A 114,566-nucleotide genomic window follows, 5' to 3' on the forward strand; every position below is an offset into this window, starting at 1 on the left:
CGGGTGGCGGAGGGCACGGTGGAGCGCGTATGAGCGAGTCCGGTACGCCGGAGGGTGCCCCGGGAGGCGCCCCGCAGCCGTCCGGTGTGGATCTCGCCCGGGTGGCGCTGCGGGCGGCCCGGGAGGCGGCCCGCGCGCGGGGTGACGCGGCGCAGCAGAGGAAGCAGACGCGGCGCGGCGGCCCGCGCTCCGGCGCGGGCGCCGACCGGCGGGATCCGATGGCCCTCGGCGCGGCGATCAACCGGCTGCTGACCGAGCGGGGCTGGGAGGCTCCGGCCGCCGTGGGCGGCGTGATGGGCCGCTGGCCGGAGATCGTCGGCGAGGACGTGGCCAACCACTGCGCGCCCGAGCGGTACGACGAGGACGAGCGGGTGCTGGTCGTGCGCTGCGACTCCACGGCCTGGGCGACCAATCTGCGGCTGCTCGCGCCCGCCCTGGTGGCCCGGCTGAACAAGGACCTCGGGCACGGCACGGTGCGGCAGATCAAGGTCCAGGGTCCGGGCGGTCCCGCACGCCGCTACGGCCCCCTGCGCGCGCCGGGCAGCACCGGCCCGGGGGACACGTACGGGTGACGGGACGCCGATTTCCGGCCCTTCCGCACTGCGTGATCGACATCACATCAAGGCTTCTCAACCCCCTGATCGGGGCGGTGCCGCCCGGTGGGTCCACGCCTCGCACAGGGTGGCGAATCGGCACCTGACTCCTGAGTAGCCAAGGGTTGACGGTCCGAAGCGCTGAGTGCCCTCGTGGACCGCCTGGGGCCCCCATCCGCATATCGGGAGTCGCGAGAGGCCGGTTGAGGGCGGCACATGCGGATCCAGGTACCGGCAAACCCCCATCGATGTCACCGCTACCGGTAGACTGGAGGCAATCCCGCCCCGATCGTGGGGACCGCCCGGGAAAAGCTGAGCAACGCTGATCAAGGCTTACCAACGCAACATGCCGCAGCCGCTCCGGCGACCCTCGCCCACAGGGGGTGCTCCCAGGAGTTCGGCTCGTGCTGTGCCAGAAAGGGCGCTTCGTGGCCGATTCCGGCAACCCCAACGAGATCATCCCGTCCACCGACGCCGGCGCCGAGGCCACCGCCTCGTACGACGCCAGCGCCATCACCGTCCTCGAGGGCCTGGACGCGGTCCGCAAGCGACCCGGCATGTACATCGGTTCGACCGGTGAGCGCGGTCTGCACCACCTGGTGCAGGAGGTCGTCGACAACTCCGTCGACGAGGCGCTGGCCGGCCACGCGGACACCATCGACGTCACGATCCTCGCCGACGGCGGCGTGCGGGTCGTCGACAACGGGCGCGGCATCCCGGTCGGCATCGTCCCCTCCGAGGGCAAGCCGGCCGTCGAGGTCGTGCTGACGGTGCTGCACGCGGGCGGAAAGTTCGGTGGCGGCGGCTACGCGGTCTCCGGCGGTCTGCACGGTGTGGGCGTCTCCGTCGTGAACGCCCTGTCGACCAAGGTGTCCGTCGAGATCAAGACCGACGGCCACCGCTGGACGCAGGACTACAAGCTCGGCGTCCCGACGGCTCCGCTCGCCAAGCACGAGGCCACGGAGGAGCACGGCACCTCGGTCACCTTCTGGGCCGACCCCGACATCTTCGAGACCACCGACTACTCCTTCGAGACGCTGTCGCGGCGCTTCCAGGAGATGGCGTTCCTCAACAAGGGCCTGCGCATCAACCTCACCGACGAGCGGGAGTCGGCGAAGGCCACGGCCGGTGCGGACGAGGCGGGCGAGGACGAGAAGCACGAGGTCAAGCACGTCTCGTACCACTACGAGGGCGGCATCGTCGACTTCGTGAAGTACCTCAACTCCCGCAAGGGCGACGTGGTGCACCCCACCGTGATCGACCTGGAGGCCGAGGACAAGGACAAGAGCCTGTCCCTCGAGATCGCCATGCAGTGGAACGGCGGCTACACCGAGGGCGTCTACTCCTTCGCCAACATCATCCACACCCATGAGGGCGGTACGCACGAAGAGGGCTTCCGCGCCGCGCTGACCTCGCTGATCAACAAGTACGCGCGCGACCGCAAGCTGCTGCGCGAGAAGGACGACAACCTCACGGGCGACGACATCCGCGAGGGCCTGACGGCGATCATCTCGGTCAAGCTGAGCGAGCCCCAGTTCGAGGGCCAGACCAAGACGAAGCTGGGCAACACCGAGGTGAAGACCTTCGTCCAGAAGGTCGTCTACGAGCACCTCGCGGACTGGCTGGACCGCAACCCCAACGAGGCGGCGGACATCGTCCGCAAGGGCATCCAGGCCGCCACGGCGCGGGTGGCCGCCCGCAAGGCCCGCGACCTCACGCGGCGCAAGGGCCTGCTGGAGACGGCGTCCCTGCCGGGCAAGCTCTCCGACTGCCAGTCGAACGACCCCACCAAGTGCGAGATCTTCATCGTCGAGGGCGACTCCGCCGGCGGCTCGGCCAAGTCCGGCCGCAACCCGGAGTACCAGGCGATCCTCCCGATCCGCGGCAAGATCCTCAACGTCGAGAAGGCGCGGATCGACAAGATCCTGCAGAACCAGGAGATCCAGGCGCTGATCTCCGCCTTCGGCACGGGCGTGCACGAGGACTTCGACATCGAGAAGCTCCGCTATCACAAGATCATCCTCATGGCGGACGCCGACGTCGACGGCCAGCACATCAACACCCTGCTGCTGACCTTCCTGTTCCGCTTCATGCGGCCGCTGGTCGAGGCCGGCCACGTGTTCCTGTCCCGCCCTCCGCTGTACAAGATCAAGTGGGGTCGTGACGAGGTGGAGTACGCCTACTCCGACCGCGAGCGCGACGCGCTGATCGAGATCGGGCGGCAGCGGGGCAAGCGCATCCGTGAGGACTCCATCCAGCGCTTCAAGGGCCTCGGCGAGATGAACGCCGAGGAGCTGCGCGTGACGACCATGGACCAGGAGCACCGCGTCCTCGGCCAGGTCACGCTCGACGACGCGGCGCAGGCCGACGACCTGTTCTCGGTCCTGATGGGCGAGGACGTGGAGGCCCGCCGCCAGTTCATCCAGCGCAACGCCAAGGACGTCCGCTTCCTCGACATCTGAGTCGGTCTCAGCTGACCGCACCAGGAAGGATCTTCACCAGCAATGACCGACGAGAACACTCCCGTCACGCCCGAAGAGGACGGCCTCGCGCTGCGCGTCGAGCCGGTCGGGCTCGAGACGGAGATGCAGCGCTCCTACCTCGACTACGCGATGTCCGTCATCGTCTCGCGTGCGCTGCCCGACGTCCGTGACGGCCTCAAGCCCGTCCACCGCCGGGTGCTGTACGCGATGTACGACGGCGGCTACCGCCCCGAGCGCGGCTTCTACAAGTGCGCGCGCGTGGTCGGCGACGTCATGGGCAACTACCACCCGCACGGCGACTCCTCGATCTACGACGCGCTGGTCCGCCTCGCGCAGCCGTGGTCGATGCGCATGCCGCTGGTGGACTCCAACGGCAACTTCGGCTCCCCGGGCAACGACCCGGCGGCGGCGATGCGGTACACCGAGTGCAAGATGGCGCCGCTGTCGATGGAGATGGTCCGTGACATCGACGAGGAGACCGTCGACTTCACGGACAACTACGACGGCCGCTCCCAGGAGCCGACCGTTCTGCCTGCCCGCTTCCCGAACCTGCTGATCAACGGCTCGGCGGGCATCGCGGTCGGCATGGCCACCAACATCCCGCCGCACAACCTGCGCGAGGTGGCCTCCGGCGCCCAGTGGTACCTGGAGAACCCGGAGGCGTCCCAGGAGGACCTGCTCGACGCGCTGATGGAGCGCATCAAGGGCCCCGACTTCCCGACCGGCGCCCTGGTGGTGGGCCGCAAGGGCATCGAGGAGGCGTACCGCACCGGCCGCGGGTCGATCACCATGCGCGCGGTGGTCGAGGTCGAGGAGATCCAGAACCGCCAGTGCCTGGTCGTCACCGAGCTGCCCTACCAGGTCAACCCGGACAACCTCGCGCAGAAGATCGCCGACCTGGTGAAGGACGGCAAGATCGGCGGCATCGCCGACGTGCGCGACGAGACCTCCTCGCGCACCGGCCAGCGCCTGGTCATCGTGCTCAAGCGGGACGCGGTCGCCAAGGTCGTGCTGAACAACCTGTACAAGCACACCGACCTGCAGACGAACTTCGGCGCCAACATGCTGGCGCTGGTCGACGGCGTGCCGCGCACGCTGTCCCTGGACGCGTTCATCCGCCACTGGGTGACGCACCAGATCGAGGTCATCGTCCGCCGGACGCGCTTCCGCCTGCGCAAGGCCGAGGAGCGCGCCCACATCCTGCGCGGCCTGCTGAAGGCCCTGGACGCCATCGACGAGGTGATCGCGCTGATCCGGCGCAGCGACACCGTCGAGATCGCGCGCGGGGGCCTGATGGACCTCCTGGAGATCGACGAGATCCAGGCCAACGCCATCCTGGAGATGCAGCTGCGCCGGCTGGCCGCCCTGGAGCGCCAGAAGATCGTCCAGGAGCACGACGAACTGCAGGCGAAGATCGACGAGTACAACCAGATCCTCGCCTCCCCGGTGCGCCAGCGCGGCATCGTCAGCGAGGAACTGGCCGCGATCGTCGAGAAGTACGGCGACGACCGCAAGACGAAGCTGATCCCCTATGAAGGCGACATGTCCATCGAGGACCTGATCGCCGAGGAGGACATCGTCGTCACGGTCACCCGCGGCGGCTACATCAAGCGCACCAAGACGCACGACTACCGCGCCCAGAAGCGCGGCGGCAAGGGCGTGCGCGGCACGAAGCTCAAGGAAGACGACATCGTCAACCACTTCTTCGTGTCCACGACGCACCACTGGCTGCTGTTCTTCACCAACAAGGGCCGCGTCTACCGCGCCAAGGCCTACGAGCTGCCCGACGCCGGGCGGGAGGCACGCGGTCAGCACGTGGCCAACCTGCTGGCCTTCCAGCCGGACGAGGTGATCGCCGAGATCCTGGCGATCCGCGACTACGAGGCCGCGCCGTACCTGGTGCTCGCCACCAAGGCCGGTCTGGTCAAGAAGACCGCGCTGAAGGACTACGATTCTCCGCGTTCGGGTGGTGTGATCGCGATCAACCTGCGCGAGCAGGAGGACGGTTCCGACGACGAACTGATCGGCGCCGAGCTGGTGTCGGCCGACGACGACCTCCTGCTGATCAGCAAGAAGGCGCAGTCGATCAGGTTCACCGCCACGGACGACACGTTGCGTCCCATGGGCCGTGCGACCTCGGGCGTCAAGGGCATGAGTTTCCGTGAAGGGGACGAGCTGCTCTCGATGAATGTTGTTCGACCCGGTACGTTCGTGTTCACTGCTACGGACGGCGGGTACGCGAAGCGGACCGCCGTCGACGAGTACCGCGTCCAGGGTCGCGGCGGCCTCGGCATCAAGGCCGCCAAGATCGTCGAGGACCGCGGCACCCTCGTCGGCGCGCTGGTGGTCGAGGAGACCGATGAGATCCTCGCCATCACGCTGTCGGGCGGCGTGATTCGTACGCGAGTCAACGAGGTCAGGGAGACGGGCCGTGACACCATGGGCGTCCAACTGATCAATCTGGGCAAGCGCGATGCCGTGGTCGGCATCGCCCGTAACGCCGAGGCGGGACGCGAGGCGGAGGAAGTCGACGGCGACGTGGCCGTGGACGAGACCGACGAGAGTGCCGCGACCACCGGTGCGGCCGAGGGTGAGGCGCCCTCGGCCGAGTAGGACGAGGAGTGAGTCAGCGTGAGCGGAGCCACGGGCGCCGGACCGGCCGGTACCAGTACGGGGACGGACGGCGGTGCCCGTGGCTCGGCCGCGCCGGCGAACGATCCGCACACCACCAACCTCAAGCCGGTGAAGGACGACACCCGCGCGTCCGGCCCGCAGAGGCCCTCCGGGGCCGGCGGGACGGACGGCCGCGGGGCACAGCAGGCCGCGTCGCGCGGCGCCGCCCCGTCGGCCTCCCCGCTGCCCGGTGAGCGGCAGTCGCAGCAGCAGGCGGGCCCCTACCACCCCCCGCAGGCCTACCCGGCGCAGGCCGGGGCGGCCACCGGCCAGACCGGCGCGGTCCGCCGCCCGCGCACCGGGGCGCGCACCACCCCGCGCGTGCGCAAGGCGCGCCTGCGGGTGGCCAAGATGGACCCCTGGTCGGTGATGAAGGTCAGCTTCCTGCTCTCCATCGCCCTCGGTGTCTGCACGATCGTCGCGTCGGCGGTGCTGTGGATGGTCATGGACGCCATGGGTGTGTTCTCCACCGTGGGCGGCACCATCTCCGAGGCGACCGGCTCCAACGAGTCCAACGGCTTCGACCTGCAGTCGTTCCTGTCGCTGCCCAACGTCCTGCTCTTCACCTCGATCATCGCGGTCATCGACGTCGTCCTGGCGACGGCCCTCGCGACCCTCGGTGCCTTCATCTACAACCTCTCCGCGGGCTTCGTGGGCGGCGTCGAGCTGACGCTGGCCGAGGACGAGTGAGGGGCGCGCAGAGCCTTCCCGGCCTGCTCCGACGGCCCTGCGACAACCGATTTTGGGACTGCCCCGGTCGTGCGCTAATCTTCAGGAGTCAGCGCGCGGGACGCACCCCGCAGAGCGCGGCGGGGCTATAGCTCAGTTGGTTAGAGCGCATCCCTGATAAGGATGAGGTCACTGGTTCAAATCCAGTTAGCCCCACCAGCACGAAGACCCCCAGCCGGTAACGGCTGGGGGTCTTCGGCGTTCACGGCGTGGCAGTTCCGGGCCGAAGCCGCTACGCCGACCTCTTCGGATCACCGGCGGTCCGCTTCACTCGAAGGCGTTGGAAACCCAAGACGGTCCAGACCGGCACGGAGATGCCGGCGCACACGATGAAGACGGGCGAGCCGGCTGCGTCCGGGCGGCCGATGAGCCACACAACGGCTCCTGCCGCCCACCACGCGGCGACCACGAACGCCGCCGCGGGGCTGCTGTGTGCCCAGGTCAGGAACCGGCGCTTCGTCACGATGCCCCCTCCGTGTCGGATGCCTCCGGTCCGCTGCTTCCCTGCGTACGGGGAGAGGAACGGATCACTGGCCGTCGCACAGGCGCGAGGAAGGACGGGGCCGGCCGCTGCGGGTGGTCCGGTGGGTGGGCATGGGGAAGGCCCGGCTGCTCGCGGGGAGCTGCCGGGCCTGGGGCGTGCCGTGCGGTGCTGTACGCAAGTTCGCCAGGACTCGGGGGAGCGGAACGGCACGGGATGAGGTGTCCCCAGGGGGTTCAGCGCTGCAGCGGGAGGCGATGGCCGGTGAGGGCGCCGGCCGGTGCCGTGGCGTCGTCCGGGGCGGTGGCGTCGTCGGCGCAGTCCGGGGCCGCCGGTGCGGCCGCGGAGTCGGCGAACGGGTGCTGACGGCAGCCGGGCGACGTGCCGTGGGCCTCGGCGCGGATGCGCTGCTTCATCGTGGGGGGCAGTGACCTGGCGTGCGGGTGGACCCGGAGGGACGAAGCCGGTGCCGTCGCCTCGCGTGCGCTCTCGCTGTTGCGGCTCGTCTCGCTCTGCTGTACAGCGGCGGAGGCCGTCGTGGTGATCAGGCCGAGCGCCGTGCACAGCGCGAGGAAGGCGGTGACGATGACGGTCCAGAGCTTCATGACCTTGTTCCTGGCCACGGTCCCTCACTTTCGGGTTGGGCGATTTGCGTACTTTCCTCATGATGTGTATGGGCGCCGCGAAGTGGTGGACCGACGCCCGTGGCGCGTCGATGTTCAGATCAACACCACTCGGATGGGCGCAAGAGGGAGGAAAACGCGAGGAGGCGGGAGAGAAGGGGGCGAAATCACCGTCCGTGCGGGTGTCGTGACCCTCCGGTGAGGCCGGTGGTTACGGCCTCTACTCGGCGCACCGCAGCGCGAGTTGAGGGGCCCGGGCAGGTCACCGATTGGTATCGGCCGGTGTGTATAGTCGGGCGCCAGAAGTCCCCTACGTCAAGGAAAGACGAGGTAGCGCGGTGAAGAAGCTTCTCCTGGTCGCACTGGCCGCCATCGGCGGGCTCCTCGTGTACCGCCAGATCCAGGCGGATCGCGCCGAGCAGGATCTGTGGACGGAGGCGACTGACTCCGTGCCCACGGGTTCCTGAGTACCGACAGCCGAGCTGAACACGCCCCGACCGCCCCGGCGGTCGGGGTTTCGTGTGTCACGGGGTCCTGTCGCCGGACCCGGTCCGCGCGGCAGGATGGGCGCCTGATCGACGTCCGGGATACGACGAGGGGTGGCGCGTGAGGGGACGGCGGTGTAAGGCGGGGGAGCGCACACGAGCCGGGCGGGACGGCGGGTCCACGGCCCGGCGGACGGGCGTCCTCGTACTCGCCTCCGCGGTGATGCTCGGGGCGCTGGGCGCCCGGCCCGTGCAGGCGGCGCCCGGGGCCCCGGGGAGCTACGCCTTCGCCGAGGACGCCGTGCGCGTGGCGGGGGCGCGGAGCACCGCGGACGCGCAGCCGCTGGAGGCGGGACGGGCCTACCGCAGCACCCTCCCGGCCCGCGGCACGGTCCACTACGGCCTGCGGCTCGACAGCGCCTCCACCGCGTACGTCTCGGCGACCGCCGTTCCGCCGGCCGACCTGCGCGCCTCCTCGGTCACCGACGGGATCAGGGTGAGCCTCCGGGACTCCCGGGGACGTTCCTGCGACGTCGACACCGCCGGCTTCGGGGCCGCGGGCAGCCCGCACCCGGTCGCGGCGTCGGCCGTCCGCGACGTCTCCCGCCGCACGTCGCTGTGCAAGGAGGCCGGTACCTACTTCGTGACCGTCGAGCGCACCGACCCCGACGGCGAGGGGGTCTCCCCTCGTGACTGGGACCTGGAACTCGCCGTGGTGACGGAGCCGCCGCTGGAGCGGGAGGACGCCACGCGGGCGCCCCGGGAATGGAACTCGGCACCCCCCGAGCCCGTCGCCGGGACGGCCGAACGACGGGCGGGCGGCGCCGGGTTCACGCGGGCGACCCCGCTCGGCGAGGGGGTGTGGCGGGACGACGTGCACCCCGGCAGCACGCTCTTCTACACGGTGCCCGTGGACTGGGGCCAGCAGGTGTCCGTCACGGCCGAACTGGGCAGCACCGACGGCGACGGCAAGGGCTTCGTCGCCGCGGCCCTGGACCTCGACCTCTACAACCCCGCCCGCGGCCACGTCGCCGACGTGCGGGTGGCCTACGACGGCGGCCAGAAGGCGGGCAGCCTGCCCGTCCTGCCTCCCGTCGCGCACGCCAACCGTCATGCGGCGACCGCCAGGACCGGGGCGGTGCGTGCCGCCGGCACGTATTATCTCGTGGCCCATCTGGCGGCGGAGGTCGCCGACGACTTCGGCACCGGTCCGGTACCGCTGACGCTCCGGGTGCGGGTGGACGGGGCGGCGCAGTACGGGCCCGCCTACGCGGGGCAGACCGTCCCCTCGGGCGTCTTCACGGTGACCGAGGCCGACCGGCGTGCGGCGGACGAGGGCTCCGGGGGAGGCGGGACCGCGATGCTGGCCCTGGCGGTCGGCGGTCTCGGCGCCGGCAGCGCGTTGCTGGCGGGGCTCGGCGTGTGGACGGTCGTGGCCCGCCGCAGAGCCACCTCGTAGCGCGGAAGCGCGCCCCTCCCAGCCGCCTGCGAGGGGCGCGCTTCCGCGCCTCGTTCTCGATTCTGCCGCCGCCCTCTGTCGCGGGTGTCCCCTGTTCCCCCCGCGCCCGTGCTCCCGTGAGCCGCCCGTGTGCCGATGTGCCGACGGGGCCGGCGACCGAGGGCTGAGGTGGTGGGCGGCTGAGGTGGTGGGGCGGGCCGGTTGCGGTGCGTCGGTGCGTTCAGAGGCGGCTGAGGGCCCAGAAACCCACTGCGTAACAGAGGAAGGCCAGCAGCAGCAGCGGTACGGCCGCCTTCGCGGGCGGGCCGGGACGCCGGGGACGGCGGTGGGCCGGGGACGAACCGGTGGCCGGTGCCGACAGTGCCTCGCCGGGAGGCGGAACCTGCGGGGCCTGGGCGGTGTATTCCGCAGTAGAGGCATCGGCGTACGGGTGTCCGGCCGGGGCCTGGTACGCCGGAGGACGAGGGTGCTGGGGGGTGTGCAACGGATGCGTGGGGTCGTGCGGGGAGGCGCCCTGGAGAGCGGCGGGGAGCGGCTGTTGGGGAGAAGCGTGCGGGGCCTGCTGCTGTGGCTCCGGCTGTGCCGGCTGGTACTGCCCCGGTGGTTCGTACGCCCGGCCCGGGGCCGGGGTGGGTCCGTGCGGCGGCCAGGGCGACGGGGGCGGCGAGTGCGGTGGCGCCTGCGGTGCCGGAGCCGGTGGGGGCGGCTGCTGCGCGACGGGGGGAGACGGTGCCGGACTCGGGGTGGGGGTCGCGTCGGGTGGCGGGAGATGAAAGCTCCCGGTGTCCGACATGCTGGGCTGTGGCTGTGGCTGTGGCTGTGGCTGGTGTTGGGGCGCGGGCGGGGCCTCGCCTGGGGGCGCGCCGGACGGGACACCGTTGACAGGCGTGGCAGGCGTGGCAGGCGTGGCGGTGGGGCGGCGGGGATCGTCGGGTGGGGACGCCGTGGCGCTGTTGTGGCCGTGTGCCGCGGGAGGTGCCGCCGGCTGCGCCTCCAGGGGGGCGACAGGACCGGACGGGGCGGGTCCGGGCGGTGTGCCGGCTCCCCCGGGGACAGCGGAGGGACGTACGGGGACCGGCGTGGACGGGTGCGGGCCGACCGGGTCCCTGTCGGTCGTGTCGCCGTCGCCATGTAGGTTGCCGACTTCGCTGTCGTGGGCGTTCAGGAAACCGTCGGCGGCCTCGGGCGAGAGGGCCTCACCCTGTTCGGTGCCGGAGGGGTCGGAGGCGGCGCTCACCCGTTCTCCGGCCGGCGAGCCGGGTCGCGCGCCCGGGTCCTCCACGCCGGAGTCCCCTGCCGAGAGCCGGTGGGCCTCGGTGGTGGCCGTGGCCCCGCCGGTCCCGCCGAGCCGTACGCCGGACGCGCGTCCCAGCGGCCCGTCGGGCCCGAATCCCGGGGGGAGCGGCCCGAGTTGGTCGAAGATCTCGATCTGCTCGTCGTCGGGTCCCGGCTCCGGAAGGAGTTCCGCTGCCGCGGCAAGCGCCTTGCGCGCCCCGGTGGCGGTGCGGAAGCGGGCGTCGGGATCCGGTTGCAGCAAGGTCGCCACGACCTGCCACAAGGGCTCGGGGATGCCCTGGGGTGCGCCGGGTGTTCCGTGGTCGACGAAGTGCTGGACGAGAGCCTTGCTGTCCGGTTTGGCGCCCTCCAGCAGATACAGGGCGACCAGGCCCACGGCGAAGAGGTCGGAGGGGAAATCCGGCTCGGAGCCCATCATCTGCTCCGGCGCCAGGTAACCGGGGGTTCCCACCACCAGGTTGGTCTCCGTCAACCGGGGTTCGCCCAGGCGCATCGCGATGCCGAAGTCGGAGAGGCGCAGCCGCGGGCGCCGGGTACCGGTCGCCTCCAGGAGCACGTTGGCGGGCTTGATGTCACGGTGGACGACCCCCTCCGCGTGAACGGCGGCCAGCCCGGCGAGCAGCTGGTCCAGCAGGGTGCACACGACGTGCGGCGGCAGGGGGCCGTAGTCGCCGACCAGGTGGACCAGCGAACCGCCGGCGACCAGGTCCATGGTGAACAGGACCTTGTCGTCGTCGGCGGCCCAGCTGGTGGGGGCGAGCACATGGGGGTGATCGATGCGCAGAGCCTGTTCGCGGACGAAGCGGAGGAGGGAGTGGGCATCGCTCTGCAGCAGCACTTTGGCCGCCACATAGCGGCGCCGCCGGTGGTCCCAGGCGCGCCAGACGGCGCCCACCCCTCCGCGTCCGATCGGGTCGGCCAGCTCATAGCGGCCGGCGAACACCTCACCCATGGCGTGCCTCGCCCCTCCCCTGTGCCGTCGCCCTCCGCGTCCCGTGGCCGGGCGAGGATCAGTTCTGGTGCGACTGGTAGTGCGCCACCGCGTCGGAGGTGCGGCCCGCTCCGTAGACGCGGAGGAACTCGGCCAGTTCCGGGTGGGTGGGGGCGAGGGAGTCGGCGGCCTCGATGATGTCGCCGGCCGCCGCCACCGAACGCAGCAGGGACTGGATCTCGCGGACCACCCGCTTGACCGTGGGAGCGCCCGAAGTGCTGGTCGTCTGCGTGGTGTTGCTGAGCACCGACCCGCCCTGCGACTTCTTGATCTCCTCCATGCGCTCGGTCGCCTCGGCTGCGCTGACACTTCCGTCCGCGACCTGTCCCGCGAGGTCCTGCAACAGCTGGACCCGCTGGACGACCGCGGGGTTGCCGATCTTGGCCCGCTGGCCGCTCATGAGCTGTGACAGCATCGGCGCGGACAGGCCGAGCACACCGGCGAGACGAGCCTGATTGAGGCCCAGGTCGTCTATGAGCCTACGGAAGAGCGCCCCCAGTGGCTCCCCGTACCAGTTCCGCTGCAGTTCCCGCGCTCTTGCGGTGGCTTCCTGCTGTGCGGCGTCCATTGCGTCTCCCCATCGCTTCCCCAAGAACCGCGGTTCGCTGTAGCGAACCACGTCCGAGCATCTTACGGAGAGTGGTCGGTCACGGGGACCCCCAATCCTTTTGCCGAATCCCCGGGGTGACCCGGTACTCTGGTGTGCGACGCCCGCCGGGATGCTCTTTCCGGGCGGATGCTTCGTTTCCGGGGCCTTAGCTCAGTTGGTAGAGCGCTGTCTTTGCATGGCAGATGTCAGGGGTTCGACTCCCCTAGGCTCCACGACCGGACCCCTCCGATCTGCGGAAAAGCGGATGGAGGGGTCCTTCGTTTCACGTGAAACAGCGCTGTGGGCCGGGAGATCGCTCGGATCTCCCGGCCCACAGCGCGGTCGGCGGCCGTCGCGCGTCAGGTCTGGTCGTCGCGCTTGGCGGCCTCCTCTTCGGCCTCCTTGGCCTGGACCTCCGGGTCCAGGGTGGCGCCGCTGCCGTCCACGGACGTCAGTGTGGTGCCCTCGGGGACGTCCGTCGCGGCCGGAGGTTCCACCAGCCAGTCCGGATTGGCCTGCTGGTCCCACCACTTCCAGGCGGCGTAGGCGCCACCCGCGACGGCGCCGGCGATCAGGATCACCTTGGCGACCCGGCCGGCCTTGGCCCGGCGCTGCTGCTTGCGGACCAGCTTCTGGATCTGCCGCGCGGTGACCTGACCGCGCAGCGCGGCCAGGGCCGCAGCGCTGCGGGCAGCGGCTTCCTCCGTGACCGGACCGGCGACGGCGATCGCCTGCTCGATCCGGGGACGGGAGTAGTCGGCGGCCTGCCGTGCCGCCTTGCGCGTGCGGACGGCGGCTTCCTGGGCGGCGTGGTCGACCTTCGGCGGCACGTGCGTCCGGGCCTGCTCCAGGTATGGCTGGATGTGCGCGCCGTACTGGACACGGGCCTGGCCTGCGGCCTGCGTCACCTTGGGCGCCAGCCGTACGCGCGCCTCCTGTGCGTAGTGCGCGGCCCTTTCCTTGGCCGTGTCGGCGTAGGGCGCCACCACTTCCGCGGCGTGCAGCACGCTGTCCTTCGCCGAACCGGTCGCGGCGCGCACGCTGTCGATGCGGGTCACGGGTTCCTCCTCCTCGGTGGCGTACGGTATTTCGACTTTCCACCCTTTTACGGATCATGCATCGCGCGCGGCCGTCGGGCATGCGCGGACGGGCATACGGGTGCCGGTGCCGTTGCCGGTGCAGCGGATCGAATGCGATAGAGGACGAAGCGGTCATTCAAGGGGCTTGTGGGCGACGATGCCACGGATCGCCGCGCTGCGCGCCTGTCGGGCGCACACTCGCCGGACTTCCCGAAGGATGTACGCGGGTGTACGGCACCGGCGTGGCACGTGAACGGGCGCCGGACGCCCTACGGGACCCGGTCCGTGCGAGGATCGGGGGGTCACCGAAAGACAACGGAAGGCACATCGTGGCTGAGCAGCTCTACGCCACCCTGAAGACCAACCACGGCAACATCGAGGTTCGGCTCTTCCCGAACCAGGCGCCGAAGACGGTCAAGAACTTCGTCGAGCTCGCCAAGGGCGAGCGGGAGTGGACGCACCCCCAGACCGGTGCCAAGTCGACGGACAAGCTCTACGACGGCACGGTTTTCCACCGGGTGATCAGCGGATTCATGATTCAGGGCGGTGACCCGCTGGGCAACGGCACCGGCGGCCCCGGCTACCAGTTCGAGGACGAGTTCCACCCGGACCTCCGCTTCGACAAGCCCTACCTGCTGGCCATGGCCAACGCGGGGCCGGGCACCAACGGCTCGCAGTTCTTCATCACCGTCTCCCCGACGGCGTGGCTGACCCGCAAGCACACCATCTTCGGTGAGGTCACCGACGCGGCCAGCCAGAAGGTCGTGGACACCATCGCCGCCGTGCAGACCAACCCGCGCACGGACCGTCCGCTGAACGACGTGGTCATCGAGTCGGTCGAGATCCGCGAGGGCTGAGCCGCTCGGCCCGGAACCTCAGGCGAGCGAGATCGCCCGCGGGGAACCAATCGCCCCGCTCGTCCGTAAGGATGGGCGGGGCTGGTTTTTTTGACGACCGAGGGGATTCCATGGACGACCAGGCTGCCGGCAGCCCGCGGGACGCCCACAGCGTCCCCTCCTGCTATCGCCACCCGGACCGCGAGACCGGCGTCCGCTGCACCCGATGCGACCGGCCGATCTGTCCCGAGTGCATGGTCGACGCGGCGGTCGGTTTCCAGTGCCCCGAATGCGTCCGCGGGGGGTCGGGCACCGGACACGCCCCGAGCGCGTCGGTGCCGCGGACGATCGCCGGGGGCACGGTCACGGCGGACCCCAGGCTGGTCACCAAGATCCTCATCGGGATCTGCCTGGCAGCCTTCCTGGTCCAGTTGTCGGTCGGGGACACCTTCACCGACCGCTTCGACCTCATCGGCCGGGCCTTCGTGCCCCACCTCGGCACGCTGGAGGGTGTGGCGGAGGGGCAGTACTACCGACTGCTGACCTCGATGTTCCTGCACGGCAGCTACATCCACATCATCTTCAACATGCTGAGCCTGTGGTGGATCGGCGGCCCCCTCGAAGCCGCGCTCGGCAGAGCCCGCTACCTGACCCTCTACCTGGTGTCGGGCCTCGCGGGCAGTGCGCTGAGCTATCTGATCGCCGCGCCGAACCAGCCCTCGCTCGGTGCCTCCGGGGCGGTCTTCGGACTGTTCGGTGCCACCGCCGTGCTGATGCGCCGGCTGAACTACGACATGCGGCCGATCATCGCGCTGCTGGTGATCAACCTGATCATCACCTTCAGCCCCGGGTTCAACATCGCCTGGCAGGCCCACCTCGGCGGCCTCGTCGCCGGTGTCGTGATGGGGTACGCCATGATCCACGCCCCGCGCTCGAAGCGGACGGTGATCCAGTACGGCACCTGTGCGCTGGTACTGGCCGTCGTCGTCGTCATGACCCTCGTGAGAACGTCTCAGCTGATCTGATCGTTCGGGAGGGGCCGCCCGGCCCTGGGCGGGATCCTCCGACGCCGGTCGCGGCGAGGGGCCCGGTGCTCTGCGCCTGCCCTGGACCTGCCCCATGCCGTTCATCAGATCCACAGGTGGGCGTCGGTTACCCGGGCGCCGAGCTGTGGGCCGTCGGTATCACCGGGAAGGTGACGTTGTCCACAGTGGGTGGCGGATCTTGTGCACAGTGTGCGGGAACATCTGTGCCTCCTGTCACCGGGCAGAGTTTCCGCAGGTCAGCGCACGGGTGAACAGGTTTTCGATTGCCGGTGGTTCTGTCACACCGGCGTCAACGTCCGATGGGTTATCCACAGATCGTCGTTCTTTTCCCCACGCTGTGGAAAGGCCTGTGGATAACTCGGTGGATAGCCCTGCCCAGAGCTGCGGAGCGGTCCGGGCAGGGCCCCCTCAGGCGGCGGCGCGTGCTACTTCCACTGGGTGGAGACGCCGAATCCGGCGGCGATGAAGCCGAAGCCCACGACGATGTTGAAGTTGCCCAGGGACTCGATCGGAAGCCTGCTGTCCGTGACGTAGAAGACGACGATCCAGGCCAGACCGATGGCGAACAGGCTCAGCATCACGGGCGCGACCCAGCCGCGGCTGTTCATCTTCAGCGCGGTCGTCTGCTTCGCGGGCGGCGGCGTGTAGTCGGCCTTCTTGCGGATACGTGACTTCGGCACGAGGGTCTCTCCTGTCGATGCGCTGCGTGGCCGCGCAGGGAACTGGGTCGGGCTCAAAGCAGCGTACAAGGGGACTCTGAGGGCTCCCCCGGGCGTCCGTTAGCGTAGTGCTTCCGCGGCGCCGAAGGAGATAAGGGTACGTTGAGCAATTCTGCCTACTCCCCGGGTTCGGAATCCAGTCCTGTCCGCCGACGCCGCTTCCGGCCCGTGCGGACACTCACCGCGGGTGTCTTCGCCCTCGCCGGCCTCATCTTCTTCACGAGCTTCAACACGGCCAAGGGCACCAACATCCGCACCGACGCCTCCCTGCTGAAGCTCTCCGACCTCGTGCACGAGCGCAGCCTCCGGAACGGGCAGCTGGACGACTCCAACGCCGCGCTGCGCAAGGACGTGGAAGCCCTCGCCGAGCGGGACGACGGCAGCACCAAGGCCGATGACGACCGTCTCACCGCCCTGGAGAAGCGGGCAGGCACACAGAAGCTGAAGGGCGAGGCGATCACCGTCACGCTCAACGACGCCCCGCCGGACGCCACCGCCAAGCTCCCCGGATACCCGGAGCCGCAGCCCGACTACCTGGTCATCCACCAGCAGGACCTCCAGGCCGTGGTGAACGCGATGTGGCAGGGCGGCGCCGAGGGCATCCAGGTCATGGACCAGCGGCTGATCTCCACCAGCGCCGTCCGCTGCGTGGGCAACACCCTGATCCTGCAGGGCCGCGTCTACTCACCCCCGTACACGATCACCGCGGTCGGTGACCCGGACAAGCTCCGGGACGCCCTCACCGCTTCCCCGGCGATCCAGAACTACATGGTGTACGTCAACGTCTACGGGCTCGGCTGGAAGGTCGAGGACAAGGGCACGGTGACCCTCCCCGGCTATGCGGGCACGGTGGACCTGCACTACGCGAAGCCCGTGGAGTGAGCGTCGCGTGCGGTGACCTCCTCGCGCGACGTCGGGCAGCGGGTCACCGCCGGGGTGCGTGACCGTCGGAGCGGTTGGCGTGCGGTGCGAGGCGCCCCGGTAGCGCCGGTCGTCCTGTAGCTCGGCTCGTCCTTCTCCACGTGCCGTGGTTTCACGTGAAACAGCCGCGGGTCGAGGGAATGGTCGAGCACCTGGCCGCGAGCACGGCCGCCGCCGGGCCGACTCCGCCGGTCGACTGGGGAGGACCCGGCGGCATGAGGCGGACGCGGGTCCGGCCCGCCGCGCGGGGCCACCTTCTCTGTGGCTAGCCGTCACCGCACCTTGCTGATCCCCACGCACCCGACCCGGGCCCAGCCCAGCCGGGCCCCGCCCGGCCCGACTCAGCTCAGCCCAGCCCCGCCCGGCCCAGCCCGGGCCGGGTGACGTCGCGATGCTCACGGACTCGACGACGGGGTCCCTCCACGGGACTGCGACGCGGGCTCCGCTCGAAAACCGGCTCCGACATCGAGGCAATCGCCCCCGCATCACGTATGTCCGGGTAACAGCAGCCGAGGCGCCGGCCGACAACGGACGACGTGATCACGGAACGGGGGCACGGCTCACACGGCTCACCCTCCGGTCGCCGGGCGCAGTTGGGCGCAGCTCTGCCCTGGAGGCCGGGAAACCGGAGGGGTCGCGCCGTTAGTCTGGTGGCGTACGGCGTGAGTCTGGTGCCGTGGTACGACGGAAGGGACGGCATGTACAGCTGGATCTGGCGACATCTGCCGGGGAACGGGTGGGTGCGCGCACTCATCTCGCTCCTGCTGATCATCGCCGTGGTCTACGTCCTCTTCGAGTACGTCTTCCCCTGGGCCGAGCCGCTGCTGCCCTTCAACGATGTGACGGTGGACAACCAGTGAGCGCGCGCATTCTCGTCGTCGACAACTACGACAGCTTCGTCTTCAACCTGGTCCAGTACCTGTACCAACTGGGCGCCGAGTGCGAGGTCCTGCGCAACGACGAGGTCTCGACCGCGCACGTGCGTGGGGGAGGCTTCGACGGCGTGCTGCTCTCCCCCGGCCCCGGCACCCCCGAGCGGGCCGGTGTCTGCATCGAGATGGTGCGCCACTGCGCCGCGACCGGCGTGCCGGTGTTCGGCGTCTGCCTCGGCATGCAGGCCATGCAGGTGGCCTACGGGGGCGTCGTGAACCGGGCCCCCGAACTGCTGCACGGCAAGACCTCGCCCGTCACGCACGAGGGGAAGGGCGTCTTCGCGGGCCTGCCCTCCCCGTTCACGGCGACCCGGTACCACTCACTGGCCGCGGAGCCGACCACGGTTCCGGCGGAGCTGGAGGTGACCGCGAGGACGCCCGACGGCATCGTCATGGGTCTGCGCCACCGTGAACTGCCGGTCGAGGGTGTGCAGTTCCACCCCGAGTCGGTGCTCACCGAGCACGGCCACCGGATGCTCGCCAACTGGCTGACGGAGTGCGGTGACCCGGACGCGGTGGCGAGGTCGGCGGGGCTCGCCCCCGTCGTGGGCAGGTCCACGGCGTGACCGCGCTGCGCCCCGAGCGCGAATCCGGTGCCGAGTACGGGGAGTCGTTCACCGACGGCTCCTCCTACGGCTCCGGCGGCGGGCAGGGGTCCCCGTACGGGCAGGAGCCGTACGGGGCACACGGCGTGGTCGGGGACGGCGGCTGGTACGGAGACGTCCCGCAGAACGTCAACGGCGGCACGTCCTACGGCGAGGGCACCTACGCCGGGCCCGCCGCCCGGCACCACGGCTCCGCTCCGCCCTACCACGCCTCCGCTCCCCAGCCCGGGGACGCCTACAGCGGGGGCGCCTACCGGGACATGTACGGCGGCGGGGACGGATACCAGGGACAACAAGCCTCCGGCGGTCTCCCCCAGGGCGCGGGCGCGCTCGACCACGGTGCGTACGGCCAGGCCCCGCCCGACGCGACGACGGCCTATGCCCCCGCCCCGGGAGCCCCGCCGTACGGCGGAGCACCTCATGGCGCGGCGCCTCAGGACGCCGCACACCACGACAGGGCGGCCTACGATGCGGCCTCCTACGGCGGTGCCGCCTACGACGGACCGTCCCACGGCGGCTCCTCCTACGACGGACCGTCCTACGACGGGGCGACGGCCTACGGGGGAGCGGCGTTCACCGGTGGTCCGGCCGGTACCCCCGGGTACGGGGAGGCGCCCCGCGGCCGTCCCGCCCACGGTGGTGCGCCGGCCGACGGGCCCGCCGCGGAGACGGCGTACCTGCCGCCGGCCGACGACGAGACGGTCGCCCTGCGCGTCCTCGACCCGCCGGAACCCCGCCCCCGCGAGGAAGCCTCGACGGCTGCGCACCTCGACGGTGAGGAGGTCGGCGGCCGTGCGGCCCGCAGGAAGGCCGCCAGGCGGGGGCAGGGCCGCCGCGGGGGGCCGACCGGGGACGACGAGGCGCCGGACGAGGCATCCCGGGGTTCAGGGGGGCGGCAGGCACCCCTGTCGCGCGTCGAGGCGCGCCGGCGGGCGAAGGCGAGCAGGCCCGGCCCGGCGGTGGTCGCGAGCCGGGCGATCGGCGAGGTGTTCATCACCTTCGGCGTGCTCATGCTGCTGTTCGTCACCTACCAACTGTGGTGGACGAACGTGCAGGCGCAGGCCCAGGCGGGCAAGGAGGTCAGCGACCTCCAGAGCGACTGGGCGAACGGCAAGCGGAGCCCGGGGGCCTTCGAGCCGGGGCAGGGCTTCGCGTTGCTGCACATGCCCAAGCTGGACGTGGTCGTGCCCATCGCCGAGGGCATCAACAGCAAGAAGGTGCTGGACCGGGGCATGGTCGGCCACTACGCCGAGGGTGCCCTGAAGACGGCGATGCCCGAGGACAAGACCGGCAACTTCGGGCTCGCCGGTCACCGGAACACCCACGGGGAGCCCTTCCGGTACATCAACCGGCTGGAGCCCGGCGACCCCATCGTCGTGGAGACGCAGGACACGTACTTCGTCTACGAGATGAAGTCGATCCTGCCGGTGACCTCACCGAGCAACATCAGTGTCCTGGAACCCGTCCCGAAGGGCTCCGGCTTCACCGAACCCGGCCGGTACATCACGCTGACCACCTGCACGCCCGAGTTCACCAGCAAGTACCGCATGATCGTCTGGGGCAAGATGGCCGAGGAACGGCCGCGCAGCAAGGGCAAGCCGGATGCGCTCGTCAACTAGGGGCAGAGGAAACGTGGCAGCGACCACCGACGACACCGAACAGCAGACCGCCGCCGTGTCCCGGTCACGGCAGCGCCCGGCCCGCCGCCGCATGGGCCCCTTCGCGACGGTGGTCAGCGTCTTCGGGGAACTCCTCATCACCACCGGACTGGTGCTCGGCCTGTTCGTCGTCTACTCGCTGTGGTGGACGAACGTCGTCGCCGACCGGGCCGCCGGCGAGCAGGCCGACAAGGTGCGCGACACCTGGGCCCGGGAGTCCGGAGAGGGAGCCGGCGGCCCGGTCTCCTTCGACAGCAAGGCCGGCATCGGCTTCCTGCACGTGCCCGCGATGAGCGACGACGAGATCCTCGTCGAGAAGGGCACGTCGATGAAGGTCCTCAACGACGGCGTGGCCGGCTACTACACCGACCCGGTCAAGGCGACGCTGCCGACGTCCGGCAAGAAGGGCAACTTCTCGCTCGCCGCGCACCGCGACGGTCACGGGGCGAAGTTCCACGGGATCCACCGGATCGGCAAGGGTGACGCGATCGTCTTCGAGACGAAGGACACCTGGTACGTCTACAAGACCTACGCGGTGCTCCCCGAGACCTCGAAGTACAACGTCGAGGTCCTCGCCCCGGTCCCGAAGGAGTCCGGCGCCAAGAAGCCCGGCCACTACATCACCCTGACGACCTGCACCCCCGTGTACACGAGCAAGTACCGCTACGTGGTCTGGGGCGAACTGGTCCGCACCGAGAAGGTCGACGACCGGCGCACGCCGCCGGCGGAACTGCGCTGACGACGCCGCCGCGGCCGGGAGCCTCTCACCGGCCACCGTGACGCATCCCCTCTGCCCGCCGTGCACCGCGGCCCACCTCCGCCACGCCGGACCCCGCCACGCGGCCCTCCGCCGACCACCGTGACGCATCTCCGCCCCCCACCTGGCGGCCACCGCGCAGCGGACCCCCGCAGCGGCCCCCGGGGTGCCCGGAGCCGCCCCGCTGCCCTCCTCCGCAGTGCCCCTTGCCGTCGTCCCCCGGCCGTGCCGCCCTGCCGCCCCCGCCTGCTGCCCCGGGACCCCGAATCCTGCCCTTGCCCCTGCCCCGCCCCGCGCCCCCCGCCACGACCACCTCCGTGTCACGACCCACCCCCGCGCCCCGGCGGACGCCCACCCACGACGGAGCCCCGGCCCCTCCCTGAGGAGGAACCGGGGCTCCGTCACACCGTTCGTGCCGTGGCGGCGCGGCCTCAGTCGTCCCGGGGGCCGCCCGTGAGGCCGCCGAAGATGCCTCCGTTGTTGCCGCCGTTGTTCCCGCCCTGTTGGCCGCCGATGGCGATCAGCACGACCTTGTCGCCCTTCTTGACCTCCTGGCCCTCCTGCGGGTTGCTCCCGACGACCACGGCGTTGTCGTCGTCCGTGCCCTGGACCCGCTCCAGTTGGAGTCCGGCCTGGGCGAGGACCTGCTTGGCCTGGCCGACCGTCATCTGCGTGACGCGCGGCATGGCGAACTTGTCCTCCTCCTGCTTCGCCTTGCCGATGACGATGGAGACCTGGGAGCCCTTGTCGGCGGAGGAGTTGGGCCCCGGCGTGGTCGAGATGACCTTGCCCACCTGGTTGGGGTCGTCGGTCTCCTGCTCGGTGCAGTTGCCCACCAGGTCGTTGGCCGACATCTGGGTCTTCGCCTCGTCGCAGGACTTGCCGAGGACGTCCGGGACGGTCGACTTCTCCTGCTCCTTGGCGACCACCAGGGTGATCGTCGAGCCCTTCTCCACCTCCTTGCCGGAGGTCGGGTCCTGCTCGAGGACGCTGTTCGGCTCCTCCGTGGACACCCGCGACTTGGTCTCGATCTTGAACTGGTAGTCGTCGCCCTCCAGCTTGGAGGTGGCGTCCTCCAGGCTCAGGCCGATCACGCTCGGCACCGCCACCTTCGGCGCGCCGGTCGACACCACCAGTTCGACGGTGGATTCCTTCTCGACCTTGGTGCCCGCCTTCGGGGTCTGGTCGCAGATGTTGCCCTTGCTCTCGCTCTCGCAGGGCTTCGACGTGAAGCTGAGTTTCAGCTCGCCGTTCTCGGCCAGCCGCTCCGCGTTCTTCTTCGTCTCACCTATGAAGTTCGGGACCTCGATGTTGTCGTTGCCCACCCCTCCGTCGCCGCCGAAGGCCAGGCGGCCGATCAGGATGGCGCCGACCAGGACCAGGATGCCCGCCGCGACCAGCAGGATCGTCGAGGTGTTGTTCTTCTTCGGCTGGCGGCGGCGCCCCTGGCGGTCGTCGTAGCCGTAGCCGCCGTCGTCCGCGTTCATGGGCGGCAGCATCGAGGTGGCCGCGGCGCTGCCGGCGTCCTGGCGCAGGGCCGTCGTCGGCTGGTCGTCCGGGTAGCCGCCGTATCCCGCGGAGCCGAGGGCCGCGGCGGCCGCGACCGGCTGGCCGTCCAGGCACGCCTCGATGTCGGCGCGCATCTCGTCGGCCGACTGGTAGCGGTAGTCCGGGTCCTTGACCAGGGCCTTCAGGACGATGGCGTCCATTTCTGGCGTGATCTCGGGGTCGAAGACGCTGGGCGCCTGCGGTTCCTCGCGCACGTGCTGGTAGGCCACGGCGACCGGGGAGTCGCCCACGAACGGCGGGCGGACGGTCAGCAGCTCGTACAGCAGGCAGCCGGTGGAGTAGAGGTCGGAGCGGGCGTCGACCTGTTCGCCTTTGGCCTGTTCCGGGGAGAGGTACTGGGCGGTGCCGATCACGGCGGAGGTCTGGGTCATCGTCATGCCGGAGTCGCCCATGGCGCGGGCGATGCCGAAGTCCATGACCTTGACCTGGCCGTTCCGCGTCAGCATGACGTTGGCCGGCTTGATGTCGCGGTGCACGATGCCCGCGCGGTGCGAGTACTCCAGGGCCTGGAGGATGCCGATCGTCATCTCCAGCGTCCGCTCCGGCAGCAGCTTGCGGCCACTGTGGAGGAGCTCACGCAGGGTGGAACCGTCGACGTACTCCATCACGATGTACGGGATGGAGACCCCGTCGATGTAGTCCTCACCCGTGTCGTAGACCGCGACGATCGCGGGATGGTTGAGCGAGGCGGCCGACTGGGCCTCCCGGCGGAACCGGGCCTGGAAGGACGGGTCGCGCGCGAGGTCCGCGCGCAGCGTCTTCACCGCCACGGTGCGGCCGAGACGGGTGTCATGCGCGAGGTAGACCTCCGCCATGCCACCGCGGCCGAGCACCTGGCCCAGTTCGTACCGGCCGCCGAGGCGACGCGGCTCTTCCATAGCTACCTACCAGCCCTCTCCGTGGGTCCCGACCGGCACGTGGGTGCCGCCGGAGGCTGCGTTCCGGGCCTACCGTACCCGGCTCGTTTTGTGTGACCCGGCCAAGTGCGTCAGCCGATACAGGACCGGTACCGCAACGTGCACCGATGTGAAGCGGACGTGACCGGTGTCACTGCTTGCCCTTGATGACCGCCTCCATCACGTCCTTGGCGATCGGAGCGGCGAGTCCGCCACCGGAGATGTCGCCGCGCACGGCGTCGTCGTCCTCGATCACGACGGCCACCGCGACCGGGGAGCTTCCGTCACCGGTCTTGGCGTAGGAGATGAACCACGCGTAGGGGTTCTTGCTGTTGGCGACACCGTGCTGGGCGGTGCCGGTCTTGCCGCCGACGGTGACGTTCGGGATGCGGGCGTTGCCGCCGGTGCCCTTCTCGACGACGGTCTCCATCATCGACTGGAGGATCTGCGCGTTCTTCGCCGACATGGGCCGGCTCAGCTCCTCCGGCTTGGTCTTCTCGACCGTGTCCAGGCTGGGCGCCTGCAGCGCGTCGACCATGTAGGGCTGCATCATCGAGCCGTTGTTGGCGATGGCCGCGGTGACCATGGCCATCTGCAGCGGGGTGGTCGCGGTGTTGAACTGGCCGATGGAGGACAGCGCCACCTGCGAGGGCTCCATGTCGTCGGAGAAGACGGAGGCGTTGGCGCGGACCGGGGTGAACTGCTCCTCGTTGAAGCCGAACTTCTCGGCCGTCTCCAGCATCTTGTCGTTGCCGAGGTCGGCGCCGATCTTGCCGAAGACCGTGTTGCAGGAGACCCGGAGGGCCTCGCGCAGGCTGGCGTCCTTGCAGGGCAGGTTGCCGTCGTTCTTCAGCTCGGTGCGGGTGCCGGTCATGACCCACGGCAGGGGCGTGTCCGTCTTGGAGTCGGCATCCGTGTACAGGCCGTGCTCCAGGGCCGCGGCCGCGGTGACGACCTTGAAGGTCGATCCGGGCGGGTAGACCTCGCGCAGCGCCCGGTTGAGCATCGGGTCGTCGGGGTTGTTCTTCTTCTGCAGCTTCTGCCAGGCCTCGGTGTCCGTCGTGGTGGAGTTGCCGGCGAAGGACGACGGGTCGTAGGACGGGTAGGAGGCGAGGGCGAGGATCTTGCCGGTGGACGGCTCGATGGCGGCGACGGCGCCCTTGCCGCCCTGCCGCTTCAGCCCCTCGTAGGCGGCCTTCTGCGCGGCGGAGTTGAGCGTGGTGACGACGTTGCCGCCCTGCTTCTTCTTGCCGGTCAGCATGTCGAGGGTGTTGCGGAAGAACAGCTGGTCGGCGTTGCCGGTGAGGATCTCGTCCTCGATGCTCTCCAGCTGGGTCGCGCCGAAGGCCTGCGAGGCGTAGCCGGTGACCGGCGCCCACATCGGGCCGTTCTTGTAGGTGCGCTTGTACTCGAAGTCGCTGCCCGAGGTCTGCTTCGACCCGGTGATCGGATCGCCGTCGACGATGATGTTGCCGCGCGGCTGCGCGTACCGCTCGATGGCGATGCGGCGGTTCTTCTCGTTCTTCTGCAGGGCGTCCGCCTGCACGTACTGGAGCCAGTTGTCACGGATCATCAGGGCGAGCATGAGGAGCCCACAGAAGATCGCGATGCGGCGCAGGGGCTTGTTCACGGTCGGACCACCTGGGTCATCTCGGCGTCTGGGTTGGTGGCGGGCGCGGGCGCCGGGCGTCGGGCGGTGTCACTGATGCGCAGCAGGATGCCGATCAGCGCCCAGTTGGCGATGACGGAGGAACCGCCGTAGGCGAGGAACGGCATGGTCATACCGGTCAGCGGGATGAGGCCCATGACACCGCCGGCGACCACGAAGACCTGGAGGGCGAAGGCGCCGGACAGGCCGATCGCGAACAGCTTGCCGAACGGGTCGCGCGCGGCCAGCGAGGTCCGCACGCCGCGCTCGATGATCAGCGCGTACAGCAGCAGCATCGCCATGACGCCGGCCAGGCCCAGCTCCTCGCCGAAGGTGGCGAAGATGAAGTCGGAGTTGGCGGCGAAGCCGATCAGGTCGGAGTTGCCCTGGCCGAGCCCGGTGCCCATGACACCGCCCGACCCGAACGACATGATCGACTGGCCGATCTGTTCGCAGGCGCCGGAGGTCGCGTAGCAGCCGAACGGGTCCAGCCACGCGTCGACGCGCTGCTGCACGTGACCGGCGAACGAGGCCACGCCCACGGCGCCCGCGGCGGACATCAGCAGACCGATGACGATCCAGCTGGTCCGCTCGGTGGCGACGTACAGCATGACGATGAACAGCCCGAAGAACAGCAGGGAGGTGCCGAGGTCGTTCTCGAAGACGAGGACGAGGAGGCTGACCGCCCAGATGGTGATGATCGGACCGAGGTCACGGCCGCGCGGCAGGTACAGGCCCATGAACCGGCGGCTGGCGAGGGCCAGGGCGTCCCGCTTCACCATGAGGTAGCCGGAGAAGAAGATCGCGATGACGATCTTCGCGAACTCGCCGGGCTGGATGGAGAAGCCGGCGACCCGGATCCAGATCTTGGCGCCGAACACGTCGGCGCCGAGGCCCGGCACCAGCGGCAGGAGCAGCAGGACCAGGGCGGCCACCATCGAGATGTAGGTGTACCGCTGCAGGATGCGGTGGTCCTTGAGGAAGATGAGCACGGCGACGAACAGGGCGACGCCGATGGCCGAGTACAGCAGCTGGTTCGGGGCGGACGGGCTGAACGCGCCGTAGGCCCGCTCGGCCAGCTGCTGCAGCCGCTCGGACTGGTCCAGCCGCCAGATGGCGACCAGGCCCAGGCCGTTCAGCAGGGTCGCCAGCGGCAGCAGCAGGGGGTCGGCGTACGCGGCGAACTTGCGCACCACGAGGTGGCCGACGCCCGCCAGCAGCCCGAGCCCCAGCCCGTAGGCGAGCAGCCCGGAGGGCACGGAGCCGTCGATGGCGAGGCCCACGTTGGCGTAGGCGAAGACCGGGATGACGACGGCGAACACCAGCAGGGCCAGCTCGGTGTTGCGCCGGCTCGGGGCGCCGATCGCGCCGATCGTGGACGTGTGCTGCGCCGACGGGTTGGTAGTACTGCTCATCGTGTGACAGGGCCTCTCACGGCTTGCCTACTGCTTACCGCACAGCGAGACGACCTTCTGCTCTTCCTCCGAGAGGCTGGGGCCGGGGCTGGGAGTAGGTGCGGTCGTGGACGGGGGCGTGGACTTCTCCGGTGCCTTCGTCGACCCCGAGGGGTCGGGCGTCGGCGTGACCTTGGACGGGAAGGAGGCGGGAGTGGTTCCCGTGGTGCCTCCGGCCTCGCCCTCGCCGGTCTTCGCGTTCTTCTCGCTCTCGGCGGCGCGCCGCTCGGCCGCCTTCCTGCAGGCGGAGGCCTGCACCGACAGCTCCTCGATCTTCGCCCGGGCGTCCGCCAGGTCGTTCTCGGGGATCGTGCCCTCGACCAGCTTCTGCTGGTAGGGCGGCAGGTACTTGAGTTCGATCTCGGGGTGGTCCTGCTGGACCTTCGAGAGCGACACCCACGCCAGGTCCTGGCTGATGCCCCGGTACAGCGCCACGTGGTCCTCGTTGGTGCCGACGTAGTACTGCGTCTGCGTCCAGCGCCAGCCGCCGTACAGGCCGCCGCCGACGACGGCGAGGGCGAGCAGGCCGAAGAAGGACCGCTTGAGCCACTTGCGGCCCTTGCGCGGCTTGGTGAAGTCGTCGTCGCCGTAGCCGAAGCCGTCGGTGGGGATGAAGCCGGTCACGTCGCCGCTGCCGGGCGGGCCGAACTCACCGCCGCCCTGCGAGCGCCGGCGGCCCAGCCCGGAGGCGCGGCCGGCCGGGGTCTGCATGATGCCGTTGTCGTGCAGCTGGCTCTGGTTCTCGGCGACGGCGCCCACCACGACCGGGGTGTCGGACAGCTGCCCGGCCAGGGTGTCCCCGGTGTCGAGGTCGAGGACGTCGGCGACGATCACCGTGATGTTGTCGGGGCCGCCGCCGCGCAGGGCCAGCTCGATCAGGTTCTGGACGGTCTCCTCGGGGCCCTGGTAGCTGGCCAGGGCGTCCTCGAGGGTCTGGTGGGAGACCACGCCGGACAGGCCGTCGGAGCAGATCAGGTACCGGTCGCCGGCCCGCACCTCGCGGATCGACAGGTCGGGTTCGACGTGCTCGCCGCTGCCCAGGGCCCGCATCAGCAGGGACCGCTGCGGGTGGGTGGTCGCCTCCTCCTCGGTGATCCGGCCCTCGTCGACCAGGCGCTGCACCCAGGTGTGGTCCTGGGTGATCTGGGTGAGGACGCCGTCGCGCAGCAGGTAGGCGCGGGAGTCGCCGACGTGCACCATGCCGAGCCGCTGGCCGGTCCACAGCAGGGCGGTCAGGGTGGTGCCCATGCCCTCCAGCTGCGGGTCCTCCTCGACCATCATGCGCAGCTGGTCGTTGGCCCGCTGCACGGCCGTGCCGAGCGAGGTGAGCAGGTCGGAGCCGGGGACGTCGTCGTCGAGCGCGACGATGGTGGAGATCGCCTCGGAGGAGGCGACCTCGCCGGCCGCGGCGCCGCCCATGCCGTCGGCGATGGCGAGCAGGCGCGGACCGGCGTAACCGGAGTCCTCGTTGCCCTCCCGGATCATCCCCTTGTGCGATCCGGCGGCGAAGCGCAGGGAAAGGCTCATGCGCACCTCGCCAGTCGGCTCCGGGTACAGCCGGTCGTGTCGAGCCACACTGCCCACCCTCCGGTCGGGAGCGCGCCGCGGCCCTGGGTGGGGGCCGACGACGCGTGCTCGCTCCGCTCGCGCTCATTCATTGGTGTAGCACTACTTCCGCAGCTCGATGACGGTCTTGCCGATGCGGATCGGCGCGCCCAGCGAAATCGGCGTGGGAGTCGTCAGCCGGTTCCGGTCCAGGTAGGTGCCGTTCGTGGAGCCGAGGTCCTCGACGATCCACTGGCCGTCGCGGTCCGGGTAGATCCTGGCATGACGGCTGGAGGCGTAGTCGTCGTCCAGCACGATGGTGCTGTCGTGCGCGCGGCCCAGGGTGATGGTCTGCCCCTGCAGCGCGACGGTGGTGCCGGTGAGGGTGCCCTCGGTCACCACCAGCTTGGTGGGGGCGTTCCGACCGCCTCCCCGGCGACCGCCGCCGGACTGCTGGCGCTGTTGCGGCGGCGCCTGCCGGCCGGCCTGCTGCGCGCGCCCGGCCTCCCGCCGTGCCCCGCGCTGGGTGACCCGCGTACCGAACAGGTCGCTCCGGATGACCTGCACGGCCACGATCACGAACAGCCACAGTACGGCCAGGAACCCCAGCCGCATGACCGTGAGGGTCAGCTCTGACATTGCCCCCGCTTCACCCTTCGGCTTGCCTATAGATAACGGTGGTGCTGCCCACGACGATCCGCGAGCCGTCGCGGAGCGTAGCGCGGGTGGTGTGCTGCCCGTCCACCACGATGCCGTTGGTGGAGCCGAGATCCTGGATCGTCGAGGGCGTTCCGGTCCGGATCTCGCAGTGCCGGCGGGATACGCCGGGGTCGTCGATCCGCACGTCGGCCTCGGTGCTGCGGCCCAGGACGAGGGTGGCGCGGGAGATCTGGTGGCGGGTGCCGTTGATCTCGATCCAGTAGCGGGTGCGTCCGGCGGACGCGGGTGCGGCGGGGGGCCGCTGGCCGCCCGCGGGCTGCGGGTAGCCGTAGCCGCCGCCCGGTCCGCCGGGCGGCGGAGCGGCGGGCATGGGCGGGGCGCCCGCGGCCGGCGGGTAGCCGTAGCCGCCGGGGCGTCCGGCCGGGGCCGGCCCGGCGCCGGGGGCACCGGGGGCCTGGCTGGCGGAGGAGGCGAGGGTGCGGCTGCGCACCCGGTACAGGCCGGTGTCGAGGTCGTCGGCCTTCTCCAGGTGGACCTTGATCGGGCCCATGAAGGTGTAGCGCTGCTGCTTGGCGTAGTCGCGCACCATGCCGGCCAGCTCGTCGCCGAGCTGGCCCGAGTACGGGCTGAGCCGCTCGAAGTCGGGGGTGCTCAGTTCGACGATGAAGTCGTTGGGGACGACGGTCCGGTCCCGGTTCCAGATGGTGGCGTTGTTGTCGCACTCCCGCTGGAGCGCTCCCGCGATCTCCACGGGCTGCACCTCGGACTTGAACACCTTGGCGAAGGTGCCGTTGACCAGACCTTCGAGACGCTGCTCGAACTTCTTCAGGACTCCCATGGGGCACCTCCTCCGTCGCTGCCGTCCTGTGTACTGCCCCGTGCACCGTGCCGTGCACTGCTTACCTGGTACTGCTTACTGATCGTATCCACGCGCCGCCCGATCGGCTGGTTCCCCCTGGTACCCCCCGTCGACGGGTGTCGACGCCTGACGACGTTCCCCCCGGGACACCCCTTCGAACTCCTCCAGCCCTGCTGTCGCCCTCGTGCGCGCCGTTTCTGCATGGATCGTAGAGGGGGCCGAAGACCAGTGTCCCGCACCGGGCTGTGGACTCCGCCCGGCTCCTGGGCAGACGAGGAGGACCGGTACGAGGTTGATACGTGAAGCAGTCGCCGGTCCTCGGGGTCGTGGCCGGTCCGTGGCCGGGGTCCGGCCGGTGCGCGACCGGTGTGCGGCCGGTGTGCGGCCGGTGGGCAGGGACGTCCGGCGGGCGGCGCGGAGCGGACGGGTGCCTTCCGGGGATCCCGTGAGGGGGGTCCTGGACGCGGTGGCGCTGCTGACCGGTCGCGTCGGTACGCGGTGGCGCTGCTCAGCGGGGATCGGCGCCGGGGCAGCGAAAAGGGATGTGAATCCACCCCGGCCAGCGTGCTAATGTTCTCGTGTCGGAAGGCGCCGCACCCCCTACGGGAGGGCGGAGGGCCGGAAGGCAACACCCAATGCGCGGGTGGCGGAATAGGCAGACGCGCTGGATTCAGGTTCCAGTGCCCGCAAGGGCGTGGGGGTTCAACTCCCCCCTCGCGCACCACGAGAAACCGTTGAGACGGGTCTCGGCCGGAGATGGAAGTCCCGGCCGGGGCCCGTTTCGCGTTGCCGGGACGGTCCGGGGGCGGGGGCCGAGGACGGCGGTCCACGTGAGCAATGTCACGGGCGGACGGGGCCCGCTGGCAGGGCGGACGCGCCCCGCGGTATCTCGCCCCGTGCGGGTCGACGTCCCTTCCGCGGACGGCGGGCCGTCGTCGGCGTGGTGGGGGCGGCGGGCCGTCGTCGGGGCGACCGGTCCGGGACCGGCTAGCCTCCCGGAATGGCTATCGACCTGAGTGATCCCGGCCCGGAGTTCCTCGCGTTCTGGCAGGAGCGGCACTTCCCCACCCTCACCACCATCCGGCCCGACGGCAGCCCGCACGTCGTCCCCGTCGGGGTGACGTACGACCCGGAGCACCGGCTCGCCCGGATCATCACCCGGCGCACGAGCAGGAAGGCGGCCCATGTGGCGGCGGCCGGGCCCGGTGGGGCCCGGGTCGCGGTGTGCCAGGTGGACGCGGGGCGCTGGTCGACGCTGGAAGGCGTGGCCCGGGTGCGCACCGAGCCGGAGGTGGTCGCCGACGCGGTCGCGCGCTACGCCGAGCGGTACGACCGCATGCCGGCTCCCAACCCGGAGCGCGTCGCCATCGAGATCAGCGTGGAGCGGGCGATGGGGCGGGCCTGACGCCGGGGCGTGCCCGCATGGGCGGGGCGGGCCTGACGCCGGGGCGTGCCCTGGACGCCGGGCAGGGGTGACGCCTGGCGTGCCCTACGGCCGTGGTGCTCGGTGCCCTCGGCCTCCGGTCGCGCCGATCGACTCCGCGGAGCGGCGGCTGTGCTCTGCGGCTCTGCTGATCGGGGCTGTACCGACCGGTGGCCCCGCTGTCCCGCTCTCCCGCTGTTCGGTGGTGCCTGAGAGACCGGTGTGACCGAGGGGACGGCGGGCGAGGGCGCTCCGGCGAGGCCCGGCCGGGGGCGGGGCCGCCGGCGGCTCCGGGTGCTGTCGGAGCGGTGCCCGGGACGGGGACCCGGTGGTGAGTTCCGGGCGGGGTGGGCCCCGGCCCACCCCGGAAGGGCCGGGGTGCGACCGGGCGTCAGCGGGCCTCGGCCGCGCGGACCGTGCCGTTCCCGGTGGCCCCCGGTCAGAACCAGCCGCGTTCGCGGGCCAGCAGCGCGGCCTGGAAGCGGTTGGTGGCGTGCAGGCGGGTCATCAGGCTGGCCACGTGCTTGCGGTACGTCCGCACGGAGATGCCCAGGTCGCGGGCTCCGCTCTCGTCCTTGTCGGCGCTGTAGAGGGTCTTGAGGATCCGGCGTTCGATCTCGGTGGGCGGTTCGTCGTCGGGGGTGGGCAGTTCCTGGGCCATGGCCCACATCCGGTCGAAGAGGGTGACCAGGGTGGCCACCAGGCCCGGTTCGCGCGTGAGCAGGGCCCCCTTGGCGGTGTCCGAGGGGTCGAGCGGGGTGAGGGCCGCCGAGCGGTCGCAGATGATCATGCGTTCCAGCGGGGCGTGGGAGATGCGTATCTCCGCGCCCTTGGCGGCGAGTTCGCGCAGATAGGACAGGGTGTCGAGGTCGTCCAGGGCGGGCGCGGCCATCAAGGTGCGCATGCGCACGCCCCGGCGCAGGATGCGCAGGTCGATCGGGCGGGAGAAGTCCGCCGACTCGGGGCTGATGATGCCCGTCGGGTTGGTGGTGAGGCTCTCGGTGCGGGCGAAGAAGGTGAGTTCGTCGATGACGGCCCGGACGGCTTCGAGGCCCTCGATCTGCTGGACGGTCGGGGCCTCCTCCGGCGGGCGCGGGGCCGGGGCGGTCTCCCGTTCCCGCTGGAGGGACTCCACGATGCCGTTGCCGCGCGCGGTCTGTTCCAGCTCGGCCTGCAGGGCGTCCAGCCGGTGGTCGATCAGGTGCTCCACGGCCCGGGCCGGGGCCACGGGGCGCAGGGCACCGGTGTGGGTGCGGGTGGCCAGGCCGAGGGCGAGGAGCCGGTCGGCCGTCTCCGTGTGGGTCTCGGCGGCGACCTCGTCCGGTTCGTCACCGACGCCCTGGCGCAGGAGCCGGCGGTAGAGCGCTTCCTCATCTCTGGCGACGCCCAAGAAGTCCAGACGTGGTTGCGCCACGAATTCCCCCCTGTGTGCACGAACTGTGCCGATCTTTCCTCAAGAAATACCCCGGGTAGCACCGGCGGCGCCATGCGTCGAACGCCGCTGATCCGGCCCCGGGGGCGGTTCGTGCAGCAAACGGCACGCGGAGGACGCAGCAAGTTGCACGCGAACCCCCTCGTTCGAGGGGTGGCCGAACGGCAGAGTTGTTCTCGCCAGGAGGAAACACCGCAAGGGAACGAACCACTCGATACTGGGGGAGATCGTGAAGCGCTCTGTTGCCGGAACCAGGAACGGTCTTGTTCGCGTCGGCGCCCGTGCCGCCGCCACCCTGCTGGCCGGGGGACTGCTGACGCTGGCGGGCCAGGGGATCGCCCAGGCCGCCGAGAACGGACCCGCCTCCGGGGCGACCGCGCAGGCCCCGGCCGGCTCCGCCGGCCTCCGGGTGGAGGCCGTGGGGGTGGCGGCCGGCCTGGCAGGGACCGTGGTCGACGGCCTGCTGAACCATGACTGGGGTGTGCCGCCGGTGAAGGACCTGCCGGGCAACCACGACTGGGGCGTGCCGCAGCCGACCGTCCCGGACAACCACGACTGGGGCGTCCCGCCCGTCGCGCCCAACCCCGGTCGCTGACCGGCCGGCACACCGGCCGGGTGCTCCCGCCGTAGAGCCCCGCCCATCGGGCGTCGGCGCGCACGGCCCGCGGTCCTGAGTGATCGCACGCGGCCTCGGCGCCGGGCCGACAGCACCTCCGGTACTGCCGGGCCGACAGCACCTCCGGCACCCGACACGGTCGGCCGTCAGCCGGCCCGGACGCCGCCCCCGGCCCTGTGCCGGCAAGCACCGGCGAGGCCCGCATCCCGCTCGGCCCGCACTCGGCTCCGCCCGTACTCCGCTCCGCTCGTACGTCCCGTCCGTTCGCCCCGCCGTCGTGCCCGCGCACCGCGCGACGGCCGGCCGCCCCGTGCCTCACGAGAGAGATATGTGTCGTCATGACGGATTATTCGGTTCTGATCCCGTTCGTGCCGCGTCGGCTTGAACAGACGCTGCCGTTCGCGGGCCTGGTGAACTGGACGCCCGCCGTGCGCCTGTGGCAGGGGCAGTCGATGATCCTCGAGCCGCACCAGACCTTCGTGGGGGCCGCCGGCGCGGGATTCCGCGTCCCGGTGGGATTCGGGGTCACGCTGATGCCGCTGCGGCACCCCTTCGAGGCCGCCAACCAGGCCCGTTCGGTCGCCCTGGCCACCGGCCACCCGGTGATCGCGGGGTTCGGGCCCGGTGCGCCGGCCTTCCAGCAGAACCTGCTGGGGGCGCCGTACGACAAGCCCCTGGCCGTCGCCCGCCGGTACCTGACGGCCGTGCGCGGACTGCTCGACGGCGAGGTGGTGGAGACGGACGGCCCGGCCGTCACGTTCCGGGGACAGCTGGCGCCGGCCGCCGCGCCCCGGGTGGACGTGGGGCTGGGGGTCCTGAGGCCGGGCATGGCCCGGCTGGCCGGCGAGATCGCCGACGCGGTGATCACCTGGCTGACGCCGCCGTCCTACCTGCGTGAGGTCATCGTGCCCGCGGTCGAGGAGGGCATGGCGCGGGCCGGCCGCACCGAGCGGCCCCGCATCGTGGCCATGGTGCCCGTCGGCCTGGAACGCGAGGGCACCGCGCCCGAACGGCTCGCCCTGGCCTCGAACTTCGCCCACTTCCAGGCTCCGCACTACCTGGACATGCTCGGGCGGGCCGGGGTCGACACCGGGGGCGGGGACGTGCACGCCGTCGCCCGGGGAGCCGTCGACGTGGGCGCCGTCGTGACCGGTGATCCGGACACCGTCGTCAAACGGCTCGACGAGTACCGCCAGGCCGGTGTGGACGAGATCGTCCTCAACACCACCGGCGTCCACAAGATGTTCGGCGCCCAGGAGGCGATCGGCGACCTGACGGAGATCCTCCGCGGCGCCGTCTAGGGCCGCTCCTGCGGGCCCCGCCGGACGCCGGGCCCGTCGCCGGCCGCGTCCGGCCCTGCCACCAGGCACGAGCCATCAGCCACCAGTCACCAGCCCTCAGGCAACGAAGGACCAGACCGTCATGGACACACAGACGCGCAGACGCGCGAAGGAGCACATCATGTCCTGGGGTTCGGGCGGCCGACGGCCGGCCGGCGCCCCGGGGGACGCACCCGCCACCGTCGTCCTGGCCGACGCCCGCCACCTCGACGCGGTGCGCGCCAGTGGACTGGCCGGCCCCGGCACCCTCGTCTTCACGCCGGGATCCGGGGAGCCCCGGGACGGCGTGGTGCCGTACGGCGGCTCGCTGAGCGAGCCCGGTGAGGACTTCGCCCTCGGCGAGGACTTCTTCCTCCAGACCCAGGACTACGCCTCCAGCGCCTTCATGTCGGTGCTCGGTCCGACCGTCCTGCGGATCTTCGGCCCCGCGGACTTCTCCGCCTTCCTCGCCGACGCCGACCGGGCGTTCACCGAAGGCGTCTTCCCCGAGTACCTGATCACGCCGGCCGTCCTGCTCGCCGACACCGCCGCCCTCGGCGGGGCGCCGGACGCCGACGGGCCCGCCCTGCGGCTGTACGTCGACGCCGGGGGACGGATCTCCCTGTCGCCCACCGGTTCGCCGCTGGGCACGGTCGGCGACGACCTGACGACCCTGCTGACCCGCTACGAGCACACCAACGCGGCCAGCGAGGCTCCCTGCGCGGTGAGTCTGGCCGCCGCGGTGCCGGAGGAGGCGCGGACCGCGGCACTCCAGGTGCGCCCCTTCCTCGGCCGCTACCTCACCGCCGTCAAGGCCCTGCGGGCGATGACCGCCCAGGACATCGGCGGGCTGAGCGTCTCCGGGTTCGGCCACCGGCTCACCGAGGGCCTCGCGGCCTCCGGCGCCGAGGACGACCTGCTGGACCCGGCGCTCCCGCTGGTCCTGTGGAACACCGACCAGGCGTATGTCGTGGCCGGCGGGCGGGTGTTCGCCGTCGACCGCTCCTTCGCGGGCGCCGTGGAATGCCTGCTCGCCGCCGGCCCCGCCGCCTCCTCCTTCGTCCCCGACCACGTCCTCGACCGGGTCCGCGCGTTCTTCGCCGAGCGCGGCCTCGCCCTGGACACCCGTACCCCGGCAGGTGCCCGATGACCGCCTTCACCCTGACCCGCCCGCCCGGCCTCGGCGGCGCCCGGATCGCCGGACTCGGCGACCGCGCCCGGCTCTGCGGCCTCTACGACGACCGTGGCGCTCCCCTCTACGACGACCTCGCCGCCGCCGACGGCTTCGAGATCCGGGACATCGTCGGCGCCGTGCGCGCCGCCGGTGACGGCCCGGTGCTCGATCTGGCCGCGGGCGCGGGCCGGTTCACCCTCCCGCTGCTGGCCACCGGGCGCGAGGTCACCGCGCTGGACCTGTCCGAGGACATGCTCCGGCTGCTGCGGGCCCGGCTGGCCCGCGCCCCCCGGGCGGTGCGCGAGCGGTGCACGGTGGTCCGGGGCGACATGGCCGACTTCGACCTGCGCCGGGAGTTCGCCCACATCGTCCTCGGCACCACCTCCCTCTCGCTGCTCGACGTCACGGGCCGGGCCGGCCTCTACCGGTCGGTGGCCGCGCACCTGGCGCCCGGCGGACAATTCCTGCTCTCGGTCATGGAGCGCGCCGACGACGAGGTGCCGACCGAGGTGCACGCCCGGGTCACCGGTGCGAGCGGCACGGTCTACGACCTCTACGAGTACTGGCCGGCCGGTTCCGACCACCGCTACGTCACCATCGCCCCGTCCGAGCCCGCCGACGGCCCGGTCACGGTGTGCGTGGACGAGGTCGGCACGATGAGCATCGCCGCCATCGAGGACGAACTGGCCGCGGCGGGCCTCACCGTCGCCGGGCGCCGGCCCTTGAGCGGGCCCGGCGACCGGCACCGGGTGTCGCTGCTGAAGGCGGTGGCCGCCCGATGAGCACCCACGCCCTGTGGCCCTACCTGATCGCCCCGAGCACCCACGGCAACGACAGCCAGTGCGCGGTGAGCGCCCGCGGGCACCGCATCACTTTCGCCGACGGCAGCGAGGTCCTCGACGCCGACAGCGGCCTGTGGAACGTCAACCTCGGCTACGGCAACGAAGCCATCGCCGCCGCGGTGGCCAAGGCCGCCGCCAACGGGTCCTACCTGCACTCCTTCCGGTTCGAGAACACCTACGCCCGCAAGGCCGCCGACGACCTGCTGACGGTGTGCGGCACCGAGCACTACGCCCGGGTGCTGTTCTCCTCCGGCGGCGGTGTGGCCAACGACGCCGCGATGAAGCTGGTGCGCCACTACCACGCGCTGCGCGGCCGGCCCGAGCGGAACCTCGTGGTCGCCCTGAGGGGCAGCTTCCACGGGCTGACCTTCGGCGGCTTCGCCCTCACCGGTGAGGACCTGGGGCAGCGCGCCTACGGCGTCGACCAGCGCCTCATCCGGCACATCACGCCCAACGACATCGACGAGCTGCGCACCCTCATCGCCCGCAGCGGCCGGCAGATCGCGGCCGTGGTGGTGGAACCGGTGCTCGGCACCGGGACCGTGCCGCTGACCGACGCCTACCTGGCGGAGCTGGTGCGGCTGCGTGACGAGAGCGGATACCTCCTGGTCGCCGACGAGGTCGCCACCGGCTTCGGACGCACCGGCACCTTCTTCGCCTCGCAGACCTGGCCGGGCCAGCCGGACGTGCTGCTGTCCTCCAAGGGGCTGACCAACGGCACCGTTCCCGCCTCGGCCGTCGTCTTCTCGCACGAGATCGCCGACGCCTTCACCGGCCACGACGCGATCCTCACCCACGCCGAGACCCAGGGCGGCAGTTCCGTGCCCTGCGCGGCCATCAGCGCGGCCGTCGCGGAGATGCACCGCCTGGACGCGGTCGTCGCCGGCCGCCGGGTGGCCGCACGGCTGGACGCCGCCCTCGACGACCTGGTCGAACGGCATCCGCTGGTCACCGGTGCGACCGGACGGGGCTGCTTCCGCACCCTGCAGGTCGGGGGGCCCGGCGGGCACCGCCTGTCACCCCCCGGAGTCGCCCACCTGGTGGGCGCGGTCCGCAGGGCCGGAGCCATCGTCCACCCCGGGCCCGCGGGCATCCAGCTCGTGCCCTCCCTGACGTACAGCGATGCCGAGGTCGACGAACTCATGACCTGCGTCGAGGCAGGACTCGACGCCCTGCTGCCCACCGCGCGGCCCGCCGGCCGCCGCTGAACCCGCCACCCCGCACGCCCACACCGCCCGCCCCGCCCGACCGGAGGAACGACCGCCATGAACGAGCAGACGCCGCAGAACGAGGACTTCCCGACCGACGTCACCGAGCTGGAGATGCAGGAACTCGAGGCCCTGGAATCACCGGGCTTCTGGACCGGCGTCTCGATCGGGACCGCCGTCAGCGTCTCGGTCGTGGTCGCGACCTGACCGCCGCACGAGCCGAGCGATCCCACGGCCTCGACCGCCCCCGGCGACCCGGGGGACGAAGACCGGCCACGGGTCCTGCCCCGGCCCCGCTTCCGGCAAAGGAATGAGCTGGGCCGAGGCAGGTCCCCCACCGTATCCGATCCGACGAACCCGACACAGAGCACGCGACGACGTGGTCAGGAGCCCGCTGTGACTACCGCTGTGAGGACCGACACCGCCGCTTCCGGCGGCGACCGGCACGGCACCCGGCGGCCGGCGAAGGTCCGTAAGGGGGCCGTCCGGCCCGAGTTCATCCCGCCGGCACCGCCGCTGCGCGGCATCGGCCGGCTGGCCGACTGGCTGCGCCGGGACGGCGCACCGACCGTCACCGTCATCGCGGACCCCGCGGTCGCCGGACAGCCCGTGACCACCCGGGTGCTGGCCCAGGTGCGGGCCGCCGACCGTACACCGCGCCTGACCGTCCTGGACGGCACCACCGGGCTCGACGACGTCGCCGAGGCGGCGGCCGGGCTCGACCCCGACGGGATCGTCGTCGCCGTCGGGGGCGGCACCACCCTGGACTTCGCCAAACTGGCCGCGCTGTCCGCCCGTCACCCCCACTTCCACCGCTACCTCACCGCCCCGCAGCGCAGCGGCTTCCTGGTCCTGCCGCCGGCCCTCGGACCGCACGTCCGGGTCCTGGCGGTGCCCACCACCCTGGGCACGGGCAGCGAACTGGGCACGGTCGCCTGCTTCTCCCGCGACGGCGGCAAGTTCCTCGCCACCGGCTCCTGCCTGCGGCCCGTGGCCGCCCTGTGGGCACCGGAGGCCACGGACACCCTGCCGCCCGCCCTCATCGCCGACGGCGTCCTGGAGGCGCTGTTCCGCACGGTCAGCCCGTACACCGGGGACGCCACCGAACTGCCCGAGCAGGACGCCGCCGTGGAGGCGCTCGCCCGCAGGATCGTCACCGCCGGCTACGAGGTCGCCGCCCTGCGGGACCGGAACCTGCCGGTGCCGGCGGAACTGCGCCTGCGGATCGCCGAGTCCAGCGGCGAGAGCCAGATCGGACGGATCAACATCGGCCGCAGCCCCTACGCCGTGAAGTGCTGGGCGATGGCCAACGAACTGTCCACCACCCTGGACCTCGCCAAGATGCGCACGGTCGCCGCCCTGTGGCCGGTGCTGTGGCGGCACACCCTCGACGGGGACACCCGGCTGGGCAGCCCCGCCCGGATCACCCGGCTGTGGAGGGTGCTGCGCGCGGCGGCCCCCGCGTTGCCCGACGACCCCGCCGACGGGCTGCTGCGGCTGATGAGCGACTGGCGCGTCGACCGGTCCGTGCACGCCGATCCGGGCCAACTGGCCCACGCCACCACGCGCATCATGCGCGGCTGGGGCGCCGGCCTTCCCATCCTCGACGAGTTGAGCGCCGCGGATGTGCGCGCGCTCCTCGGCGAGGCCACCGAGCCGGCCTCGGGCGGATCCCCCGCCGCCCGGGGCTCACACGACCACCACGGAGCCCGGCCGCAGGCCGGCCGCCCGTGGGGGATCCACCGAACCGTCCCGGATCCGCCGGGACCCGACAGAAGGAGTACGTCATGAGCGACCACACCATCGTCGAGACCGAGCTGCAGGACCTGGCCGTCTCCGAGCTGGAGATGCAGGAGCTGGAGACGCTGGAGGCCCCGGGCTGGGCGACCTCCGCGGGCGTCAGCGTCGGCATCTCGCTGGTCTCCGTCGCCTGGAGCCTCACCTGACCCACCGCCGGCCGCGCCTGTGCGGAACGGCAGTGCACCGCCAGAACCTCACCCGACCGTCAACGATCCGAGGGAGTACGTCATGAGCGACCACACCATCGTCGAGACCGAGCTGCAGGACCTGGCCGTCTCCGAGCTGGAGATGCAGGAGCTGGAGACGCTGGAGGCCCCGGGCTGGGCGACCTCCGCGGGCGTCAGCGTCGGCATCTCGCTGGTCTCCGTCGCCTGGAGCCTCACCTGACCCACCGCGTACGACCCCAACTGTCCGATCCGCTGGGTGTTTCACGTGAAACATCCGCTTCCGGTGAGAAGGGCTCACCGGCTCACACGAGAGGAATTCGTCATGGCTGAGATCAAGAACGACGCGCCGGTCGCCGCTGCCACCGCCGAGAACGTGGAGCTGGAGATGCAGGAGCTGGAGGCGCTGGAGGCGCCCGGTTTCTGGACCGGTGTCTCCATCGGGGCCACGGTCTCCTCGGCCGTCGCCACCTCGATCGCCCTCACCTGATCCACCGCGTACGACCCCAACTGTCCGATCCGCTGGGTGTTTCACGTGAAACATCCGCTTCCGGTGAGAAGGGCTCACCGGTCCATACGAGAGGAATTCGTCATGGCTGAGATCAAGAACGACGCGCCGGTCGCCGCTGCCACCGCCGAGAACGTGGAGCTGGAGATGCAGGAGCTGGAGGCGCTGGAGGCGCCCGGTTTCTGGACCGGTGTCTCCATCGGGGCCACGGTCTCCTCGGCCGTCGCCACCTCGATCGCCCTCACCTGATCGCGGCCCGCGACGAGGGACGCGACCCCCGGTGAGTAGCCCTCACTAGGTCTTCGGCACCACCGCAGATCCTGCCTCGGCCCTGCTTCCGGCAAAGGAATGAGCTGGGCCGAGGCGGGAGGCGCCCCACCCACCGACCGAACCCCACCGCGTAAGGACACCATCGTGAGCGCCACCACCGCGTCACCCGCTGCGTCCGCCGCGCACACGCAGCGGCCGAACCGCGCACCGGGCACCGAGATCCACCCGCCCATGGGCGACGGCGGCACGTGGGTGCTGCAGCGTGGCCCGCGCTACATCCGCGTCAGCCCCGATGTCGCCGCGCTCGCCGGGCACTTCGACGGCCGGCGCGACCACGGGGAACTGGCCCGTCTGATGGGCGGCACCTGGAACGCCGAGATGGTCGGCTTCGCCGTCCGGCGCCTGGACGACCTCCAGTTGATCGACAACGGCGAGATGCGGGCCCCCCGCCGCGAGGGCCGCTTCAAGATGGTCCCGCCGTTCACGTTCCAGTTCACGCTGCTGCGTCCGGGCCGGACGATGCAGTCCCTCCAGCCGCTCTTCGCCCGCCTGGGCAACCGGTACCTCGTCGGTACCGCCCTGCTGATCGCCCTGACCGGCCTGCTCGCACTCGCCGTCCAGAGCGCCTACGTCACGACGTCGCTGTCGGGCCCGCTGTCACCGCTCACCTACCTCGGCATCCTCGCCGGACTCGTCATCGGCACCTCGATCCACGAACTGGGCCACGCCGCCACCCTCATCCGCTACGGCGGCAAGCCGTCCCGGATCGGGATCATGCTCTTCTACCTGATGCCGGCGTTCTTCTGCGACGTCTCCGACGCCTGGCGTCTGCCGCAGCGCCGCCAGCGGGTCCACGTCGCCCTCGCCGGGCCCGCCGTCCAGACCTTCCTCGCCGGTGCCGCGGCACTCGCCGCCTGGCCGATGGCCGACTCCGGGGCCAAGACCGCCCTGGTGTTCTTCGCCCTCGGCAGCTACATCACCGGCCTGCTGAACCTGCTGCCCTTCATCAAGCTGGACGGCTACATCGCGCTGATGAGCCACGTGGACGTCCCGTACCTGCGCGACCGGGCCATCACCGACGCCCGCCGCCTCATCGCCCGGCTGCTGTTCGGCGGTACCTACGAGCGCGAACTGAAGCACCGCTGGACCACCGCCTACGGGCTGGCCTGCATGGTCTTCCCGCTCTACCTGCTGTCGACCGCGCTCCAGCTCTGGATCGACCTGCTGCGCCGGGGAGGCGTCATCGGCATCTGCCTGGCGGCCTGCGGGGTCTCCTACGGGCTGTACTTCCTGGGCCGCGGGGTGCGCCGGCTGGCGGCGGAGGTCCGCGCCTCCGGTGCCCGACGGCCCCGGATCGCCCTGGTCTCCACCGCTGTGGCCGCCGCCGCGGGGGCCCTGATGCTCCTGCCCGTCCCGCACACCGTCTCGGCGGCCTACGTCAGCCGGCCCGGGGGCGGCGTGGACCTCGTCCTGCTCGACGGAGCCGACACCGACCGCATCGCGCCCGGACAGAAGGTCACGCTCACCACCAACGGCCCCGTGCTGAACCCCACCACCGGCACCGCGACCGTCGGCGACGCCCCGGCGGGGACGGTCGAGGCACCTCTGGACTCCTTCTTCCCCCTCGACCTGGGCGGCGCCCTGACGATGCCGGTCACCCGCTACCGGCTCGACCCGGACGGGGCACCGGACGAGCCCACCGGGGCGGCCCGGGTGGACACCGGCCGGCTGCCCCTGTGGGAGGTCGGCTACCGCACCTACATCAGCCCCTTCCTCCCGTCCTGATCCACACCCCGCCCCTTCCGCGCGGCCACCGCCGCCCACCCACCGAACCCACGGTCAGGAGACGTCTCGTGCTCGACTTCCGCTTCCTCGACTTCTGCCGCGAGGACTCCCTCTTCTACGACGCGCCCGATCACGACGGGGCCACGGACCAGGACTTCCACGCGGGCCGCGTCCCCGGGACCGGCTGGACGGTGACCCGCGGCAGAGAATGGACGTTCTGCACGCCACCGGATCTCGACGTCCCCGACCAGGGCTGGAAGATCCACGTGTCGGCCTCGCCGGACAACGCCGCCGAACTCCTCGACCGGGTCGTCCCGTACTGCGTCGAGCACGGGCTGATGTACAAGTACATCTCCAACCGGGAGATCCTCGGCCGGCGCGGCAGCAAGTACGGCGACCGCAGCGCCAGCGGCAAGTTCATCACCATCTACCCGCCCACCGAGGAGATCCTCGAACGCACCCTGCGCGAGCTGGACGAACTCGTCGGCGGCACCCCCGCCCCGTACATCCTGAGCGACCTGCGCTGGAACGAGGGCCCGCTGTTCGTGCGCTACGGCGGCTTCGTGCTGAAGATGGCCCGCGCCGAGAACGGCGCCCTGGTCCCCGGCATCCGCAACCCCCAGGGCGAGATGGTGCCCGACGTGCGCCGCCCCGCGTTCCGCCCGCCGGAGTGGGTCACCCTGCCGCCGTTCCTCGCCGAGGCCCACGCCCGGCGCAAGGAAGGCACCCTGAAGAACTTCCCGTTCCGCGTCTACAAGGCCCTGCACTTCTCCAACGGCGGCGGCGTCTACCGCGCCGTCGACCACCGGACCGGCGCCGAGGTGCTGCTGAAGGAGGCCCGCCCGCTGGCCGGCCTGGACGCCAGCGGGGCCGACGCGATCACCCGCATGGAACGCGAGCACTGGGCGCTCACCACGCTGGCCGGGCTGCCCACCGTGCCCGCGCTGGTCGACTACCGCGACGGACACGAGCACCGCTTCCTGGCCCGCGAGTTCGTCGAGGGCGAGGCACTGATCGACGTGCTGCGCCGCCGCCACCCCTTCACCTCCGGCCAGGACTCGCCCGAGGTCCGCGCCTCCTACACCGCCTGGGCGCTCGACATCCTCGACCAGGTCGCCCGCGGCGTCGCCGACATGCACGGCCGGGGCGTGGTCTTCGGCGACCTGCACCCGGGCAACATCATGGTGAAGGCCGACAACACCGTCGCGTTCATCGACATGGAGACCTGCACCCCGGTCGAGGCCGGCTACCAGCAGGCGATGGGCGCCCTCGGCTTCCACGCCCCGCACCACCTCACCGGCCCCGCGGTCGACCTGTTCGCCCTGAACGTGCTGCGGCTGACGATGTTCATGCCGCTGCCGCAGGTGGTGCCGTGGGGAGTGGCCAAGGTGCGCACCCTCCTCGACGCGGCCACCGCCCACTTCGACCTGCCCGAGTCGCTGACCCGGGCCATCGCCGACGGACTCGGCCCCGAGGTCCTCACCGGCGACCGCGACTTCCGGGCGGACTGGCCGGCGACTCCCGGGCCCGCGCTGCGCGAGGCGATCGCCCGGTCCATCGTCGAGGCGGCCTCGCCGGAGCGCGACGACCGCCTCTACCCGGGTGACGCCATGCAGTTCCTCATCCCGGACGGCGGCACGACCTTCGCGTACGGCGCCGCGGGCGTGCTGTGGGCCCTGTCCCGGACCGGTCACCGGCCGCCGGCCGAGCACGTGCAGTGGCTCGCCGACCACGCCCGGGACGCCGAGACCGACGGCCCCGGCTTCTACACCGGGCTGGCCGGACTCGCGTACACCCTCGACCACCTCGGCCGCCGCGACGAGGCGGACGCGGTGATGCGCCGCGCCTTCGCCACCCCGGTGGCCAACGTCAGCGACTCCCTGTGCAACGGCTGGTCGGGCCTCGGTCTCGTCGCCCTGCACCTCGCGGAGCGACGCGGCGACAACGGGTACCTGGACATGGCCCGCACCCTCGCCGGCCGGCTGGGCGGCCCCGAGAGCGCCCCGGCGGGCCCCAAGCGGGTCGGCCTGGTCCACGGGCGCACCGGCCACGCGCTGTTCCTGCTGCGGCTGTTCGAGCGCACCGGCGACGTGCGTCACCTGGACGCCGCCGAGGCGGAGCTGCTGGCCGACCTGGAGACCATCGACCTGGACCAGGAGGACAGCCGGCTGCGGCTCGGGCCCGGACTGATCGGCAGCGCCGGACTCGCCCTGGTGATCCGGGCGTTCCAGCGCCACCGCCCGAGCCCCCGCCTGGCCGCGGCCCGGGCCCGGCTGCTGGAGACCGTGCACACCCACTTCGCCATATCCTGCGGCCTGTTCACCGGCCGCGCGGGCGCCCTGTTCGCGCTGACCGGCGAGGACCGCGACCCGGCCCTGGCCCGTACCCACCTCGACGCGCTCGGCTGGGAGGCCATGGCGGCCGAGCCCGGCCGGGTGGACTTCCTGGGCGACCACGGCTACCGGCTCTCCACCGACCTGGCGACCGGCTCGGCCGGTGTCCTGCTGGCCCTGGCCGCGCTGGACGACGACGGCACCACCGCCCTTCCCTTCCTGGGCGGCGCCCCGGTCCCCGCCTACGTGGAGGCGGCCTGATGATCGACGTACCGCGCACCCTTTCCCCGTCCGCCGGCATCGCCACCCGCTACTCGCTGGTGCCGCCGCGGGGCGGCAACCCGCTGTGGAGCAGCGCCGTCGCGCTGGCCCCCGTGGCCGGCGCGGACCCGGCCGAGGTCCCGCTGTCCGCGCTGGTCGCGGGCGCCAACGGGCACTCCCGCGCCGACGCGCTGCTGCGCGGCGCCGGTGAGGCCGTCGAACGCCGGGCGTTGCACCCCGACGGCCGGCTGGGCACGGTCCGCGGCACCGCCGCCGCACTGGGCCGCCCGGCGCTCGCCGCCCACGACGCCCGCAACGCCCTGGCCCACCCGGACGCGGCCCGGGCCGAGCTCGACTGGTACCCGGCGACGCGGCTGAGCGACACGGCCACCGTCCTTGTCCCGGCCCCGCTCGTCGACTGGCCGGCCACCGCGCCGGGCGCCCTGTTCGATCCGGGGCCGTCCGGGGCGGCCTCCGGCGGCACCGCCGACATGGCCCTGCGGTCCGCCCTGGTCGAGATCGTCGAACGGGACGCGTTCACCACGGCCTGGGGGCGCCAACTGCGGCTGCCCTGCTGGACGGACCCGTTCGCGGCCGTCGCGGGAACGCCGGACCGGCCCACCGGCGAGGCGCTCGGCACCCTGTGGCGGCGCGCGGTCGACGAGGGAGTGCGGACGGTGTTCGCCCACATCCCCACCGCCGTCGACGGCCTGTCGTGCGTGGTGGCCTGCCTGCTCGAACCGGAGCGTCCCGGCGCCCTGGTGACCGTGGGCATGAAGGCGTCGGACCGGGCCCACGACGCCCTGCTCGGCGCCCTCCAGGAGGCCTGGCAGGTCCGGGCGGCCCTGGAGACCACCCTGCTGGACGGCCCGGTCGCCGACGTGCCGGACCCGCTGGTCACCGAGCACGACCGGATCCGCTACATGCTCACCGCGCGGGCCCGCCGCGCCGTGCGGGACTGGGCCGACGGCTTCGTGCCCGCCACGGCGCCCCTGCGGTCGTCGGCGGTGACCACCGGGGCGATCACCGCCGCGCTGCTCGCCGACGGCGCCGACCCGCACGTCGTCGACCTCACGCCCCGGCTGCCGGACACCGTGGCCGCGATGGGCTGGCACGCGGTGAAGGTCGTCCCGGCCGGCTACCAGCACCTGCGGATGGACGAGACCCACGCGTGGAGCTGGAACCGCTCCCGGCTGGCCTCCGCGCCCGAGCGCACCGGCTGCCCGGCGCGCCTCACCGACCACCGGGCCGCGGCCCCCCACCCCCTGCCCTGACCAGGCGGCCCGCCCGGGCCCGCCCGACCCCCGAAACGGGAGGACACCGAACGATGCTGGAACTGGACAACGTCGTACGTCGCTTCGGCGACCACTGCGCGGTCGACCAGGTGTCGTTCCGCGTCGACGACGGCCGGATGACCGGCTTCGTCGGCGGGAACGGCGCGGGGAAGACCACCACGATGCGCATGATCATGGGCGTGCTGGCGCTCAACGGCGGCGAGATCCGCTGGAACGGCGCCCCGGTCACCGCCGACGACCGCCGCGGCTTCGGCTACATGCCGGAGGAACGCGGCCTCTACCCGAAGCAGACCGTGCTCAGCCAGCTGGTCTACCTGGGCCGGCTGCGCGGCCTGAGCGCCCGCGCCGCCCAGGACTCGGCCTCCGGGCTGCTCGACCGGCTCGACCTGGGCGGCAAGCGGGACGCCCGCCTGGAGTCGCTGTCCCTGGGCAACCAGCAGCGCGTGCAGATCGCCGCCGCGCTGATCGGCGAACCGCACCTGCTGGTCCTCGACGAGCCCTTCTCCGGCCTCGACCCGCACGCGGTGGACTCCATGGCCGAGCTGCTGCGCGAGCACACCGCCCGCGGCGTGCCGGTCCTGTTCTCCTCCCACCAGCTGGAGCTCGTCGAGCGGCTCTGCGACGACCTCGTCATCCAGTCCGCGGGGCGGGTCCTCGCCCGGGGCACCGCGAGCGACCTGCGCCGCCGGGGCCGGGTGCGCCACCGCCTGGTGACCGCCGGGTCCACCGGCTGGCTGCACGAGGTCGACGGCGTCGACGTCATCGAGCGGAGCGAGGGAACCGCACTGCTCGAACTCGCCACCGACGAGGTGGCCGACCGGCTCCTGGCGGAGGCACTGCGCCGGGGCCCGGTACGGGAGTTCGCCGAGATCGTCCCCAGTGTCGCCGACGTGTTCAGGGAGATGACGGCAGCATGACCACGCTCACCACCGAGACCGCAGCGCGCACCGCGGAGAACGTGACCGGCACGGACACCGAGCCGGCGGGCGCCCCCACCGGAGCCGCACCCGCACCGGCCGGGCAGCGCACGGCGCCGGCGAAGCGGCGGGCCTCCGCCTGGCCGATCGTCGCCGCGCGGGAGATCGCGGTGAAGATCCGCGACCGGGGCTTCCTGCTCTCCACCGTCGCCACACTGGCCGTCATCCTCGGCGCGGTCGGCCTGCAGGTCTACCTCGCCTCCACGGTCGGCAGGATCACGGTCGCGGCCGTCTCCACCGAGGCCGACCAACTGGTGCGGCATGCGGAGGCGCTGGCCGACCGGGCCGATCAGGACATCGAGATCAGCGTGCGCGCGGAGTCCTCCCCGGACGCGGTGCGCGACGCGGTCCGCTCGGGCGACGTGGACGCCGGGCTGCTGAGGACGCCGGAGGGCTGGACGCTGCTCGGCGACACCGGCAGCGACTCCACCGCCGCCACCTGGATCGGCGCCGCCGTGCAGACGGCCGCCCTGGAGGCCAACGCCGCCGCCGCGGGCACCGACATGGCGACCCTCGCCGAGGGTGCCGCGCTGCGGCACACGCTGCTCTCGCCCGACGAGACGCCCGAGACCGTGGTGCGGATGGCCACGTACTTCTTCGGCTTCCTGTTCTACCTCGCGGCGGTGCTGCTGGGCGTCTCGCTGGCCACCAGCATCGTGGAGGAGAAGCAGAACCGGATCGTCGAGATCATCGCCGGATCCATCCGTTTGCGGGACCTGCTGGTGGGCAAGATCGTCGGGAGTACGACGCTGGCCCTGGCCCAGATGGTGGCGTTCACGGCGGCCGCGGTGATCGGTCTGGTCGCCGCCGGTGAGAGCGGCACCCTGGGGCAGGTCACGACGGGTCTGGGCTGGTTCCTGGTCTACTACGTGGTCGGGATCGCCGTCCTGGCCTGCGTGTTCGCCGCCGCTGGAGCCATCGCCACCCGCACGGAGGACATCCAGTCCACCACGACCCCGGTGAACGCCCTGGTAGCCGTCGTCTTCGTGGCCGGCATCACGGCCACCGGGACGGCTCAGAGCGTCCTGTCCTTCGCCCCCCTGACCTCGACCATCACCATGCCGGCCCGGATCATCGCGGGCGACACCGCCTGGTGGGAGCCCGCGGCCTCGCTGCTCGTCTCGCTGGGGGCGGCGGCCCTGGTCGTCCTGGCCGCCGAGCGGGTCTACCGCAGGGCCCTGATGCAGACGGGCCGCAAGCTGTCCTTCCGTCAGGCCTTCACGCTCGACGACTGAACCGGAGCCGGGCGGCCCTCGCCCGGCCTGGCCGGAACCACCCCGGCGGACGCGGACGCGTCCCTACCATCCAGACGCCGGCCGGCGGCACTCAGCCGGACACCGGCGGAGCAGTTCCTTCCACCCGGTCCCACGGACCGGAACGACTCCCGAGGAGACATGTCATGAGCGACACCAACCGCCCCAACACCACCGTCCTCTACGCCGCCCTCATCGCCATCCTGTGCGGCGCCGAGGTGGCGGTCATCACCAGCGACATGGGCAACACGGTCCGGTACGGTCTTGGCGCCGTGCTGCTGCTGGCCCTGATCGCGTGCGTCTTCCAGCTGAGCCGCACCCGTCGCACGCGCTGACTCCACAGCACGGCGTTCGCCCCAGGCCGGGGCCGCCCCCGCCCCCCGAGCGGCCCCGGCCGGAACCATCCCCCTGGAGGCTTCCATGCCCATCGAGCACCCCGTCCGCATCAGCGGCCCGGACGGCGCCCCTCCGGAAACCGCGGCGATCCGCCTGATCGCCCTGCTGCCCACGGGGTGGAGGGCCACCCTCCACGACTGCCACGAGCGCACGGCGACGCTGACGCTCACCGTGCCGGACGGCGTCGAGCCCCCGGCGGTGGACGCAGCCCTCGACGACATCCTCGCCAACCCGGTCCTGCGGGGCTGGTCCAGAAGCTGACGGCGCGGCGGTGCGGCGCGCCCACCCCGCCGGGGCACAAACCGCGCGGGCGGTACGGCAAGGCCGCCGAGGAGCGTCACTTACTCGCCATGAACGCCCGCTGCCCCGCCACGAACGCCCGCTACCCCGTCACGAACGTCCGCTGCCCCGCCACGAACGTCCGCTGCCCCGCCACGAACGCCCACTACCCCGCCACGAACGTCCGGTACCAGGGCGCCGCCCCGGCGAACCCCCGGGAGAAGCCCGGGCCCGGTGAGCAGTCCACCTCCTGCCAGAAGGCATCGTCGTCGAACCAGTGGTCCACGGTGAGCATGCCGAGGTGATGCAGCGCCCGCGGGGAACCGGCGGCCCGCTCCAGGGCGGTGGGCACGTCCACGGCCCCCGTGCCGTCGTCCGCCGGCCGCCCCGGCGTCAAGGTGCCCACCGCGGCGAGGAGTTCCGGGACGGGGACCGGGGCGGGGTGGTTGACGTGGTGGACGCTGCCGGGGGCACAGGCACCGGACAGCGCCGCGGCCACCGCGGCCCGGCCCAGCGTCGCGACGTCGATCATGGACTGGCGGGCTTCGCAGCCGGTGAGCGTCGTGGCGGACACCGCCCGCAGCAGCCCCAGCAGGCTGGGCACCACCCAGCGGTCGCCCTCCCCGTACACCAGGTGCGGACGCAGGACCACCCCGCCCGCGTCGAGTACGTGCCGTTCGGCCGCCGCACGGCTGCGGCTGGTCGCGGAGACCGGGGCGAGCGGGGCCTCACCGGGCCGCACCCCGCGGAACGGCCCGCGGCCGTGGACCGCGGCGGTGCTGACGTACACGATCCGGCGCACGCCGCTGCGCACCGCCTCCGCCACCAGGGCCCGGGTACCGAGGTCGTTGACCGCCGCGACGGCGTCGGGGTCGCCGTCGACCCGCGTGGCGCAGTGGACGAGCACGTCGGCCGAGGCGCAACAGCCGTGCAGCGTGGCGGGGTCGGCGAGATCGCCGGGCACGTGCACGGCGTCGGGCGCCGGGGGCGCGGCGCGGCGCGACAGCAGGCGCAGGCGCACGTCCGGCCGCTCCCGGGCCGCCGCGGCGACCCGGCTGCCGATGAAGCCGGTCGCCCCGGTGAGCAGGAGGTTCACCGTCACGACGGGGCCTGGAGCGGGGCGGCGGGAGCGGTGCTGAGGGTGGCGGTGAAGACGTGCTCCCCGCCCTGCCGGCCGGTGACCCGGACCGTCGCCTCGTCCTCGGTCTTGTCGAGCACCTCGGCCTCTATCAGGCAGGGCGCGTCCAGTTCGGCGTAGCGGCTGAAGGCGACGGCCATGGCGGACGGCAGGAAGGGCCGCCGGTCCGAGGCGGCGGTCGCGGCCTGCCGTGCCGCCTCGAACAGCACCATGCCGGGCACGTGGTCGTTGGGCCGGGGGAAGAGGACGGGGTGGCCGGTGTGCACGCGCAGCCGCCAGCTGCCCGGGGGGCCGTCGGCGGGCGCCAGGACGACGTCGTCCTCGCGGCTGCGGCCGACCCGGGCGGGCGGTAGCGCGGGCAGCAGGGGTATCGGGGCGCCGACCGCGGCCAACTGGCGGGCGCGCAGGCGGCGGTAGGCGGCCGGTGAGGTACAGCCGGTGCTGCCGGTGCCGCGGGCCACGAGGCGTCCCGCGCGGCGGAACTCCATGGTGGTGCGCATGCTGTGCAGCCCCCGGCCGCGTCGGCGGATCTCGGAGCAGACCACGTCGACGGTGACGGGCTCGGCGGCGTCGGAGAGCAACAGCCCGGACGGGTCCGTCAGGACCTCCAGGTCACGCATGACGAAGTGGGTGTCCGCGGGGGCACCGAACTCGGCGTGGGCGAGGACCATGGACGTCTGCCGCAACGTTTCGCCGACGACCATCGGATCATGGTGGCGGTCGTCCACGGGGGCGAAGAAGACGTGCGCGGCGGGCCAGCGGGCGGTGACGCGGAAGCGGTCACCGGAGAGCCGGACCCATTCCACCGGGAAGACGTCCGACGGGCGTTGCCGGTGGGCGAGCCGGGGCGTGACCGGCGTGGGGCCGCCCGCGGATGCCGCCGCGTCCGTACCCTCCCGCGAGGGACCGGCCGGACCCTCCGCGGACGCGCTTAAGGCACCTGTACGCGGCATTCGGACCCCCGTGGGCGACGGCCTGCTTCCGGTCAACTTCGCACTAAGATACGGACGAGCCGGTTTTTTTCAAAGTGATCGGCGTCGCAGCCCGCCCCCCATCCCCGAAGATGTGCTCACGCGCCCGTACGACACGGCGGCCGCTGCGCGACCGCACCCGACCGCCGGGGCGACCGCGCGGAGCACGGGGCGGTCACGAGATGCACGTCAGATCAGGAGGCACCCGATGGCGCGACAGGAGCGCGCGATCCGCACGCGGCGGACGATCCTGGAGGCGGCCGCGGCCGTCTTCGACGAACGCGGCTACACCTCGGCGACCATCGGGGAGATCCTGGAACGCGCCGGGGTGACCAAGGGCGCGCTGTACTTCCACTTCGGGTCCAAGGAGGAGCTGGCGCTCGGCGTCTTCGAGGAACAGCTTGCGATGGCCCTCCCGCCGCAGGCCAGCAAGTTGCAGGAACTCGTCGACTCGGGGCTGGTCCTGGCCCTGCGGCTGCGCACCGAACCCCTGGTCCGGGCGAGTGTCGGGCTGGCGCTGGACCAGGGCGCGCTGGGGCTGGACCGCACCCCGGCGTTCCGCATGTGGATCGACCAGACCACCCGCACCCTGGCAGAGGCGAAGGCCGGGGGCGAACTGCTGCCGCACGTCGACGCCACGGAGACCGCCGAGTTGCTGGTGGCGAGCTTCTCGGGGGTGCAGCTGCTCTCCCAACTCCGTTGCCAGCGCCGGGACCTGGAGCACCGCGTGGTCGTACTGCTGCACCACCTGCTCCCCGGTATCGCGGTGCCCGCGGTGCTGGCCCGGCTCGACATCTCGGCCGAGCGCGCGGAACGCGTCTTCGCGCAGGGCCGCGCGGAGCCGATGGCGGAGGCGGGGTAGCGGCGCTTCCGGAGGCTGTGGGGGTGCTGTCGGGGGCGGTGAAGGGGGCGTCGGGTACCGGGGACGCTCGGGGCGTCGGGTCCGGAGACGCTCGGGGCGTCGGGTCCGGAGACGCACGGGGCGTCGGGTCCGGAGACGCACGGGGCGTCGCATCGGGAGACGCTCGGGGCCGGGACCGTTGCCACAGGCGTGCAGGTTTTCCCCAGGAGTGCGGGTTCTCCACAGGGCCGCAGGTTTTCCAGCCGCAGGTTTTCCACAGGGTGTGACGCGTTTCGGCCACCGGTTGTAGCGTCTTCCTCGTTGAGGCCGTGCCTCGCGCCGCCGGGCGGACCCGTGCCGGTGCGGGACGACGGAGGGACCGGTGCGCGGGCGGGCGCACCCTCGTGCGGGGGAGACGATTGCTGTGACGGACCAGAGCATGCCGGGCGAAGGCGTGACGGGGCAGAGCGCGCCGGGCGAAGGAGTGGCGGAGCAGGGCACCGGAGCGGGCGGGGCCACGGAGCGCACACCGGGAACCGGGCCCGCACGGGGAGCCGGAGGGGGCTCGCGGCTGCCGCGCGTGAAGGGCTTCGCCGGGTGGCCCGCCGAGGGCTCCGCCAAGGCGGACGGCAAGGCGCTGCGCGGTCGCGTCCCGCGAGCCGAGCACGCCCGGCTCGACCTGGACGCCTCCCGGCCGGACGCGATCGCCGCCGTCGAGGAGTCCAGCCGTGGCCGGCTGCCGGAGCTCGCACCGATCCGGGTGGGCCGGATGGCGGCCACCCCGTTCGCCTTCCTGCGGGGCTCGGCCGGCCTCATGGGGCACGACCTGGCCCGCACCCCGGTGACCGGCATACGGGCCCAGATATGCGGCGACGCCCACGCGGCCAACTTCGGTCTCTACGGTGACGCGCGCGGCGGGTTGGTCATCGACCTGAACGACTTCGACGAGACGGCGCAGGGCCCGTGGGAGTGGGACCTCAAGCGGCTCGCCGCCTCCCTGGTCCTCGCGGGCCGGGAGGCCGGTGCCGACGAGGACACCTGCCGCGCCGCCGCCCGGGACGCGGCGGGCGCCTACCGCCGCACGATGCGGCTGCTGGCGAAGATGCCGGTCCTGGACGCCTGGAACGCCATCGCCGACGAGGAACTGGTCTCGCACACCGACGCCCACGACCTGCTGGGCACGCTGGAGCGGGTCTACGAGAAGGCGCGGGCCAACACCAGTGGCCGCTTCGCCGCCAAGTCGACCGAGGTCACGGAGGACGGCGGGCGCCGCTTCGTCGACGCGCCGCCCGTGCTGAGCCGGGTGCCGGACGCCGAGGCCGTCGCGGTGGCCACGTCCCTGGAGGAGTACGTCACGACGCTCCCCGAGGACCGCCTGCCGCTGCTGGCCCGGTACGCCGTGCACGACGTGGCGTTCCGGGTCGTGGGCACCGGCAGCGTGGGCACCCGCTCGTACGTCGTCCTGCTCCTGGACCACCGGGGTGAGCCGTTGGTCCTCCAGGTGAAGGAGGCCCGCCCCTCGGCTCTCGCGCCGCACCTACGGGCCGTCGGCTTCGAGCCCGCCGGGCCGCTCAGGGGTTCCGGCGGACACTCCACGGACGGGTACGCCACCGGCGGGCGTGCGGCCGACGCCGCTGGTGCTGCCGGGCACGAGGGCCGTCGTGTCGTGATGGGGCAGAAGCGCATGCAGGTGGTCAGCGACAACCTGCTGGGCTGGACGACCGTCGACGGACGGGACTACCAGGTGCGCCAGTTCCGCAACCGCAAGGGCAGCGTCGACCCGGCAGCCCTGGCCGCCGACCAGGTCGACGACTATGCCCGGATGACCGGCGCCCTGCTGGCCCGCGCCCACTCGCACAGCGCCGACCCCCGTCTGATCGCGGGCTACTGCGGCAAGAACGAGGAGCTGGACGAGGCGGTGGCCACCTTCGCCGTCCGTTATGCCGACCGCACGGAGGCCGATCACGCGGACCTGGTGACGGCGGTCCGGTCGGGCCGGATCGCGGCGGAGATGGGGGTCTGAGACACCTGCGGCAGCCGACGGCTGCCGGGGCCTGATGTTCGAGGCGGGGAGGGGGACTGCGCACGCTCGGGGCTGAGGCAGGGAGGCGGGTTCAAGGACTGAGCGAGGGCCCTGAGGTATGAGGCAGGGAGGGCGACCGCAGGCCCTGAGGTATGAGTTCTAGGTTCTGAGCCGGCGAGGAAGCCGTGAGTCGTCGTCAGGTACGAGGATCCGGAGGGTCGCCCGTGCTGCCCGGGGACCGGCAGGGGCGGCTCCCCGAGACCTCGTGCGCGCCTCTGTCTCCGGTTCGGGCCTGCCGGAGTGGCCCGTGTGCTGGTGGCCGGCTGGCGAAGCCCGGGCCGGGGAGCGCGGCGGCGTGCGTCCTCGCCCCCCGGCTCGCCGCTCTGCCGTCACGCGATCCGGAAGCGCGGGGAGGGTGCTCGGGAGGGCCGCCGGGAGGCGATCGGGGGTGCCGAATGGTGCCCAGATGTGCCGGAAGGCAACCGGGAGGCGCCCACAGATTGCCGGGAGGTGCCTGGGAGGTGCGGGAAGGCGATCGGGAGGCGCCCACAGATTGCCGGGAGGTGCCTGGGAGGTGCGGGAAGGCGATCGGGAGGCGCCCAGAGGTGCCGGGCGCCGGGAGGTGCCGGGGGATGTCCGTACTTGCCCGAGGTGCCCGGGGGATGCCCGGACTGGCCGGGGGCCCCTGGGACCCATGGGCCCCAGGGTGCCCGGGAGGGACCCCGAGGTGCCCGGGAGAGGCCGAGAAGTGCCCGGGGGCCCAGAGGTGCCCGGGAGGTGGTGTCGTCCCCGGGCTGCCCTCCCGGGGACGGACGGCGGGGGCTCGGTGGGTGCCCTACGCTGTCCGGGTGACGACCTCGCAAGGTGATCAGGGTGGCGACGCCGGCGCACGGCGGAAGCCGACGGACGACGGCGCGCGTCGGCCCGAGGAGCGGCTGGAGCAGGCCGTACGGGCCGCCGAGCAGGCGTTGATCGAGTTCGAGATCGCCGTGGAGAGCTTCCGCGTCGAGGTGGAGAACTTCTCCCGGCTGCACGAACAGAAGCTCGGCCCGATGTACGCCCGGCTCGAGGAACTGGACGTCCGGATCCTGGAGGCGAAGGCCGAACGCAGCGGCGACCCCGACGACCGGCGCCGTGCGGACGAGGCCCGCGCCCAGGTGGCTCCCATCCCCGGCGTCGAGGAACTGCTGAACGGCTGGATGGACAGCGACGGGCTCTTCCCCGAGGCCGTCGCGATGCTCACCGACCAGCAGGTCCGCCCTCCGCAGCGGGTGCGCCCCGGGGAGGAGGCGCGGAAGCTGTACCGGGACCTCGCCCGCAAGGCCCACCCCGACCTCGCCCAGGAGGAAGCGGAACGCCGTCGCCGTGAGGAGTTCATCACCCGCGTCAACGCCGCCTACGCTCGCGGCGACGCCTCGGAACTGCGTGCGCTCGCCGAGGAGTGGGCGGCCGGACCGCAGCAGGTGCGGGTCGCGAGCCCGGCGGAGGAGCTCTACGCCCGGCTGGAATGGCTGGCCCAGCGGAAGGAGATGCTGACGGTGCTGGCCAAGGAGCTGGAGGACAGCGCCATCGGCGGCATGCTCCGGCTGGCGCCCGACGACCCGGACGGCCTGCTGGACGAGATCGCCGAGCAGTTGCGCACGCAGCTCGCCGCCCGTGAGGCGGAGCTGGCCGCGCTGCTGGCCTGAGCCCCGAGCTGTGCAGCCGGCCGGTCCGGTAGCGTCGGAGACATGAGTTTCGGAGCTGGTGTACCCACGGTCGGGGTCGCGGACCTCAAGGACGGCGACTTCCTGCTGGACGTCCGCGAGGACGACGAGTGGAAGGCCGGTCACGCCGAGGGTGCGCTGCACATCCCCATCAGTGAGTTCGTCGCCCGTTTCGGTGACCTGACCGAGGCGGCCCCGCAGGACGGGCGGGTGCACGTCATCTGCCGCTCGGGCGCCCGGTCGGCCCAGGTCACGATGTATCTGGCCCAGCAGGGGATCGACGCCGTGAACGTCGACGGCGGCATGCAGGCGTGGGAGCACAGCGGACGCCCCGTCGTGGGCGAAGGCGGCGCTCCGGGGTACGTGCTCTGAGCCCGGCCCGGGCGGTGGTCGCGCAGCCGCGGTCCGTGTGATCGTCCCACGGTCGGCCGCCCCGACGCGGCCCAGCCTGGGCTGGCACGCGTCCCGGCACAGGCTCAACGGAACTCGACCGTCGGCGACCGAGTAGCCGTAGCTTGGCTCGGGCGGGCGTCGGCGGGGCGCTGTGAGGCGAGCCAGAAGGAGACGACCGTGGGGGCCGTGCGGGGATGAGCCCCCGCCGCCCACCCCGCCACCTCCGGCGGGGGCCGGCGCCCGGGACGCCGCACCTTGCGGCCGACGGCCGCCCCCGCCTTTCCTGGAGCCCCCGCCGCTCCGGAAGCCGCCGCGTCTTCGGGAGCCCTCGCCTCTCCGCCGCCTCCGCTTCCGCCGCGCGAGCCCTCGACGTCCCTCCACCTGCCGGCCCCCACCCGGCCGGCCTGCCGGCCTCTCCACCGGGCCGTGCCCCGTGTGTTCCTCTGTGTCGGCCGAGTGCAGCCGGGGCGGAGCCGCGTGCCTAGGTGGGGATGCGTTACAGGATCACCGGTCGAAGTCCAGCTCGACCCGCTCCGTCACCGCGCGCGACTGGCAGGCCAGGACGTAGCCCGCCTCGGTCTCGTCCGCCTCCAGCGCGTAGTTGCGGTCCATCCGCACCTCGCCCGCGACGAGGAAGGCGCGGCAGGTTCCGCACACGCCGCCCTTGCAGGCGTAGGGGGCGTCCGGACGGTTCCGCAGGACCGTGTCCAGCAGGGACTCGCCGTCCTGCGCGGGCCAGGTGCCGCCGCGTCCGTCGAGCCGGGCGGTGACGGTGGTGTGGGCGGGAACCGTGCCCCGGCTGCCCGCGGGTACCGGAGCGGCGTCCACGTGGAAGATCTCCTGGTGCACGCGGGACCGGTCGACGCCGAGGGCGCGCAGCGCACGGTCGGCACCGTCGACCAGTCCGTACGGGCCGCACAGGAACCAGCCGTCCACCCGGTCCACGGGCAGCAGGGCCGGCAGCAGCGCGGTCAGCCGCTCCCGGTCGAGCCGTCCGGACGGTAGCCCCGCCTGCTGCTCCTCCCGGGAGAGCACCGTGACCAACTGGAACCGCTCGGGATGGCGGTCCTTCAGGTCGGCGACCTCCTCCAGGAACATGGTCGAGGCGGAGGTCCGGTCACTGCGTATCAGGCAGAACCGGGCACGAGGCTCGCGCTCCAGCAGGGTCGAGACGATCGACAGCACCGGCGTGATGCCACTGCCGCCGACGACCGCCGCGTACAGCCCGGGGGCGGGCGGCAGGGTGAAGCGGCCCGCCGGAGTCATCACCTCCAGCTCGTCCCCGATGTTGATCTCCTTGAGCGCGTACGTCGAGAAGGCGCCGCCCTCGACGAGCCGCACGCCCACCCGCAGGGTGTCCGGGGCCCGGCCGTCGGGCGCGGGAGAGCAGATGGAGTACGTACGCCGGATCTCCTCGCCGTCGGCGGTGCGCCGCACGGCCAGGTGCTGGCCGGGGACGTACCGGTACGCCTCGCGCAGGTCCGGGGGGACGCCGAGGGTGAGGGCGACGGAATCGTCGGTGAGGCGGTCGACGGCGGCCACCCGGAGCTTGTGGAAGCGGGCCATCACAGCTCCTTGAAGTGGTCGAACGGCTCACGGCAGGCCAGGCAGCGGCGCAGCGCCTTGCACGCGGTGGAGGAGAAGCGGCTGAGCAGCTCGGTGTCGGCCGACCCGCAGTGCGGGCAGCGGACGGCCTCCAGCTGTTCCTCGGCGGCACCCGGCGAAGTTTCCGCGGGCCAGGAGGCGTGGCTGCGGGTCGGGCCGAGTTCCACGCGGACCGGTCCGGACGCCTCCCGCACGCGCGGCGGGGCGATGCCGAACTCGCGCAGCTTGCGCCGACCTTCGTCGGTGATGTCGTCCGTCGACCAGGCGGGCGCGAGCACGGTGCGGACCGTCACCTTCCGGACCCCGTGATCGCGCAGCGCCCGCTCTATGTCCAGGGACATGGCCTCGATGGCCGGGCAGCCGGTGTACGTCGGGGTCAGTTCCACCTCGACGGTGTCCGCTTCCCGGGCGTGCACCGCGCGCACCACGCCCAGCTCGCGCAGGGTCAGCACGGGGAGTTCCGGGTCGGGCACCGAACCGGCGATCTCCAGCAGCTCCGCCTCCAGGGGTGTGACGGTCACCATGTCGCCCCCGGGTGGCTGCGGTGCAGGTGCTGCATCTCGGCGAGCATGCGGCCGAACGGCTCGGTGTGGAGGCCCTGCCGGCCCGCGCCGGCCGTCCAGGCGCCACTGCGGGGCGTGGACGGCACCGTGAGCGTGGCCCGTTCCAGGGTGCCGCCGATCTGCTCCAGCCAGACGGGTTCCAGGGCGGCCGGGTCGGCGTCGAGCCCTTCGACCGGGCGGAACATCTCACCGGTGTACCGCCAGAGCGCGTCCACCGCCCGCTGCATCCGCCCGTGGCTCTCCTCGGTGCCGTCACCCAGGCGCAGGGTCCACTGCTCGGCGTGGTCGCGGTGGTAGGCCGTCTCCTTGACGGCCTTGGCGGCCAGCGGGGCGAACGGGCCGTCGCCGGAGGCCAGCTCGGCGTACAGCAGGTGCTGGTAGGTGGAGAAGTACAGCTGGCGGGCGATGGTGTGGGCGAAGTCGCCGTTGGGCTGCTCCACCAGCTGGAGGTTGCGGAAGGCCCGTTCCTCGCGCAGATAGGCCAGCTCGTCCTCGTCCCCGGCCATCGACAGCAGGACCCGGGCCTGGCCGAGCAGGTCCAGCGCGATGTTGGCGAGGGCGACCTCCTCCTCCAGCACGGGGGCGTGACCGGCCCACTCGCCCAGCCGGTGGGACAGCACCAGGGCGTCGTCACCGAGGGCCAGGGCCGCCGGGGTGAGGGCGGTGTCCGCCGCGGGTGCGGTGTCCTGCGGGGGAGCGGCGTCCTTCGCGGGTGTCGTGGTCACAGGTGCTGCACCCCCTCGGGGATGTCGTAGAAGGTGGGGTGCCGGTAGGCCTTGTCGGCGGCGGGCTCGAAGAAGGGGTCCTTCTCGTCCGGCGAGGAAGCGGTGATCGCCGAGGACGGTACGACCCAGAGGGAGACGCCCTCGCCGCGCCGGGTGTACAGATCACGGGCGTTGCGCAGGGCGAACTCCGCGTCCGGTGCGTGCAGGCTGCCGGCGTGGGTGTGGGACAGGCCGCGGCGGGAACGCACGAAGACCTCCCACAGGGGCCAGTCGGTCTGGGTCGTCATGCGCGGGCCGCTCCTGTCTTGCTGTACGTGCCTGTCTCGCTGTCGGTGTTCTCGCGGTTCTCGTGGTTCGCGTTGTTCGCGCGGTTCTCGCCGGGGGCGCCGGCCGCTGCGGGCGTCGTTGCCCGGGGCGCGGTAGCAGTGCCGGGTGCCGCGGTGGTGCCGCCTGCCGTGGGCGTCGCGGTGCGCTTGGCGGCGTAGGCCGCTGCCGCCTCCCGGACCCAGGCGCCCTCTTCGTGGGCCGTCCGGCGCTGGGACAGCCGCTGCTCGTTGCACGGGCCGTTGCCCTTGAGGACGTCCCAGAACTCGGACCAGTCGATCGCGCCGAAGTCGTAGTGCCCCCGTTCCTCGTTCCACCGCAGGTCCGGGTCGGGGAGGGTCAGCCCGAGCGACTCGGCCTGGGGGACGCAGATGTCGACGAAGCGCTGGCGCAGTTCGTCGTTGGAGTGCCGCTTGATCTTCCAGGCCATCGACTGCGCGGAGTGCTGCGACTCGTCGTCGGGCGGGCCGAACATCATCAGCGACGGCCACCACCAGCGGTCCACGGCGTCCTGGGCCATGGCGTGCTGTTCCGGGGTGCCCTTGCTCAGGGCGAGCAGCAGCTCGTAGCCCTGCCGCTGGTGGAAGGACTCCTCCTTGCAGATGCGGACCATCGCGCGGGCGTAGGGGCCGTAGGAGCAGCGGCACAGGGGCACCTGGTTGGTGATCGCGGCGCCGTCGACCAGCCAGCCGATCGCGCCGACGTCCGCCCAGGTCAGCGTCGGGTAGTTGAAGATCGAGGAGTACTTCTGACGGCCGGAGTGCAGCTTGTCGAGCAGTTCGTCGCGGCTGGTGCCCAGGGTCTCGGCGGCGCTGTAGAGGTACAGGCCGTGCCCCGCCTCGTCCTGCACCTTGGCCATCAGGATGGCCTTGCGGCGCAGTGAGGGCGCCCGCGTGATCCAGTTGGCCTCCGGCTGCATGCCGATGATCTCGGAGTGGGCGTGCTGGGCGATCTGCCGCACGAGGGTGGCCCGATAGGCGTCCGGCATCCAGTCGCGCGGTTCGATCCGCTCCTCGGCGGCGACCGCGGCGTCGAAGACGCGCTGGAACTCGGTGGTGCCGTCGGCGTCGGCGGCACCGACGATCGCGTCGTCCACCGGGCCGCGCGTCGTATCGCGGGCGGCTGCTGTCGCCATGGGTCCCCCTCGACCTGGTTCCTGACCTGAAGTTCCTGACCTGACTGTCGGCGGTCCCGGCCTCCGGCTTCGGAGTCGCTCCCGACCGATCGTTCGGTTCGTGCGATTCCATGGTGAGACGGCCGTCGCGAGGTGTCAACCGCTGTGGACAACCGGCTCGCGGGTGTTTCCGCGCGGCTCCCCGCTCTCGCGCGTCTCCCCCTCCCCTCGCGCGTCCTCGCGCCGTCACACGTCTTCCGTGCGGCTGCCGTCGCACGCGTCCGGCTTTCGGCACCTCGGCCGCCTGCCCTTCTGCCGTCTGCCCTTCGGCCCTCGGCCTTCGTACGGTCCGGGGTCCCTACGTCCCGCGATGTGCGGATGTGGTGACGGCCACGGCAACCGGAGCCCGCCGGGGCTGTGCCAGTGCTACCCGTGCTGAGTACCGTTCCGTCCGGCGCACCGTGGTGGGCCGCGAGGCACCGCGAGGACCGCGAGGCGGCGGCGGTGCGCGGGGACGACCGGACCCGCGCACGGCGGGGCGGGGCTTGGGACATGAAGCGTGGAACGGGGCGGAATGGACGCGTACGACGACGGTTCCTCGGCCCGGCACGGGCGGCCGACGGAACCGAGCGGCCCGGACCCGCTGAAGCCCACGGAAGCCGCCGGAACGGGATCCGCGGCGACCGACGATGGCACCGTCTCCCCGGACTCCCCCCGGACGGTCGTGGGTCCGACGTCACCACCCGGAGGACTACCCGGAGGCCCCTCGTCGTCCGCGTCGTCCGTGGACTCCGGCTCGTCCGAGGGGACCGCGTCCGCTGTGGGCACCCCCTCCACCGAGGGGCCCCCGCCCACCGAGGGGACCCCGTCCTCCGGCGGCGCTCCTTCCACCGGCGGCGTCCCGTCCGTCGAGCCCGCCGCCGGTTCCTCTGCTTCCGCAGCCGGTCCCGACTCGCCGAGGGGCGGGGCTGCAGCGGACGTGTCGCCGGGTGAAGCCGGCCGTCCTGCGTGGCCTCGGGTGCCTCGGCCCTCGACCGAACCGGTACCTCGGCTGCCCGACGATGAGACCGAGCGCAGGCCCGAGGCCGTGTCCGGGGCCGCGGGGCCCGCCGGGCCTGTCCCTGCCACCGGCGGTGTCGCCGAGGCGACCGGATCTGCCGCCGTCGCGTCGGCTCCTGCCGGTTCCGGCGCACCCGGCCGGCCCCGCTCGGGTGTGGCCGCGCTCTCGCTGCCGTACCGGATCGGGGCCGCGCTCGTGCTCGCCGTCGTGGCCGTCGGTGTGTGCGTGCACCTGGGGATGACCTTCCTGCACGTCTCTCCCGCCAACACCGTGAGCAAGGAGCACGGTGACGCGATCCAGCGGTGGATCTACCCGGAGTTCGAGCAGAACTGGAAGTTGTTCGCCCCCAACCCGTTGCAGCAGAACATCTCCCTCCAGGCGCGGGCCGACGTGCTCACCGCGGACGGCGGCGTGCGGACGACCCGCTGGTACGACCTGTCCGCCGAGGACGGTCGGGCCATCGACGGCAACCTGCTGCCCAGCCACACCCAGCAGAACGAGCTGCGCCGTGCCTGGGACTTCTTCGTGGCCACGCACGACGAGAAGAACCGTCCGGTTGGCGGACGGGGCACGCTGTCGGAGTCCTACCTCCGCCGCATCGTCGTGATGCGGCTGGACCGGGCGGACGCGGTCGGCGCCGGTGGCGTCGTCGACCGTGTGCAGGTCAGGTCCCGCACCACCAACGTGCCGCCGCCCGAGTGGAGCCGCGAACAGGTCTCCACGGACCCGGTGGACCGCACGCTGCCCTGGTGGCCGGTGCCCGAGGACGAGGCACGGGGAGGCATCGGATGAACCGCTTCTCGCTGGCGCTGGCCTCCGGCATCGCGCGCGTGACCGACGCCGCTCTCGGCCCGTACCAGACGGCGGTCCTGCGCATCGGCCTCAGCCTCACCTGGCTGCTGTTCCTGCTCCGCGAGTTCCCGCACCGGCAGGAGCTGTACGGGCCCGACAGCCCCTGGGCCTGGGACCTGGCCCAGCAGCTCGTCGCGACGAACGGTGCCTTCACCGCCCTGCTCTGGTCCGACGGGCAGGGCTGGTTCGAGGTCTTCTACGTGCTCGCGGTGCTGTGGAGCCTGCTGCTGCTGGTGGGCTGGCGCACCCGCACCATGTCGGTGCTCTTCATGGTGGGCGTGCTGTCCCTGCAGAACCGCAGCGTCTTCATGGGCGACGGCGGCGACAACGTGCTGCACCTGATGGCCATCTACCTGGTGTTCACGCGCTGTGGACAGGTGTGGTCGCTGGATGCCCGACGGACCCGCCGTGCCGCCGGGGAAAGGGCAGGAGGCGGGGCGCCACGGCACCAGGACCGGGTCGGGCCGGTGCTGTGGAGCGTGCTCGGGTTCCTGTTGCTCGTGGTGACGCTGGCGGGGTGGATGGACGGCGAGCTGTTCGTCCCCGTGCTGCTGTGGACGGTGTGGGTGGGCCAGGGGCTCTGGTGGCTGACCGGCCGCCGGGCTGAGCCCGGACAGCCACGGGTCCTGCTCGACGTGACGGCGAACATCGTGCACAACGGCGCGCTGCTCGTGATCATGGTCGAGGCGTGCCTGATCTACGCCACGGCGGGCTGGTACAAGGTCCAGGGCTCGCGCTGGCAGGACGGCACCGCCGTCTACTACCCGTTGCAACTCGAGTACTTCTCGCCCTGGCCCGCGCTCGGTGACCTGCTCGCCTCCAGCGGCACCCTGGTGATGCTGGTGACGTACGGAACGGTGGCCGTGCAGGTGGCCTTCCCGTTCACGCTGCTCAACCGACGGGTCAAGAACGTCCTGCTGGCCGTCATGATCGCCGAGCACGCCGCGATCGCGGTCGTCCTGGGTCTGCCCTTCTTCTCGCTGGCGATGATCGCGGCCGACGCCGTTTTCCTTCCCACCTCCTTCCTGCGCCGGCTGGGGAACGCGGCGACACGGGGACGCCGTATGCGGTGGCGGCCCGATCGTGCCGACGGAAGCCGGGGCGGATCGCCGTCGGCCGCCCCCGGCGATGCCGGTGCCCCGGCCGCTGACCCGGCGGGTGCCGGTGCCCGGGGCGGCGCATCCTCCGGCCGGGCCCTCGAATCGGCCAGGGCCACCGGTCCGGCCCCGACTCCCGCCCCGACCCCCGGTCCGCCCCCGGCCCCCGGTCCGGGCGTCGGCTCCCCCACGCGGCTGGACCCCCGCTCCGCCCGCGGTTCTCGGCCCGACCTCGACCCCAACGCTGACCCCGACCCCGACCCCCACCGCGACGTCGCCCCCGGGCAACGCAAGGTGCCGGGCGCCCGTAGCCCCGGGCCGGGCGCCGCCCCGGCGGGTGGCGACGGACCCGGGCCGGGTCCGGTGATCCCGTCCCCCGCACCCGGCGATGGTCCCCGGAGGCGCACATAGGCTGCACCTCATGACCGCCCCCGACGACGGCCGCCCCACCGGCTCCTCCGCCTCCGACGACGGCCGCCCCACCGGCTCGTCCGCCTCCGACGACGACGGCCGCACCAGCTCCTTGGCATCCTCACGCGCCTCCGCCTCCGCATCCGCACCGGTGCCCGACGCCATGACCCTCTGGCGTCGCCTGGCCGGCTCGTCGGACGTGGTGCTGCTCGACGGATTCCACGCGCTCAAGCACGCCGTGCGCTTCGGTGCGGAGGTGAGGGTGGCGGTCACCGCGGACCGGGGCGCCGCGCTCGCCCTCGCCGACGACCTGGCGCCGGACGTGCACGGGGCCCTGGGGGCACTGCTCACCGAGGTGCCGTACGCGACGTACGCCTCCGTCGTGGCCCGGCCGCACCCCACCGCGGTCGCCGCACTCGCCGTCCGGCCCTCCCGCGCGGGCCGTGTGGAGGCGCTTGAGCGCACTCCGCGCACCGCCCCGATCGTGGTGCTGGACCAGCCGCGCAACCTGGGGAACACCGGCGCGGTGATCCGGCTGGCCGCCGGGTTCGGTGCGACCGGGGTGGTCACCACCGGCACGCTGGACCCCTGGCACCCCACCGTGGTGCGCGGCGGGGCCGGGCTGCACTTCGCGACCACCGTGCAGCGCTTGACCGTCGACGAACTGCCCGCGGGGCCGGTGTTCGCGCTCGACCCCGAGGGACGGGACATCCGCGGGACGACGCTGCCCGACGACGCGCTGCTCGCCTTCGGGTCCGAGCGCAGCGGGCTCTCGCCGGAGTTGCGCGCACGGGCGGACCAGCTGGTCGCGCTGCCGATGCGGCCCCAGGTCTCCAGCTACAACCTGGCGACCAGCGTGGCCATGGCGCTGTACCACTGGAGCGCCACCGGGGGCGCCCCTGCCTGAGCCCCCCGACCGGTGGCCCCGACCGGTGGCGCACCGCGGTGGCGCACGGCGGGGACGCACCGTGGTGCACGGTGCCCCGGCCCCGCACGACACCGGCGCCGACGTCGTCCCCGCACTGCGCCGCGTCGGCCCTCGGACCTCGGCCCCCCTGCCGCCACGCTCACAGACGCCCCGGACCGCGTGGACGGCCCACACGGCCCACACGGCCCATACGACCCACACGGCCCAGATGGCCCGGACGGCCAGGTCACCAGCCGCGCTCCCCCGACGCGGTGTCCGGACCTACGCCTCCCGGCGCACCTCGACCACCCGGAAGCGGTTGGCCACGAACGCGCCGTCGGTCAGCGCGGCGTTGGCCGCGGGGTTGCCGCCGGAGCCGTGGAAGTCGGAGAAGGCGGCCGTCTGGTTCACGTACACCCCGCCGGTCAGGTTGAGGGACAGCTGGGCGGCCTCCTCCAGGCAGACTTCGCGCACGGTCTCCTCGACCTCCGGGGAGGTGGTGTACGCGCCGACCGTCATGGCGCCCTTCTCCCGGACGGTGCGCCGCAGGAGTTCGGCCGCGTCCGCGGCGGAGTCGACCGCGACGGCGAAGGAGACCGGGCCGAAGCACTCGCTCATGTAGGTCGACTCGGCGTCCGGCTTCGAGCCGTCCAGCTTCACGATCACCGGTGTGCGCACCACCGCGCCCGGGAACTCCGGGTGGGTGATCTCGCGGGAGGCCAGGACGACCTCGCCGAGACCGGCCGCGGCCTCCAGGCGCGCCTTGACGTCCGGGTTGACGATCGCCCCGAGCAGGGCGTTGGCGCGGGTGTCGTCGCCGAGCAGGCCGTCGACGGCCTTCGCCAGGTCCGCCGTGACCTCGTCGAAGGTCTTCGGGCCCACGTCCGTGGTGATGCCGTCGCGGGGGATCAGCAGGTTCTGCGGGGTGGTGCACATCTGGCCGCTGTACAGGGACAGCGAGAACGCCAGGTTGGACAGCATCCCCTTGTAGTCGTCGGTGGACTCGACGATCACCGTGTTGACGCCGGCCTTCTCGGTGTACACCTGTGCCTGGCGGGCGTTGGCCTCCAGCCAGTCGCCGAACTCGGTCGAACCGGTGTAGTCGATGATCCGGATCTCCGGACGGGTGGCCAGGGTCTTGGCGATGCCCTCGCCGGGCCGTTCGGCGGCCAGCGCCACCAGGTTCGGGTCGAAGCCCGCCTCGGTGAGCACCTGGCGCGCGACCTGCACGGTGAGCGCCAGCGGCAGCACGGCGCGCGGGTGCGGCTTGACCAGGACCGCGTTGCCCGTGGCCAGGGAGGCGAACAGGCCGGGGTAGCCGTTCCACGTCGGGAAGGTGTTGCAGCCGATGACCAGGCCGATGCCGCGCGGGACCGGCGTGAACGTCTTGGTGAGCGCCAGCGGGTCGCGCTTGCCCTGCGGCTTGGTCCACTCCGCCGTGTCGGGCGTGCGCACCTGTTCCACGTAGGCGTAGGCCACCGCCTCCAGTCCGCGGTCCTGCGCGTGCGGGCCGCCCGCCTGGAACGCCATCAGGAACGCCTGCCCCGAGGTGTGCATGACCGCGTGGGCGAACTCGTGCGACCGGTCGCTGATGCGCTTGAGGATCTCCAGGCAGACCACCGCGCGCGTCTCCGCGCCGGCGTCGCGCCAGGCCCGCATCCCCGCCTTCATGGCCGGCAGCAGCTCGTCCAGGTCGGCGTGCGGGTAGCTCACGCCCAGGTCGAGGCCGTACGGGGAGACCTCGCCGTCCACCCAGCCGTCGGTGCCGGGCTGGCCGAGGTCCAGGCGGGTGCCGAGGAGGGCGTCGAAGGCGGCCTTGCCCGCCGCCAGGTCCAGGCTGCCGTTCTCCCCGTACGCCTTGGGGTGTTCGGGGTGCGGGGACCAGTACGCACGCGTGCGGATCGCTTCCTGGGCCCCGTCCAGGGTGGGCCGGTGCCGGGTGATCAGCTGGTGCGCGGTGAGTTCGGCGGCCATGGGGACCAACTCCTCGTCTCAGGAACTCTTCGGCGAGCTCATGGACCTGGGCAGTACGTGGGCAGAAACATGGGCAGGGACGGGCAGTCAGAGTTAGAGTAACCGAACGATCGGTCGGGACAAGGGGGTCCGCCGCATCTGTGGAAAACGCCGTGCGGGAGGATCGCGCCCATGACAGCACTCGACCTCAGCAGTCCCGTGGCCGTGGTCGGCACCGGCACCATGGGCCGGGGAATAGCCCAGGTCGCGCTGGTCGCGGGCCATCCGGTGCGACTGTACGACGCGGTCCCCGGCCGGGCCCGGGAGGCCGCCGACGCGATCGGCGCGCGGCTCGACCGTTTGGTGGCCAAGGAGCGGCTGAGCGCCGCGGACCGGGACGCGGCCCGCGCCCGGCTGCTGCCCGCCGACGACCTCGCCGACCTCGCGGACTGCGCCCTGGTCGTCGAGGCCGTCCTGGAACGGCTCGACGTCAAGCAGGAGCTGTTCACGGCGCTGGAGGGCATCGTCTCCGACGACTGTCTGCTCGCCACCAACACCTCCTCCCTGTCGGTCACGGCCGTCGGCGGTGCGCTGCGCGTCCCCGGCCGGTTCGTGGGCCTGCACTTCTTCAACCCGGCGCCGCTGCTGCCGCTGGTCGAGGTCGTTTCCGGGTTCGCCACCGACCCCGCGTGCGCCGGGCGCGCGCACGAGACCGCCCGCGCCTGGGGCAAGACCCCGGTCGCCTGCGCGGACACCCCGGGGTTCGTCGTCAACCGGATCGCCCGCCCCTTCTACGCGGAGGCGTTCGCGGTGTACGAGGAGCGGGGGGCCGACCCGGCCACCGTCGACGCGGTGCTGCGCGAGTCCGGCGGCTTCCGGATGGGGGCCTTCGAGCTGACCGACCTGATCGGTCAGGACGTCAACGAGTCCGTCACCCGTTCGGTGTGGGAGTCGTTCTTCGGTGACGTGCGCTTCACCCCCTCCCTCGCCCAGCGCCGCCTGGTCGAGTCCGGCCGCCTGGGCCGCAAGAGCGGCCGGGGCTGGTACGACCACGGGGACGGCGCGCCGCATCCCGCACCGCACACCGCCGCCCCGGAACCGGCACCCGCCCACGTGGTGGTCGACGGTGACCTGGGGCCGGCCGCGGAGTTGCCCGACCTGATCCGTGCGGCGGGCATCGAGGTGCGCGAGGGCGCCGCGTCCGGGGGCGGCCGGGGGCTGGTGCTGCCGGGAGGCGGCCGACTGGCCCTCGCCGACGGGCGGACGTCCGTGGAACTCGGCGACACGGTCCACTTCGACCTCGCCCTGGACTACCGCACGGCCACCCGGGTCGCCCTGTCCGCCTGCCGGGACACCACCCCCGCCCGGACGGTCGCCGAGGCCACCGGCCTGTTCCAGGCGCTCGGCAAGCAGGTCAGCGTCATCGGGGACGTGCCCGGCATGATCGTCGCCCGGACCGTGGCGCGGATCATCGACCTCGCGTACGACGCCGCCGCCCGCGAGGTGGCCACGGAGGAGGACATCGACACCGCGATGCGCCTCGGCGTGAACTACCCGCTCGGCCCCTTCGAGTGGAGCCGCCGCCTCGGTCATGACTGGGCCCGCGCCCTCCTGGCGACGCTGCACGAGCGCGACCCGTCAGGCCGGTACGCGCCCTCGTCGGCGCTCCGCCGGCACGCGCACGCCACCGAGAAGCGGGAGAGCACCCGATGACCACCGCCCGGCGCGACACCTACACCCCGGAGACGCTGCTGTCCGTGGCCGTCCAGGTGTTCATCGAGCGCGGCTACGACGGCACCTCCATGGAGCACCTGTCCAAGGCCGCCGGGATCTCCAAGTCGTCGATCTACCACCACGTGGCCGGCAAGGAGGAGCTGCTGCGCCGTGCGGTGAGCCGCGCGCTGGACGGGCTCTTCGGCATCCTCGACGAGGAAGCGGCGCGGGAGGGACGGGCGGCCGAGCGCCTGGAGCACGTCGTGCGCCGCATGGTGGAGGTGCTCACGGCGGAACTGCCCTACGTCACCCTGCTGCTCAGGGTGCGCGGCAACACCGACACCGAGCGCTGGGCCCTGGAACGGCGGCGCGAGTTCGACCACCGGGTGGCCGCGCTGCTCAAGGCGGCCGCGGACGACGGGGACGTGCGCGGTGACATAGACGGGCGGCTCGTGACCCGGCTGGTCTTCGGGATGATCAACTCGATCGTCGAGTGGTACCGGCCCGACGGCCGCGGGTCGAGCGAGCGCGAGGTCGCCGACGCGGTGGTCCGGCTCGCCTTCGGCGGCCTGCGCAAGGCGACCTGAGCGGGCCCTCGGAGCGAGCCTCCTGAGCGGGCCCCTTGAGCGGGCCACTGGAGAGGGCCCCTTGTATCGCGCCCCCTTGGGTCGGCCCCTGAGCGGGCGGGTGGTCCGGGCGGGCTGATGGAGCGGGCTGCCGGAGTGGGCTGCGAACCGTCCCGGACCAGGAAGGCGCGTTCCCTGACCAGGGGAGGCGTGTTCCTGACCGGGAAGGCGCCGTCAGGGAGGCGCGTCCGGGGAGGCGCGTTCAGCGGGACCGGAGACGACTCCCTGAGCGTGGCGCGCCGGGCACCGGCGCGTCGAACGGCGACGGGCTCCCGGCCCGTCGGCCCGCAGCCCTCCGGATCCGGCCCCGCGGCGCAGCTCCCCTCAGCCCTGCGGCTCCAGGTCCTCCTCCTCGAACACCAGCAGCGTGCGGGTGCTGAGCACCTCCGGGATCGCCTGCAGGCGGGTGAGCACCAGCTCGCGCAGGGTCCGGTTGTCCGGCGTGTGCACCAGCAGCAGGACGTCGAAGTCCCCGCCGACCAGCGCGATGTGCGAGGCGCCCGGGAGTTGCCTGAGCTGTTCGCGGACCGTGCGCCAGGAGTTCTGGACGATCTTCAGGGTGATGTAGGCGGACGTCCCGTGCCCGGCCCGCTCATGGTCCACGCGGGCCCCGAAACCGCGGATGACACCGTCCTCCACGAGACGGTTGATCCGGGCGTAGGCGTTCGCCCGCGACACGTGGACCCGCTCGGCGACCGACCGTATGGACGCACGGCCGTCCACCTGGAGCATGCGCAGGATGTCCTGGTCGACCTCGTCGAGGGGGCGGGCGGGCCGCGGGGGTCCGACAGGCTCCGATCCTTCGGCCATTTGTTCAGACGACACCCGCCCCCGCCTCTCCACGATGGACGTACTGCCTCCATCTCAGGCTGTGGAGAACCGTTTGTCCACAGCCTGGCGCCACCTGTAGCCAAAATGTGCCGACGACCGAACAATCGGTTGGTGAGGCGCGTCACAGACGCCGCGCCTCCTTGAGCCGCTCCCACCAGGAGGTGCGTCATGACGGTCATGGAGCAGCGGGGCGCCTACCGGCCGACTCCGCCGCCCACCTGGCAGCCCCGTACGGATCCCGCGCCGCTGTTGCCGGACGCGGAGCCGTACCGGGTGCTCGGCACCGGGGCGGCCGCGAAGGCGGACCCGGAGCTGCTGCGCCGCCTGTACGGGGAGCTGGTGAAGGGCCGCCGCTACAACGCGCAGGCGACCGCCCTCACCAAGCAGGGCCGTCTGGCGGTCTACCCCTCCAGCACCGGCCAGGAGGCGTGCGAAGTCGCCGCCGCGCTCGTCCTGCGGGACCAGGACTGGCTCTTCCCCAGCTACCGCGACACACTCGCCGTCGTGGCCCGGGGGGTGGACCCGGTCGAGGCGCTCACCCTGCTGCGCGGCGACTGGCACACCGGGTACGACCCCTACGAGCACCGGGTGGCCCCCCTCAGCACGCCGCTGGCCACCCAGCTGCCGCACGCGGTCGGTCTCGCGCACGCCGCCCGGCTCAAGGGCGACGACGTGGTCGCGCTGGCCATGGTCGGTGACGGCGGCACCAGCGAGGGCGACTTCCACGAGGCGCTGAACTTCGCCGCCGTGTGGCAGGCCCCGGTCGTCTTCCTCGTCCAGAACAACGGCTTCGCGATCTCCGTGCCGCTCGACAAGCAGACCGCGGCGCCCTCCCTCGCCCACAAGGCCGTCGGCTACGGCATGCCCGGCCGCCTGGTCGACGGCAACGACGCCGCCGCCGTGCACGAGGTCCTGGCCGACGCCGTCCGCAGAGCCCGCGACGGGGGTGGCCCCACGCTGGTCGAGGCCATCACGTACCGCATGGAGGCGCACACCAACGCGGACGACGCGACCCGTTACCGGGGCGACGCCGAAGTGGAGACCTGGAAGGGGCACGACCCGGTGGCGCTGCTGGAGCGGGAGCTCACCGAGCGCGGTCTGCTCGACGAGGACGGCATCGAGGCCGCTCGCCGGGACGCCGAGACGCTCGCCGCCGGCCTGCGGGAGCGCATGAACCGGGACGCCGTCCTCGACCCCATGGACCTGTTCAGCCACGTCTACGCCGAGCCCACACCGCAGCTGCTGGAGCAGCGGGAGCAGTTGCGGGCCGAGCTGGAGGCCGAGGCCGAGTCGGAAGGGACGCACCGATGACCACCGTCGCCGTCAAGCCGGCCACCATGGCGCAGGCGCTCACCCGAGCGCTGCGCGATTCCATGGCCGCCGACCCGACCGTGCACGTCCTGGGCGAGGACGTCGGCACCCTCGGCGGCGTCTTCCGCATCACGGACGGCCTCGCCAAGGAGTTCGGCGACGACCGCTGCACGGACACCCCGCTGGCCGAGGCCGGCATCCTGGGCACGGCCGTCGGCATGGCGATGTACGGGCTGCGCCCGGTCGTGGAGATGCAGTTCGACGCGTTCGCCTACCCGGCGTTCGAGCAACTGCTCTCGCACGTCGCGAAGATGCGCAACCGCACCCGCGGTGCCATGCCGTTGCCGATCACCATCCGCGTCCCCTACGGCGGCGGCATCGGCGGCGTCGAGCACCACAGCGACTCGTCCGAGGCGTACTACATGGCGACTCCGGGGCTCCATGTCGTCACGCCCGCGACCGTCGCGGACGCCTACGGGCTGCTGCGCGCCTCCATCGCCTCCGACGACCCGGTGGTGTTCCTGGAGCCCAAGCGCCTGTACTGGTCGAAGGACACCTGGAACGCCGACGAGCCGGCGCCCGTGGAGCCGATCGGCCGTGCCGTGGTGCGGCGCACGGGCCGCAGCGCCACCCTCATCACCTACGGTCCGTCCGTCCCCGTCTGCCTGGAGGCCGCCGAGGCGGCCCGCGCCGAGGGATGGGACCTCGAAGTCGTCGATCTGCGGTCCCTGGTGCCGTTCGACGACGAGACCGTGTGCGCCTCGGTGCGCCGGACCGGACGCGCGGTCGTCGTCCACGAGTCGGGCGGCTTCGGCGGCCCGGGCGGGGAGATCGCGGCGCGGGTCACCGAGCGCTGCTTCCACCACCTGGAGGCGCCGGTGCTGCGCGTGGCCGGGTTCGACCTGCCCTATCCGCCGCCGATGCTGGAGCGCCACCACCTGCCCGGTGTCGACCGGATCCTGGACGCGGTGGGCCGCCTGCAGTGGGAGGCCGAGAGCTGATGACACAGGTCCTGGAGTTCAAGCTGCCCGACCTCGGTGAAGGGCTCACCGAGGCGGAGATCGTGCGCTGGCTGGTCGAGGTCGGTGACGTCGTCGCGATCGACCAGCCGGTGGTCGAGGTCGAGACGGCCAAGGCGATGGTCGAGGTGCCCTGCCCCTACGGCGGAGTCGTCACCGCCCGCTTCGGCGAGGAGGGCACCGAACTGCCCGTCGGGTCACCGCTGCTGACGGTCGCGGTCGGCGAGCCGGACGGCGACGGCCCGAAGGCGGCGTCGGGCACCGTCGGCGCCGCCGGTGCCGAGGGCTCCCGCGGGCAGGGCTCCCGCGGTGAGGGCTCGGGCAACGTCCTGGTCGGATACGGCACGTCGGAGGCACCCGCCCGGCGCCGCCGGGTCCGCCAGGGGGGCCCGCTGTCCAGGGCTCCCCACGGGGCGAACGAGCACAACGCGACAGCGGCGACCGCCGCGGCCGACACGACGACCACGCCCAGCGCGCCGCATGCGTCCTCGGCCCCCACGGAGCGCTCGGCCTCCTCGGCTCCCCGGACCCCCGGTCCGGACGGCGGTCCGGCCGGCAGGGCGGACGGGCCGGTGCCGGTGATCTCGCCACTGGTGCGCAGGCTGGCCCGGCAGAACGGCTTGGACCTGCGGCGCCTGACCGGTTCCGGGCCCGACGGGCTGATCCTGCGGGCGGACGTGGAGGGCGCCCTGCGCGCCGCCGCCACGCCGGGCCGCACGAACGGCGTGGAGCACCTCGCCGCGACGGGCCACCGGGACGGCACTGTTCCGGGCGCCGCCGCGACGACCCCCGGGTCCCCGGCCCCGGCCGAGCGGGACCGCGCCGCCGTCACGCGGGTGCCGCTCAAGGGCATCCGGGGCGCCGTCGCCGACAAGCTGACGCGGAGCCGCTCCGAGATACCGGACGCCACCTGCTGGGTCGACGCCGACGCGACGGAGTTCCTGCGGGCGCGGACCGCGATGAACGCCGCCGGCGGGCCGAAGATCTCCGTGCTCGCGCTGCTGGCCCGGATCTGCACCGCGGCCCTGGCCCGCTTCCCCGAGCTCAACTCCTCGGTCGACACGGCGGCCCGCGAGATCGTGCGGCACCAGGCCGTCCACCTCGGCTTCGCCGCGCAGACCGACCGGGGGCTCGTCGTGCCCGTGGTCCGGGACGCGCACGCGCGGGACGCGGAGGGGCTCACGGAGCGGTTCGCGCAGCTGACCGAGGCGGCCCGGGCGGGCACCCTCACACCGGCGGACCTCACCGGCGGCACCTTCACGCTGAACAACTACGGCGTCTTCGGCGTCGACGGCTCCACTCCGATCATCAACCACCCGGAGGCGGCCATGCTCGGGGTCGGCCGGATCGTGCCGAAGCCGTGGGTGCACGAGGGGGAGCTGGCCGTGCGTCAGGTCGTCCAGCTGTCGCTCACCTTCGACCACCGGGTCTGCGACGGCGGAACCGCCGGGGGCTTCCTGCGCTACGTGGCCGACTGCGTGGAGCAACCGGCGGTGCTGCTGCGCACCCTGTGACGGCGCCGGTGTCACCGGACGCCCTGACACGCCGTGACACCGCCGTCGTTCACGCGCCCCCGCGTTCCCGGTGATCGCGGGGGCCGCGCATACTCGGGGGTGTGACCGAGTACCCGCCCCCTGGTGGCCCCGGCGCCGGGCCCGGCCCCGAGGCACGGCGCCAACGGGTCCCGGCGCGCCCCCCGTACGACGCGCTCGTCCTCGCCGGCGGCGCCGCCCGGCGGCTGTCGGGCGCCGACAAACCCGGCGTGCGCGTGGGCGGACGGCCCCTGATCGACCGGGTGCTCGCCGCCTGCGCCGGGGCCCGCACCACCGTGGTGGTGGCCGACCCCCGGCCCACCGCACGGCCCGTCGTCTGGGCGCGCGAGGAGCCCCCCGGCGGGGGCCCGCTCGCCGCCCTCCACGCGGGGCTCGGCTACTGCGACGCCGACGTGGCCGTGCTGCTCTCGGCCGACCTGCCCTTCCTCGGGGCGCACACCGTGGAACGGCTGGTGACGGAGCTGTGCGCGGGCCCCGCCGACGGTGTCGTGCTGACCGACGGCGACGGCCGGGACCAGCCGCTCGTGGCCGCCTACCGGACCGCCGCCCTGCGCCGCACGCTGACCGCACTCTTCGACCGGCACGGCGGCGTCGCCGGGCTGCCGCTGCGCCGGCTGACCGCCGAACTCGACCTCACCCGACTCTCCGACCCGGTGGCGTCCTTCGACTGCGACACCTGGGACGACATCGCCGCAGCCAGAGCGCGCATCAGGGAGCATGGACACGTGCTGGACGAATGGATCACCGCAGTCAAGGACGAGCTGGGCATCGACCTGGACGTCGACACCACCCTGCTGCTCGACCTGGCCCGCGACGCCGCCCACGGCGTGGCCAGGCCCGCGGCACCGCTGACCACCTTCCTCGTGGGATACGCCGCGGCCCGCGCGGGCGGTGACCCGGACGCCGTCGCCGAAGCGGCCCGCAGGGCGGCGGCCCTGGCGAACCGCTGGGCCGAGGAGGACACCGACCAGAACCCCGCGGGGAACGGGGGCAAGAAGCCCGCCGACGCCCCGTCCGCGACGGCGCCCGACGACGCCGGACCGGGTGCCCGCCCGGACGCGACATGACCGCGCACCGCACCCGGGGGAGCCAGGACGCCGACGACCTCGACGTCGAGGAGGCGCTCGCCCTGGTGAGGGAGAACCCCGGCCCCCGTCCTCCCGGGCGGGCCCCCGCTCCGGCGCCGGAGCGGGCCACCGCGCCCGGTGAACGGGCCGCGGCCCCCGACCGCCGTGCGCACGCAACCCCCTGGGCCGAGGCGCGCGCCGTCGCCGAGCGGGCCGGCCGTCCCGGCCGCGCCGGACGGCGGGCCCCGGTGTCGGTCACGCTCGACGCGGCGCTCGGCCTCACCCTGGCCGCCCCGTTGACGGCCCTCACCGACCTGCCCTCCTTCGACACCTCGGCCATGGACGGCTGGGCGGTCGCCGGGCCGGGCCCGTGGGACGTGCGGGAGGAGGGAGTGCTGGCCGGCCGGGCCGCGCACCCGCCGCTCACGGACGGCGAGGCCGTCCGCATCGCCACCGGCGCCCGCGTCCCCCCGGACACCACCGCGGTGCTCCGCAGCGAGCACGGCCGCACCGACACCGCGGGACGGCTGCACCTCGACCCGGCCCACGGACCGAGGACGGTCGCCCAAGGTCAGGACATCCGGCCCCGCGGGCAGGAGTGCCGCAGCGGCGACCAGCTCCTGGCCGTCGGCACCCTGGTGACCCCGGCCGTGCTCGGCCTCGCCTCCGCCGCCGGGTACGACACGCTCACCGTCGTCCCCCGCCCGCGTGCCGAGGTCCTCGTCCTCGGCGACGAACTGCTCACCGGGGGACTGCCGCACGACGGCCTGATCCGTGACGCCCTCGGCCCGATGCTGCCGCCGTGGCTGCGAGCGCTGGGCGCCGACGTCGTCTCCGTCCGGCGGATCGGTGACGACGCGGAGGCCCTGCACGAGGCGATCGCCTCCTCCGGCGCCGAGGTCGTCGTCACCACCGGCGGCACCGCGGCCGGACCCGTCGACCACGTCCACCCCACGCTGCACCGCCTCGGTGCCGAACTCCTCGTGGACGGGGTCGGCGTACGCCCCGGCCACCCCATGCTGCTGGCCCGCATCCACGACCACCAGCACCTCGTGGGGCTGCCCGGCAACCCGCTCGCCGCGGTCTCCGGGCTGCTCACCCTCGCCGAACCCCTGCTGCGCTCCCTCGCGGCGCGCCCCGCGCCCGAGCCGTACACGATGCCGCTGCGGGACGCGGTGCAGGGCCATCCGCGCGACACCCGGCTGGTTCCCGTCGTGCTGCGCGGTGATCACGCCGTGCCGCTGCACTACAACGGCCCGGCGATGCTGCGCGGTGTCGCGGCGGCCGACGCCCTCGCGGTCGTCCTTCCCGGGGGTGCCCGGCCGGACGAGGAGACGGAACTGCTGGACCTGCCCTGGGCGTCCAGTGGGATCGGGGTGTGTTTCACGTGAAACTTCCGGGCCAGGACGCCATCGCCCGACAGGCGGACGAACACCTGGTGACGCATCGGGTGACGCTTCCCAGGAAGGTCGTCGAGCATCCGATCCGCCAGGTCGCCAAACGGTTGTCCGTGGCGCTGGTGGTCCTCGTGGTGACGGCACTCATCGTGTACCTGGACCGGGACGGCTACACCGACAACGCGGACGAGACGGTCGACTTCCTCGACGCCTTCTACTACGCCACCGTCACCCTCTCCACCACCGGGTACGGCGACATCACCCCGGTCACCGACGCGGCCCGGCTCACCAACATCTTCGTCATCACGCCGTTGCGCGTGCTGTTCCTGATCATCCTGGTCGGCACCACCCTCGAGGCCCTCACCGAACGCACCCGGGAGGAGTGGCGACTGAACCGCTGGAGGTCCGCGTTGCGCGATCACACCGTCGTCGTCGGGTTCGGCACCAAGGGCCGCTCGGCGATCAAGACCGTCTGTGCGACGGGTCTGCGCAAGGAGCAGGTCGTGGTGGTCGACCCCAGCGCCAAGGCGATCGAGGCCGCCGCGGCCGACGGCTTCGCGGGCGTGGTCGGGGACGCGACCCGCAGCGAGGTGCTGAAGCGGGCCGAGGTCTACCGGGCGAAGCAGATCATCATCGCGACGCAACGCGACGACACCGCCGTCCTCGTGACGCTGACGGCGCGCCAGCTCAACCGGGGCGCGAAGATCGTGGTCGCCGTGCGCGAGGAGGAGAACGCCCCCCTGCTGAAGCAGTCCGGCGCCGACGCGGTCATCACCAGCGCCAGCGCGGCCGGGCGGCTGCTCGGTCTGTCGGTGCTCAGCCCCGCGGCCGGCATGGTGATGGAGGACCTCATCCAGCAGGGCACGGGACTCGACATCGTCGAACGCCCGGTCATAAAGGCCGAGGTCGGCAAGACGCCGAGGGAGGTGGACGACCTGGTGGTGAGCGTGCTGCGCGGTCACCGGGTGCTCGGTTACGACGATCGGGCCGTCGGGACGCTGGAGCTGACCGACCGGCTGATCACCATCGTGCGGGTCACCCAGGGCCGCCAGGTCGCCCCCGACATGCGCCCGCTTCCCCGCGACTGACGAGGCGCCGGGGACACGCTCGACGGACCGGACCGCACTCGGGAACGACTTCAGCGGTCCGGGCACGACCTCGGCGGTTGCAACACGACCTCAGCGGATCGGGCACGACCTCAGCGCGGGCCCCGACATCGCCGAGGCCCGGGGCCGTTCCCCGACCGCTGGCGCGCCCCCACCGCCGGGGCTCCCACCGCCGGGGCTCCCGCCGCCGGGGCCTCCCCCGCGCCCCGCCCGGGCGGGGCCCTACTTGCGGTTGTACAGCCGCATGGTGACCGGTCCGAAGACCAGGACGAACAGGCCCGCCCAGCCCAGGGTCCAGGCGATCTCGACGGCCGGCCAGTCCCCGGCCATCAGCCCGCGCACGGCCGAGGCGAGGTGGGTGACCGGGCTGTTGTTGACGAAGGCCTGGAGCCAGCCCGGCATGGTGGTCGGATCCACGAAGACGTTGGACAGGAAGGTCAGCGGGAAGATGACCATCATGCTGACGCCCATCACCGACTTCTCGGTGCGCAGCAGCAGACCGAACATCGTCCAGATCCACGAGAACGAGAACGCGAACAGCAACAGCAGCGCGATCCCGGCGACCACGCCCACCACTCCGCCGTCGGGGCGGTAGCCGAGGATCATCCCGACGGTCAGCATCACGACGGACGCCAGGGTGTAGCGCAGCGCGTCGCCGAGCAGGTAGCCGACCATGGTCGACGGGCGCCAGATCGGCAGGGTGCGGAAGCGGTCGAAGACGCCCTTCTCGATGTCCGTGTTGACCGAGACCCCGGTGTACATCGTGATCATCACGACCGACATCACCAGGATGCCCGGCAGCAGGAACTGGATGTACGCCGTCGGCGAGCCGGCCAGGGCCCCGCCGAACAGGTACGTGTACATCAGCACCATCATGATCGGGAAGGCGGTGACGTCGAAGAGCTGCTCGGGCACGTGCTTGATCTTGAGGATCGCGCGCCAGCCGAAGGTCAGCGAGGCGGACCAGGCACTGGGCCGCGGCGGACGTTCCTTGGCGACCAGCAGGTCCGCGAGGGTGTCGGTGCGCACCGGAGCGAGTTCGACGTGGTCGGTGGTCGTCGTGGTGGTCATGCCGCCACCTCGTCCTGCGGGTCGTGGTCCGGGCCGGGGGTGGCTCCGGGACCGGGTGCGCCGGTGTCGTGTCCGGTGAGGGCGAGGAAGACCTCGTCCAGGCTGGGCTGGCCGAGCGAGAAGTTGTCGACGGTGACACCGGCCCGGGCGAGTTCGCCCAGCGCACGGGCGGCCTGCTCGGCGGCGGTGTCCTGGCTCGCGGCGGAGCCGAGGCGCGCGGTCAGCGCGACCGGGTCGGGGTCGGCCTGCACCTGGGCGTCGAGGGCGCGGTGCAGCAGGTCCGCGGCGAGCGGTCGCTGTCCGGGGTCGCGCAGCCGCAGGTGGACGGATCCGGCGCCGACGGACGCCTTGAGCTCCCCCTTGGTGCCCTCCGCGATCACCGTGCCCCGGTCGATGACCGCGATCCGGGACGCCAGCTGGTCGGCCTCGTCCAGGTACTGCGTGGTCAGCAGGACCGTGGTGCCCTGGGCGACCACCGCGCGGACGATGTCCCACACCTGGTTGCGGCTGCGCGGGTCGAGGCCGGGTCGTCGGCTCGTCGAGGAACAGCAGGTCGGGCGTGTTCAGGATGGAGGCGGCGATGTCGATGCGGCGCCGCATGCCGCCCGAGTAGTGCTTGACCTGCTTCCCGGCCGCGTCCGTCAGTCCGAACGCCTCCAGGAGCTGGGCGGCTCGGGTGTGGGCGGCCGGCCTGCGGTGCCCGAGGAGGCGGGCCAGCAGCACGAGGTTCTCGGTGCCGGTGAGATCCTCGTCCACGGAGGCGTACTGCCCGGTGAGACTGACCCGGGCCCGCACCTCGTCCGCCTCGCGCACGACGTCCCGGCCGAACACCCGGGCCTCGCCGCCGTCCGGACGCAGGAGCGTGGCGAGCATCTTCACGGTGGTGGTCTTGCCGGCGCCGTTCGGGCCGAGGACCCCGTAGACCGTGCCGACGGGCACGGTGAGGTCGACGCCGTCGACGGCGCGTGTCTCACCGAAGGTTTTGACCAGGCCCGTGGTCTCGATCGCCGGGCCGGGTGAGGAGCTGCTCATGCTTCGGTTCCTTCCGCGAGCGTGTGCTTCGCAAGGACTGACCTCCACGGTCGCGCGAAGTCATCGGCACCGCACACGTTTTTTCCGCGTTTCGGTCGAATGACGGACCGCACCTCCGCCCGGAGGCTCGGAGGCTCGGAGGCTCGGAGGACCGGAGGACGGGAGGCCCAGGGGCCTGGACCGGACGGCGGTGCACCGGGGCCTTGGTCGTACAGGGCGGCGCACCGGGCGGACCCGGTCCCACGACCGGCCCTCACGGTGGCCGTCCGGAGCAGCGGCGGCACGTCACCGGAAGGTCCCGCCGGACGGCGGCGGCTTCCCGGTGGCCGGGCCGGACGACCGCCTCCCCGGGGCAGCGGAGTCCGGTGGACGGCGGACCGCGGCGGAGTACCGTCGCCCCATGCATGCGATCACGATTCCTGAACCCGGCGGGCCCGAGGCGCTGGTCTGGGCCGAGGTCCCCGATCCCGAGCCCGGCGAGGGCGAGGTCCTGGTCGAGGTGGTGGCCGGAGCCGTCAACCGGGCCGACCTCCTCCAGCGGCAGGGCTTCTACGACCCGCCGCCCGGTGCGTCCCCCTACCCGGGCCTGGAGTGCTCGGGGCGGATCGTCGCCCTGGGCCCCGGGGTGACCGGCTGGGCCGTCGGTGACGAGGTCTGCGCGCTGCTGTCGGGCGGCGGCTACGCCCAGAAGGTGGCGGTCCCGGCGGGGCAGCTGCTCCCCGTTCCGGAGGGGCTCGACGTCAAGCGGGCCGCCGCGCTCCCGGAGGTCGCCTGCACGGTCTGGTCGAACGTGTTCATGATCGCGCACCTGCGGCCGGGCGAGACGCTGCTCGTGCACGGCGGTTCCAGCGGCATCGGGACCATGGCCATCCAGCTCGGCAAGGCGGTCGGGGCCCGGGTCGTCGTCACGGCCGGGACGAAGGAGAAGCTGGAGCGCTGCGCCGAACTGGGGGCCGACGTCCTGATCAACTACCGCGACCAGGACTTCGTCGCCGAGGTGGACCGGGCCACCGACGGTGCCGGGGCGGACGTCATCCTCGACAACATGGGCGCCAAGTACCTGGGCCCCAACGTGCGGGCGCTGGCCATTAACGGCCGTCTCGCGATCATCGGCATGCAGGGCGGCGTCAAGGGCGAGCTGAACATCGGTGCCCTGCTCGCCAAGCGGGCCGCCATCAGCGCGACCTCTCTGCGGGCCCGTCCCCTGGCGGAGAAGGCCGCGATCGTGGCCGCCGTGCGGGAGCACGTCTGGCCGCTGGTGTCCGGTGGCCACGTCCGCCCGGTCGTCGACCGGGAGATCCCGATGCCCGACGCGGCCACGGCCCACCGGGTGCTGGAGGAGAGCGGCCACGTGGGCAAGGTCCTGCTGATCGCCCCCTGACGGAGAGCCGGAAAGGGCCGGAAGCCGGAAAGGGCCGGAAGGACCGGCTGCCGAAGAGACCCCGCCGCGGGACGCCCCGCGGCGGGGTGTCGGGCAGGGGCGTGCCCGCACAGCCCTGCCCGCGCTGCCGCGGGGCTACCCCCGTCCGGGCGCACACGGCCGGGACGAGCCCCGCCGCCCCGGGCCCTCGGCCCCAGGGCCCGCCGCCCCGCCCCCGGTCCCTGCGGCGTCCCGGCTGCCCCCGCCTCAGTGCGGGGACTGCCGCATGCGCAGGCCGACGAACGCGAGCCCCAGCCCCAGGCCGATGAGCACCAGTCCGCTGCCCAGCGGCAGTATCCGCACCGCGGGATCGGCGGCGCGCTCCGGGCCGCCGAGGGCGTTCGCCGCCGTGGACGAGGCCGACGGCAGCGGGACGGCGGCCTCCGACGCCGGGGCCCGGGCCGCCGCGTCCGCCCCGGACGCCTCCGGCCGGGCCGCGTCCTGCCGGGTGCCGTCCTGGTCGGCGCGGGCGTCCGCGCGGTCCGGCTGCCGGGACGCGGTGGCGGTGCCGTCGTCCGACGCCTCCGCCGAGGGGGCCGGGGTGGCGTCGGCCCGGCCGCTGTCCGCCGTCCCGTTCGGGCGGTCGTGGTCCGTCTCCGGCCGTCCGGGCCGCTCGCGGCCCTCCCCGGGCCGGGCCCCGGCGCGGGACGGTGGGGCGGACGGGGACAGGGACGGCGAGGGGGACGCCGGGGCGGTGGCGGCCGGGAGCCGGTGGGGCGGGCCGCCGCCGGTGAGCGCGTCGTCACGGGACGGCTGGGCGTGCGGGGCCGGGCCGCGGCCGTCGTCCGGGTCCGTCCCCGGGCCGTCTCCCGGTTCCGGCCCGGCCCGGCCGGCGTCCCGCCCGCCGTCGGGGGCCGCACCGGGCGCGCGGTCGTGGGCCTGGGCCACGCTCGCGCCGGCCGGCAGCAGCCCGCCGGTGACGCCGGGCACCACCGTGCCCACCCCGAGGGCGATGCACGTGCCCAGGACGACACCCGCCCGCAGGGCGACCGCCGCCCCGTTCGTTCCCACTGCGCGCAGCCATGGAGTCACGACCGTGACCTCCCACGCCGACGGGTGTGCTCGGGCACCGTCGGCAGAATCGGGCCGGATGGACCCCAAAAGCCTCGCATTTCCGTGCCCGGCCGGCATTCCGGGCGCTCCGGTCGGCTGAATCGTGACCGCACGGTGGGGAACCCGGCTGTCGGCGCCGCAGGCCCGCGGCCGGCGGAAGGCCGCGGCCCGGTCCGGCACGGACGACCGGGACCGCCGTCCGGGTGGGGGCACCACCGAAGCGGCGCACCGGGTACGAGAGAATGGCCGTATGGAGATGCCGAGGAACGAACGGTCACCGGAGAAGCCGCAGATCCTGGTCGTCGGCCAGGACGGCATGGCGCTCGGCGGGGGCACCGGGGACGACGACTCCCGCGAGACCCCGGTGACGGAGCAGGTGGAGCAGCCCGCCAAGGTCATGCGGATCGGCAGCATGATCAAGCAGTTGCTGGAGGAGGTGCGCGCCGCTCCTCTGGACGAGGCCAGCCGGGCCCGGCTCAAGGAGATCCACGCCAGTTCGGTGAAGGAACTGGAGGACGGTCTGGCCCCCGAGCTGGTCGAGGAGCTGGAGCGGCTGTCCCTGCCGTTCACCGACGAGGCCACGCCGAGCGACGCCGAACTGCGGATCGCGCAGGCCCAGCTGGTGGGGTGGCTGGAGGGGCTGTTCCACGGGATCCAGACCACGCTGTTCGCGCAGCAGATGGCGGCGCGCGCCCAGTTGGAGCAGATGCGCCGGGCGCTGCCGCCGGGCGTCGCCGAGAGCTCGGACGACCCGCACCTCGGCGGTCGCTCCGGGGGCCCGTACCTGTAGCGCTGCGGAGCGGCCCGCGCGGCGCGCTCCGGCACCCGGACGAGCGAAGGGGCCCGGCATCGCGCCGGGCCCCTTCGGTGTCCGTGCCGCCCCGCGGTCAGGCGGGCGGGTTGCCGGTGGAGACCTTGAGGGTGATCTCCGGCATGTCCTCGGGATCGACGTCCGTGCCGGCCGGCGGGAACTGCTCCCGGACGGATCCCTCGCCGTAGACGTTCTCGTCCACGTTGACGATCTTCAGGTCGCCCCAGCCGGCCGCCTGGAAGCACTCCTTGACCGACTTGATGTACTTGAACTTGAAGTTCGGGAGCCGGATCTTGTCGGGGTCGTTGTACGACTCCCGCGGCTCCTCGCACTCCTCCTTGTCGATCGTCTTCGACGTGTCGGGCCCGCGGTAGCCCTCCGCGCGGGTGGCCGACGCCGAGGGCGAGCTGCCGCCGCCGCCCTTGTTCTCCTCGTCACCGCCGCCGTTGAGCGTCAGCGCGGCGATCAGGCCGCCGACCGCGAGGACGGAGACCACCACCGAGCCGATGATCACCGGCCGGTTGCCGCGGCCCCCGCCGGACCCGGCGGGCTGCGGCGAGATCGTGTACGGGGCGGGCGTCGACGGGCCCGGCTGCGCGGAGTACGGAGACGGGTGCGGGGTCGGGTAGCCGCCCTGCTGCGGGTAGCCGTACGACGGGGCCGGAGCCGGGGAGCCGTACGGGTGGGGCGTGGGGGCGGGGCCCGGCTGGTACGGCGTGTGGACGGTGCCCGGCTGGGCCTGGCCGGTCTGGTCGACCGGCGGGAACACCGCGGAACCGACGCCCGAGCCGGCCGGCGACTGGGTGCCGGGGACGATGCTCGGCGGCGCCGGCTGGAAGGACTGGCCCACCCGCAGGCACTCCCCGCGCATCGCCTCGGCGCTGGGGAACCGCTCGTTGGGGTTCTTCTTCAGCGCGCGGGCGATCAGCGCGTCCACGGCCGGGGGCAGCGAACGGTTGATGGAGGACGCGGCCGGCGGCTCCTCCTGCACGTGCGCGTAGGCGATGGCCAGCGGGGAGTCGGCGTCGAACGGGAGGCGACCGGTGACCAGCTGGAACAGCATGATGCCGACCGAGTAGAGGTCGGACCGGGCGTCCACGCCCCGGCCGAGCGCCTGCTCCGGCGAGAGGTACTGCGGGGTGCCGACGACCATGCCGGTCTGGGTCATCGACGTGACGCCGGACTGCATGGCCCGGGCGATGCCGAAGTCCATGACCTTGACCACGCCGCGCTTGGTCATCATCACGTTGCCCGGCTTGATGTCCCGGTGGACCAGGCCCATCTCGTGGCTGATCTCCAGGGCGGCCAGTACGTCCGCGGTGATCTTCAGGGCCTTGTCGGCGGGCATCGCGCCGAACTGGCGCACGTCCTCGTCGAGCACCGACCCCAGCGGGCGGCCCTCGACGTACTCCATGACGATGTACGGCGTGGTCATGCCGTCCACGTCGTCCTCGCCGGTGTCGAAGACCGACACGATGTTGGTGTGGGTGAGCTTGGCCACGGACTGCGCCTCGCGGCGGAACCGCTCGCGGAAGGCCTGCTCGCGGCCGAGTTCCGTGTGCAGCGTCTTGATCGCGACCTGGCGGTCGAGCACGCTGTCGTAGGCGAGGTGGACGGAGGCCATGCCGCCCTGGCCGAGCAGGTCCCGCAGTTGGTACCGTCCGCCGGCGAGCGAACGTCCCGCATGGTGGCCCTGTGCGCCGTCCTGGCTCATGTTCCGCTTCCCCCGTAGCCTCTCCGGCGCCGTCGTCGGTGACCGTCCGTCGTAGATCCCGTGTGCTATTCCCGGCCAAGTCTGCCGCAGGCCACCGACACGTCAAGCGCGGTGCCCGTTCCGTGACCGTACGCGAAAGAAGCGTCGCGGAAGCGTTACCGCAGGCGTACGGCCGGTACACGCAATTTGCACGACCGTACGGAGTGCGGGTTTCATGACCGGTCCGTCTCGTCCCGGTCCCCGCGGGCCGTACCGGACCGAAGGCCCGCGCGAAGGCTGTAGCGTGGCTCGACGGAGAGACCGTGACAACACCGCGCGTACCGCGGGCAGAAACGACGGCGAGGACTGATGGCACAGCAGCAGCGCGCCCAGGGCCCGTCCGACCCCGAGGCGACTGGCGGCGGCATGTCGGACGCGCCGGACAACTGGGGCAACGGCGGGCTCGTGGGCGACGGCCGGTACCGGCTGACGCACCGGCTCGGCCGGGGCGGCATGGCCGAGGTGTTCGCCGCCGAGGACGTCCGTCTGGGACGCACCGTCGCCGTCAAGCTGCTGCGTTCCGACCTCGCCGAGGACCCGGTCGCCAAGGCCCGCTTCACGCGTGAGGCGCAGTCCGTGGCCGGCCTCAACCACCATGCGATCGTCGCCGTGTACGACTCCGGCGAGGACGTCATGGGCGGCCAGCCCGTGCCGTACATCGTGATGGAGCTGGTCGAGGGCCGCACCATCCGTGACCTGCTGATGAACGCCGAGGCGCCGGGTCCCGAGCAGGCGCTGATCATCGTCTCCGGGGTGCTGGAGGCGCTCGCCTACTCCCACCAGCACGGCATCGTGCACCGGGACATCAAGCCCGCCAACGTCATCATCACCAACAACGGCGCCGTGAAGGTGATGGACTTCGGCATCGCCCGGGCGCTGCACGGCGCGTCCACGACGATGACGCAGACCGGCATGGTCATGGGCACCCCGCAGTACCTCTCGCCGGAGCAGGCGCTCGGCAAGGCCGTCGACCACCGCTCCGACCTGTACGCCACCGGCTGCCTGATGTACGAACTGCTGGCGCTGCGTCCCCCGTTCACCGGTGAGACGCCCCTGTCGGTGGTCTACCAGCACGTCCAGGACATCCCCACGCCGCCGTCGGAGGCGTCGGACGCCAGCCCGCCGGAGCTGGACGGGCTGGTGATGCGCTCGCTCGCCAAGGACCCGGACGACCGCTTCCAGACGGCTGAGGAGATGCGCGGGCTGGTCCAGTACGCGCTGCAGATGCTCTACGACCAGGGCGGTCACACCGGCACCTGGAACACCGGCCCGGTCGACGTGCACGACGGCCGCAGTACGCCGGCGGCCGGTTTCGCCGGCACGGCCGTGATGCCGCACGCGGACGCCGCGGGCACCGCGGCGATCCCGCAGCCGATCCTGCCCGCCGGGTACGGGAGCGGGGACGACGGCGGCTTCGAGGGCGGCGGCAACCGCGGCAGCGGACGCGGCAAGCTGTGGGTGCTGGCCGTGCTCGCGGTGATCGCCGTGGTGGCCGGCGTCGCCCTGGCGCTCAACAACTCCGGGGGCGAGGGGGGCGGCGAGAAGCCGGAGAAGTCGCCGACGACCTCGCAGACCACCGAGGACGAGAAGTCCAGCGAGAGCCCGAGCGACGACGTCGACGAGACGCCCAGCCAGGACACGGACCCCGGTACCGGGACGGGCTCCGGCGGCAACTGGACGCCGACCCAGCAGCCGACCCAGCAGCCCACGCAGCAGCCCACCCAGGACCCGACGGGCGAGCCGACGGGCCAGGACCCGACGACGCCGACCGACCCGACCACGGAGCCGGAGGAGCCGTCGAGCCCGCCCGTGACACCGCCGACCGGCGGTGGCGTGGCAGAGGGCGCGACCGGCGGCGGCGAGGACGCCGGGGGCCAGGGCGAGGGCGGTAACTGACGGCGCAGGCAGGGGCGACGGCGGCGGCTGACGGCGCAGGCAGGGGCGATGGCGGCGGCTGACGGCGCAGGCAGGGGCGATGGCGGCGGCTGACGGCGCAGGCAGGGGCGATGGCGGCGGCTGACGGCGCCGGAGCGGGCGGCCGGCCGTCCGGACAGCCCGCCGGTGGCGTTCCGCCGGCCCGTTCCGCGAACGGGCCGCCCGTCCGTACTGCCCGCCGGTGGCGTTCCGCGGCTCACTCCACGAACGCGTCGCACACCGCGTCGTACTGCCGGGTCCACCACACGGCCAGCGCGGCCGTGGCGGGGAACTGGCCGTCCGCGCGGGTGTCGGCGCGTTCGTAGTGCCAGCGCAGGATCCAGAAGTCGTTGAGGCGCTCCCACCAGACCCGGTGCACCGCCGCCGCCAGGTCCGACGGCGTGGCCGCGGCGGCGCCCCGGTAGGCCCGGGCGTAGGCCCGCACGCGCGGCAGGTCGAGGGTGCCCCCGGGCCGCACGAAGAAGATCGCCGCGGCCCGCACCGCCTCCTCCGCGCGGGGCTGCACGCCCAGCCGGTCCCAGTCGACGATGGCGGCGGGCGCGTCCCCCCGGTACAGCAGGTTGAAGGGGTGGAAGTCGCCGTGCACCCAGCCGACCGCGCCCCCGCGCGGCGGACGCCGGTGCGCGTGCCGCTCCAGGAGCGTGCGGCGTTCCTGGAGCCGGTGCCGGGCGAGCGCGTCGAAGGAGTCGGCGGGCCGGTGGCGGTCGACCCGGGCGAGCAGGTCGTCGATCAGGTCGAGAGTGTCGGCCGGGTCGGCGGCGGGGGCCGGCTCCGCGGCGGCGCGGCCGTGCGCCGGCATCACGCGCTCCAGGCCGGCGTGCACCGCGCCGAGCAGCGCCCCCAGCCGCCCGCACTGCTCGGGGGTGAGCTGGCCGCCGTGGCGGTGCCGGCCGTCGATCCACGGGTGCAGGGCGAAGGCGTGGCCGCCGATCACCACCACGGTGCGCCCGTCCCGCGCGGGCAGCGGCGGCGCCACCGGGACCCCGAGCCCCGCCAGGCGCAGGGTGGCCCGGTGCTGCCGGGTGATCGCCACCGGGTCCGCGGTCTCCGGGTCGAAGTGGTGCTTGAGAAAGTAGCGGCCACGCGTCGTGCACAGGCGGTAGCCGCGGTTCAGCAGCCCTTCCTCGACGGGCTCGCAGGTGACGGCCGAACCGGCGGCGTACCGGCTCAGGAGGGCGCGCAGAGGGGGCGCGTGCGGTGCGGGAGGTGGTACAAGGAGTAACGACACGCGCCGGATGCTAGGGGAACGCGCACCCCCGTGAGCTGCGTCGCGTCACACCCTGTCAATTCCGGTCACACCAGGTGTCCGTTCCGACGTCGGCGGTGCGGCTCGGCTCTTCCCGAGCCCGGGGTGGCCGGGATAACGTGCCGTTGCTCCGGCCTCCTGCAAGGCTGTGACCAGTGCACCCGCCAGACCTTCTCGATTTACTTGGATATCCAAGCAAAAACGCAGGTCAGGTGGGGTTTCACAGAAATGTGTCGCACTGGGTAACGTGCACATTGCAGGGCGCTCGCCGGGGCACCTGTCACGCCTGTTCCCGGTCGAGTGGCACCCACCCCGTGCCCGGTGGCCGAAAACAGGTGAGCCTTTCCCGCTCCTGGAGCGGGGAAGACCCCCAGGTCACCCGGCAACCCCGGGGGCCGGACCGACGGAGGAGCACACGTGACCGTGGAGAGCACTGCCCCGCGCACACCGCGACGCAGCGCCGGAAGCAAGGCCGGCGCCACCGGCACCAAGAGCGGCGCCGCCGCCAAGAAGGCCGCCGGCGCCGCCAAGAAGGCCACCACCGCCAGGAAGGCCGCCGGTGCCGCCGAGAGCGCCGAACCCGCCCTCGTCCAGCTGCTGACGCCGGAGGGCAAGCGCGTCAAGAACGCCGAGTTCGACCCCTACGTCGCCGACATCACCGCCGACGACCTGCGCGGGCTGTACCGCGACATGGTGCTCACCCGCCGCTTCGACGCGGAGGCCACCTCGCTGCAGCGCCAGGGCGAGCTGGGTCTGTGGGCCTCGCTGCTCGGCCAGGAGGCGGCGCAGATCGGCTCCGGCCGGGCGCTGCGCGACGACGACTACGTCTTCCCCACCTACCGGGAGCACGGCGTCGCCTGGTGCCGGGGCGTCGACCCGACCAACCTGCTCGGCATGTTCCGCGGCGTGAACAACGGCGGCTGGGACCCCAACAGCAACAACTTCCACCTGTACACGATCGTCATCGGCTCCCAGACGCTGCACGCCACCGGCTACGCCATGGGCATCACCAAGGACGGCGCGGACAGCGCGGTCGTCGCCTACTTCGGCGACGGTGCCTCCAGCCAGGGCGACGTCGCCGAGGCGTTCACCTTCTCCGCGGTCTACAACGCCCCGGTCGTCTTCTTCTGCCAGAACAACCAGTGGGCGATCTCCGAGCCGACCGAGAAGCAGTCCCGGGTGCCGCTCTACCAGCGCGCCCGCGGCTTCGGCTTCCCGGGCGTGCGGGTGGACGGCAACGACGTCCTGGCGACGCTGGCGGCCACCAAGTGGGCCCTGGAGCGGGCCCGCAGCGGTGAGGGCCCCACCCTGCTGGAGGCGTTCACCTACCGGATGGGCGCCCACACCACCTCCGACGACCCCACCCGCTACCGCCACGACGACGAGCGGGCCGCCTGGGAGGCCAAGGACCCGCTGCTGCGTCTGCGCCGCCATCTCGAGCTCTCAAACCACGCGGACGAGGGATTCTTCGCGGAACTGGAGAACGAGTCCGAGGCGTTGGGCAAACGAGTGCGCGAAGCGGTCCGTGCCATGCCGGACCCGGACCACTTCGCCATCTTCGAGAACGTCTACGCGGACGGACACGCCCTCGTGGACGAGGAACGGGCGCAGTTCGCCGCCTACCAGGCGTCCTTCGCCGACGCGGACGGGGGTAAGTGACATGGCAGAGAAGATGGCCCTGGCCAAGGCGATCAACGAGTCGCTGCGCCGCGCCCTGGAGACGGACCCGAAGGTCCTCGTCATGGGCGAGGACGTCGGCAAGCTGGGCGGCGTGTTCCGGGTGACGGACGGGCTGCAGAAGGACTTCGGCGAGAGCCGCGTCATCGACACCCCGCTCGCCGAGTCGGGCATCGTCGGCACGGCGATCGGCCTCGCCCTGCGCGGCTACCGCCCGGTGGTGGAGATCCAGTTCGACGGCTTCGTCTTCCCGGCGTACGACCAGATCGTCACGCAGCTCGCGAAGATGCACGCCCGCGCGCTGGGCAAGGTCAAGATGCCCGTCGTCGTGCGGATCCCCTACGGCGGCGGCATCGGCGCGGTGGAGCACCACTCCGAGTCCCCCGAGTCGCTGTTCGCGCACGTCGCCGGCCTGAAGATCGTCTCGCCGTCGAACGCGTCCGACGCGTACTGGATGATGCAGCAGGCCATCCAGAGCGACGACCCGGTGATCTTCTTCGAGCCGAAGCGCCGCTACTGGGACAAGGCCGAGGTCAACACCGACGCCATCCCCGGCCCCCTGCACACCGCGCACGTGGCCCGCGAGGGCACCGACCTGACGCTGGTGGCCTACGGCCCGATGGTGAAGCTCTGCCAGGAGGTCGCGGACGCGGCCGCCGAGGAGGGCCGCTCCCTGGAGGTGCTGGACCTGCGCTCGGTCTCGCCGATCGACTTCGACGCGATCCAGGCGTCCGTGGAGAAGACGCGCCGCCTGGTCGTCGTCCACGAGGCCCCGGTGTTCTTCGGTTCCGGCGCGGAGATCGCCGCCCGGATCACGGAGCGCTGCTTCTACCACCTGGAGGCGCCGGTCCTGCGGGTGGGCGGCTACCACGCGCCGTACCCGCCGGCCCGCCTGGAGGAGTCCTACCTCCCGGACCTGGACCGGGTGCTCGATGCCGTCGACCGCTCGATGGCGTACTGAGGAGGGGGTCGTGACGACGATGACGGACGCGTCCGTACGCGAGTTCAAGATGCCGGACGTGGGCGAGGGCCTCACCGAGGCCGAGATCCTCAAGTGGTACGTCCAGCCCGGTGACACGGTCACCGACGGCCAGGTGGTCTGCGAGGTCGAGACGGCCAAGGCGGCCGTCGAACTGCCCATCCCCTACGACGGCGTGGTCCGCGCCCTGCACTTCCCGGAGGGCACCACGGTCGACGTGGGCACGTCCATCATCGCGGTGGACGTCTCCGGCGGCGCGGCCCCGGCCGAGGAGGCGGCGCCGCCCGCGGCGGAGACCGTGAGCGCGGACGGGCCGGCGCCGGAGCCGGAGCAGAAGGGCTCGGGCCGTCAGCCCGTGCTGGTCGGCTACGGCGTGGCGACGTCCTCCACCCGCCGCCGCCCCCGCAAGCCGGCGACCGCTCAGCCGGAGCTCAACGGCCACACCCCGCCCCCCGCCGAAGCCGCCGTGCCGGCCCCGGCACCGGCCGCCGAGCCGGTCACGGGCGGGCAGCGCCCGCTGGCCAAGCCGCCGGTGCGCAAGCTGGCGAAGGACCTCGGCGTCGACCTCACCACGGTCGTCCCGACCGGCCCGGACGGCATCATCACCCGGGACGACGTGCACGCGGCGGCGCAGCCGAAGGCCCCCGAGCCCCAGGCCCCGGCGGCCCCCACCGCCCCGGCCCCGGCGCCCGCGCCCGCAGCCGCGGCTCCCGCGGCGGCGTCCTACGACACCGTCCGCGAGACCCGCGTGCCGGTCAAGGGCGTGCGCAAGGCGACGGCGGCGGCGATGGTCGGCTCGGCCTTCACCGCGCCGCACGTCACCGAGTTCGTGACGGTCGACGTGACCCGCACGATGAAGCTGGTCGAACAGCTCAAGCAGGACAAGGAGTTCGCCGGGCTGCGGGTCAACCCGCTGCTCCTGATCGCCAAGGCCCTGCTGGTCGCGATCCGGCGCAACCCCGAGATCAACGCCTCCTGGGACGAGGCGGCCCAGGAGATCGTGGTCAAGCACTACGTCAACCTGGGCATCGCGGCGGCCACCCCCCGCGGCCTGATCGTCCCGAACATCAAGGACGCCCACGCCAAGACCCTGCCGCAACTGGCCGAGTCGCTCGGTGAACTGGTGTCCACGGCCCGGGAGGGCAAGACCTCCCCGGCCGCGATGCAGGGCGGCACCGTCACCATCACCAACGTCGGCGTCTTCGGCGTCGACACGGGCACGCCGATCCTGAACCCCGGCGAGTCCGCGATCCTCGCGGTCGGTGCGATCAAGCTCCAGCCGTGGGTCCACAAGGGCAAGGTGAAGCCCCGTCAGGTCACCACCCTGGCCCTCTCCTTCGACCACCGCCTGGTCGACGGCGAGCTGGGCTCCAAGGTCCTGGCCGACGTGGCCGCGGTCCTGGAACAGCCGAAGCGGCTGATCACCTGGGCGTGACGGCCCGACAGCGGGTAGGTTGACCCCGGGAGGGGCGCCGCAAGTTCGAGTTGCGACGCCCCTCCCGCCGTTCGGTCGCTCGGCCGTTCCGCTGGTCCGCCGTTCCGTCGTGGCCGCGCCCGCGGCCGTGCCGGGAACCGTGGCTCAGGACGCGTGGAGCACGTACACCGGCGCCCCCTCCTCGCTCCCACCCCGCGAGCGGATGCAGGCGTGCGCGCGCAGCAACCGCAGGCAGGCGTTGACGCGCCGCACCGTGAGCCCCGTCCGCGCGGCGAGCGACTCCAGCGGTTCGCGCAACTCCCCCTGCTCGACGAGCACCGGGGCGATGACCACGGCCACCGTCCACACGTCCTCCGTGACGGACAACCGCTGCCGCCAGTCGGCCAGCACCGACGCGGTGGTGGGCTGCTCCGCGCGGGCGGCCCTGCCGGGCCCGCCCCCGAGCACCAGGGCGTCGAACCGGTCCGCGATCCGCTCCATCGCCCGCACCATGGCCTGCTGCACGGCCAGTGTCGCCTGCTGCGTGGTCAGCAGATCCCGCTGCAGCGCCACGGTGTCCTGGTGCAGGGCCAGCGTTTCCTTCTGCACAGCCAGCGACTCCCGCTGCCCGTGAGCCAGTTCCTCGTCCAGACGCAGGTTGTGCGCCTCCAGCCGGACGATCGCCTCGGCGACCTGGTCGGGCATGGCGTAGGCGATGGGGGCGCCGGGTTCGGGGGACTGGACCGGAGCCTCGTCGAGCACGTACGAACCCTCGCGCTGCACGGTTTCGACCACCTCGGCGACCCACTGCTTGAACGGTGCGCAGGCCGGTTTGGTGCAGGCGTTCACGAGCAGGATGAGACCTTGCAGCGAGATGACATTCAGGTCTCGGCGCCACTGCCGACCTGCGGGAATGCCGAGACCGTAAGTCCTGGTGACGGTCTCGAGCAACTCTCGGTGCTCCGGGGGGACATGGTCCGAGAGAGCCTGCCGTGAGTTGCTGTGGCCGAGTTCCTTGCACACGTCGACGGCCGGGAACCAGTGGGTTCCGTCGGGCATCGTCAGCCGTCGCACGCGGGCACCGGTCGCCGCGTAGACGAAGTCGCTGATGTCGATGGCCCCGGTCCGCTCGGGCCGGGCGGCGAAGGGATCGGGATTCCTGCTGGGCTCGTTCATGTGAACCACCTCCGCTGCGGAACGTAGAGCCGGGCAAAAGGCATATGCCAGCCCGTCCGGTGATGTTCACGCATGCGAGCGAAGGGGGCCGGAACCCGGCGTGCCGGTTGGTCCGGAGGTGTATGTCGTCGCTGCGGTGCTGCCGTGCTGCGGTACAGCGATGCTGCCGTGCTGAAGCCCTTGGTGGCTATACACCCTGCGTATACATGCCATGTATAGTCCCCTTTCATGTCCTCCGTCACCCGCCTGCGCCGCTCCGCCCCCGACTCCGCGCCGACCGATCTCACGGTGCTCACCGTGATCGCCGGTTTCGGGCTGCTCCTCGGCTGGGCGACCTACACCCTGCACGGGATCACGCCGGTGCTGGACCGGGCGACCAACTCGGTCTCCACCTGGATCCTGTGGACCGCCCTGGCCGGGGCCCTCGTCCCGTCCCGGCGGCTCGCCGTGGCGGGTGGGCCGCTGATGATGCTGTTCACCTGCGCCGGGTACTACGTCGCGTCCACCCTCGGGGGCCACTTCGGGGCCGGCGGGCTCGGCACCGCCGCCCTGTGGACCGTGGCGGGACTGGCCGGCGGGCCGTTGCTCGGCTGGGCGGGGTGGACGGTGCGCCGCGGCTCCGGGCAGGCGCGGGCGGTGGCGGGCGCGGTCGTGGCCATGGTGGTGCTGGGCGAGGGGCTCTGGTTCGGCCTGGCCCTGCACTACTGGACCGAGGCGGCCGTCTTCCTGGCGGTCGGCGCCCTCCTCACCGCCGTCCTGACGACGTACCTCGTGCGCGCCCGCGTATTCCGGGCCTGGCTCTGCCCCGTACTCGCCCCGCTCCTCGCCGCTGTCTTCTTCGGCGCCGAGAAGCTGATCCTGGACACCTTGATCGGGACCATCTGACGGCAGCTCCCACCGAAGCCGCTGTTCAGGGGTTCCCCTTCGGCCTCGACCCGGTGAGGCGGCCGACGGCGAGGGCGAGCCACCCGCTGGGGGAGTACGGCGCGGGCGGGTCCACCTCCATGCCCAGTTCGGCCAGGGCGAGAGCGGGTGGACACGCTGTCGTTGCTCCGGCGGCGCGCCTCCGGGCCTTGGCTCTGCTCCGCATCACCCAACGCCGAGGGGCTCACCCGCGCCGGTGCGCCGGTGAGCCCCTGGCCGGTGATGGGTGGTCGTTGGCGGGTCGGTCAGATCTTGCCGAAGCCGTAGCCCAGGAGCTTCTTCGCGTCCTTCTCGCGCTGGCTGCCCGAGGAGGAGGTGAGGACGGTGCCGATGACCGTCTTGCCGTTCCGGGTGGCGGCGAAGACCAGGCAGTACTTGGAGACAGAGCCGGAGCCGGTCTTCACGCCGATGGTGCCGCTGTAGTTGCTGAGCAGCGTGTTGGTGTTGGTCCACGGCGCCATGGTGCGGGTGCCGCCCGTCTTGGTCTTCGTCTTGGCCGTGTACTTCTTGGTCTTGACGATCGTGCGGAACGTGGAGTTCTTCATCGCGCTGCTGGCGATCTTCGTCAGGTCGCGCGGGGTGGAGTAGTTCTTGCCATTGCCGATGCCGTCGAACGAGTCGAAGTGGGTGTTCTTCAGGCCCAGTTTCTTGGCGTCCGCGTTCATCTTGCCGATGAAGGACTTCACCCGGGCCGCGCGGGTCTTGCCCGAGCCGAACTTGTCGGCGAGCGCGTACGCCGCGTCGCAGCCGGAGGGCAGCATCAGCCCGTAGAGCAGCTGGCGCACGGTGACCTTGTCGCCCACGATGAGGCGGGCGGACGAGGCGGTCTTGGAGACGATGTAGTCGCTGTAGGCCTTCTGGATCGTGACCTTGGTGTCGAGGTTCAGGTTCTTCTGCGCCAGGACGACCTTGGCGGTCATGATCTTCGTGGTGGAGCCGGTCGAGCGGCGGGTGTCCGCGGCCTTGGTGTAGAGCGACTTGCCGTTGGCGTTGTTCATCACGTAGCCGCCCTTGGCGACGATCGTGGGTGCGGCGGCGGCCTGGGCGGGAGCAGCGTGGAGGGCTCCGGAGGCGAGGACGGCGCCTGTGGTCAGGGTCACGCCGATCGCTCTGCTCAGACGGATGCCCTGGATGCCGGTTTTCAACTGAGGTACCCCGATTACCTTGAATGGCCGTACGGTGCGGCCGAGTTGAGGTGCGGCCGACAGGGGGCCGCACGTGTCTGACTCGCGTCGGGGGGTGATGGTTGTGCGGGATCCGTGAAAAATTCCGTCCGTCGACGGCTGTCGCGGGCCGTCGCCGGTCCGCATGGCGGACGGTGGCTGTGATGTGTCCCTGTTGTATCTATCCTGTCGGCATGAGCCTGGCCGACGTGAAGCACCCCCCTGCCGCCGAACGCGTCTACACCCATGTCAAGCAAGGTGTCCTCGACCGCCGGTACGAGGGCGGGACGCTGCTCACCGAGGGGGAGCTCGCCGAGGCCGTGGGGGTCTCCCGCACGCCCGTGCGGGAGGCGCTGCTGCGGCTGGAGGCCGAGGGTCTGATCCGTCTGTACCCGAAGAAGGGCGCCCTCGTACTGCCCGTATCGGCGCAGGAGATCGCCGACGTGGTGGAGACCCGGCTGCTCGTCGAGGAGCACGCGGCGCGCAAGGCTGTGCCCGCGCCGCCCGCCCTCATCGAGCGGCTGGAGGAGCTGCTGGCCCGGCAGAAGGAGCAGGCCGCCGCCGGGGACCTCGCGGGCGCCTCCGTCACCGACCGGTGCTTCCACGCGGAGATCGTCCGCAGCGGCGGCAACGAGATCCTCTCCCGCCTCTACGACCAGCTGCGCGACCGCCAGCTGCGGATGGGCGTCGCCGTCATGCACTCCCACCCCGACCGCATCGCCAAGACCCTCACCGAGCACGGGGAGATCCTCGACGCCCTGCGCTCGGGCGACGCGGAGGCGGCCGTGGGCGCCGTCCACCGGCACGTGGGCTGGTTCTCCCACCTGGCCCGGGGCGAGGTGCGATGACCCGCCCCGACCGCCCCGACCGCCCCGACCACTCCGGGGGCGCCGCCGAGCGCCCCGACGGACCCGGGGGCGCCGCCGGCCGTGCCGAGCGCGCCCCTCGTGCCGCCGGCCGCCCCGACCCCGCCACCCGGAAGGGCGCCACCGCCACGACCGCCCGCCCCGGCGATCCGCCCGGCGGGCGGCGCGCCCTCGCCGTGTGGGGGATCGGCGTCTCGGTCTACTTCGTCGCGGTCATCTTCCGCACGTCCCTGGGCGTGGCCGGGCTCGACGCCGCCGACCGCTTCGACGTCAACGCCTCCGCCCTGTCCACGTTCTCCATCGTCCAGCTGATGGTCTACGCCGGCATGCAGATACCCGTCGGCCTGCTGGTCGACCGGCTCGGCACCAAGAGGGTGCTGGCCATGGGTGCCGTGCTGTTCACGGCCGGCCAGCTCGGGTTCGCGCTGTCCCCGTCGTACGGCATGGCGCTGGCCGCGCGGGTGCTGCTCGGCTGCGGCGACGCCATGACGTTCATCAGCGTGCTGCGGCTGGGCACCCGGTGGTTCCCGGCCCGCCGCGGGCCCCTGGTCGCGCAGATGGCGGGACTGGTCGGCATGGCCGGCAACCTGGTGTCCACGCTCGTGCTGTCCCGGCTGCTGAACGACGTCGGCTGGACGGCGGCGTTCGGCGGCAGCGCGCTCGCCGGTGCCGTGGTGTTCGTGCTGGTCGTGCTGTTCCTCAGGGACCACCCCGAGGGCCACGAGCCGGAACCGGTGGGCAAGCAGGGCCCCGCCTACGTGCGTCGGCAGATCGCCGCGTCCTGGCGGGAGCCCGGGACCCGGCTCGGCCTGTGGGTGCACTTCACCACCCAGTTCCCGGCGATGGTGTTCCTGCTGCTGTGGGGGATGCCGTTCCTGGTCGAGGCGCAGGGGCTGTCCCGGGCCACCGCGGGTGAGCTGCTCACCCTGGTGGTGCTGTCCAACATGGCCGTCGGCGTCGTCTACGGCCAGGTCGTCGCCCGGCACCACGGCGCGCGGCTGCCGCTGGCGCTCGGGACCGTGGCCGTCACGGCGCTGCTGTGGGCCGCCACGCTCGCGTATCCGGCCGAGACGGCACCGGTGTGGCTGCTCGTCGTGCTGTGCACGGTGCTGGGGGCCTGCGGACCGGCGTCGATGCTCGGCTTCGACTTCGCCCGGCCCGCCAATCCGCCCGAGCGGCAGGGCACGGCCTCCGGGATCACCAACATGGGCGGCTTCATCGCCTCGATGACCACGCTCTTCGCCGTGGGGGTGCTGCTGGACGCCACGGACGACAGCTATCCCGTCGCCTTCTCCTCGGTCTTCGTCCTCCAGGCGCTCGGCGTCAGCCAGATCCTGCGGCTGCGGCGCCGGGCGGTGCGCCGCGAACGGGAGCGGCTGGTGGCGAGCCGGGTGGAGACGCATCACGTCGCGGTGTGACGTGACGGCCCGCTCGCGGCACCGTGCGGGGCGGGCCGCTCGGGCGCCGCGCGCTACGGCCCTCCCGTGACAGCCCTCCCGCGACGGCCTTCCCGTGACGACCTTCCCGTGACGGCCCTCCCGCGACGGAGCCCTGCCACGAGCCCTCTCCGGCGAGCAACGGGGTGCGGGTGCCGTCCGCGGGCACCCGCACCCGTATCCGTATCCACGATCCACGATCCACGCCGGACGGAACGCGGCGCGGGGACGGTCGGCTCGGGAGCTACTTGGTGACCGCGAAGCGGCGCAGGATCGCTTCGGCGAGGTCCGGGTCGCCCTCCGTCTTGATCCGGTCGGCCACCTGCTCGTGGGTCACCCGGCCACAGGCCAGCCGCACGTACGTCTCCCAGTCGAGGGTGAGGGTGACGGCCGGGCCCAGCGCGGGCGCGGTCTCCAGGGTGCCGCGGCCCTGGATGTCGACGCGGATGGTGCGCAGGAACTCCACCGGGCCGTGCACGTCGACGACCACGGCCGAGCTGCGCGGCGCCTGGGCCTCCTCCGCCACCACCCGGGGCAGCTCGTCCAGCAGCACGTCACGGGCGACGTGCGCGCCCGGCGAGTCGAGGTTGCCGGGGCGGCCGAGGGCGGCGCGCAGGTCCTGCTCGTGCGCCCACACGTCGAAGGCGTGCCGCCGCATGGCCTCCTCGAGCGTGAGTTCGGTGCCCAGCGGGCCGCGCACCAGGGTGGAGGGGTCGCGCGACTCGTTGCGCAGCTGGCGGTTGCGGCGGATGACGACGTACTCCAGCTCGGAGGTCATCTCCGGCGCCGTGTGGTGGCGGCGCACGTCGACCTGCATCTCCATGTAGCGCTGGTGGTCGTTGGTGACGTGGAACAGGTCGCGGGGCAGCGTGTGGATGGGGCGCGGGTCGCCCAGCATCTCGGTGTCCAGTCCGATGACGTGGGACACCACATCACGGACCGACCAGCCCGGGCAGGGCGTCCGCCGGTTCCAGTCGGCCTCCACGAGCGGCTGCACCAGCTCGGATATCGCGTCGATGGAGTGCGTCCAGGCGTCGGCGTAGGACTGAAGGGCGGGATGCAGGCTCACGGAACTGGGACCCCTCGGCGGTCGGTACACGGGCAGGTTGTGGCGGCGGTGCCTGTGGGCGGTGGCTGCACTCGGCGGGACCCCCAAGTTACGCTGCTGTGGGGCACCCCGGCAGTGCTTTGGTGTGACGATCGTAGGCCCGTGGCCGCGGGGCGAATGCCAGGACGGTGGTAGTGTGCGCGCTTCTCTCCTCCAGATCGCCGTGAACGAGGGCGAAACGGTCGAATCGCGTCGGCGGCGGGCCGCCGCCCTGGTGCGGGAACAAGCCGGAGCCGACCTCGTGGTGCTGCCGGAGCTGTGGACCACGGGGGCGTTCGCGTACGAGGAGTTCCACGGCGCTGCGGAGCCGCTCGACGGGCCGACCCGCGAGGCGATGGCCAAGGCGGCGAGCGACGCCGGAGTCTGGCTGCACGCGGGGTCCGTGCCGGAGCGGGTGCCGTCCGAGGGCGACGGCGACGGTGAGGGCGACCGGGGCGGGGAGACGCTCTACAACACCTCGCTCGTCTTCTCCCCCTCCGGCGACCTGGTCGCCGCCTACCGCAAGATCCACCGGTTCGGCTTCGACAAGGGCGAGGCGGTGCTGATGGGCGCCGGCGACACCCCGGTGACGGTCCGTCTGCCCGGTACGGTGCTGGGCCTGGCGACCTGTTACGACCTCCGCTTCCCCGAACTCTTCCGCGCGCTCGTCGACGACGGTGCCGAGACCTTCGTCGTCCCGGCGGGATGGCCGGAGCGCCGCCGGTCCCACTGGACGCTGCTGGCGCGGGCGCGGGCGGTGGAGAACCAGGCGTTCGTGCTCGCCTGCGGCACGGCCGGGACGCACGGCGGGATCCCGCAGGCGGGTCACTCGATCGTGGTCGACCCCTGGGGCGAGGTCCTCGCCGAGGCCGGGCCGGGGGAGCAGGTCCTCACCGTCGACTTCGACCCCGCCGCGGTGACGGGCACCCGCGAGCGCTTCCCCGCCCTGAAGGACCGCGTCATGGGGCTGCGCGACCCGCGGGCCTGAGGCACCGGACGGGCGGTGCACCGCCGCCCCACGGTCACTCCGTCCCGCTGTCCTGCGGTCCCTACGCCCAGCTGTCCTGCCGTCCCACGGTCCCGCCGCCCCGGCTCAGTCCTCCCGCTCCTTGTCCGCGAGGTGGATCACGCACACCGCCACCGCGATCAGCAGCGCCGGGTCGGCGTCCTCGCGCACGACGTCGACGCCGTAGGTCTCGCGGACGTGCAGCCACCGGCGGGAGACGACCGCGAGGAGTTCGCCGTCGTACTCCACGGCGAACTCGCGGTCCAGGATGCGGCCGCTGACGTCCAGTTCGCTGCCGTCGGCCAGGGCGACCCGGTAGTGGTTGCGCAGCAGGGACAGCCGTTTGCGGCGGATCGTGGCCAGTGGTTCGCCGCCGCGTTCGAGCACCATGGTGTCGCGCAGGGCGAACATCTTCTTGCGGATGTCCACCAGGACGCGGCCCTGGCTGTCCTTCAGCTCGAAGGTGTCCCGCAGCCGCATCGCCTTGCCGTCGACGAGGTAGACCTTGGTGCCGCGGTCGTCCTCGATCCAGTAGTCGTCACCGATGCCGAGCAGCCGCTCGCGTACGAGGAATCTCATGTCACCAGCACTTCCCCGCCCCCGTGGGCGGAACGCCGTCGGGTAGGCCGTTCGGCGCCACCGGCGGGCGGGCGGGCCGGGCCCAGGGCTCTGCCAGGTTCGAGGCTCTGCCGGTGCCCTGCCGGGGCCCTGCCGGGCCGGCCGTGGCAGCACCGCCGGGACGGGCCGTCGCGGGACTCAGGGGTGACGGACGCGGTGGGCCTCCTGCCGAGGTGACCGGCGCTGCCCGGCCGACCGGGGCCGTCGGTCCGGCCGGGCCCCGCCGTGACAACCAGCGCCTCCGCGGCGACCGCTGACGGTGGTGCGCCCGCCTGGGCGGCCCCGAGCGGTCCCCCGGGCGTCCGGGCGAACGCCGCCCGGTCGCCCCGTCGTCCAGCCGGCGCGCCCGCCGTACCAGCCGTCCGCCGCTCAGGCCCGCGGAGTCAGACGCCGTACCCGTCGCTGTAGCCGTCGCGGTGCGGCGGCCGGGTGTCGTCGACGACCGGCGTGGCGGGCGGCACGACGACCCGGCGGCGCCGGGCGATGCTGCTGAAGGTCGCCACCCCGATCAGGCCGACGATCATGAAGATGACGCCGACCAGGTCAAGGTTGACACCCTGCATGTCCCAGTCGGTCGCGAACGTGAGGATCGCCCCCACGGCAATGAGGAGTATGCATCCACCGAGGCCCATGAGTGTGTCGCCTTCCCGTCCGGTCGTTCCGGTCGTCGACACCGGGTACCCGGACGGCCGCCGCTCATGCGCCGAGCGGCGGCCGTCCCTCCGGATGACCCTCCGTCAATCAGCCTTCCAGGAAGGCCACCAGCGCGTTCGCCAGCATGAACGGGTCCCGGGCGCCGCACAGTTCGCGGGCGCTGTGCATGGACAGGATGGCCACGCCGATGTCGACCGTCCGAATGCCGTGGCGGGCGGCGGTGATCGGGCCGATCGTGGTGCCGCACGGCATGGAGTTGTTGGAGACGAACGACTGGAAGGGCACGCCCGCCTTCTCGCAGGCGGCGGCGAACACCGCGCGGCCCGAACCGTCCGTGGCGTAGCGGTTGTTGACGTTGACCTTGAGGATGGGTCCGCCGTCGACGAGCGGGTGGTGCGTCGGGTCGTGCCGCTCGGCGTAGTTGGGGTGCACGCCGTGGCCGGTGTCGGAGGACAGGCAGACGCTGCCGGCGAGGGCGCGCGCCAGGTCCTCGTAGGAGCCGCCGCGGGCGAACACCGAGCGGGAGAGCACGTTGCCGAGGAGCGGGCCGTCGGCGCCGGTGTCGGACTGGGAGCCGTTCTCCTCGTGGTCGAAGGCGGCGAACACCGGGATGTACGGCAGCCGGCGGCGCTCCGTCGACGTGCTCGTGGCGTGGTCGGCGACCGCCGCGAGGGCGGTGGTGCCGGCGTGCACGGAGAGCAGGTTGTCCATTCGCGGGCCGGCCACCAGGTCGCGGTCGCGGCCGAGGTAGGCGGGCGGTTCGACGGGGTGCACCATCAGGTCCCATCCGGTGACCTGGCCGGCCGGGACGTCGGCGGCCTCCCCGAGGAAGGCGATGAGGTCGCCGTCGCGGACGTCGTCGCCCAGGCCCCAGACGGGCTGGAGGTGGCGCTGCTTGTCCAGCTTGAGGCCGTCGTTGTTGACGGCGCGGTCCAGGTGGATGGCGAGCTGCGGCACCCGCAGCAGGGGCCGGTCGACGTTCACCAGCCGGGTGGTGCCGTCGCGCAGCGAGAGCCGGCCGGCCAGGCCCAGGTCCCGGTCGAGCCAGGAGTTGAGCAGTGGGCCGCCGTAGATCTCCACGGCGACCTGGCGCCAGCCGTGCGCCCCGCTGTCGGGCCGCGGCTTCACCCGCAGGGTGGGGGAGTCGGTGTGGGCGCCGACGATCCGGAAGGGGGTGTGCGTGGCCGCGCCCTCCGGCACGTACCAGGCGACGATGGCGCCGCCCCGTACCACGTACCGGCCCCCCGCCTTGGTGTTCTCCGCGTCCCAGGCGTCCGTCTCCGAGACCTGCCGGAAGCCCGCCTTCTCCAGCCGGGCGGCGGCCTCGGCGACCGCGTGGTACGGCGTGGGGGAGGCCGCCAGGAAGGTCATCAGGTCGTCGGTGTGGCCGCGGTGGAACGCCCCGGTGGCTCCCGTGGAGCCCGGGGTGGGGGCGGCGGAGGCGGGGCGGACGGTTTCGCTCATGGGTTCACCTTAACGAGGGCGAGGGCCCGCCCCCCATGGGAGCGGACCCTCGCGTGGTCCTGCGGCGAGTGGTGCGGGCGGGTCGGCTAGAAGGCGGCCTCGTCCAGCTCCATCAGGTCCAGGTCGACGCCCTCGGCGACCTTGCGGGCCAGGGTGACGCCGGGCAGGACGTTGGCGGCGAAGAACTTCGCCGCGGCGATCTTGCCGGTGTAGAACGCCTGGTCCTTGCCGGCGGCCGTCGGGAGCTTCTCGGCCGCGACGGCGGCGCCCTTCAGCAGCAGGTAGCCGACGACGACGTCACCGGAGGCCATCAGCAGGTGGGTGGTGTTCAGGCCCACCTTGTAGATGTTCTTGACGTCCTGCTCGGTGGCCGCGAGGTCGGTGAGCATCAGGCCGACGATGGCCTCCAGCTCGACGGCCGCCTTGGCCAGGTGCTCGCGGGCGCCGGCCAGTTCCTCGCCGCCGGTGCCGAGGGCGAGGAACTTCTTGATGTCCTCGGCGAGCGAGTTCAGGGCGGCACCCTGGTTGCGGACGATCTTCCGGAAGAAGTAGTCCTGCCCCTGGATGGCGGTGGTGCCCTCGTACAGGGTGTCGATCTTGGCGTCGCGGATGTACTGCTCGATCGGGTACTCCTGCAGGAAGCCGGAGCCGCCGAAGGTCTGCAGCGACTGGGCGAGCTGCTCGTAGGCCTTCTCGGAGCCGTAGCCCTTGACGATCGGCAGGAGCAGGTCGTTCATCGCGTTCTCGGTGGAGGCGTCCTCGCCGTTGGCCTCCTTGACCTGGATGGCGTCCTGGATCGAGGCGGTGTACATCACCAGGGCGCGCATGCCCTCCGCGTACGCCTTCTGCGTCATCAGCGAGCGGCGCACGTCGGGGTGGTGGGTGATGGTGACCTTGGGCGCGGTCTTGTCCATGAAGTTCGCCAGGTCGGGGCCCTGGACGCGCTCCTTGGCGTACTCCAGCGCGTTGAGGTAGCCGGTCGACAGCGTGGAGATCGCCTTCGTGCCGACCATCATGCGGGCGAACTCGATGATGCGGAACATCTGGCGGATGCCGTCGTGCTTGTCGCCGACCAGCCAGCCCTTGGCGGGGTGGCGGTCGCCGAAGGTCATCTCGCAGGTGTTGGACGCCTTCAGGCCCATCTTGTGCTCGACGTTGGTGGCGTAGACGCCGTTGCGCTCGCCCAGCTCGCCGGTCTCGAAGTCGAAGAGGTACTTCGGGACGAGGAAGAGGGACAGGCCCTTGGTGCCGGGGCCGGCGCCCTCGGGGCGGGCCAGCACGTAGTGGAGGATGTTCTCCGACATGTCGTGCTCACCGGAGGTGATGAACCGCTTCACGCCCTCGATGTGCCAGGAGCCGTCCTCCTGCTGCACGGCCTTAGTGCGGCCGGCGCCCACGTCCGAGCCGGCGTCTGGCTCGGTGAGCACCATCGTGGAGCCCCACTGCTTCTCGGTGGCGATCTTCGCGATGTGCTTCTGGACCTCGTTGCCCTCCTCGAAGAGGATGCCGGCGAAGGCGGGGCCGGAGGAGTACATCCACACCGCCGGGTTCGCGCCCAGGATGAGCTCGGCGTAGGCCCAGATGAGGGAGCGCGGCGCGGTCGTGCCGCCGATCTCCTCGGGCAGGCCCAGGCGCCAGTACTCGGAGTCCATGAAGGCCTGGTAGCTCTTCTTGAAGGACGCCGGGACCGGGGCCGTGTTGGTCTCCGGGTCGAAGACCGGCGGGTTGCGGTCGGCGTCGGCGAAGGACTCGGCCAGCTCGTTCTCGGAGAGGCGGTTCAGCTCCTCCAGGATGCTTTTCGCGGTGTCGACGTCCATCTCCTCGAACGGACCCGTGCCGTACAGCTTGTCGCGTCCGAGTACTTCGAAGAGGTTGAACTCGATGTCGCGGAGATTCGACTTGTAGTGCCCCATGGCGACGGCTCCGTTAGAGAGAGATCGGCGAGGCACTGACTCCTCGCACTCGTTCACGTACCAACAAGTAGCTACGATGATGCTACCCGTCGGTAATAAGAAGCAACCCCGATCCGGACATCTGTGACTCACCCCTCGCGCGGGTCAGTAGTCTGTGCGGCATGTACGGCTACGACCAGAGCGCCGGAGCGCAACAGGGTTACGTCCCGCCCCAGCAGCAGATGCCGGGCGGGTACGGGCAGCAGCCGCCGCTGTACCCCGAGCCGTCCCCGCCCTCGCTCGCGGACGCGGTGCGCGCCTTCACCACCGGTCAGCTGGCCGCCGAGGACTTCCAGCAGATCTTCGCGACGTCCAAGGTGTACTGCCCGCGGGGCGACAACCCCGGGTTCCTGGCCCTGCACAACACCCAGCAGCCGGTGATCCCCATGTTCACCTCGCTCAAGGAGCTGCGGCGGTACGCGGGCAAGGAGTCCAAGTACTTCGTGATCACCGGCGCCGAGGTGATCGACCTGCTGCCCACCGGCTACGGCTTCGTGCTCGACATGGAGGGGGAGCACCGGATGGTCTTCGACGCGAAAGCGGTGGAGCAGATGGTCGAGTTCGCGATGCGCCGGATGTACGGCTGACGCCACCTGCCGCGCGGACGGCGGGAGCCGTTCCCGCGCGGACGCGGACGCGGCCGGGTCTCGCCGGGCGGTCGGCCCGGGTGCCCGGTCCCGAGGGCGGGGCCGTCGCCCCGCGGACGGCCGGCCGCCGTTGACCCCCCACACCCCGTGGCCCGGAGGGAATGCCCTCCGGGCTCTCGTCGTTCGGGGTGGCGAGAAGTTCAATGCTCAACTAAAATGGCCTCAACCGAGGAGGTACCGCCATGCCCGCAGTGACCGTCGAGAACCCGTTGACGCTGCCCCGTGTGACCGCCGAGACCGATGCCGTGGCACGTCCCGTGCTCGCCGTCACCACCGCGCCGAGCGGATTCGAGGGCGAAGGCTTCCCGGTGCGCCGGGCGTTCGCGGGGATCAACTACCGCCACCTCGACCCGTTCATCATGATGGATCAGATGGGCGAGGTGGAGTACGCGCCGGGCGAGCCCAAGGGCACCCCCTGGCACCCCCACCGCGGGTTCGAGACCGTCACCTACATCATCGACGGGGTCTTCGACCACCAGGACTCCAACGGGGGCGGCGGCACCATCACCAACGGCGACACCCAGTGGATGACGGCCGGCGCAGGCCTGCTGCACATCGAGGCGCCGCCGGAGCACCTGGTCGTCTCGGGCGGCCTCTTCCACGGCCTGCAGCTGTGGGTGAACCTCCCGGCCAAGGACAAGATGATGGCCCCGCGCTACCAGGACATCCGCGGCGGCACCGTCCAGCTGCTGACCTCCCCGGACGGCGGCGCGCTGCTGCGGGTCATCGCGGGCGAGCTGGACGGCCACCAGGGCCCCGGCATCACCCACACCCCGATCACGATGATCCACGCCACGCTGGCGCCGGGCGCCGAGATCACCCTGCCGTGGCGCGAGGACTTCAACGCCCTGGCGTACGTCATGGCGGGCCGGGGCACGGTCGGCGCCGAACGCCGCCCGATCCACCTGGGCCAGACGGCGGTCTTCGGCACCGGCACCTCGCTGACCGTCCGCGCGGACGAGAAGCAGGACTCGCACACCCCCGACCTGGAGATCGTCCTCCTGGGCGGCCGTCCGATCCGTGAGCCCATGGCCCACTACGGCCCCTTCGTCATGAACACCCGCGAGGAGCTCCAGCAGGCCTTCGAGGACTTCCAGAAGGGCCGCCTCGGCACCATCCCGGCGGTGCACGGGATGAGCGAGGACGGGCTGTAGACGCCTCGGACCCGCGCGGACGGGCCCGGCTCCCACCGGCACGACGGGGGCCGGGCCCGTCCGGGTTTTCCGGGGTTCGGGGGACCGGGACGCGGGGCCCTGAGGTTCTTGAGGCCCTTGAGGTCCTTGAGGTCCTGTGGAGCAGCCGGGCCGCCGGACCCTCGTCCGCCCCGGCCGCGCGTGCGGCCACCCGTCCGCGTCCGGCCCGGTCACCCCGGGGTGACCGGGCCGTCGTCGTACCGGGCGGGCCGGGCGCGGCCGTCTACGGCCCACCCTGGCCGTCCCCGGCGTTCCTCGGCCGGACCCGGCGGCCCCGGCAACCTCGGCTGCCGGGGCGGCCGGAGCGGCCGGAACGTCAGCCGGGGGACCGGCGCGCCCTGTCCGTCAGGCGACGGCGCACCAGGTGCGCCGCCTGCCCCGCGCCCGCGCCCCACAGGAGGGCTCCGGCCGTCGCGTGGGTCGGGGCCACGTCGGCCACGATGGCCACGAGGAACGCCAGTGCGACGCAGCCCAGGCCGATGACGACCGCCGGGACGTCACGCCACACCCTGCTGCCGGGCCGGCCGATCACCAGCAGAGCACCGAGGGAAAGGCAGGCCGCTGCCGCCCCGGAGTACACGAAACCCATGTCGCCCATCGGGTGATCCCTTTCCTGCTGCTACGTGCAGTACCCGCCGGAGTACTGGCCGGGAACGAAGAGGCCGGCCGCGAACTTGATCTTCAGGCACTCGCCGTCAAGCTAGTCGCGCCTGCAGGCTCTCGTGTGGGTGAAATATCAACCAGCGTCCGGAAATGGCTGTTCACGGGTATGCGGCGGCGGGCGGTTTCAGCGCGTGGTCGCTTGCCGGCGGGCCATGGCGGGCCAGGAGGCTGTCTGGTTGGCGTTCGGAGATGGCTGGTTTCTTTCGTTCTCAACCTCAAAATACGCTCAGATGTCGTGAGGTGCGCAGATTGAGGAACTGCTGTGGGGTGCCGGACTCCCGTCGGTGCGGAGTCGGACGGACGGCTGCCGCTCCTGCCCGGACGGTTGCCCCTTCGCCCGGACGGCTGCCTCTCCTGCTTTCGGAGGAGCGGGAGCCTGAGGCCGGGGCGGCTCCGGTGGGTGAGCGCCGAGCGGTTCGGGGGTGTCGCCGGTCGGGTCGGCCCGGGGCCGGTCAGGCCCGCTCGGTGGAGGCGGGCGGTGACCCGTCGGGGCCGTCGGTGTTCTCGGCCTCCCCGGTGGTCTCGGCGCTCCCGGTGGTCTCGGCGTTCCCGGTGACCTCCGTGCCGGTGTCCCGGGTGCTCCGGGCCTTCTCGGAGTCATCGGCCCCCGCTCGGGGGAGTGTGCCGATGGCCGTGAGGCGGTCGGTCCCGTCGACCGCTTCGAGGGGACCGACGGCTTCGACCGTTCGGGCCGCGTGGGCGGTGTCCTGGGCCGTCCCGTCCGCACCCTCTGTCCCCTCGGCCCCCTCCGTATCGGTGGCCGTCTCGTACAGCTCGAACCAGATGCTCTTGCCGCGGCCCCGCGGGTCGACCCCCCAGGCGTCGGCCAGGATCTCGATCAGGAGCAGGCCGCGGCCTGAGGAGGCCAGCTCGCCCGGGCTGCGCACGTGCGGGAGGTCGTCGACGGTGTCGGTGACCTCGATGCGCACCCGGCGGCCCTCCCTGCTGTCGGTGACCTCGGCGACCATCAGGGCGTCGGTGTCGGTGTGCACCAGCACGTTGGTGATCACCTCCGACAGCAGCAGCACCGCCGAGTCGACCTGGTCCGGGGACGACCAGTCGTGCAGCAGCTCCCGCAGTTGCTGCCGGGCCACGGAGATCCGCTCGGGTTCGGTCTGGGCCACCGTCAGCATCGTCCGGCGCACCGGGGGCCGGATGCCGTCCCGGTCGGCGCCGCAGCCGCAGCCCTCGCCGGCGCGGCACAGCAGCAGGAGGGCGATGTCGTCCTCGCGGCGGTCTGTCAGCGGGCCGGGGGTGTGGTGGGAGCGGGGGCCGTGCACCGCCTGGACGACGGCGTCGGCCAGTTCCTCCAGGTTGCCCCGGTGTTCCTCCAGGGTGCCCCGCAACCGTTGCCAGCCGGTGTCCAGGTCGTGGCCGCCGGTCTCGATCAGGCCGTCCGTGCAGAGCAGCATGGTCTCGCCGGGTTCCAGGATCAGCCGCGTGATGGGGTAGTCGGCGTCGGGGTCGATGCCCAGGGGCAGTCCGCCCGCCGTGGGTCGGGACAGCACCGTCCCGTCGGCCATGCGGATCACCGGATCGGGGTGGCCGGCGCGGGCGACCTCCAGGACGCCGGTGGTGGGGTCGACCTCGACGTAGAGGCAGGTGGCGAAGCGCAGCAGGTCGGGATCGCCGTCGCCTATCCCGTGCAGGAAGCGGGAGGCGCGGGCCAGTACGGCGTCGGGCGGGTGGCCCTCGGAGGCGTAGGCCCGCAGGGCGATCCGCAGCTGGCCCATCAGCCCCGCGGCCCGGACGTCGTGCCCCTGCACGTCCCCGATGACCAGGGCGAACCGGCCGCTGGGCAGCGGGATCAGGTCGTACCAGTCGCCGCCGACCTGGAGTCCGCCGCCGGTGGGGACGTAGCGCCCGGCGACGCTCATGCCGGGGATGCGCTGCGGGCCGAGCCGGGGCAGCATCGACTGCTGGAGGCCGTCGGTCAGGGCCCGCTCGGTCTCGGCCGTGCCCGCCCGGGCCAGGGCCTGGGCCAGCATCCGCGCCACGGTGGTCAGCACGGACCGTTCGTCGGGGGTGAAGGCCACCGGGTAGGTGAAGGCCGCCATCCAGGTGCCCATGGTCCGCCCGGCCACGGTCAGCGGAAGGAAGGCCCAGGACTGCCGGCCGAAGCGCCGGGCGAGGGGCCAGGTGAGCGGGTACCGCTCCATGTACTGCTCGGGGGACGACAGATACACCGCCCGGCCGGTGCGGAGCACCTCGGTGGCGGGGTAGTCGGTGTCCAGCGGCATGAACGTGAACGGGCTGTCGTCGCCGAGCTCGTGTCCGTGGTGACCGATGATCGTGAGCCGGTCGCCCTCGGCGCCGAACACCGCCAGCCCGTCCGGGGAGAAGCCCGGCATGGAGAGGTTCGCCGCGACCCGCAGCACCTCCTGCGTGGAGCGGGCCTCGGCCAGGGCCCGGCCGGCGTCCAGCAGGAACGCCTCGCGGGAGCGGCGCCAGTCGCCGGTGACCGCACTGCGTCCGGCGGCGGTGCCCGGGACCGGGTCGGTGACCTCCTGGAGGGTGCCGGTCAGCACGTAGGCCTTGCGCCCGGTGTCGAAGGAGGGCCGGAAGCGGCTGCGCACCACCCGCACGACCTCGGCCCGGCCGTCCAGCCGCCGCTGCTCCCCCATGATGCGGATCCGGACCTCGCCGAGGGTGTTCTCGGCCACGGCGAGCCGGACCACGCCGGTGATCTCGTTCCAGTCGACCGGGTGCAGCCGGGAACGGACGCGGGCCTCGGTGAGGTGCGCCTGTTCGGCGGGCAGGTCGAGCAGCCGGGCTGCCACGGCGTCGACCGTGACCCTTCCGGTGGCGGTGTCCCAGTGCCAGCGGCCGGTGTCGAGTGTGGCGAGGAGGTCTCCCACGGACGGCAGGGGGTCACCAGTGCGCATTGGCCCACTTTAGGAAGATTGCGCCGAATGATGCCACTGTTGCCGCACGCATTTCCGAGCGGTCCGCGTGTGGTCGTCGGCGGTGCGCGTCTCGTCATCGGGGCGAGGCGATCTTGGCCCGGCCGGTAGGCTGGGACGCGTTTCACGTGAAACAACGACCCCGATCCGCGAAGACTGGATGAACGACGATGCATCGGTACAGGTCCCACACCTGCGGCGAGCTCCGCGCCTCTGACGTCGGCAGCGACGTCCGGCTGAGTGGCTGGCTGCACAATCGGCGCGACCTGGGCGGCATCCTCTTCATCGATCTGCGCGACCACTACGGCATCACGCAGCTCGTGGCCCGGCCCGGCACCGAGGCGTACGAGGCGCTGGACAAGCTGTCCAAGGAGACGGTCGTCCGGGTCGACGGCAAGGTCGTCTCCCGCGGCGCGGAGAACGTCAACCCCGAGCTGCCGACCGGTGAGGTCGAGGTCGAGGTCGGCGAGGTCGAGGTGCTGGGCGCCGCGGCACCCCTGCCCTTCACCATCAACGCCGAGGACGGCGTCAACGAGGAGCGGCGCCTGGAGTACCGCTTCCTCGACCTCCGCCGCGAGCGCATGCACCGCAACATCCTGCTGCGCACGTCGGTCATCTCGGCCATCCGCCAGAAGATGACGGCCCTCGGCTTCAACGAGATGGCCACGCCGATCCTGAGCGCCACCTCCCCGGAGGGCGCCCGGGACTTCGTGGTCCCGTCCCGGCTGAACCCCGGCAAGTTCTACGCGCTGCCGCAGGCGCCGCAGCAGTTCAAGCAGCTGCTGATGATCTCCGGCTTCGACCGCTACTTCCAGATCGCGCCCTGCTTCCGGGACGAGGACGCCCGCGCCGACCGCTCGCCGGGCGAGTTCTACCAGCTCGACGTGGAGATGAGCTTCGTCGAGCAGGAGGACGTCTTCCAGCCCATCGAGAAGCTCATGACCGAGCTGTTCGAGGAGTTCGGCAACGGCCGTCACGTCACCTCCCCCTTCCCGCGGATCCCGTTCCGCGAGGCCATGCTGAAGTACGGCTCCGACAAGCCGGACCTGCGCGCCCGCCTGGAGCTCGTCGACATCACCGACGTCTTCGAGGGCTCGGAGTTCAAGGCCTTCGCCGGCAAGCACGTGCGCGCGCTGGCCGTGCCGGGCGTCTCCGGCCAGCCCCGCAAGTTCTTCGACCAGCTCGGCGACTACGCGGTCTCGCAGGGCGCCAAGGGCCTGGCCTGGGTGCGCGTCGGCGAGGACGGCTCGCTGACCGGCCCGATCGCGAAGTTCCTCACCGAGGCGAACGTCGCCGAGCTGACCAAGCGCCTCTCCCTGGCCCCCGGCCACGCGGTGTTCTTCGGCGCCGGCGAGTTCGACGAGGTCTCGAAGATCATGGGCGCGGTCCGCGTGGAGGCCGCCAAGCGGGCCGGGCAGTTCGAGGAGAACGTCTTCCGCTTCTGCTGGATCGTGGACTTCCCGATGTACGAGCGGGACGAGGACACCGGCACGATCGACTTCTCCCACAACCCCTTCTCCATGCCGCAGGGCGGCCTGGAGGCCCTGGAGACCCAGGACCCCCTGGACATCCTGGGCTGGCAGTACGACATCGTCTGCAACGGCGTCGAGCTGTCCTCCGGCGCGATCCGGAACCACGAGCCGGAGATCATGCTCAAGGCGTTCGAGATCGCGGGCTACGACCGCGAGACCGTCGAGGAGAAGTTCGCGGGCATGCTCCGCGCCTTCCGCTTCGGCGCCCCGCCGCACGGCGGCATCGCCCCCGGCGTCGACCGCATCGTGATGCTCCTCGCCGACGAGCCCAACATCCGCGAGACCATCGCCTTCCCGCTCAACGGCAACGCCCAGGACCTCATGATGGGCGCCCCGACCGAGCTGGACGAGGCCCGGCTGAAGGAACTGCACCTGTCGGTGCGCAAGCCGCAGCCGAAGTAGACGACGACCGCGGGCGAAGGGCCCGGACCGACTCGGGGGCGACCTCGGGGAGTCGGTCCGGGCCCTTCGCCGTCGCCCCTGTCCGGCCGGTTCCGGCTCTACGCGGCCGGTTCCGGATCGTCGAACAGATCCTCGGCACGCTCCACGGTGCCGGAGCGGTCGAGCCAGCCGCCGAGAACGTCGAGGTCGGTGCAGCCGGTGATGCGCTGTCGCACGTCGTCCGACACGGCGATGCCCCGCACCTCCAGAACCCGCAGGATGCCCCTCGCTTCGCCCCTGGCCTCGCCTTCGGCTCTGCCCTCCAGGTATTTCTCCTCGAACAGCGTCCCGTGCCCCGGGAAGTGGGTGACGACGTCCTGCATCAGCTTCCTCCAGTTCTTCCTGGCCGGAGTGGACTCCAGGCCGACTTCCACCACCTCGAATCAGTACGTCGTGATGTCCGGCGCGAACGACAGGAGCCCGCGGGCGACCGTCGGTCGCGGAGTCGCGGAGTCGCGGAGTCGGTGGGTCGGTGGGTCGGTGGGGCCCGATCCGTGCAGGACCGGCTGTCAGGGTTCCAGCGGCAGGGACGACTGTTCGGCCGCCGGGCCGAGATACGTGTACTCGGTCGACCGGGCGATGCCCACCGCGTCGAGGCGCTGGCGGAAGCGGACCCGGAAGTGCACGTTGTCTCCGAGCCCGGGACGCATGCGCAGCAGTGCCGCCGGCTCCTCGAACCGCACGTCATAGGCGTGGGCGTTCCTGGCGGTTCCCGTCTTGACCTTCACCAGGCCGCTCTCGCGGAGTTCGGTGATACGGCCCGAGATGATGATCTCCTGGTCACGGGCCCTCGTCGTCTCGCGCAGCCGCTCGGCATGGCGTCTGCCGCGCTCCGTGAGCCGTGCCCTGCGCGTGTCGCCGTCGCCGCCGTACCAGGTCATCCCGAGGTCGAGTCCGTACGTCCCCAGAGCGCGGGCCAGCGTGTCCACGGGGTCGAAGAGGCGCGACCACTCACGGACGTCCTGTTCGGCCTCCAATGCGGCGATCAGTCTGGTGAGGGTCTGCATGCCGGTGCTCGCGGCGGATGTCGGAGGAGCCTCCAAGGCCACGGGCTCCGGTGGGGTGACGGACGGCACCGGACGCGCATGGATGACGGTGCTGCCCCGCGAGATGCCCGTGAGCTCCAGGTGGACCGGAGTACCCGCAGCGACGGAGATCGCGTTCTCCACCGGGCTCAGCAGGGCGTCGCCCCACTGGAAGCGCAGAGCGCCCCCCTCGGTGTCCGGTCCCGTCAGCCTCAGCCGCAGTTCCTCGTCGAGGCGGGCGTCGGGCTCGTAGGCGCGGACCGCGGCGAGGCGGGCGGCCCGGTGCTCGGCCTCGACCTCCTCCTCGTCCCGTTCCTCGGTACCCATGTCATCGAGGAGGCGCGCGGCGGTCTCGGCCGCCACCGGATCGTCCCTGAGCAGGGCACGCCTGCGCTCACGCCAGCTGTCGCCGGTGGTCACAGTCGCACCTCCAGGTATCCGCGTGCCGGTGAGGCACTTTCCCGGGACAGGGAACGGTCTTGTCCGGTGTGGCGGAACGCCGGGGGGTGTGCGGTGTGACGGTGAGTTCTGCGACGACGGTTCATCCGGTCACGCGGGTCTTCCCGGCTTCCGGGGGCTTCGGCGTCCCGGTGGTCTCCCTCTCCCTGCACTCGCGGCAACGGCCCGGCTGGGGTGCGCGGAAGGCGCGGTCGCAGCCGTCGCAGGTCTGGAGGGGCGGGCGGGGGCCGGGGGCCGGTGCGGCCGGGGGCCTGACCGGGGGCGGGGGCGGGAGCTGGGCGGTCAGGCGGTGGGCGAGGAGGGCGGCCGGGCGGACCAGGGGTTCGTCGGGCAGGTTCGCGGTCAGGGCGTGGCGTACGGCGGTGGGGGTGAGGGTGCGTTCCAGCCAGGCGGCGACGCCGGGGGCGAGGTGTTCGGCGTCGGTGGCGGACAGGAGCAGACGGGGGTCGTGGCGGCGCAGGCCGGCGAGGACCTCGACCGCCGTGTGGAGCAGGGCGGGCCAGGGGTGCGAGGGCTGCGGCACGGCGGGGAGCCGCTTGCGGGGTGCGGGGCCGTCGGGTTCCGTGCGCCGCGCGGGCCTGCGGGCGGCCTGCTCCCGGGCGCCCCGGTGCCCCGGGCGGTTGCAGGACACTGTGCGGGTGACGATCCGGCCGGTGGTGGTGCGCTCGCGGGTGCGGCGCAGGTAGCCGTGCGCTTCCAGCTCCCGCAGGGCGGAGGCGATGCGGGTGGGGCCCTCGGGAAAGCGGGCGGCGAGGGTCTTGATGTCGACGGCGGTGCCCCGTCGCACCGACTGGATGTAACAGGCCAGTCCGATGGCGAGCAGGGACAGCTCCTGGTGCTGGGCCAGGTCGTTGCCGATCACCGTGAAGTTCTCGGTGTGCCGGACGTGGTCGTGGACGATGCCAGCGGGCCGTCGGTCGTCCGGATGCCCGTCGGGGTGTTTCTTGCCCCGGTTCCGGGACTGGGAGCGCGCGGGCGCGCTAGGGTTTTCGGTATCCATCGGGAAGGTTCCTTTGTCTTGCTTCCTTGGTGGTCAGGCCCTCGCATCGGGAATGTCGCTCCCGGCGGGGGCCGTCACATGTCTGCGGTGGTCCGGTGCTGCTGGCGCTGAGCGTAGGGCAAGCAACCCATCCCAAATCCAGCCCACTTGGGCATATTCACTCGCGTGAGTGAGTTTGCCCGGCGGGAGGGAGGGGTGGGGTTCGGTCGGGTGCTTTCTCCCCAGTGGGTGGTGCATAGGGAGCGCAGGGCGGACCGGAGCGTGAACATTCACGTTCCGGTGACTGCGGTGCGGGGAGGGTGAGTTCGGCCCGGACCGTCCTGCGGCGTGGCAGGCTGTCGGTGACGCCCCAGCGGTCGGCGAGGGCGGCGACGAGAGTCAGACCGCGGCCGGATTCATCGGTGGGGCCGGCGGGCCGGTGGGGCGGGAGCTTGTCACCGCGCGTGTCCGTGACCTCGATGCGGAGGGTCCGGCCGACCACCCGGAGCAGCAGCCGGAAGCTGCGGCCCGGGACGCGGCCGTGGGTGGACGCGTTGTTCGCCAGCTCGGCCACGACGAGCCGGGCCGGGTCCAGCGGGAGCCCCCAGCTGCGCAGTTGTCCGGTGGCGAGCAGACGGGCCAGGCGGGCGCCCCGGGGCGTGGGGGACAGCAGGGCGCTGAAGTTCCGGGCGGGTTCGGTGGGTTGGGCGAGTTCTCGATTCACGTCACTCAGCGTGGCCGGTGACGCCTACCGTGAGGA

98 protein-coding genes, 3 tRNA genes and 3 pseudogenes (1 of these 104 only partly in view) are annotated in these 114,566 nt (G+C 72.5%); 64 read left to right on the top strand and 40 right to left on the bottom strand.

Features of this window, described 5'->3' with window-relative positions:
- From recF to AC02VZ_RS10935, 6 genes are all read left to right on the top strand, one after another.
- Positions 1-33, top strand: the end of a protein-coding gene (gene recF, locus AC02VZ_RS10910; protein WP_432058739.1) for a DNA replication/repair protein RecF. It extends 1,089 nt beyond the left edge of the window; the window shows 33 of its 1,122 coding nt (coding positions 1,090-1,122); the start codon falls outside the window, past its left edge; it ends in the stop codon at positions 31-33.
- Positions 30-572: a DciA family protein gene (locus AC02VZ_RS10915; RefSeq protein ID WP_432058740.1), complete on the top strand. Its 543-nt coding sequence runs from the start codon at positions 30-32 to the stop codon at positions 570-572. Before recF ends, AC02VZ_RS10915 begins: the two co-directional genes overlap by 4 nt.
- A 449-nt stretch (positions 573-1,021) precedes the next feature.
- Positions 1,022-3,055, top strand: a complete 2,034-nt coding sequence (gyrB, locus tag AC02VZ_RS10920) for a DNA topoisomerase (ATP-hydrolyzing) subunit B (RefSeq protein ID WP_432058747.1) — start codon at positions 1,022-1,024, stop codon at positions 3,053-3,055.
- Positions 3,056-3,097: 42 nt separating this feature from the next.
- Positions 3,098-5,689, top strand: coding sequence for a DNA gyrase subunit A (gene gyrA, locus AC02VZ_RS10925; protein ID WP_432058741.1), 2,592 nt, complete (start codon positions 3,098-3,100; stop codon positions 5,687-5,689).
- 18 nt (positions 5,690-5,707) lie between these two features.
- Positions 5,708-6,439 (top strand): DUF3566 domain-containing protein, encoded by a 732-nt coding sequence (locus tag AC02VZ_RS10930; RefSeq protein ID WP_432058742.1) that lies wholly within the window; start codon positions 5,708-5,710, stop codon positions 6,437-6,439.
- Positions 6,440-6,560: 121 nt separating this feature from the next.
- A tRNA-Ile gene (locus AC02VZ_RS10935) sits at positions 6,561-6,637 on the top strand.
- Between the two features lie 558 nt (positions 6,638-7,195).
- Here AC02VZ_RS10935 and AC02VZ_RS10940 read toward each other — a convergent pair.
- Entirely contained in the window at positions 7,196-7,582 is a 387-nt protein-coding gene (locus AC02VZ_RS10940) for a DUF6344 domain-containing protein (protein WP_432058743.1), read from the bottom strand.
- A gap of 338 nt (positions 7,583-7,920) precedes the next feature.
- On the opposite strand from AC02VZ_RS10940, the gene AC02VZ_RS10945 reads away from it, so the two are divergent.
- Both AC02VZ_RS10945 and AC02VZ_RS10950 read left to right on the top strand, forming a co-directional pair.
- Entirely contained in the window at positions 7,921-8,049 is a 129-nt protein-coding gene (locus tag AC02VZ_RS10945; RefSeq protein ID WP_003999697.1) for a DLW-39 family protein, read from the top strand.
- A 241-nt stretch (positions 8,050-8,290) separates the two neighbouring features.
- Positions 8,291-9,526: a hypothetical protein gene (locus AC02VZ_RS10950; RefSeq protein WP_432058744.1), complete on the top strand. Its 1,236-nt coding sequence runs from the start codon at positions 8,291-8,293 to the stop codon at positions 9,524-9,526.
- Between the two features lie 220 nt (positions 9,527-9,746).
- On the opposite strand, the gene AC02VZ_RS10955 is transcribed toward AC02VZ_RS10950, so the two are convergent.
- Together AC02VZ_RS10955 and AC02VZ_RS10960 are read right to left on the bottom strand one after the other, a co-directional pair.
- Complete coding sequence (locus AC02VZ_RS10955; protein ID WP_476475244.1) at positions 9,747-11,774, bottom strand: serine/threonine-protein kinase; 2,028 nt, start codon at positions 11,772-11,774, stop codon at positions 9,747-9,749.
- Between the two features lie 58 nt (positions 11,775-11,832).
- On the bottom strand, positions 11,833-12,381 hold the full coding sequence (locus tag AC02VZ_RS10960) for a helix-turn-helix domain-containing protein (protein WP_362094048.1): 549 nt from the start codon (positions 12,379-12,381) through the stop codon (positions 11,833-11,835).
- 181 nt (positions 12,382-12,562) lie between these two features.
- Between AC02VZ_RS10960 and AC02VZ_RS10965 the strand changes: the two genes are divergently transcribed.
- Positions 12,563-12,635: transfer RNA gene (locus AC02VZ_RS10965), tRNA-Ala, on the top strand.
- Between the two features lie 126 nt (positions 12,636-12,761).
- Here the strand turns inward: AC02VZ_RS10965 and AC02VZ_RS10970 are convergent.
- On the bottom strand, positions 12,762-13,460 hold the full coding sequence (locus AC02VZ_RS10970) for a DUF5324 family protein (RefSeq protein WP_432058178.1): 699 nt from the start codon (positions 13,458-13,460) through the stop codon (positions 12,762-12,764).
- A 350-nt stretch (positions 13,461-13,810) separates the two neighbouring features.
- Here AC02VZ_RS10970 and AC02VZ_RS10975 point away from each other — a divergent pair, with 350 nt between their 5' ends.
- Together AC02VZ_RS10975 and AC02VZ_RS10980 are read left to right on the top strand one after the other, a co-directional pair.
- A complete protein-coding gene (locus AC02VZ_RS10975) occupies positions 13,811-14,338 on the top strand; it encodes a peptidylprolyl isomerase (RefSeq protein ID WP_432058179.1) in 528 nt (175 codons plus the stop codon).
- A gap of 110 nt (positions 14,339-14,448) precedes the next feature.
- Positions 14,449-15,342 (top strand): rhomboid family intramembrane serine protease, encoded by an 894-nt coding sequence (locus AC02VZ_RS10980; protein ID WP_432058180.1) that lies wholly within the window; start codon positions 14,449-14,451, stop codon positions 15,340-15,342.
- A 446-nt stretch (positions 15,343-15,788) separates the two neighbouring features.
- Here the strand turns inward: AC02VZ_RS10980 and crgA are convergent, their stop codons facing one another.
- Positions 15,789-16,043: a cell division protein CrgA gene (crgA, locus tag AC02VZ_RS10985; protein WP_362094059.1), complete on the bottom strand. Its 255-nt coding sequence runs from the start codon at positions 16,041-16,043 to the stop codon at positions 15,789-15,791.
- A gap of 141 nt (positions 16,044-16,184) precedes the next feature.
- On the opposite strand from crgA, the gene AC02VZ_RS10990 reads away from it, so the two are divergent.
- From AC02VZ_RS10990 to AC02VZ_RS11010, 5 genes are all read left to right on the top strand, one after another.
- Positions 16,185-16,964: a DUF881 domain-containing protein gene (locus AC02VZ_RS10990; protein ID WP_476475245.1), complete on the top strand. Its 780-nt coding sequence runs from the start codon at positions 16,185-16,187 to the stop codon at positions 16,962-16,964.
- A 701-nt stretch (positions 16,965-17,665) separates the two neighbouring features.
- On the top strand, positions 17,666-17,863 hold the full coding sequence (locus AC02VZ_RS10995; RefSeq protein ID WP_362094065.1) for a hypothetical protein: 198 nt from the start codon (positions 17,666-17,668) through the stop codon (positions 17,861-17,863).
- A complete protein-coding gene (locus AC02VZ_RS11000; protein ID WP_476475246.1) occupies positions 17,860-18,501 on the top strand; it encodes an aminodeoxychorismate/anthranilate synthase component II in 642 nt (213 codons plus the stop codon). The genes AC02VZ_RS10995 and AC02VZ_RS11000 overlap by 4 nt, the downstream gene beginning before the upstream one ends.
- Before the next feature lie 299 nt (positions 18,502-18,800).
- On the top strand, positions 18,801-20,159 hold the full coding sequence (locus AC02VZ_RS11005; RefSeq protein WP_476475299.1) for a class E sortase: 1,359 nt from the start codon (positions 18,801-18,803) through the stop codon (positions 20,157-20,159).
- Between the two features lie 13 nt (positions 20,160-20,172).
- The gene (locus tag AC02VZ_RS11010; RefSeq protein WP_432058183.1) at positions 20,173-20,937 is read left to right on the top strand and encodes a class E sortase; all 765 of its coding nucleotides are present in this window, start codon (positions 20,173-20,175) and stop codon (positions 20,935-20,937) included.
- Positions 20,938-21,386: 449 nt separating this feature from the next.
- Here AC02VZ_RS11010 and pknB read toward each other — a convergent pair whose 3' ends face one another.
- From pknB to AC02VZ_RS11040, 6 genes are all read right to left on the bottom strand, one after another.
- Positions 21,387-23,402 carry a Stk1 family PASTA domain-containing Ser/Thr kinase gene (gene pknB / locus AC02VZ_RS11015; RefSeq protein WP_432058184.1) on the bottom strand — a complete coding sequence of 672 codons (2,016 nt, stop codon included), beginning with the start codon at positions 23,400-23,402 and terminating at the stop codon, positions 21,387-21,389.
- A 169-nt stretch (positions 23,403-23,571) separates the two neighbouring features.
- The gene (locus tag AC02VZ_RS11020; protein ID WP_476475247.1) at positions 23,572-25,050 is read right to left on the bottom strand and encodes a peptidoglycan D,D-transpeptidase FtsI family protein; all 1,479 of its coding nucleotides are present in this window, start codon (positions 25,048-25,050) and stop codon (positions 23,572-23,574) included.
- A complete protein-coding gene (locus AC02VZ_RS11025; protein WP_432058186.1) occupies positions 25,047-26,483 on the bottom strand; it encodes an FtsW/RodA/SpoVE family cell cycle protein in 1,437 nt (478 codons plus the stop codon). The genes AC02VZ_RS11020 and AC02VZ_RS11025 overlap by 4 nt, the downstream gene beginning before the upstream one ends.
- Positions 26,484-26,510: 27 nt before the next feature.
- Positions 26,511-28,049, bottom strand: a complete 1,539-nt coding sequence (locus AC02VZ_RS11030) for a Stp1/IreP family PP2C-type Ser/Thr phosphatase (protein ID WP_362094081.1) — start codon at positions 28,047-28,049, stop codon at positions 26,511-26,513.
- A gap of 141 nt (positions 28,050-28,190) precedes the next feature.
- Entirely contained in the window at positions 28,191-28,706 is a 516-nt protein-coding gene (locus AC02VZ_RS11035; RefSeq protein WP_192233207.1) for an FHA domain-containing protein FhaB/FipA, read from the bottom strand.
- Positions 28,707-28,716: 10 nt separating this feature from the next.
- Positions 28,717-29,565, bottom strand: a complete 849-nt coding sequence (locus tag AC02VZ_RS11040; protein ID WP_476475248.1) for an FhaA domain-containing protein — start codon at positions 29,563-29,565, stop codon at positions 28,717-28,719.
- 658 nt (positions 29,566-30,223) lie between these two features.
- On the opposite strand from AC02VZ_RS11040, the gene AC02VZ_RS11045 reads away from it, so the two are divergent.
- Positions 30,224-30,310, top strand: a tRNA-Leu gene (locus tag AC02VZ_RS11045).
- Positions 30,311-30,586: 276 nt separating this feature from the next.
- Positions 30,587-30,991 carry a pyridoxamine 5'-phosphate oxidase family protein gene (locus tag AC02VZ_RS11050; protein WP_432058199.1) on the top strand — a complete coding sequence of 135 codons (405 nt, stop codon included), beginning with the start codon at positions 30,587-30,589 and terminating at the stop codon, positions 30,989-30,991.
- A 457-nt stretch (positions 30,992-31,448) separates the two neighbouring features.
- On the opposite strand, the gene AC02VZ_RS11055 is transcribed toward AC02VZ_RS11050, so the two are convergent.
- Complete coding sequence (locus AC02VZ_RS11055) at positions 31,449-32,423, bottom strand: TrmB family transcriptional regulator (RefSeq protein ID WP_432058200.1); 975 nt, start codon at positions 32,421-32,423, stop codon at positions 31,449-31,451.
- A 247-nt stretch (positions 32,424-32,670) separates the two neighbouring features.
- Here AC02VZ_RS11055 and AC02VZ_RS11060 point away from each other — a divergent pair, with 247 nt between their 5' ends.
- The 18 genes from AC02VZ_RS11060 (at position 32,671) to AC02VZ_RS11145 (ending at position 48,903) form a co-directional block, all read left to right on the top strand.
- Positions 32,671-33,036: a hypothetical protein gene (locus tag AC02VZ_RS11060; protein ID WP_476475249.1), complete on the top strand. Its 366-nt coding sequence runs from the start codon at positions 32,671-32,673 to the stop codon at positions 33,034-33,036.
- A 359-nt stretch (positions 33,037-33,395) separates the two neighbouring features.
- A complete protein-coding gene (locus AC02VZ_RS11065) occupies positions 33,396-34,358 on the top strand; it encodes an LLM class flavin-dependent oxidoreductase (RefSeq protein ID WP_476475250.1) in 963 nt (320 codons plus the stop codon).
- A 121-nt stretch (positions 34,359-34,479) separates the two neighbouring features.
- Positions 34,480-35,526: a daptide biosynthesis RiPP recognition protein gene (gene mpaB / locus AC02VZ_RS11070; protein ID WP_432058203.1), complete on the top strand. Its 1,047-nt coding sequence runs from the start codon at positions 34,480-34,482 to the stop codon at positions 35,524-35,526.
- On the top strand, positions 35,523-36,332 hold the full coding sequence (mpaM, locus tag AC02VZ_RS11075; RefSeq protein ID WP_476475251.1) for a daptide-type RiPP biosynthesis methyltransferase: 810 nt from the start codon (positions 35,523-35,525) through the stop codon (positions 36,330-36,332). The genes mpaB and mpaM overlap by 4 nt, the downstream gene beginning before the upstream one ends.
- A complete protein-coding gene (gene mpaD / locus AC02VZ_RS11080) occupies positions 36,329-37,600 on the top strand; it encodes a daptide-type RiPP biosynthesis aminotransferase (protein WP_432058205.1) in 1,272 nt (423 codons plus the stop codon). Before mpaM ends, mpaD begins: the two co-directional genes overlap by 4 nt.
- 57 nt (positions 37,601-37,657) lie before the next feature.
- Complete coding sequence (locus tag AC02VZ_RS11085; protein ID WP_432058206.1) at positions 37,658-37,807, top strand: daptide-type RiPP; 150 nt, start codon at positions 37,658-37,660, stop codon at positions 37,805-37,807.
- 189 nt (positions 37,808-37,996) lie between these two features.
- Positions 37,997-39,391, top strand: coding sequence for a daptide-type RiPP biosynthesis dehydogenase (gene mpaC, locus AC02VZ_RS11090; protein ID WP_476475252.1), 1,395 nt, complete (start codon positions 37,997-37,999; stop codon positions 39,389-39,391).
- Positions 39,388-39,546, top strand: a complete 159-nt coding sequence (locus tag AC02VZ_RS11095; RefSeq protein ID WP_432058208.1) for a daptide-type RiPP — start codon at positions 39,388-39,390, stop codon at positions 39,544-39,546. The genes mpaC and AC02VZ_RS11095 overlap by 4 nt, the downstream gene beginning before the upstream one ends.
- 82 nt (positions 39,547-39,628) lie before the next feature.
- Positions 39,629-39,787, top strand: a complete 159-nt coding sequence (locus tag AC02VZ_RS11100) for a daptide-type RiPP (protein WP_432058208.1) — start codon at positions 39,629-39,631, stop codon at positions 39,785-39,787.
- Between the two features lie 102 nt (positions 39,788-39,889).
- A complete protein-coding gene (locus tag AC02VZ_RS11105) occupies positions 39,890-40,054 on the top strand; it encodes a daptide-type RiPP (protein WP_203591786.1) in 165 nt (54 codons plus the stop codon).
- Between the two features lie 102 nt (positions 40,055-40,156).
- Complete coding sequence (locus AC02VZ_RS11110) at positions 40,157-40,321, top strand: daptide-type RiPP (RefSeq protein WP_203591786.1); 165 nt, start codon at positions 40,157-40,159, stop codon at positions 40,319-40,321.
- Between the two features lie 165 nt (positions 40,322-40,486).
- On the top strand, positions 40,487-42,127 hold the full coding sequence (gene mpaP, locus AC02VZ_RS11115; protein WP_476475253.1) for a daptide biosynthesis intramembrane metalloprotease: 1,641 nt from the start codon (positions 40,487-40,489) through the stop codon (positions 42,125-42,127).
- A gap of 68 nt (positions 42,128-42,195) precedes the next feature.
- Positions 42,196-44,721, top strand: coding sequence for a class III lanthionine synthetase LanKC (lanKC, locus tag AC02VZ_RS11120; RefSeq protein ID WP_476475254.1), 2,526 nt, complete (start codon positions 42,196-42,198; stop codon positions 44,719-44,721).
- A complete protein-coding gene (locus AC02VZ_RS11125) occupies positions 44,721-45,995 on the top strand; it encodes a YcaO-like family protein (RefSeq protein ID WP_476475255.1) in 1,275 nt (424 codons plus the stop codon). Before lanKC ends, AC02VZ_RS11125 begins: the two co-directional genes overlap by 1 nt.
- Positions 45,996-46,048: 53 nt before the next feature.
- Complete coding sequence (locus AC02VZ_RS11130; protein ID WP_476475256.1) at positions 46,049-46,933, top strand: ABC transporter ATP-binding protein; 885 nt, start codon at positions 46,049-46,051, stop codon at positions 46,931-46,933.
- Positions 46,930-48,228, top strand: coding sequence for an ABC transporter permease (locus AC02VZ_RS11135; protein WP_476475257.1), 1,299 nt, complete (start codon positions 46,930-46,932; stop codon positions 48,226-48,228). Before AC02VZ_RS11130 ends, AC02VZ_RS11135 begins: the two co-directional genes overlap by 4 nt.
- Positions 48,229-48,392: 164 nt before the next feature.
- On the top strand, positions 48,393-48,581 hold the full coding sequence (locus tag AC02VZ_RS11140; RefSeq protein WP_432058214.1) for a hypothetical protein: 189 nt from the start codon (positions 48,393-48,395) through the stop codon (positions 48,579-48,581).
- Between the two features lie 85 nt (positions 48,582-48,666).
- Entirely contained in the window at positions 48,667-48,903 is a 237-nt protein-coding gene (locus AC02VZ_RS11145; protein ID WP_362094134.1) for a hypothetical protein, read from the top strand.
- A gap of 184 nt (positions 48,904-49,087) precedes the next feature.
- On the opposite strand, the gene AC02VZ_RS11150 is transcribed toward AC02VZ_RS11145, so the two are convergent.
- Together AC02VZ_RS11150 and AC02VZ_RS11155 are read right to left on the bottom strand one after the other, a co-directional pair.
- Positions 49,088-50,023 carry an NAD-dependent epimerase/dehydratase family protein gene (locus AC02VZ_RS11150; RefSeq protein ID WP_476475258.1) on the bottom strand — a complete coding sequence of 312 codons (936 nt, stop codon included), beginning with the start codon at positions 50,021-50,023 and terminating at the stop codon, positions 49,088-49,090.
- A complete protein-coding gene (locus tag AC02VZ_RS11155) occupies positions 50,020-51,012 on the bottom strand; it encodes a ScbA/BarX family gamma-butyrolactone biosynthesis protein (RefSeq protein WP_476475259.1) in 993 nt (330 codons plus the stop codon). The genes AC02VZ_RS11150 and AC02VZ_RS11155 overlap by 4 nt, the downstream gene beginning before the upstream one ends.
- Positions 51,013-51,238: 226 nt before the next feature.
- Here AC02VZ_RS11155 and AC02VZ_RS11160 point away from each other — a divergent pair, with 226 nt between their 5' ends.
- The 4 genes from AC02VZ_RS11160 to AC02VZ_RS11175 all read left to right on the top strand — a co-directional run bounded on the left by AC02VZ_RS11160 (position 51,239) and on the right by AC02VZ_RS11175 (position 55,972).
- Positions 51,239-51,892, top strand: coding sequence for a ScbR family autoregulator-binding transcription factor (locus tag AC02VZ_RS11160; RefSeq protein WP_362094142.1), 654 nt, complete (start codon positions 51,239-51,241; stop codon positions 51,890-51,892).
- A 418-nt stretch (positions 51,893-52,310) separates the two neighbouring features.
- Complete coding sequence (locus tag AC02VZ_RS11165; RefSeq protein ID WP_476475300.1) at positions 52,311-53,894, top strand: DUF2252 domain-containing protein; 1,584 nt, start codon at positions 52,311-52,313, stop codon at positions 53,892-53,894.
- An 848-nt stretch (positions 53,895-54,742) separates the two neighbouring features.
- On the top strand, positions 54,743-55,582 hold the full coding sequence (locus tag AC02VZ_RS11170) for a hypothetical protein (RefSeq protein ID WP_476475260.1): 840 nt from the start codon (positions 54,743-54,745) through the stop codon (positions 55,580-55,582).
- A 42-nt stretch (positions 55,583-55,624) separates the two neighbouring features.
- The gene (locus AC02VZ_RS11175) at positions 55,625-55,972 is read left to right on the top strand and encodes a rhodanese-like domain-containing protein (protein WP_476475261.1); all 348 of its coding nucleotides are present in this window, start codon (positions 55,625-55,627) and stop codon (positions 55,970-55,972) included.
- A 525-nt stretch (positions 55,973-56,497) separates the two neighbouring features.
- Here the strand turns inward: AC02VZ_RS11175 and AC02VZ_RS11180 are convergent.
- Genes AC02VZ_RS11180 through paaA form a run of 5 tightly spaced genes read right to left on the bottom strand, consistent with a single transcriptional unit; the run spans position 56,498 to position 60,345 of the window.
- On the bottom strand, positions 56,498-57,559 hold the full coding sequence (locus AC02VZ_RS11180; protein WP_476475262.1) for a 2Fe-2S iron-sulfur cluster-binding protein: 1,062 nt from the start codon (positions 57,557-57,559) through the stop codon (positions 56,498-56,500).
- Positions 57,559-58,122, bottom strand: coding sequence for a 1,2-phenylacetyl-CoA epoxidase subunit PaaD (paaD, locus tag AC02VZ_RS11185; RefSeq protein WP_476475263.1), 564 nt, complete (start codon positions 58,120-58,122; stop codon positions 57,559-57,561). The genes AC02VZ_RS11180 and paaD overlap by 1 nt, the downstream gene beginning before the upstream one ends.
- The gene (gene paaC, locus AC02VZ_RS11190) at positions 58,116-58,886 is read right to left on the bottom strand and encodes a 1,2-phenylacetyl-CoA epoxidase subunit PaaC (protein ID WP_432057073.1); all 771 of its coding nucleotides are present in this window, start codon (positions 58,884-58,886) and stop codon (positions 58,116-58,118) included. Before paaC ends, paaD begins: the two co-directional genes overlap by 7 nt.
- A complete protein-coding gene (gene paaB / locus AC02VZ_RS11195; RefSeq protein ID WP_432057072.1) occupies positions 58,883-59,173 on the bottom strand; it encodes a 1,2-phenylacetyl-CoA epoxidase subunit PaaB in 291 nt (96 codons plus the stop codon). The genes paaC and paaB overlap by 4 nt, the downstream gene beginning before the upstream one ends.
- Entirely contained in the window at positions 59,170-60,345 is a 1,176-nt protein-coding gene (paaA, locus tag AC02VZ_RS11200) for a 1,2-phenylacetyl-CoA epoxidase subunit PaaA (RefSeq protein WP_476475264.1), read from the bottom strand. The genes paaB and paaA overlap by 4 nt, the downstream gene beginning before the upstream one ends.
- A gap of 1,192 nt (positions 60,346-61,537) precedes the next feature.
- On the opposite strand from paaA, the gene AC02VZ_RS11205 reads away from it, so the two are divergent.
- From AC02VZ_RS11205 to AC02VZ_RS11215, 3 genes and pseudogenes are all read left to right on the top strand, one after another.
- Positions 61,538-62,176 carry a DUF5819 family protein gene (locus AC02VZ_RS11205; RefSeq protein WP_476475265.1) on the top strand — a complete coding sequence of 213 codons (639 nt, stop codon included), beginning with the start codon at positions 61,538-61,540 and terminating at the stop codon, positions 62,174-62,176.
- Positions 62,173-63,298 (top strand): annotated as a pseudogene (locus AC02VZ_RS11210) (HTTM domain-containing protein); the annotation flags it as partial. The gene AC02VZ_RS11205 and the pseudogene AC02VZ_RS11210, both read left to right, overlap by 4 nt.
- Positions 63,299-63,907: 609 nt before the next feature.
- Positions 63,908-64,651 (top strand): TrmH family RNA methyltransferase, encoded by a 744-nt coding sequence (locus AC02VZ_RS11215; RefSeq protein ID WP_476475301.1) that lies wholly within the window; start codon positions 63,908-63,910, stop codon positions 64,649-64,651.
- 282 nt (positions 64,652-64,933) lie between these two features.
- Here the strand turns inward: AC02VZ_RS11215 and paaN are convergent, their stop codons facing one another.
- The gene (paaN, locus tag AC02VZ_RS11220) at positions 64,934-66,625 is read right to left on the bottom strand and encodes a phenylacetic acid degradation protein PaaN (protein WP_476475266.1); all 1,692 of its coding nucleotides are present in this window, start codon (positions 66,623-66,625) and stop codon (positions 64,934-64,936) included.
- 171 nt (positions 66,626-66,796) lie between these two features.
- On the opposite strand from paaN, the gene AC02VZ_RS11225 reads away from it, so the two are divergent.
- Positions 66,797-68,317 carry a 3-hydroxyacyl-CoA dehydrogenase gene (locus AC02VZ_RS11225; RefSeq protein WP_476475267.1) on the top strand — a complete coding sequence of 507 codons (1,521 nt, stop codon included), beginning with the start codon at positions 66,797-66,799 and terminating at the stop codon, positions 68,315-68,317.
- Positions 68,314-68,904, top strand: a complete 591-nt coding sequence (locus AC02VZ_RS11230) for a TetR/AcrR family transcriptional regulator (protein ID WP_432057068.1) — start codon at positions 68,314-68,316, stop codon at positions 68,902-68,904. The genes AC02VZ_RS11225 and AC02VZ_RS11230 overlap by 4 nt, the downstream gene beginning before the upstream one ends.
- A 363-nt stretch (positions 68,905-69,267) precedes the next feature.
- Here AC02VZ_RS11230 and AC02VZ_RS11235 read toward each other — a convergent pair whose 3' ends face one another.
- A complete protein-coding gene (locus AC02VZ_RS11235; RefSeq protein WP_432057067.1) occupies positions 69,268-69,753 on the bottom strand; it encodes an Lrp/AsnC family transcriptional regulator in 486 nt (161 codons plus the stop codon).
- Between the two features lie 189 nt (positions 69,754-69,942).
- Here AC02VZ_RS11235 and pdhA (AC02VZ_RS11240) point away from each other — a divergent pair, with 189 nt between their 5' ends.
- The 6 genes from pdhA (AC02VZ_RS11240) (at position 69,943) to AC02VZ_RS11265 (ending at position 77,209) form a co-directional block, all read left to right on the top strand.
- Positions 69,943-71,085 (top strand): pyruvate dehydrogenase (acetyl-transferring) E1 component subunit alpha, encoded by a 1,143-nt coding sequence (pdhA, locus tag AC02VZ_RS11240; protein ID WP_432057066.1) that lies wholly within the window; start codon positions 69,943-69,945, stop codon positions 71,083-71,085.
- A complete protein-coding gene (locus AC02VZ_RS11245) occupies positions 71,082-72,086 on the top strand; it encodes an alpha-ketoacid dehydrogenase subunit beta (RefSeq protein WP_432057065.1) in 1,005 nt (334 codons plus the stop codon). Before pdhA (AC02VZ_RS11240) ends, AC02VZ_RS11245 begins: the two co-directional genes overlap by 4 nt.
- Positions 72,086-73,618 carry a dihydrolipoamide acetyltransferase family protein gene (locus AC02VZ_RS11250; RefSeq protein ID WP_432057064.1) on the top strand — a complete coding sequence of 511 codons (1,533 nt, stop codon included), beginning with the start codon at positions 72,086-72,088 and terminating at the stop codon, positions 73,616-73,618. The genes AC02VZ_RS11245 and AC02VZ_RS11250 overlap by 1 nt, the downstream gene beginning before the upstream one ends.
- Positions 73,619-73,719: 101 nt before the next feature.
- On the top strand, positions 73,720-74,724 hold the full coding sequence (locus AC02VZ_RS11255; protein ID WP_476475268.1) for an NTP transferase domain-containing protein: 1,005 nt from the start codon (positions 73,720-73,722) through the stop codon (positions 74,722-74,724).
- Positions 74,721-76,115 carry a molybdopterin molybdotransferase MoeA gene (locus tag AC02VZ_RS11260; protein WP_476475269.1) on the top strand — a complete coding sequence of 465 codons (1,395 nt, stop codon included), beginning with the start codon at positions 74,721-74,723 and terminating at the stop codon, positions 76,113-76,115. The genes AC02VZ_RS11255 and AC02VZ_RS11260 overlap by 4 nt, the downstream gene beginning before the upstream one ends.
- Positions 76,112-77,209: a potassium channel family protein gene (locus AC02VZ_RS11265; RefSeq protein WP_432057061.1), complete on the top strand. Its 1,098-nt coding sequence runs from the start codon at positions 76,112-76,114 to the stop codon at positions 77,207-77,209. Before AC02VZ_RS11260 ends, AC02VZ_RS11265 begins: the two co-directional genes overlap by 4 nt.
- A gap of 240 nt (positions 77,210-77,449) precedes the next feature.
- Here AC02VZ_RS11265 and AC02VZ_RS11270 read toward each other — a convergent pair whose 3' ends face one another.
- Together AC02VZ_RS11270 and AC02VZ_RS11275 are read right to left on the bottom strand one after the other, a co-directional pair.
- On the bottom strand, positions 77,450-78,298 hold the full coding sequence (locus AC02VZ_RS11270) for an ABC transporter permease (RefSeq protein ID WP_476475270.1): 849 nt from the start codon (positions 78,296-78,298) through the stop codon (positions 77,450-77,452).
- Positions 78,295-79,330, bottom strand: a pseudogene (locus tag AC02VZ_RS11275) (ATP-binding cassette domain-containing protein). The gene AC02VZ_RS11270 and the pseudogene AC02VZ_RS11275 overlap by 4 nt, the downstream one beginning before the upstream one ends.
- A 400-nt stretch (positions 79,331-79,730) precedes the next feature.
- Between AC02VZ_RS11275 and AC02VZ_RS11280 the strand changes: the two are divergent.
- A complete protein-coding gene (locus AC02VZ_RS11280; RefSeq protein ID WP_476475271.1) occupies positions 79,731-80,711 on the top strand; it encodes an NAD(P)H-quinone oxidoreductase in 981 nt (326 codons plus the stop codon).
- Positions 80,712-80,957: 246 nt separating this feature from the next.
- Here AC02VZ_RS11280 and AC02VZ_RS11285 read toward each other — a convergent pair whose 3' ends face one another.
- Positions 80,958-81,761: a hypothetical protein gene (locus AC02VZ_RS11285; protein ID WP_476475272.1), complete on the bottom strand. Its 804-nt coding sequence runs from the start codon at positions 81,759-81,761 to the stop codon at positions 80,958-80,960.
- Between the two features lie 292 nt (positions 81,762-82,053).
- Here AC02VZ_RS11285 and AC02VZ_RS11290 point away from each other — a divergent pair, with 292 nt between their 5' ends.
- Positions 82,054-82,593, top strand: a complete 540-nt coding sequence (locus tag AC02VZ_RS11290; RefSeq protein WP_432057056.1) for a bacterial proteasome activator family protein — start codon at positions 82,054-82,056, stop codon at positions 82,591-82,593.
- 97 nt (positions 82,594-82,690) lie between these two features.
- Here AC02VZ_RS11290 and AC02VZ_RS11295 read toward each other — a convergent pair whose 3' ends face one another.
- Complete coding sequence (locus tag AC02VZ_RS11295) at positions 82,691-84,328, bottom strand: protein kinase domain-containing protein (protein ID WP_476475273.1); 1,638 nt, start codon at positions 84,326-84,328, stop codon at positions 82,691-82,693.
- 348 nt (positions 84,329-84,676) lie between these two features.
- On the opposite strand from AC02VZ_RS11295, the gene AC02VZ_RS11300 reads away from it, so the two are divergent.
- Entirely contained in the window at positions 84,677-86,263 is a 1,587-nt protein-coding gene (locus tag AC02VZ_RS11300; protein ID WP_432057054.1) for a protein kinase domain-containing protein, read from the top strand.
- Between the two features lie 235 nt (positions 86,264-86,498).
- Here the strand turns inward: AC02VZ_RS11300 and AC02VZ_RS11305 are convergent, their stop codons facing one another.
- A complete protein-coding gene (locus AC02VZ_RS11305; RefSeq protein WP_432057053.1) occupies positions 86,499-87,530 on the bottom strand; it encodes a phosphotransferase enzyme family protein in 1,032 nt (343 codons plus the stop codon).
- Between the two features lie 435 nt (positions 87,531-87,965).
- Between AC02VZ_RS11305 and pdhA (AC02VZ_RS11310) the strand changes: the two genes are divergently transcribed.
- Genes pdhA (AC02VZ_RS11310) through AC02VZ_RS11320 form a run of 3 tightly spaced genes read left to right on the top strand, consistent with a single transcriptional unit; the run spans position 87,966 to position 91,639 of the window.
- On the top strand, positions 87,966-89,207 hold the full coding sequence (pdhA, locus tag AC02VZ_RS11310; protein WP_432057052.1) for a pyruvate dehydrogenase (acetyl-transferring) E1 component subunit alpha: 1,242 nt from the start codon (positions 87,966-87,968) through the stop codon (positions 89,205-89,207).
- A gap of 1 nt (position 89,208) precedes the next feature.
- Positions 89,209-90,186, top strand: coding sequence for an alpha-ketoacid dehydrogenase subunit beta (locus tag AC02VZ_RS11315; RefSeq protein WP_164335489.1), 978 nt, complete (start codon positions 89,209-89,211; stop codon positions 90,184-90,186).
- Positions 90,187-90,196: 10 nt separating this feature from the next.
- Entirely contained in the window at positions 90,197-91,639 is a 1,443-nt protein-coding gene (locus AC02VZ_RS11320; RefSeq protein WP_476475274.1) for a dihydrolipoamide acetyltransferase family protein, read from the top strand.
- Between the two features lie 144 nt (positions 91,640-91,783).
- Here AC02VZ_RS11320 and AC02VZ_RS11325 read toward each other — a convergent pair whose 3' ends face one another.
- Positions 91,784-92,794: a BRO-N domain-containing protein gene (locus AC02VZ_RS11325; RefSeq protein WP_476475275.1), complete on the bottom strand. Its 1,011-nt coding sequence runs from the start codon at positions 92,792-92,794 to the stop codon at positions 91,784-91,786.
- A gap of 228 nt (positions 92,795-93,022) precedes the next feature.
- On the opposite strand from AC02VZ_RS11325, the gene AC02VZ_RS11330 reads away from it, so the two are divergent.
- Positions 93,023-93,679 carry a DUF6518 family protein gene (locus AC02VZ_RS11330; RefSeq protein WP_432057049.1) on the top strand — a complete coding sequence of 219 codons (657 nt, stop codon included), beginning with the start codon at positions 93,023-93,025 and terminating at the stop codon, positions 93,677-93,679.
- A gap of 25 nt (positions 93,680-93,704) precedes the next feature.
- Here AC02VZ_RS11330 and AC02VZ_RS11335 read toward each other — a convergent pair.
- Both AC02VZ_RS11335 and AC02VZ_RS11340 read right to left on the bottom strand, forming a co-directional pair.
- Positions 93,705-93,824 (bottom strand): annotated as a pseudogene (locus AC02VZ_RS11335) (contact-dependent growth inhibition system immunity protein); the annotation flags it as partial.
- 139 nt (positions 93,825-93,963) lie between these two features.
- Positions 93,964-94,863 carry a D-alanyl-D-alanine carboxypeptidase family protein gene (locus AC02VZ_RS11340; protein ID WP_432057048.1) on the bottom strand — a complete coding sequence of 300 codons (900 nt, stop codon included), beginning with the start codon at positions 94,861-94,863 and terminating at the stop codon, positions 93,964-93,966.
- Between the two features lie 212 nt (positions 94,864-95,075).
- Between AC02VZ_RS11340 and AC02VZ_RS11345 the strand changes: the two genes are divergently transcribed.
- Positions 95,076-95,729 carry a GntR family transcriptional regulator gene (locus AC02VZ_RS11345; RefSeq protein WP_432057047.1) on the top strand — a complete coding sequence of 218 codons (654 nt, stop codon included), beginning with the start codon at positions 95,076-95,078 and terminating at the stop codon, positions 95,727-95,729.
- Positions 95,726-97,165 carry an MFS transporter gene (locus tag AC02VZ_RS11350; RefSeq protein ID WP_476475276.1) on the top strand — a complete coding sequence of 480 codons (1,440 nt, stop codon included), beginning with the start codon at positions 95,726-95,728 and terminating at the stop codon, positions 97,163-97,165. The genes AC02VZ_RS11345 and AC02VZ_RS11350 overlap by 4 nt, the downstream gene beginning before the upstream one ends.
- A 262-nt stretch (positions 97,166-97,427) precedes the next feature.
- Here the strand turns inward: AC02VZ_RS11350 and AC02VZ_RS11355 are convergent, their stop codons facing one another.
- Positions 97,428-98,252, bottom strand: a complete 825-nt coding sequence (locus AC02VZ_RS11355; RefSeq protein ID WP_476475277.1) for a maleylpyruvate isomerase family mycothiol-dependent enzyme — start codon at positions 98,250-98,252, stop codon at positions 97,428-97,430.
- Positions 98,253-98,427: 175 nt separating this feature from the next.
- Between AC02VZ_RS11355 and AC02VZ_RS11360 the strand changes: the two genes are divergently transcribed.
- Complete coding sequence (locus tag AC02VZ_RS11360) at positions 98,428-99,258, top strand: carbon-nitrogen family hydrolase (protein ID WP_476475278.1); 831 nt, start codon at positions 98,428-98,430, stop codon at positions 99,256-99,258.
- 105 nt (positions 99,259-99,363) lie between these two features.
- On the opposite strand, the gene AC02VZ_RS11365 is transcribed toward AC02VZ_RS11360, so the two are convergent.
- The 4 genes from AC02VZ_RS11365 to AC02VZ_RS11380 form a co-directional block, all read right to left on the bottom strand.
- Positions 99,364-99,855 carry an LURP-one-related/scramblase family protein gene (locus AC02VZ_RS11365; protein ID WP_476475279.1) on the bottom strand — a complete coding sequence of 164 codons (492 nt, stop codon included), beginning with the start codon at positions 99,853-99,855 and terminating at the stop codon, positions 99,364-99,366.
- 422 nt (positions 99,856-100,277) lie between these two features.
- Positions 100,278-100,526: a DUF6458 family protein gene (locus AC02VZ_RS11370; protein WP_164334617.1), complete on the bottom strand. Its 249-nt coding sequence runs from the start codon at positions 100,524-100,526 to the stop codon at positions 100,278-100,280.
- Between the two features lie 109 nt (positions 100,527-100,635).
- Positions 100,636-102,012, bottom strand: coding sequence for a M18 family aminopeptidase (locus AC02VZ_RS11375; RefSeq protein WP_476475280.1), 1,377 nt, complete (start codon positions 102,010-102,012; stop codon positions 100,636-100,638).
- An 86-nt stretch (positions 102,013-102,098) separates the two neighbouring features.
- On the bottom strand, positions 102,099-103,925 hold the full coding sequence (locus AC02VZ_RS11380) for an acyl-CoA dehydrogenase (RefSeq protein ID WP_476475281.1): 1,827 nt from the start codon (positions 103,923-103,925) through the stop codon (positions 102,099-102,101).
- A 161-nt stretch (positions 103,926-104,086) separates the two neighbouring features.
- Here AC02VZ_RS11380 and AC02VZ_RS11385 point away from each other — a divergent pair, with 161 nt between their 5' ends.
- Together AC02VZ_RS11385 and AC02VZ_RS11390 are read left to right on the top strand one after the other, a co-directional pair.
- Positions 104,087-104,551: an SseB family protein gene (locus tag AC02VZ_RS11385; protein WP_362094238.1), complete on the top strand. Its 465-nt coding sequence runs from the start codon at positions 104,087-104,089 to the stop codon at positions 104,549-104,551.
- 242 nt (positions 104,552-104,793) lie between these two features.
- Positions 104,794-105,765: a pirin family protein gene (locus AC02VZ_RS11390; protein ID WP_432057039.1), complete on the top strand. Its 972-nt coding sequence runs from the start codon at positions 104,794-104,796 to the stop codon at positions 105,763-105,765.
- Between the two features lie 355 nt (positions 105,766-106,120).
- Here the strand turns inward: AC02VZ_RS11390 and AC02VZ_RS11395 are convergent, their stop codons facing one another.
- Both AC02VZ_RS11395 and AC02VZ_RS11400 read right to left on the bottom strand, forming a co-directional pair.
- Positions 106,121-106,402 carry a hypothetical protein gene (locus AC02VZ_RS11395; RefSeq protein WP_476475282.1) on the bottom strand — a complete coding sequence of 94 codons (282 nt, stop codon included), beginning with the start codon at positions 106,400-106,402 and terminating at the stop codon, positions 106,121-106,123.
- Positions 106,403-106,919: 517 nt separating this feature from the next.
- Positions 106,920-109,352, bottom strand: a complete 2,433-nt coding sequence (locus AC02VZ_RS11400) for an ATP-binding SpoIIE family protein phosphatase (RefSeq protein WP_476475283.1) — start codon at positions 109,350-109,352, stop codon at positions 106,920-106,922.
- Positions 109,353-109,540: 188 nt separating this feature from the next.
- On the opposite strand from AC02VZ_RS11400, the gene aspS reads away from it, so the two are divergent.
- On the top strand, positions 109,541-111,304 hold the full coding sequence (gene aspS, locus AC02VZ_RS11405) for an aspartate--tRNA ligase (RefSeq protein WP_476475284.1): 1,764 nt from the start codon (positions 109,541-109,543) through the stop codon (positions 111,302-111,304).
- A gap of 98 nt (positions 111,305-111,402) precedes the next feature.
- On the opposite strand, the gene AC02VZ_RS11410 is transcribed toward aspS, so the two are convergent.
- From AC02VZ_RS11410 to AC02VZ_RS11425, 4 genes are all read right to left on the bottom strand, one after another.
- Positions 111,403-111,720, bottom strand: coding sequence for a hypothetical protein (locus AC02VZ_RS11410; protein ID WP_476475285.1), 318 nt, complete (start codon positions 111,718-111,720; stop codon positions 111,403-111,405).
- Positions 111,721-111,852: 132 nt separating this feature from the next.
- Complete coding sequence (locus AC02VZ_RS11415; protein ID WP_432057034.1) at positions 111,853-112,788, bottom strand: hypothetical protein; 936 nt, start codon at positions 112,786-112,788, stop codon at positions 111,853-111,855.
- Positions 112,789-112,909: 121 nt separating this feature from the next.
- A complete protein-coding gene (locus AC02VZ_RS11420; protein ID WP_476475286.1) occupies positions 112,910-113,827 on the bottom strand; it encodes a helix-turn-helix domain-containing protein in 918 nt (305 codons plus the stop codon).
- A 157-nt stretch (positions 113,828-113,984) separates the two neighbouring features.
- Positions 113,985-114,530 carry an ATP-binding protein gene (locus tag AC02VZ_RS11425; RefSeq protein WP_476475287.1) on the bottom strand — a complete coding sequence of 182 codons (546 nt, stop codon included), beginning with the start codon at positions 114,528-114,530 and terminating at the stop codon, positions 113,985-113,987.
- Between the last annotated feature and the right edge of the window lie 36 nt (positions 114,531-114,566).

It is taken from the genome of Streptomyces sp. 3-6 (genome assembly GCF_056323165.1).

Coding starts and splice junctions, on each gene's coding strand:
- AC02VZ_RS10915 (WP_432058740.1), top strand. CDS start 30: ATGAGCGAGTCCGGTACGCCGGAGGGTGCCCCGGGAGGCGCCCCGCAG.
- gyrA (WP_432058741.1), top strand. CDS start 3,098: ATGACCGACGAGAACACTCCCGTCACGCCCGAAGAGGACGGCCTCGCG.
- AC02VZ_RS10950 (WP_432058744.1), top strand. CDS start 8,291: ATGCTCGGGGCGCTGGGCGCCCGGCCCGTGCAGGCGGCGCCCGGGGCC.
- AC02VZ_RS10955 (WP_476475244.1), bottom strand. CDS start 11,774: ATGGGTGAGGTGTTCGCCGGCCGCTATGAGCTGGCCGACCCGATCGGA.
- AC02VZ_RS10960 (WP_362094048.1), bottom strand. CDS start 12,381: ATGGACGCCGCACAGCAGGAAGCCACCGCAAGAGCGCGGGAACTGCAG.
- AC02VZ_RS10980 (WP_432058180.1), top strand. CDS start 14,449: ATGGACGACCAGGCTGCCGGCAGCCCGCGGGACGCCCACAGCGTCCCC.
- AC02VZ_RS11005 (WP_476475299.1), top strand. CDS start 18,801: ATGTACGGCGGCGGGGACGGATACCAGGGACAACAAGCCTCCGGCGGT.
- pknB (WP_432058184.1), bottom strand. CDS start 23,402: ATGGAAGAGCCGCGTCGCCTCGGCGGCCGGTACGAACTGGGCCAGGTG.
- AC02VZ_RS11025 (WP_432058186.1), bottom strand. CDS start 26,483: ATGAGCAGTACTACCAACCCGTCGGCGCAGCACACGTCCACGATCGGC.
- AC02VZ_RS11030 (WP_362094081.1), bottom strand. CDS start 28,049: ATGAGCCTTTCCCTGCGCTTCGCCGCCGGATCGCACAAGGGGATGATC.
- AC02VZ_RS11035 (WP_192233207.1), bottom strand. CDS start 28,706: ATGTCAGAGCTGACCCTCACGGTCATGCGGCTGGGGTTCCTGGCCGTA.
- AC02VZ_RS11040 (WP_476475248.1), bottom strand. CDS start 29,565: ATGGGAGTCCTGAAGAAGTTCGAGCAGCGTCTCGAAGGTCTGGTCAAC.
- AC02VZ_RS11050 (WP_432058199.1), top strand. CDS start 30,587: ATGGCTATCGACCTGAGTGATCCCGGCCCGGAGTTCCTCGCGTTCTGG.
- AC02VZ_RS11065 (WP_476475250.1), top strand. CDS start 33,396: ATGACGGATTATTCGGTTCTGATCCCGTTCGTGCCGCGTCGGCTTGAA.
- mpaB (WP_432058203.1), top strand. CDS start 34,480: ATGGACACACAGACGCGCAGACGCGCGAAGGAGCACATCATGTCCTGG.
- mpaM (WP_476475251.1), top strand. CDS start 35,523: ATGACCGCCTTCACCCTGACCCGCCCGCCCGGCCTCGGCGGCGCCCGG.
- mpaD (WP_432058205.1), top strand. CDS start 36,329: ATGAGCACCCACGCCCTGTGGCCCTACCTGATCGCCCCGAGCACCCAC.
- AC02VZ_RS11085 (WP_432058206.1), top strand. CDS start 37,658: ATGAACGAGCAGACGCCGCAGAACGAGGACTTCCCGACCGACGTCACC.
- AC02VZ_RS11095 (WP_432058208.1), top strand. CDS start 39,388: ATGAGCGACCACACCATCGTCGAGACCGAGCTGCAGGACCTGGCCGTC.
- AC02VZ_RS11100 (WP_432058208.1), top strand. CDS start 39,629: ATGAGCGACCACACCATCGTCGAGACCGAGCTGCAGGACCTGGCCGTC.
- AC02VZ_RS11105 (WP_203591786.1), top strand. CDS start 39,890: ATGGCTGAGATCAAGAACGACGCGCCGGTCGCCGCTGCCACCGCCGAG.
- AC02VZ_RS11110 (WP_203591786.1), top strand. CDS start 40,157: ATGGCTGAGATCAAGAACGACGCGCCGGTCGCCGCTGCCACCGCCGAG.
- AC02VZ_RS11125 (WP_476475255.1), top strand. CDS start 44,721: ATGATCGACGTACCGCGCACCCTTTCCCCGTCCGCCGGCATCGCCACC.
- AC02VZ_RS11130 (WP_476475256.1), top strand. CDS start 46,049: ATGCTGGAACTGGACAACGTCGTACGTCGCTTCGGCGACCACTGCGCG.
- AC02VZ_RS11135 (WP_476475257.1), top strand. CDS start 46,930: ATGACCACGCTCACCACCGAGACCGCAGCGCGCACCGCGGAGAACGTG.
- AC02VZ_RS11140 (WP_432058214.1), top strand. CDS start 48,393: ATGAGCGACACCAACCGCCCCAACACCACCGTCCTCTACGCCGCCCTC.
- AC02VZ_RS11145 (WP_362094134.1), top strand. CDS start 48,667: ATGCCCATCGAGCACCCCGTCCGCATCAGCGGCCCGGACGGCGCCCCT.
- AC02VZ_RS11155 (WP_476475259.1), bottom strand. CDS start 51,012: ATGCCGCGTACAGGTGCCTTAAGCGCGTCCGCGGAGGGTCCGGCCGGT.
- AC02VZ_RS11160 (WP_362094142.1), top strand. CDS start 51,239: ATGGCGCGACAGGAGCGCGCGATCCGCACGCGGCGGACGATCCTGGAG.
- AC02VZ_RS11165 (WP_476475300.1), top strand. CDS start 52,311: ATGCCGGGCGAAGGCGTGACGGGGCAGAGCGCGCCGGGCGAAGGAGTG.
- AC02VZ_RS11175 (WP_476475261.1), top strand. CDS start 55,625: ATGAGTTTCGGAGCTGGTGTACCCACGGTCGGGGTCGCGGACCTCAAG.
- AC02VZ_RS11180 (WP_476475262.1), bottom strand. CDS start 57,559: ATGGCCCGCTTCCACAAGCTCCGGGTGGCCGCCGTCGACCGCCTCACC.
- paaD (WP_476475263.1), bottom strand. CDS start 58,122: ATGGTGACCGTCACACCCCTGGAGGCGGAGCTGCTGGAGATCGCCGGT.
- paaB (WP_432057072.1), bottom strand. CDS start 59,173: ATGACGACCCAGACCGACTGGCCCCTGTGGGAGGTCTTCGTGCGTTCC.
- paaA (WP_476475264.1), bottom strand. CDS start 60,345: ATGGCGACAGCAGCCGCCCGCGATACGACGCGCGGCCCGGTGGACGAC.
- AC02VZ_RS11215 (WP_476475301.1), top strand. CDS start 63,908: ATGACCCTCTGGCGTCGCCTGGCCGGCTCGTCGGACGTGGTGCTGCTC.
- paaN (WP_476475266.1), bottom strand. CDS start 66,625: ATGGCCGCCGAACTCACCGCGCACCAGCTGATCACCCGGCACCGGCCC.
- AC02VZ_RS11225 (WP_476475267.1), top strand. CDS start 66,797: ATGACAGCACTCGACCTCAGCAGTCCCGTGGCCGTGGTCGGCACCGGC.
- AC02VZ_RS11230 (WP_432057068.1), top strand. CDS start 68,314: ATGACCACCGCCCGGCGCGACACCTACACCCCGGAGACGCTGCTGTCC.
- AC02VZ_RS11235 (WP_432057067.1), bottom strand. CDS start 69,753: ATGGCCGAAGGATCGGAGCCTGTCGGACCCCCGCGGCCCGCCCGCCCC.
- pdhA (WP_432057066.1), top strand. CDS start 69,943: ATGACGGTCATGGAGCAGCGGGGCGCCTACCGGCCGACTCCGCCGCCC.
- AC02VZ_RS11245 (WP_432057065.1), top strand. CDS start 71,082: ATGACCACCGTCGCCGTCAAGCCGGCCACCATGGCGCAGGCGCTCACC.
- AC02VZ_RS11250 (WP_432057064.1), top strand. CDS start 72,086: ATGACACAGGTCCTGGAGTTCAAGCTGCCCGACCTCGGTGAAGGGCTC.
- AC02VZ_RS11260 (WP_476475269.1), top strand. CDS start 74,721: ATGACCGCGCACCGCACCCGGGGGAGCCAGGACGCCGACGACCTCGAC.
- AC02VZ_RS11270 (WP_476475270.1), bottom strand. CDS start 78,298: ATGACCACCACGACGACCACCGACCACGTCGAACTCGCTCCGGTGCGC.
- AC02VZ_RS11280 (WP_476475271.1), top strand. CDS start 79,731: ATGCATGCGATCACGATTCCTGAACCCGGCGGGCCCGAGGCGCTGGTC.
- AC02VZ_RS11290 (WP_432057056.1), top strand. CDS start 82,054: ATGGAGATGCCGAGGAACGAACGGTCACCGGAGAAGCCGCAGATCCTG.
- AC02VZ_RS11295 (WP_476475273.1), bottom strand. CDS start 84,328: ATGAGCCAGGACGGCGCACAGGGCCACCATGCGGGACGTTCGCTCGCC.
- AC02VZ_RS11300 (WP_432057054.1), top strand. CDS start 84,677: ATGGCACAGCAGCAGCGCGCCCAGGGCCCGTCCGACCCCGAGGCGACT.
- AC02VZ_RS11315 (WP_164335489.1), top strand. CDS start 89,209: ATGGCAGAGAAGATGGCCCTGGCCAAGGCGATCAACGAGTCGCTGCGC.
- AC02VZ_RS11325 (WP_476475275.1), bottom strand. CDS start 92,794: ATGAACGAGCCCAGCAGGAATCCCGATCCCTTCGCCGCCCGGCCCGAG.
- AC02VZ_RS11330 (WP_432057049.1), top strand. CDS start 93,023: ATGTCCTCCGTCACCCGCCTGCGCCGCTCCGCCCCCGACTCCGCGCCG.
- AC02VZ_RS11345 (WP_432057047.1), top strand. CDS start 95,076: ATGAGCCTGGCCGACGTGAAGCACCCCCCTGCCGCCGAACGCGTCTAC.
- AC02VZ_RS11350 (WP_476475276.1), top strand. CDS start 95,726: ATGACCCGCCCCGACCGCCCCGACCGCCCCGACCACTCCGGGGGCGCC.
- AC02VZ_RS11365 (WP_476475279.1), bottom strand. CDS start 99,855: ATGAGATTCCTCGTACGCGAGCGGCTGCTCGGCATCGGTGACGACTAC.
- AC02VZ_RS11370 (WP_164334617.1), bottom strand. CDS start 100,526: ATGGGCCTCGGTGGATGCATACTCCTCATTGCCGTGGGGGCGATCCTC.
- AC02VZ_RS11375 (WP_476475280.1), bottom strand. CDS start 102,012: ATGAGCGAAACCGTCCGCCCCGCCTCCGCCGCCCCCACCCCGGGCTCC.
- AC02VZ_RS11380 (WP_476475281.1), bottom strand. CDS start 103,925: ATGGGGCACTACAAGTCGAATCTCCGCGACATCGAGTTCAACCTCTTC.
- AC02VZ_RS11385 (WP_362094238.1), top strand. CDS start 104,087: ATGTACGGCTACGACCAGAGCGCCGGAGCGCAACAGGGTTACGTCCCG.
- AC02VZ_RS11390 (WP_432057039.1), top strand. CDS start 104,794: ATGCCCGCAGTGACCGTCGAGAACCCGTTGACGCTGCCCCGTGTGACC.
- AC02VZ_RS11395 (WP_476475282.1), bottom strand. CDS start 106,402: ATGGGCGACATGGGTTTCGTGTACTCCGGGGCGGCAGCGGCCTGCCTT.
- AC02VZ_RS11400 (WP_476475283.1), bottom strand. CDS start 109,352: ATGCGCACTGGTGACCCCCTGCCGTCCGTGGGAGACCTCCTCGCCACA.
- aspS (WP_476475284.1), top strand. CDS start 109,541: ATGCATCGGTACAGGTCCCACACCTGCGGCGAGCTCCGCGCCTCTGAC.
- AC02VZ_RS11420 (WP_476475286.1), bottom strand. CDS start 113,827: ATGGATACCGAAAACCCTAGCGCGCCCGCGCGCTCCCAGTCCCGGAAC.